Source organism: Rhodococcus jostii RHA1 (assembly GCF_000014565.1).
Taxonomy (GTDB): domain Bacteria; phylum Actinomycetota; class Actinomycetes; order Mycobacteriales; family Mycobacteriaceae; genus Rhodococcus_F; species Rhodococcus_F jostii_A.
Map to the genome: position 1 here is coordinate 402,121 of NC_008268.1, position 115,343 is coordinate 517,463.

Annotated in this window: 93 protein-coding genes and 5 pseudogenes (1 of these 98 running past the window's edge); 31 read left to right on the forward strand and 67 right to left on the reverse strand. The window is 65.6% G+C overall.

The genetic code is table 11. The features are described from left to right. From uvrA to hglS, 6 genes and pseudogenes are all read right to left on the reverse strand, one after another. Positions 1–2,250, reverse strand: the 5' portion of a protein-coding gene (gene uvrA / locus RHA1_RS01670) for an excinuclease ABC subunit UvrA (protein ID WP_041810933.1). It extends 288 nt beyond the left edge of the window; the window shows 2,250 of its 2,538 coding nt (coding positions 1–2,250); it begins with the start codon at positions 2,248–2,250; the stop codon falls past the left edge of the window. 128 nt (positions 2,251–2,378) lie between these two features. Continuing rightward, positions 2,379–3,404: pseudogene (locus tag RHA1_RS45530) on the reverse strand (transketolase C-terminal domain-containing protein). A 56-nt stretch (positions 3,405–3,460) separates the two neighbouring features. Continuing rightward, a complete protein-coding gene (locus tag RHA1_RS01685; protein WP_011593613.1) occupies positions 3,461–4,627 on the reverse strand; it encodes an NAD(P)/FAD-dependent oxidoreductase in 1,167 nt (388 codons plus the stop codon). Positions 4,628–4,784: 157 nt separating this feature from the next. Then, complete coding sequence (locus RHA1_RS01690) at positions 4,785–5,933, reverse strand: Glu/Leu/Phe/Val family dehydrogenase (RefSeq protein WP_011593614.1); 1,149 nt, start codon at positions 5,931–5,933, stop codon at positions 4,785–4,787. Positions 5,934–5,968: 35 nt separating this feature from the next. Then, positions 5,969–7,525 (reverse strand): L-piperidine-6-carboxylate dehydrogenase, encoded by a 1,557-nt coding sequence (gene amaB, locus RHA1_RS01695; protein WP_011593615.1) that lies wholly within the window; start codon positions 7,523–7,525, stop codon positions 5,969–5,971. After that, the gene (hglS, locus tag RHA1_RS01700) at positions 7,526–8,974 is read right to left on the reverse strand and encodes a 2-oxoadipate dioxygenase/decarboxylase (RefSeq protein ID WP_011593616.1); all 1,449 of its coding nucleotides are present in this window, start codon (positions 8,972–8,974) and stop codon (positions 7,526–7,528) included. A 170-nt stretch (positions 8,975–9,144) separates the two neighbouring features. Here hglS and RHA1_RS01705 point away from each other — a divergent pair, with 170 nt between their 5' ends. Continuing rightward, complete coding sequence (locus RHA1_RS01705) at positions 9,145–10,074, forward strand: LysR family transcriptional regulator (RefSeq protein ID WP_011593617.1); 930 nt, start codon at positions 9,145–9,147, stop codon at positions 10,072–10,074. A gap of 21 nt (positions 10,075–10,095) precedes the next feature. Here the strand turns inward: RHA1_RS01705 and RHA1_RS01710 are convergent, their stop codons facing one another. After that, positions 10,096–11,226, reverse strand: a complete 1,131-nt coding sequence (locus RHA1_RS01710; RefSeq protein ID WP_011593618.1) for a PucR family transcriptional regulator — start codon at positions 11,224–11,226, stop codon at positions 10,096–10,098. A 296-nt stretch (positions 11,227–11,522) separates the two neighbouring features. Between RHA1_RS01710 and RHA1_RS01715 the strand changes: the two genes are divergently transcribed. Beyond that, on the forward strand, positions 11,523–12,947 hold the full coding sequence (locus RHA1_RS01715; protein ID WP_041810937.1) for an amino acid permease: 1,425 nt from the start codon (positions 11,523–11,525) through the stop codon (positions 12,945–12,947). Positions 12,948–13,021: 74 nt separating this feature from the next. On the opposite strand, the gene RHA1_RS01720 is transcribed toward RHA1_RS01715, so the two are convergent. Then, positions 13,022–15,871 carry an FAD-binding and (Fe-S)-binding domain-containing protein gene (locus tag RHA1_RS01720; RefSeq protein WP_011593620.1) on the reverse strand — a complete coding sequence of 950 codons (2,850 nt, stop codon included), beginning with the start codon at positions 15,869–15,871 and terminating at the stop codon, positions 13,022–13,024. A 52-nt stretch (positions 15,872–15,923) separates the two neighbouring features. On the opposite strand from RHA1_RS01720, the gene RHA1_RS01725 reads away from it, so the two are divergent. After that, positions 15,924–16,652, forward strand: coding sequence for a GntR family transcriptional regulator (locus RHA1_RS01725; RefSeq protein ID WP_009472903.1), 729 nt, complete (start codon positions 15,924–15,926; stop codon positions 16,650–16,652). Between the two features lie 8 nt (positions 16,653–16,660). On the opposite strand, the gene RHA1_RS01730 is transcribed toward RHA1_RS01725, so the two are convergent. After that, positions 16,661–18,379 (reverse strand): PucR family transcriptional regulator, encoded by a 1,719-nt coding sequence (locus RHA1_RS01730; RefSeq protein WP_011593622.1) that lies wholly within the window; start codon positions 18,377–18,379, stop codon positions 16,661–16,663. 162 nt (positions 18,380–18,541) lie between these two features. On the opposite strand from RHA1_RS01730, the gene pruA reads away from it, so the two are divergent. After that, positions 18,542–20,197: an L-glutamate gamma-semialdehyde dehydrogenase gene (pruA, locus tag RHA1_RS01735; protein WP_011593623.1), complete on the forward strand. Its 1,656-nt coding sequence runs from the start codon at positions 18,542–18,544 to the stop codon at positions 20,195–20,197. Beyond that, positions 20,197–21,162 carry a proline dehydrogenase family protein gene (locus tag RHA1_RS01740; protein ID WP_011593624.1) on the forward strand — a complete coding sequence of 322 codons (966 nt, stop codon included), beginning with the start codon at positions 20,197–20,199 and terminating at the stop codon, positions 21,160–21,162. Before pruA ends, RHA1_RS01740 begins: the two co-directional genes overlap by 1 nt. A 52-nt stretch (positions 21,163–21,214) precedes the next feature. Here the strand turns inward: RHA1_RS01740 and RHA1_RS01745 are convergent. Then, a pseudogene (locus tag RHA1_RS01745) lies at positions 21,215–21,586 on the reverse strand (DUF421 domain-containing protein); the annotation flags it as partial. Between the two features lie 28 nt (positions 21,587–21,614). Then, complete coding sequence (locus tag RHA1_RS50265; protein ID WP_167540917.1) at positions 21,615–21,770, reverse strand: hypothetical protein; 156 nt, start codon at positions 21,768–21,770, stop codon at positions 21,615–21,617. 178 nt (positions 21,771–21,948) lie between these two features. Between RHA1_RS50265 and RHA1_RS01750 the strand changes: the two genes are divergently transcribed. From RHA1_RS01750 to RHA1_RS01760, 3 genes are all read left to right on the forward strand, one after another. Continuing rightward, positions 21,949–22,218: a DUF7218 family protein gene (locus RHA1_RS01750; RefSeq protein ID WP_009472909.1), complete on the forward strand. Its 270-nt coding sequence runs from the start codon at positions 21,949–21,951 to the stop codon at positions 22,216–22,218. Positions 22,219–22,301: 83 nt separating this feature from the next. Then, the gene (locus tag RHA1_RS01755; RefSeq protein ID WP_041812286.1) at positions 22,302–22,712 is read left to right on the forward strand and encodes a VOC family protein; all 411 of its coding nucleotides are present in this window, start codon (positions 22,302–22,304) and stop codon (positions 22,710–22,712) included. Positions 22,713–22,848: 136 nt separating this feature from the next. Next, a complete protein-coding gene (locus RHA1_RS01760) occupies positions 22,849–23,436 on the forward strand; it encodes a TIGR03086 family metal-binding protein (RefSeq protein WP_011593629.1) in 588 nt (195 codons plus the stop codon). Between the two features lie 139 nt (positions 23,437–23,575). Here RHA1_RS01760 and RHA1_RS48890 read toward each other — a convergent pair. After that, positions 23,576–23,885 (reverse strand): annotated as a pseudogene (locus RHA1_RS48890) (AMP-dependent synthetase); the annotation flags it as partial. Positions 23,886–23,898: 13 nt separating this feature from the next. Between RHA1_RS48890 and RHA1_RS01765 the strand changes: the two are divergent. Beyond that, a pseudogene (locus RHA1_RS01765) lies at positions 23,899–24,375 on the forward strand (citrate/2-methylcitrate synthase); the annotation flags it as partial. Positions 24,376–24,469: 94 nt separating this feature from the next. On the opposite strand, the gene RHA1_RS01770 reads toward RHA1_RS01765, so the two are convergent. Further along, positions 24,470–25,516 (reverse strand): helix-turn-helix domain-containing protein, encoded by a 1,047-nt coding sequence (locus tag RHA1_RS01770; RefSeq protein ID WP_011593631.1) that lies wholly within the window; start codon positions 25,514–25,516, stop codon positions 24,470–24,472. 786 nt (positions 25,517–26,302) lie between these two features. On the opposite strand from RHA1_RS01770, the gene oxdA reads away from it, so the two are divergent. The 5 genes from oxdA (at position 26,303) to zigA (ending at position 31,634) form a co-directional block, all read left to right on the forward strand. Then, complete coding sequence (gene oxdA, locus RHA1_RS01775; RefSeq protein ID WP_011593633.1) at positions 26,303–27,376, forward strand: aliphatic aldoxime dehydratase; 1,074 nt, start codon at positions 26,303–26,305, stop codon at positions 27,374–27,376. Then, positions 27,376–28,935 carry an amidase gene (locus RHA1_RS01780; RefSeq protein WP_011593634.1) on the forward strand — a complete coding sequence of 520 codons (1,560 nt, stop codon included), beginning with the start codon at positions 27,376–27,378 and terminating at the stop codon, positions 28,933–28,935. The genes oxdA and RHA1_RS01780 overlap by 1 nt, the downstream gene beginning before the upstream one ends. Before the next feature lie 72 nt (positions 28,936–29,007). Then, complete coding sequence (nthA, locus tag RHA1_RS01785) at positions 29,008–29,631, forward strand: nitrile hydratase subunit alpha (protein ID WP_009472916.1); 624 nt, start codon at positions 29,008–29,010, stop codon at positions 29,629–29,631. A 25-nt stretch (positions 29,632–29,656) separates the two neighbouring features. Next, positions 29,657–30,295, forward strand: coding sequence for a nitrile hydratase subunit beta (gene nthB, locus RHA1_RS01790; RefSeq protein WP_009472917.1), 639 nt, complete (start codon positions 29,657–29,659; stop codon positions 30,293–30,295). Between the two features lie 112 nt (positions 30,296–30,407). After that, the gene (zigA, locus tag RHA1_RS01795; protein ID WP_011593635.1) at positions 30,408–31,634 is read left to right on the forward strand and encodes a zinc metallochaperone GTPase ZigA; all 1,227 of its coding nucleotides are present in this window, start codon (positions 30,408–30,410) and stop codon (positions 31,632–31,634) included. Between the two features lie 105 nt (positions 31,635–31,739). On the opposite strand, the gene RHA1_RS51470 is transcribed toward zigA, so the two are convergent. Continuing rightward, positions 31,740–31,910 carry a hypothetical protein gene (locus RHA1_RS51470; RefSeq protein ID WP_016881035.1) on the reverse strand — a complete coding sequence of 57 codons (171 nt, stop codon included), beginning with the start codon at positions 31,908–31,910 and terminating at the stop codon, positions 31,740–31,742. Between the two features lie 914 nt (positions 31,911–32,824). Between RHA1_RS51470 and RHA1_RS01805 the strand changes: the two genes are divergently transcribed. Beyond that, on the forward strand, positions 32,825–32,980 hold the full coding sequence (locus RHA1_RS01805; RefSeq protein ID WP_237726828.1) for a hypothetical protein: 156 nt from the start codon (positions 32,825–32,827) through the stop codon (positions 32,978–32,980). Positions 32,981–33,218: 238 nt separating this feature from the next. On the opposite strand, the gene RHA1_RS01810 is transcribed toward RHA1_RS01805, so the two are convergent. The 5 genes from RHA1_RS01810 to RHA1_RS01830 form a co-directional block, all read right to left on the reverse strand. Continuing rightward, complete coding sequence (locus RHA1_RS01810) at positions 33,219–34,118, reverse strand: alpha/beta fold hydrolase (RefSeq protein WP_011593638.1); 900 nt, start codon at positions 34,116–34,118, stop codon at positions 33,219–33,221. Positions 34,119–34,602: 484 nt separating this feature from the next. Continuing rightward, positions 34,603–35,445 (reverse strand): enoyl-CoA hydratase-related protein, encoded by an 843-nt coding sequence (locus tag RHA1_RS01815; RefSeq protein WP_011593639.1) that lies wholly within the window; start codon positions 35,443–35,445, stop codon positions 34,603–34,605. A 34-nt stretch (positions 35,446–35,479) separates the two neighbouring features. Beyond that, positions 35,480–36,997, reverse strand: a complete 1,518-nt coding sequence (locus tag RHA1_RS01820) for a class I adenylate-forming enzyme family protein (protein WP_011593640.1) — start codon at positions 36,995–36,997, stop codon at positions 35,480–35,482. A gap of 192 nt (positions 36,998–37,189) precedes the next feature. Further along, positions 37,190–38,623 (reverse strand): MFS transporter, encoded by a 1,434-nt coding sequence (locus RHA1_RS01825; protein ID WP_011593641.1) that lies wholly within the window; start codon positions 38,621–38,623, stop codon positions 37,190–37,192. Positions 38,624–38,647: 24 nt separating this feature from the next. Further along, positions 38,648–39,610 carry a PDR/VanB family oxidoreductase gene (locus RHA1_RS01830; RefSeq protein ID WP_011593642.1) on the reverse strand — a complete coding sequence of 321 codons (963 nt, stop codon included), beginning with the start codon at positions 39,608–39,610 and terminating at the stop codon, positions 38,648–38,650. A gap of 107 nt (positions 39,611–39,717) precedes the next feature. Between RHA1_RS01830 and RHA1_RS01835 the strand changes: the two genes are divergently transcribed. The 3 genes from RHA1_RS01835 (at position 39,718) to RHA1_RS01845 (ending at position 42,157) form a co-directional block, all read left to right on the forward strand. After that, positions 39,718–40,509 carry an SDR family NAD(P)-dependent oxidoreductase gene (locus RHA1_RS01835; RefSeq protein ID WP_011593643.1) on the forward strand — a complete coding sequence of 264 codons (792 nt, stop codon included), beginning with the start codon at positions 39,718–39,720 and terminating at the stop codon, positions 40,507–40,509. 27 nt (positions 40,510–40,536) lie between these two features. Further along, positions 40,537–41,400, forward strand: coding sequence for an alpha/beta fold hydrolase (locus RHA1_RS01840; RefSeq protein ID WP_011593644.1), 864 nt, complete (start codon positions 40,537–40,539; stop codon positions 41,398–41,400). An 85-nt stretch (positions 41,401–41,485) separates the two neighbouring features. Further along, complete coding sequence (locus tag RHA1_RS01845) at positions 41,486–42,157, forward strand: TetR family transcriptional regulator (RefSeq protein WP_011593645.1); 672 nt, start codon at positions 41,486–41,488, stop codon at positions 42,155–42,157. A gap of 102 nt (positions 42,158–42,259) precedes the next feature. On the opposite strand, the gene RHA1_RS01850 is transcribed toward RHA1_RS01845, so the two are convergent. The 3 genes from RHA1_RS01850 to RHA1_RS01860 form a co-directional block, all read right to left on the reverse strand. After that, positions 42,260–43,759, reverse strand: a complete 1,500-nt coding sequence (locus RHA1_RS01850; protein ID WP_011593646.1) for an aldehyde dehydrogenase — start codon at positions 43,757–43,759, stop codon at positions 42,260–42,262. Positions 43,760–43,778: 19 nt separating this feature from the next. Then, the gene (locus RHA1_RS01855; protein WP_011593647.1) at positions 43,779–44,603 is read right to left on the reverse strand and encodes a mycofactocin-coupled SDR family oxidoreductase; all 825 of its coding nucleotides are present in this window, start codon (positions 44,601–44,603) and stop codon (positions 43,779–43,781) included. 179 nt (positions 44,604–44,782) lie between these two features. Then, positions 44,783–45,769: a GNAT family N-acetyltransferase gene (locus RHA1_RS01860; protein WP_011593648.1), complete on the reverse strand. Its 987-nt coding sequence runs from the start codon at positions 45,767–45,769 to the stop codon at positions 44,783–44,785. A gap of 168 nt (positions 45,770–45,937) precedes the next feature. Here RHA1_RS01860 and RHA1_RS01865 point away from each other — a divergent pair, with 168 nt between their 5' ends. Beyond that, positions 45,938–47,107: an aromatic ring-hydroxylating oxygenase subunit alpha gene (locus RHA1_RS01865; RefSeq protein WP_011593649.1), complete on the forward strand. Its 1,170-nt coding sequence runs from the start codon at positions 45,938–45,940 to the stop codon at positions 47,105–47,107. A 96-nt stretch (positions 47,108–47,203) separates the two neighbouring features. On the opposite strand, the gene RHA1_RS01870 is transcribed toward RHA1_RS01865, so the two are convergent. From RHA1_RS01870 to RHA1_RS01940, 16 genes are all read right to left on the reverse strand, one after another. Then, the gene (locus RHA1_RS01870) at positions 47,204–48,403 is read right to left on the reverse strand and encodes a cytochrome P450 (protein WP_050787230.1); all 1,200 of its coding nucleotides are present in this window, start codon (positions 48,401–48,403) and stop codon (positions 47,204–47,206) included. Positions 48,404–48,577: 174 nt separating this feature from the next. Then, positions 48,578–48,805: a ferredoxin gene (locus tag RHA1_RS01875; protein WP_011593651.1), complete on the reverse strand. Its 228-nt coding sequence runs from the start codon at positions 48,803–48,805 to the stop codon at positions 48,578–48,580. A gap of 5 nt (positions 48,806–48,810) precedes the next feature. After that, a complete protein-coding gene (locus tag RHA1_RS01880) occupies positions 48,811–49,692 on the reverse strand; it encodes an SDR family NAD(P)-dependent oxidoreductase (RefSeq protein ID WP_011593652.1) in 882 nt (293 codons plus the stop codon). A gap of 106 nt (positions 49,693–49,798) precedes the next feature. Further along, a complete protein-coding gene (locus RHA1_RS45330) occupies positions 49,799–49,945 on the reverse strand; it encodes a DUF1059 domain-containing protein (RefSeq protein ID WP_016881025.1) in 147 nt (48 codons plus the stop codon). Between the two features lie 175 nt (positions 49,946–50,120). Beyond that, the gene (locus RHA1_RS01885) at positions 50,121–51,470 is read right to left on the reverse strand and encodes an MFS transporter (RefSeq protein ID WP_011593654.1); all 1,350 of its coding nucleotides are present in this window, start codon (positions 51,468–51,470) and stop codon (positions 50,121–50,123) included. 86 nt (positions 51,471–51,556) lie between these two features. Then, positions 51,557–52,747: an aromatic ring-hydroxylating oxygenase subunit alpha gene (locus RHA1_RS01890; RefSeq protein ID WP_011593655.1), complete on the reverse strand. Its 1,191-nt coding sequence runs from the start codon at positions 52,745–52,747 to the stop codon at positions 51,557–51,559. Positions 52,748–52,792: 45 nt separating this feature from the next. Then, a complete protein-coding gene (locus tag RHA1_RS01895) occupies positions 52,793–54,208 on the reverse strand; it encodes an aldehyde dehydrogenase family protein (RefSeq protein WP_050787231.1) in 1,416 nt (471 codons plus the stop codon). 96 nt (positions 54,209–54,304) lie between these two features. After that, positions 54,305–54,964, reverse strand: a complete 660-nt coding sequence (locus tag RHA1_RS01900) for a TetR/AcrR family transcriptional regulator (protein WP_011593657.1) — start codon at positions 54,962–54,964, stop codon at positions 54,305–54,307. After that, complete coding sequence (locus RHA1_RS01905; protein WP_011593658.1) at positions 54,964–55,500, reverse strand: flavin reductase family protein; 537 nt, start codon at positions 55,498–55,500, stop codon at positions 54,964–54,966. The genes RHA1_RS01900 and RHA1_RS01905 overlap by 1 nt, the downstream gene beginning before the upstream one ends. Positions 55,501–55,511: 11 nt before the next feature. Continuing rightward, positions 55,512–55,826 (reverse strand): hypothetical protein, encoded by a 315-nt coding sequence (locus RHA1_RS01910; protein WP_011593659.1) that lies wholly within the window; start codon positions 55,824–55,826, stop codon positions 55,512–55,514. Further along, on the reverse strand, positions 55,810–56,349 hold the full coding sequence (locus RHA1_RS01915; RefSeq protein ID WP_237726829.1) for a hypothetical protein: 540 nt from the start codon (positions 56,347–56,349) through the stop codon (positions 55,810–55,812). Before RHA1_RS01915 ends, RHA1_RS01910 begins: the two co-directional genes overlap by 17 nt. Positions 56,350–56,366: 17 nt before the next feature. Then, complete coding sequence (locus tag RHA1_RS01920; RefSeq protein WP_011593661.1) at positions 56,367–56,849, reverse strand: lipocalin-like domain-containing protein; 483 nt, start codon at positions 56,847–56,849, stop codon at positions 56,367–56,369. A gap of 19 nt (positions 56,850–56,868) precedes the next feature. After that, positions 56,869–58,044: a thiolase C-terminal domain-containing protein gene (locus RHA1_RS01925; RefSeq protein ID WP_011593662.1), complete on the reverse strand. Its 1,176-nt coding sequence runs from the start codon at positions 58,042–58,044 to the stop codon at positions 56,869–56,871. Next, complete coding sequence (locus RHA1_RS01930; protein ID WP_011593663.1) at positions 58,041–58,523, reverse strand: Zn-ribbon domain-containing OB-fold protein; 483 nt, start codon at positions 58,521–58,523, stop codon at positions 58,041–58,043. The genes RHA1_RS01925 and RHA1_RS01930 overlap by 4 nt, the downstream gene beginning before the upstream one ends. A gap of 74 nt (positions 58,524–58,597) precedes the next feature. After that, positions 58,598–59,419 (reverse strand): mycofactocin-coupled SDR family oxidoreductase, encoded by an 822-nt coding sequence (locus RHA1_RS01935; RefSeq protein ID WP_011593664.1) that lies wholly within the window; start codon positions 59,417–59,419, stop codon positions 58,598–58,600. A 49-nt stretch (positions 59,420–59,468) separates the two neighbouring features. After that, positions 59,469–60,692: an LLM class flavin-dependent oxidoreductase gene (locus RHA1_RS01940; RefSeq protein WP_011593665.1), complete on the reverse strand. Its 1,224-nt coding sequence runs from the start codon at positions 60,690–60,692 to the stop codon at positions 59,469–59,471. 461 nt (positions 60,693–61,153) lie between these two features. Between RHA1_RS01940 and RHA1_RS01945 the strand changes: the two genes are divergently transcribed. Beyond that, positions 61,154–62,392: a cytochrome P450 gene (locus RHA1_RS01945; protein WP_011593666.1), complete on the forward strand. Its 1,239-nt coding sequence runs from the start codon at positions 61,154–61,156 to the stop codon at positions 62,390–62,392. A gap of 79 nt (positions 62,393–62,471) precedes the next feature. Here RHA1_RS01945 and RHA1_RS01950 read toward each other — a convergent pair whose 3' ends face one another. The 8 genes from RHA1_RS01950 to RHA1_RS01985 all read right to left on the reverse strand — a co-directional run bounded on the left by RHA1_RS01950 (position 62,472) and on the right by RHA1_RS01985 (position 71,878). Continuing rightward, positions 62,472–64,901: a CaiB/BaiF CoA transferase family protein gene (locus tag RHA1_RS01950; RefSeq protein ID WP_050787233.1), complete on the reverse strand. Its 2,430-nt coding sequence runs from the start codon at positions 64,899–64,901 to the stop codon at positions 62,472–62,474. Between the two features lie 39 nt (positions 64,902–64,940). Then, positions 64,941–66,413, reverse strand: coding sequence for an aldehyde dehydrogenase (locus RHA1_RS01955; protein ID WP_011593668.1), 1,473 nt, complete (start codon positions 66,411–66,413; stop codon positions 64,941–64,943). Positions 66,414–66,438: 25 nt separating this feature from the next. Beyond that, a complete protein-coding gene (locus tag RHA1_RS01960) occupies positions 66,439–67,632 on the reverse strand; it encodes a thiolase C-terminal domain-containing protein (protein WP_011593669.1) in 1,194 nt (397 codons plus the stop codon). After that, positions 67,629–68,081, reverse strand: coding sequence for a Zn-ribbon domain-containing OB-fold protein (locus RHA1_RS01965; protein ID WP_011593670.1), 453 nt, complete (start codon positions 68,079–68,081; stop codon positions 67,629–67,631). The genes RHA1_RS01960 and RHA1_RS01965 overlap by 4 nt, the downstream gene beginning before the upstream one ends. Then, positions 68,078–68,395: a hypothetical protein gene (locus RHA1_RS01970; RefSeq protein WP_011593671.1), complete on the reverse strand. Its 318-nt coding sequence runs from the start codon at positions 68,393–68,395 to the stop codon at positions 68,078–68,080. The genes RHA1_RS01965 and RHA1_RS01970 overlap by 4 nt, the downstream gene beginning before the upstream one ends. 85 nt (positions 68,396–68,480) lie before the next feature. After that, positions 68,481–69,980 carry an acetyl-CoA acetyltransferase gene (locus RHA1_RS01975; protein WP_011593672.1) on the reverse strand — a complete coding sequence of 500 codons (1,500 nt, stop codon included), beginning with the start codon at positions 69,978–69,980 and terminating at the stop codon, positions 68,481–68,483. Continuing rightward, positions 69,977–71,014: an LLM class F420-dependent oxidoreductase gene (locus RHA1_RS01980; protein ID WP_011593673.1), complete on the reverse strand. Its 1,038-nt coding sequence runs from the start codon at positions 71,012–71,014 to the stop codon at positions 69,977–69,979. The genes RHA1_RS01975 and RHA1_RS01980 overlap by 4 nt, the downstream gene beginning before the upstream one ends. 48 nt (positions 71,015–71,062) lie before the next feature. Then, positions 71,063–71,878, reverse strand: a complete 816-nt coding sequence (locus RHA1_RS01985) for an enoyl-CoA hydratase/isomerase family protein (RefSeq protein ID WP_011593674.1) — start codon at positions 71,876–71,878, stop codon at positions 71,063–71,065. A 101-nt stretch (positions 71,879–71,979) separates the two neighbouring features. Between RHA1_RS01985 and RHA1_RS01990 the strand changes: the two genes are divergently transcribed. Then, positions 71,980–72,807, forward strand: a complete 828-nt coding sequence (locus tag RHA1_RS01990) for an SDR family oxidoreductase (RefSeq protein WP_011593675.1) — start codon at positions 71,980–71,982, stop codon at positions 72,805–72,807. A gap of 87 nt (positions 72,808–72,894) precedes the next feature. After that, entirely contained in the window at positions 72,895–74,256 is a 1,362-nt protein-coding gene (locus RHA1_RS01995; RefSeq protein WP_011593676.1) for an MFS transporter, read from the forward strand. 138 nt (positions 74,257–74,394) lie between these two features. On the opposite strand, the gene RHA1_RS02000 is transcribed toward RHA1_RS01995, so the two are convergent. From RHA1_RS02000 to RHA1_RS02015, 4 genes are all read right to left on the reverse strand, one after another. After that, entirely contained in the window at positions 74,395–75,135 is a 741-nt protein-coding gene (locus tag RHA1_RS02000) for an SDR family oxidoreductase (protein WP_011593677.1), read from the reverse strand. A 7-nt stretch (positions 75,136–75,142) separates the two neighbouring features. After that, positions 75,143–76,666, reverse strand: a complete 1,524-nt coding sequence (locus RHA1_RS02005) for a class I adenylate-forming enzyme family protein (RefSeq protein ID WP_011593678.1) — start codon at positions 76,664–76,666, stop codon at positions 75,143–75,145. A gap of 126 nt (positions 76,667–76,792) precedes the next feature. Continuing rightward, the gene (locus tag RHA1_RS02010) at positions 76,793–78,427 is read right to left on the reverse strand and encodes an FAD-dependent oxidoreductase (protein WP_041810943.1); all 1,635 of its coding nucleotides are present in this window, start codon (positions 78,425–78,427) and stop codon (positions 76,793–76,795) included. Then, entirely contained in the window at positions 78,424–79,659 is a 1,236-nt protein-coding gene (locus tag RHA1_RS02015; RefSeq protein ID WP_237726831.1) for a 3-hydroxyacyl-CoA dehydrogenase family protein, read from the reverse strand. Before RHA1_RS02015 ends, RHA1_RS02010 begins: the two co-directional genes overlap by 4 nt. A gap of 323 nt (positions 79,660–79,982) precedes the next feature. Here RHA1_RS02015 and RHA1_RS02020 point away from each other — a divergent pair, with 323 nt between their 5' ends. From RHA1_RS02020 to RHA1_RS02030, 3 genes are all read left to right on the forward strand, one after another. Continuing rightward, positions 79,983–81,152, forward strand: a complete 1,170-nt coding sequence (locus RHA1_RS02020; RefSeq protein WP_011593681.1) for an aromatic ring-hydroxylating oxygenase subunit alpha — start codon at positions 79,983–79,985, stop codon at positions 81,150–81,152. 50 nt (positions 81,153–81,202) lie between these two features. Next, positions 81,203–82,354 (forward strand): acyl-CoA dehydrogenase family protein, encoded by a 1,152-nt coding sequence (locus RHA1_RS02025; RefSeq protein WP_011593682.1) that lies wholly within the window; start codon positions 81,203–81,205, stop codon positions 82,352–82,354. A 366-nt stretch (positions 82,355–82,720) separates the two neighbouring features. Further along, entirely contained in the window at positions 82,721–83,182 is a 462-nt protein-coding gene (locus RHA1_RS02030) for a hypothetical protein (protein WP_011593683.1), read from the forward strand. Here the strand turns inward: RHA1_RS02030 and RHA1_RS02035 are convergent. From RHA1_RS02035 to RHA1_RS02080, 10 genes are all read right to left on the reverse strand, one after another. After that, entirely contained in the window at positions 83,158–85,341 is a 2,184-nt protein-coding gene (locus tag RHA1_RS02035) for a molybdopterin-containing oxidoreductase family protein (protein WP_011593684.1), read from the reverse strand. The genes RHA1_RS02030 and RHA1_RS02035 overlap by 25 nt on opposite strands. Next, the gene (locus RHA1_RS02040; protein ID WP_011593685.1) at positions 85,338–86,966 is read right to left on the reverse strand and encodes an FAD-dependent oxidoreductase; all 1,629 of its coding nucleotides are present in this window, start codon (positions 86,964–86,966) and stop codon (positions 85,338–85,340) included. The genes RHA1_RS02035 and RHA1_RS02040 overlap by 4 nt, the downstream gene beginning before the upstream one ends. After that, positions 86,966–89,203: a molybdopterin-dependent oxidoreductase gene (locus RHA1_RS02045; RefSeq protein WP_011593686.1), complete on the reverse strand. Its 2,238-nt coding sequence runs from the start codon at positions 89,201–89,203 to the stop codon at positions 86,966–86,968. Before RHA1_RS02045 ends, RHA1_RS02040 begins: the two co-directional genes overlap by 1 nt. Continuing rightward, the gene (locus RHA1_RS02050) at positions 89,200–91,332 is read right to left on the reverse strand and encodes a molybdopterin-containing oxidoreductase family protein (RefSeq protein ID WP_011593687.1); all 2,133 of its coding nucleotides are present in this window, start codon (positions 91,330–91,332) and stop codon (positions 89,200–89,202) included. Before RHA1_RS02050 ends, RHA1_RS02045 begins: the two co-directional genes overlap by 4 nt. A gap of 4 nt (positions 91,333–91,336) precedes the next feature. Continuing rightward, positions 91,337–92,743 carry an MFS transporter gene (locus RHA1_RS02055; RefSeq protein ID WP_011593688.1) on the reverse strand — a complete coding sequence of 469 codons (1,407 nt, stop codon included), beginning with the start codon at positions 92,741–92,743 and terminating at the stop codon, positions 91,337–91,339. Positions 92,744–92,831: 88 nt separating this feature from the next. Next, positions 92,832–94,373, reverse strand: coding sequence for a class I adenylate-forming enzyme family protein (locus tag RHA1_RS02060; protein ID WP_011593689.1), 1,542 nt, complete (start codon positions 94,371–94,373; stop codon positions 92,832–92,834). A 193-nt stretch (positions 94,374–94,566) separates the two neighbouring features. Then, positions 94,567–95,817 (reverse strand): CaiB/BaiF CoA transferase family protein, encoded by a 1,251-nt coding sequence (locus RHA1_RS02065; protein ID WP_011593690.1) that lies wholly within the window; start codon positions 95,815–95,817, stop codon positions 94,567–94,569. Continuing rightward, positions 95,814–96,491 (reverse strand): PaaI family thioesterase, encoded by a 678-nt coding sequence (locus RHA1_RS02070; RefSeq protein WP_020476752.1) that lies wholly within the window; start codon positions 96,489–96,491, stop codon positions 95,814–95,816. The genes RHA1_RS02065 and RHA1_RS02070 overlap by 4 nt, the downstream gene beginning before the upstream one ends. A 41-nt stretch (positions 96,492–96,532) precedes the next feature. Next, positions 96,533–97,294 carry an enoyl-CoA hydratase/isomerase family protein gene (locus RHA1_RS02075; RefSeq protein ID WP_011593692.1) on the reverse strand — a complete coding sequence of 254 codons (762 nt, stop codon included), beginning with the start codon at positions 97,292–97,294 and terminating at the stop codon, positions 96,533–96,535. Then, positions 97,291–98,472 carry an aromatic ring-hydroxylating oxygenase subunit alpha gene (locus tag RHA1_RS02080; RefSeq protein ID WP_041810945.1) on the reverse strand — a complete coding sequence of 394 codons (1,182 nt, stop codon included), beginning with the start codon at positions 98,470–98,472 and terminating at the stop codon, positions 97,291–97,293. Before RHA1_RS02080 ends, RHA1_RS02075 begins: the two co-directional genes overlap by 4 nt. A 71-nt stretch (positions 98,473–98,543) precedes the next feature. Here RHA1_RS02080 and RHA1_RS02085 point away from each other — a divergent pair, with 71 nt between their 5' ends. Next, on the forward strand, positions 98,544–99,146 hold the full coding sequence (locus tag RHA1_RS02085) for a TetR/AcrR family transcriptional regulator (RefSeq protein WP_011593694.1): 603 nt from the start codon (positions 98,544–98,546) through the stop codon (positions 99,144–99,146). A 33-nt stretch (positions 99,147–99,179) separates the two neighbouring features. On the opposite strand, the gene RHA1_RS02090 is transcribed toward RHA1_RS02085, so the two are convergent. The 5 genes and pseudogenes from RHA1_RS02090 to RHA1_RS02105 all read right to left on the reverse strand — a co-directional run bounded on the left by RHA1_RS02090 (position 99,180) and on the right by RHA1_RS02105 (position 104,604). Next, positions 99,180–99,782, reverse strand: a complete 603-nt coding sequence (locus RHA1_RS02090; protein WP_011593695.1) for a TetR/AcrR family transcriptional regulator — start codon at positions 99,780–99,782, stop codon at positions 99,180–99,182. Positions 99,783–99,971: 189 nt separating this feature from the next. Then, the gene (locus RHA1_RS02095) at positions 99,972–101,201 is read right to left on the reverse strand and encodes a cytochrome P450 (RefSeq protein ID WP_011593696.1); all 1,230 of its coding nucleotides are present in this window, start codon (positions 101,199–101,201) and stop codon (positions 99,972–99,974) included. A gap of 6 nt (positions 101,202–101,207) precedes the next feature. After that, complete coding sequence (locus RHA1_RS45540; RefSeq protein WP_011593697.1) at positions 101,208–101,441, reverse strand: ferredoxin; 234 nt, start codon at positions 101,439–101,441, stop codon at positions 101,208–101,210. 15 nt (positions 101,442–101,456) lie between these two features. Then, positions 101,457–102,325: pseudogene (locus RHA1_RS44400) on the reverse strand (SDR family NAD(P)-dependent oxidoreductase). A gap of 1,265 nt (positions 102,326–103,590) precedes the next feature. Further along, positions 103,591–104,604 carry an Lrp/AsnC family transcriptional regulator gene (locus tag RHA1_RS02105; protein WP_011593702.1) on the reverse strand — a complete coding sequence of 338 codons (1,014 nt, stop codon included), beginning with the start codon at positions 104,602–104,604 and terminating at the stop codon, positions 103,591–103,593. Between the two features lie 102 nt (positions 104,605–104,706). Here RHA1_RS02105 and RHA1_RS02110 point away from each other — a divergent pair, with 102 nt between their 5' ends. The 3 genes from RHA1_RS02110 to RHA1_RS02120 are packed head-to-tail and all read left to right on the forward strand — an operon-like array spanning position 104,707 to position 108,916. Then, positions 104,707–106,173, forward strand: a complete 1,467-nt coding sequence (locus RHA1_RS02110) for an MFS transporter (RefSeq protein WP_011593703.1) — start codon at positions 104,707–104,709, stop codon at positions 106,171–106,173. Between the two features lie 35 nt (positions 106,174–106,208). Continuing rightward, the gene (locus tag RHA1_RS02115) at positions 106,209–107,642 is read left to right on the forward strand and encodes an amidohydrolase (protein ID WP_011593704.1); all 1,434 of its coding nucleotides are present in this window, start codon (positions 106,209–106,211) and stop codon (positions 107,640–107,642) included. A 32-nt stretch (positions 107,643–107,674) separates the two neighbouring features. Further along, the gene (locus tag RHA1_RS02120) at positions 107,675–108,916 is read left to right on the forward strand and encodes an amidohydrolase (protein WP_011593705.1); all 1,242 of its coding nucleotides are present in this window, start codon (positions 107,675–107,677) and stop codon (positions 108,914–108,916) included. A gap of 4 nt (positions 108,917–108,920) precedes the next feature. Here RHA1_RS02120 and RHA1_RS52845 read toward each other — a convergent pair whose 3' ends face one another. Then, positions 108,921–112,862 (reverse strand): non-ribosomal peptide synthetase, encoded by a 3,942-nt coding sequence (locus RHA1_RS52845; protein WP_041810947.1) that lies wholly within the window; start codon positions 112,860–112,862, stop codon positions 108,921–108,923. 252 nt (positions 112,863–113,114) lie between these two features. Here RHA1_RS52845 and RHA1_RS02130 point away from each other — a divergent pair, with 252 nt between their 5' ends. Both RHA1_RS02130 and RHA1_RS02135 read left to right on the forward strand, forming a co-directional pair. Then, positions 113,115–114,077 (forward strand): NAD(P)-dependent alcohol dehydrogenase, encoded by a 963-nt coding sequence (locus RHA1_RS02130; protein ID WP_011593707.1) that lies wholly within the window; start codon positions 113,115–113,117, stop codon positions 114,075–114,077. Between the two features lie 75 nt (positions 114,078–114,152). After that, positions 114,153–114,527 carry an ANTAR domain-containing protein gene (locus tag RHA1_RS02135; protein WP_011593708.1) on the forward strand — a complete coding sequence of 125 codons (375 nt, stop codon included), beginning with the start codon at positions 114,153–114,155 and terminating at the stop codon, positions 114,525–114,527. Positions 114,528–114,614: 87 nt separating this feature from the next. On the opposite strand, the gene RHA1_RS02140 is transcribed toward RHA1_RS02135, so the two are convergent. Next, a complete protein-coding gene (locus RHA1_RS02140) occupies positions 114,615–115,220 on the reverse strand; it encodes a TetR/AcrR family transcriptional regulator (RefSeq protein WP_011593709.1) in 606 nt (201 codons plus the stop codon). Between the last annotated feature and the right edge of the window lie 123 nt (positions 115,221–115,343).

The following is a 115,343-nucleotide window of genomic DNA, read 5'->3' on the forward strand; positions in this document are numbered from 1 at the left end:
GATGCGTTGCAGTTCGCTGGCGAGCTTGACGCGTTGCGCCTCCCCACCGGACAGGGTGGTGGCCGATTGGCCGAGTCGCAGATATCCGAGGCCGACTTCGACCAGCATGTCAAGGCTTTTCGCTGCTGCCGGAACGTGACTCAGGAACGCGCGGGCGTCGTCGACCGTCATCGCGAGAACGTCGGCGATCGTTCGGCCGTCGACGAGGACCTCGAGGGTCTCTGCGTTGTATCGGGCGCCCGCGCACGCCGGGCACGGTGCGGAGGCCTCGGGTAGAAACAGCATGCCGATGGTGATCGAACCGGCGCCCTCGCATTCCTCGCAACGGCCGCCGCTGACATTGAATGAGAATCGGCCCGGGCTGTATCCGCGTTCACGGGCAACGGGGTGTGCGGCGAAGAGTTTCCGAATTACATCGAAGAGACCGGTGTAGGTGGCAAGATTCGAGCGTGGAGTCCGCCCGATGGGGGTCTGGTCCACGCGCACCAGCCGATTGATCTGTCCGAGCCCGTGGGCGGCCACGACCGTCGGCTCGGTGTCGTTCTCGCGCTCCTCGGCCAGTACGACTGTGGAGCCGTCGGCCTCGTCTCCCCCGGTGTCGGTGCCGAGTTCGCTGTCGAGGCCGAGGTGTTGGGCGACGACGTCGGTGAGCACACGGCTCACGAGTGTGGACTTGCCTGATCCGGACACGCCTGTGACCGCGGTGAGCACCCCGAGCGGGATTCGCACGGTCAGATCCCGCAGGTTGTGCATCGTGATGCCGGCGAGCTCGATCCACCTGCTCGGCGGCCCGGGCTCGGGGCAACTCTCGGGTGTCCCGAAAAGGTATCGGCGAGTGACGGATTCGGGGATGTGAGCGAGACCGTCCACCTTACCGCTGTACAGCACCCGCCCGCCGTGCTCCCCGGCTCCGGGACCGACGTCGACGATCCAATCAGCCGCGCGGACGACGTCGAGGTTGTGTTCGATGACGAAGACGGAGTTGCCTGCCGCACGTAGCCGGCGCACGGCGGTGACCAGCGCCTCGGTGTCGGCGGGATGCAGGCCGGCGGACGGTTCGTCGAGGACGTACAGCACTCCGAACAGGCCCGATTGCAGCTGGGTGGCCAGCCGCAGGCGCTGAAGTTCTCCCGGCGAGAGGGTGGTGGTCGAACGGGCAAGGCTCAGGTAGCCCAGCCCGAGTTCGGTCAGACCCGCGAGGCGTCCGCGAAGGTTGTCTACCAGCGCCACGGATGCGCGTTCGGTTGCGTCGCTTGCGTCGGAACCGCGGGATGCGACGACGGCGTCGAGGACCGAGGCCAGATCGGCCAGTGACAGTTCCGTGGCGTCGGCGATGTCGAGCCCGGCGAACCGTACGGCCAGCGCCTCGGGGCGCAGCCGTTTGCCGTTGCACGCACTGCAGGGCCGGGACACCAGATATCGGGCGACCTTCGCCCGCTGGGTTGCGCTCTTCGTCGTCGCGAATGTGTGCAGGACGTAGGTGCGGGCGCTCGAGAACGTCCCCTGGTAGTCGCGCACCATCTTGCCCGGGTCACGCACCGGTGACACCGTGACCGTGGGTTGTTCCTCGGTGGTGAGGATCCACTCGCGCTCGTCTTCCGGAAGCTCGGACCAGGGGCGGTCCACGTCGATACCGAGTGTGTCGAGGATGTCGCGGTAGTTCTTGCCCAGCCAGGCGCCGGGCCAGGCGGCGACGGCACCGCCGCGGATACTTCGGCTCGGGTCCGGCACCAGGGCATCGATGTCGACGTCGTGGGTGCGTCCGAGTCCGTGGCAGGCTGGGCATCCGCCTTCGGGTGTGTTGGGCGAGAACGCGTTCGAGTCCAGGACGGGGGCACCCGGCGGGTAGGTACCGACTCGGGAGAACAGCATCCGCAGCACGTTCGAGATATGAGTGAGGGTGCCGACCGACGATCGGGCGGAGGTATGACCGCGGGCCTGCTGCAAGGCAACCGCCGGTGGAAGCCCGGTGATGTCCCCCACCCTGGGCGCTCCGATCTGATCCATCAGCCGGCGTGCGTACGGGGTGACGGACTCGAGGAACCGCCGTTGCGCTTCGGCGTAGATGGTGCCGAAGGCCAACGAAGACTTCCCCGATCCCGAGACCCCGGTGAACGCGACGATGCAGTCCCGGGGAATGAACACATCGACGTGGGCGAGGTTGTGTTCTCTGGCGTCGAACACTGCGATTCCGTTGAATTCCTGGGCATGTAACGGTTCAGCGTGCGGTCCGGGATCGAAGGTGGGCACAACTGCTCCAGGTGTCGGTTCGTGCTCGGACAGGTTACGTCCCAGTCTTACTCGAGACGGGGAATCATGTGTACTGGCGACGCTCTCTCGGGGAGAGTCCGCCCCAGATTCCGGCCCGACCGATGCCATCAGCCCACCTGCGCCAACTTGATCGCCGCGGCCTCGATGGTCTCCTCGGAGAGCAGGACCTCGAGGGCGGCGTCACCGAGAGGGATGAAGCTGTCGTCGCTCGTGACGCGTGCCAGCGGCCCGGTGAAGCCGTCGTCGATCAACGCCGTCACCACACCTTCGGACACCCCCCCCGACTTGCGGGTCTCGTCGACGACGAGCACCCGACCGGTGGCGTTCGCCTCCCGGAGAATGTCGTGCACCGGCAGCGGTGCGAGCCACCGCATGTCCACCACGCGCGCGGCGATGTTCGCCCGTTCGAGACGGCGCGCGACCCGCAGACTCATCCGCACCCCGTTGCCGAACGTGACGATAGTCAGGTCGGCGCCGTCACCGTACGTGCGGGCGGAGCCGATCGGCACGTGATTCCCGGCCCGCTTCGCCGGATCCGGATACGGTGCCAGCCACTGCTCGTCACCGTCCTCGTACAGATCGCGGGTGTGGTACAGGGCAATCGGTTCCAGACACACACCGCCTTCCGGTTCCTCCGGACCCACTCGGCGGCCGACACTGCCGTGGCGTACGCCGCCGGCAGGTCGGATCCGTCCGCCTCGAAGTACTCGAGACCTTCACGGTTGCCGAAGTTCGCGGCGATCCACCCCTTCGGCGTCTTGGTGCTGATCCCGATGCCGTTGTCTTCGCAGACGAACAACACCGGAAGCGAAAGGCCCTGGAAAGCCGAAGGCTCCGGAACGGTAGTGCAGCAGAGCAGGATCCGTCGGCCGGAGGGCTCCCGCGACGACGGCGTTCCCTTCGTGCCCGGACGATCCGATCGTGTAGAAGCCCTCGCCCTTCGCGCGAAGCCGTCGGGCAACCAGATCCAGGTGCCGACTGCCCAGTTGAGAATCGAACAGGTCCAGGGTTTGCTGCACGGACAGGCTCGACCCTGCCTCGACGGGCCGGTCGTGATCGATCAACCCTGGACGCGTCGTAGTGGCCATAGCGGCGACGGTGGTGGTGAAGTAATCATCGATCTGTTCGGCCATGAATCCGGCTCCTGAGAGGCAGGTGATCGTCTGCTGGGCGGTGTACTGTACGGAGGTCAGACGATGTTCGTTTCACCTGCGCCGATACCGAACTGCGCGAAGCGGTCCAGAGCGAAGGAGCTGATGTCGTATCCGGGCTCCTTGCCGTGGTAGAGGTCGCGCACGATCTCGCCGGTCGCCGGTCCCATCAGGAAGCCGTGGCCGGAGTAGCCGGTGGCGATGAGCAGGCCCTCGACCTCGGTGGAGCGATCGATGATCTGGTTGCGGTCGGGGGTGACCTCGTAGAGACCGGCCCACCCGGTGCTGATGCCGTAGTCCAGTACAGCCGGCACCCGGGTCTCGGCGATGGCGCCCAGTCCCATCAGCCAGTCCTCGAGTTCGAACCTGAGGTTGAATCCCTCGCGCTCGTTCGGGTCGGACCAGCCGAGAAGCAGGCCTTTGCCTTCCGGGTGGAAGTAGAAATTCGACGGGAAGTCGATGGTCAGCGACGGCGAGGATTCGGGCAACTCGGAGAGCGGCTCAGTGAAGGCGATCTGTCGGCGGACGGGAACGACGGGAATGTTCACCCCGAGCATGGTGCCGATGCCGGCCGACCAGGCTCCGGCAGCGCACACCACGGTGTCGGTCTTGATGCGTCCGTGTTCGGTCACGACCGCGGTGATCGTGCCGCCTGTGCTCTCGATGTCGGTGACCGCGCAGTGACGGACGATGCGAGCACCGTGTCGACGGGCAGCGGCGGCGTATCCCATCACGACCGATTCGGGGGTGGCCTTACCGTCCTGGGGCGACCAGGACGCGGCGAGGAGCCCGTCTGTACTGATGAGCGGCGAAATCTTCTGTGCTGCTTCGGGGGTGACCATGCGGCTCGGAACGCCGTGGCGGTTCTGCAGCGCGACGCTCTCGGTGAAGATGTCGACGTTCGCCTGGTCCGAGAGGAGATAGAGGTAGCCGTCCCGGCTGAAGTCGATCTCCTGGTGGTACTCCTGCGCGAACCGCGAATACACGTCGAGGCCGCGCAAACCGATCGCAATGTTGGCCTCGTTGCTGAAGGAGGCGCGAACACCGCCGGCGGCCTTGCAGGTCGAGCCGCAAGCCAACTCGTCCTTTTCCAGGAGGACGACATCGGAGACCCCGGATTCGGCGAGGTGGAACGCAATGCTGGCGCCGATGACGCCGCCGCCGATCACGACGACGGACGCCTGTTCGGGAAGTTCCTTGCTCATGTCGTCCTCTTCTTTCCTTCGACAGTAGTGATGTGATGCCCGACCGGTTTCCGGGACACCTGACGAACGACCGGGTCGATGGCTTGCCTGGAATTATGGCGCGCGCCCGCTGACCGGAGTGGGGTCACACAGTTGCGCGTGGGGGGTTCCGAACCCTTTAGAACGCGGCGTTCTGCGGGGAACGCCCGCGGAGCACCATGGCTTCGCGCACGCGCTCCTGAGCGGTGGCGCGGGCCACCTCGTGAGTGGTCCGCCCCTGAGCCTTCGACGCATCGAGGGTGTCGATGGTGCTGGCGCGCAGCTTGTTCGAGATGTTGTCGAACACGGCTGCCGGTTCGGGGCGGATTCCGGAGTAGCGGGCATCCATCGCCACGGCTGCGGCGACCACACCGCCGGCGTTGGCGATGAAATCCGGAACCACGGTCACGCCGCGGTCGAACAGCACCGACTGTGCTTCGGGGCTGCTCGGCAGGTTTGCGCCTTCGACGACGATCTTGGCCGGCAACGTGCGGGCGAGATCGGCGTCGATGACGTCCTGCAACGCCGCCGGGATCAGGATGTCCGCGGTCACCGAGAGTTCTTCCCCGGCAGCGAGAGGCTTGGCGTCGGAGTACTGGTCGACGAGTCCGTCACCGTACTGATCGCGCAGATCGAGCAAGGTGGCGACGTCGAGCCCGTCCGGGTTGTGGATGCCGCCCTGCGAGGTGGACACAGCGACGATGGTGGCCCCGAGTTCCGCGAGGCGCTTCGCGCTCGCAGCTCCGACCGCTCCGAAGCCCTGGATGGACACGCTCAGCGAACCGGTGGACAGGCCGAGGGCCTGCGCGGCGGCGTCGGCCGACTCCGCGACACCGTGGCCGGTGACCCCGAGCTGGTCGTACGGGAGCCCACCGAGCGCGTGGGGGGTGCCCACCGCGCCGCCGCGTCCGCCGACCTCGTCGAGCATGATCGCGGCGTCCTTCTCGGTCAATCCCACGTCGAGCCCGAAGACGTACTCCTCGGGGACCTCGTTGCGGAGTGCCCGGACGAAGGCACGCAGGACCGCCTCCTTGGAGGAGGCAGTCGGGTCGGCCCAGATGCCGGCCTTGGCCCCGCCGTAGAACAGGTCGACCCCCGCCCACTTCCAGGTCATGTTGCGGGCCAGCCTGGCGACCTCGCCGACACTCACCGTGGTGGACATGCGGGTGCCGCCCTTGCCCATTCCGCGGGCGGTGTTGTCGATGACGAGAACGCCGCGCATGCCGGTGCGTGCATCGGAGACACACACGACCTTCTCCGGACCCCATTCGTCGATCAATTCGAACATCGTCGTTGCTCCTCGTGCGATTCGATAGGGGGATGTCAGCCGAAGTTGACGCCCTGAGCCAGGGGCAGCTCGCGGGAGTAGTTGATGGTGTTGGTCGCGCGGCGCATGTAGGCGCGCCAGGCGTCCGAGCCGGATTCGCGGCCGCCGCCGGTGGTCTTCTCGCCGCCGAACGCGCCGCCGATCTCGGCGCCGGACGTGCCGATGTTGACGTTGACGATGCCGCAGTCCGAACCGTCGGCGGCGATGAACCGCTCCGCCTCACGCTGGTCGGTGGTGAAGATCGACGACGACAGACCCTGCGGGACGTCGTTGTGCAGGGCGATCGCTTCCTCGAACGTGTCGTACGTCAGAACGTAGAGGATCGGGGCGAAGGTTTCGTCCTTGACGATCTCGCTCTGGGCTGGCATCCGCACGATCGCCGGCTCGACGTAGTACGAGCTTTCGCTGCTCGGGCGGCGCTTGCCGCCGACGAGGATCTCGCCGCCCTGCGCGACAGCCTTGTCGAGGGCTGCGGTCATGTTGGCGTGGGACTTGCCGTCGATCAGCGGGCCCACGAGGGTGCCGTCGGCGAACGGGTCGCCGATCGGGAGGCGGCCGTAGACCTGGGAGATCCGGTCGATCAGCTCGTCGGCGATGTCCTGGTGGACGATGATGCGGCGCATCGAGGTGCAGCGCTGGCCGGCGGTGCCGGCGGCGGCGAAGACGATTCCGCGGGTGGCGATGTCGAGGTCCGCCGACGGGGTGACGATTGCAGCATTGTTTCCGCCGAGCTCGAGGATGGCGCGGCCGAACCGGGCGGCGACGCGGGGAGCGATCTGCTCGCCCATCCGCTCGGAACCGGTCGCGCTGATCAACGGCACCTTCGGGCTGTCGATCAGGGCCTGGGTGTCGGCGGCACTCGCCGAGACGAGGACATTCAGGTTGGCCGGGGCGCCGGATTCTTTTGCGGCACGGTCGAACAGCGCCGAGCAGGCGGCGGCGGTGAGGGTGGTCAGCTGCGCGGGCTTCCAGATCACCGAGTCACCGCAGACGATGGCAAGAGCCAGGTTCCAGGACCACACCGCGGCCGGGAAGTTGAACGCCGAGACGACACCGACGACACCGAGCGGGTGCCAGGTCTCCATCAGTCGGTGTCCGGGACGCTCCGAGGGCATGGTGCGGCCGTCGAGCTGCCGGGACAGACCGACCGCGAAGTCGCAGATGTCGATCATTTCCTGGACCTCGCCGAGGGCCTCCGAGCGGATCTTGCCGACCTCGATGCTGATCAGGTTGGCGACGTCTTCCTTGTGCTCGGTGAGCAGTTCGCCGAGGCGTTTGATCAGGAATCCGCGGACCGGGCCGGGAACGGTGCGCCACTGCAGGAAGGCCTCGTGGGCGGCATCGATCGCGGCCTCGACGTCGGTGGCGTCGGCGGCGGGATAGTCGAAGAGGCTCTCCCCCGTGACGGGGGAGCGGGTGGTGATGGTGTTCTCGACCCCTGCGGTATCGAGTACGGCCGGGTCGACCCCACACCGCTGCAGGCTGGTGCGTGCGAGAGTGCGCAGTTCGTCGGTGGTGGGAAGGGCGATGGTCTCGGCGACAGCGGTGCTCATTTACTTGACTCCTTGGGTAGCGATGGGTGCCGGTTCTTCGATGGGTCCGCGGATTCCCAATTGGTTGGCAACGTGATCGAGGGAAGCGCGGCGGATCCCGTCGTAGAGCGTGTACGGGTTGTGCAGTGTGCGGCCCAGAACTCCTTCCATCCAGGCGGCGTCGATATCGGTCGTCGACTGTGTGGTGTCCTTGTGTCCGTCCGAGGTCAGATTGGACTGGAAGATCCCGGCCGCGGATTTCGGAAGGAAGTCCTCGTAGACGATCGGCTCCGGGCGGACCCAGCCCTGATCGATCAGATCCTGTAGCGATCGTTCGGGCATCGTGCCGTTGCGTTGCTTGTCGTTGTCGACCCGGTAGGTGAAGTACGCCAGATCGTGGAGCGCGAGCCCCTGTTCGGTGGCGGGCACCTGCTGGTTCCACAGCTCCGCAGCGATCTCGTTGCGTGCCTCGGCCGGCACCGGCGCGGTCGCGGCCGCCTCCCTGACCGCCTGCTCGATCTCGACGGTCAACCGGTCGTAGACCTCGCGGCCGCGGACGGTGGCGGCGATGCCGCGGGCTTCGACCTCACCGAAACGCACTCGCAGTGAACCCTTCTCGACGGTGCCGTCGGCCTCGCGGAACACCCGCGGTTCGGCGAGAGCCCGGAACGAGGTCTGCCGCAGCAGCAGATCCGGACCGGCCCATCGCGGCGGACCCTGGATCGTGTCGATCATGTCGATCCGGCGACGCTCCATGCGGGCGTAGAGACCGTCGATGTCGAGCACGCGGGGGGTCAGGTGGTTGATGTGTGTGCTGGCGACGCCACCGATATCGGCGGCCACCGAGGAAACCTGCTCGAGTTCGCGGTACCAGGCGCGGTCGACGGCCTCGGTGGATAGCTTGAATGCCGCAGTGGCCAACGTCAGGAACATCTCGGCGTCACCGGAATTCAGTCCCCGGTACTCGGTGGCCCGGTCGGCGAGTACCAGCAGTTCGGCGGTGAACAGCCGGCGCTTGGCGAGGAAGCTCTCGAGGCGTTGCTGCAGATCGGCGCTGAAGAAGCGGCGATCCGAGGGCACCAGCATGGAGGTGAACACCCGGAAGGGGTTGCGCGCCAGTTCGTCCGGGTCCGTCGGACGGAATGCCGTGGAGACGACCGGCACCGAACTGGCAGCGGCCTCGCGCAGGTCGTAGAACCCGACCGGGTACATGCCCATGGCCGCGAACACGCGGGCGACCTGGGCCATCTCCTGGGGGGTGCCCACTCGGATGGCACCGTGACGTTCGGCGGTGACCCGGGCGATGGAACCCAGACGTTCTGCGCCCGCACCGAGATTCGACAACACGGTGTCGTTGACGGCCTGCGATACCTCGAGCAACGTGGTGTATGCGGGAACTTCCTTCCCGTACATGTGCGAGAGACGGCGAGCGAACTCGGCGCGCAGTTCCCACTGCTGGGTGATCGGCATGGCGTGCAACTCCAGGGTCGATGAGGATCGGGTGAGATCGAGATCGTGGTCGCCGGCCGGCTCCGAAGAGCCCCGACGTGTCCGACGTTTCGTTCCGCACGTTCATCGTGGTCCGCGGAAATCAATAGCACCAGCGAAGAAAGTTAGCCACAACCGTTTAGAATCTCTATATGAATATGAGCTTGGCGCACCTCGTCGCACTTCGAGAGCTGGCCCGGCGCGGAACGATGGTCGCGGTCGCCGAGGAACTCGGGTACACCGCGGGGGCCGTATCGCAGCAGATCGCAGCCTTGGAGAAAGCCGTCGGCTCCCGGCTCGTCACCAGGGTGGGGCGCAATGTCGTGCTCACCGATTCCGGCACCGTCCTCGCCGAGCATGCGGTGAAGATCTTGAGCGCGGAACAGACTGCCCTCGACGCGCTGCGTGCGGTGCACGACGATGTCGCTGCGCCTCTTCTTCTCGGCACCTTCGGCAGTACCGCCGCGGCCTTGTTGCCACCGGTGGTGGCCGCAGCGCAGCGCAAGTACCCGCATCTCGCCCTGAGCAGCCGTGAACTCGACGTCGACGAGGCCGCCACCGCGGTCCAACGCGGCCAGGTCGACGTCGCCTTCGGGTTGGACTACCCCAATTCACCGATGCCCCGCACACCGGATATCGAGATGATCACCCTGCGCAGCGAGCGATTCGGGCTCGCCGTCTCCTCCGGCGCCTACGGCATCCGCACCGAGGGGACCATCGATCTGCGCGAGGCCGCGGAGTGGAACTGGATTCTGCCTCCCGCGGAGACCCAGTTCGGTCGCGCTGTCCGCATCGCCTGCCGTCAGGAGGGTTTCGAGCCGATTGTGCGGCACGAAATCGTCGATACCGCGGTGTCTCTGGCGCTGGCCGGAAAGGGACTGGGGGCCGCTCCGGTCACCGACATGATGATCAGGCTCAACAGTTCGGTGCCGATCATCCGCGTCGACCTCGAGCAGGAGATCGGTCGGCGAATCGTCCTCATCCGTCTCGCCGGCTCGGAGACCAGGCCTACGGTGCGGGCCATCACCGACATCGTTCGCGCCGCGGTCGACCCGGCGTCGACGGCGGGCGAGAAGATCTGATCGCCCGATCGGACACAGCGGTCAGGTCTGCTCGCCGTTGCCGCCCTCTTCGGTTCCGAGGTGCTCGAAGATGAAGCGCCCGAGCGTGAGGCCGACATGCAACTCGAGGCGCTGCGCACCCACCGAGAGATCGAGGCCGGTGATTTCCTCGATCTTCGCGAGGCGGTAGTACAGCGTCTGACGGTGAATGCCGAGGACACCGGCCGTTGCGCCGGTGTCACCGGCCTGGTCCAGGTAAGTCTGTGCGGTGACGAGCAGGTCGACGTTGCGGTGGTCGAGCAGGGCCCGCACGGACGGGGTGAGGACTGCATCGGCGACGACGCTGGTGGGCCCGCACGAGGACAGCCGGTAGATGCCGAGTTCTTCCCAGTACGCGATCGGTCCCATCGATTCGTCGTGCCGGGCGACCCGGACGCCGAGTTTGGCTTGCTGCCAGCTTCGGCGGGCAGACCGCAACCCCTGGTGCGAACCCCCCACCCCGACCAGAGCTCCGGCACCCGCACCGCTTTCGGCAACGGACCGAACGGGGTCGACGGCGCCGCCGCCGGCGGGGAGCATCACCGCGGTCAACGATCCGATCGGTGCCAGCAGAGCGCGTGCGCCGGGGGCGGGCAGGAAACCGTCGACGGCCAGCACGGTCAACGCGCCGCCATCTGGCAAGAGCCCGGACTCTTCGATGCGAGTAATCGCACGGGCAAAAGCCTTTCGGTCGCCTTCGAGGAGGTCTACGACGGCGACCGCCATATCGTCACGACCCCGGGCCGTGTGTGCGAGTTGCGCGCCGGCCTGGCCGGCCAGGGACATTGCGGCGGCGAGATCGCCGTCGGACACGGCGCTGTTCTCATCCGGCAGGACGAACAGATATCCGTACGCCGCGCCTGCGTAGCGAGCCGGAAGACAGATCCGCGACGACGCTTCGATATCCGGATTCTCTGGCGTGATCACCGGGCGCGTGGTATCGGCAATCCCGAAGCTTTCGTACCACGCGCGCGCCTCCGGCGGGCAACTGCGGGTAAGGATCGACTGCACCCGATCTTTGTCGACGTCAGGCGACTGGGTGCTGTAGGCGATCAGCGAAAAGGCCCGGTCGACCAGGACGACCGATGCCGACAGGCGTTCGGCCACCTCGGTGACCACTTCATCGAGATTCACTTCACCATCTCCGTGAACAGCGTATTTCGTGAGCGATAACTATGGCGATCATTCGGAATCGGCCATACATGTGTCTGACTGACGGGGCGGAAAGTTCTGGCACATGTCCCTAGCATGCTACGTGGTGGGCCGTTACGTTGATCACACACGAACGGAAGTTCGCCATCTCGCCGGGACCAGGACCGCATTTCCGTCCCCGGCCCGTCACGGTATCGCGGCGTCCGATCACGCCTGCGACCACCGGGGCACAGCTCGCGCTTTCGATCTCGTGTCCGACTCGACCTTTGGAGCGTTTGATGTCCACTCTCGAACAACCGCCCGAGACGTTGCAGAAGTCTCTGAAACAACGACACCTCACCATGATCGCGATCGGGGGTGTCATCGGTGCCGGCCTCTTCGTGGGCTCGAGCGCCCTGCTGCACACCTCCGGCCCCGCCGCATTCGTGTCCTACGCCATCACCGGTGTCGTCATCGTCCTCGTGATGCGCATGCTCGGCGAAATGGCCACCACCAACCCGTCGACCGGATCGTTCGCCGGCTATGCCCGCAAGGCCTTCGGGGGGTGGGCCGGCTTCACCACCGGCTGGCTGTACTGGTTCTTCTGGGTCGTCGCGGTCGGCGCCGAAGCCGTCATCGGCGGCAAACTGCTGCAGCGCTGGATCGACCTGCCCTCCTGGGTGATGGCGGTCGTCCTGCTGTTGGCCATGGTCGCCACGAACCTCCGCTCGGTCCGCAACTTCGGCGAGTTCGAGTACTGGTTCGCAGGCATCAAGGTCGCCGCGATCCTGCTGTTCCTCGGCCTCGGTGCCGCCTACGTCTTCGGCCTGTGGCCCAGCCATTCCGCCGACTTCTCCAACCTCACCGATCACGGCGGCTTCACCCCCAACGGCTGGACCGTCATCCTTTCCGGCGTCGTCGTCGCCGTCTTCTCCATGGTCGGCCCCGAAATCGCCACCATCGCCGCCGCCGAATCCGCCGAGCCGGAGAAGGCCGTCGCCAAGGCCACCAACTCCGTGATCGCCCGCATCGGGTTCTTCTACATCGGCTCCGTGCTGCTGCTCGCCATCATCGTCCCCTGGACCGACGTCAAGGTCGGCCAGTCGCCGTTCGTCGACGCCCTCACCCACATGGGCATCCCTGGCGGACCCGACATCATGAACGCTGTGGTGCTCGTCGCCGTACTCTCCTGCCTGAACTCCGGCCTCTACACCTCCTCGCGGATGCTCTTCACCCTCGCGCACAAAGGTGATGCGCCACAGAGCATCGCAAGGCTGGACAAGCACGGCGTCCCCCGCAACTCGCTGCTTCTTGCAACCCTCGTCGGCTTCGCCTGCATCGGCCTCGACTACCTCTCCCCCGACACCGTCTTCGCCTTCCTGCTCAACGCCTCCGGCGCCACCATCCTGATGGTCTACCTCATGATCGCGATGTCGCAGATCAAACTGCGCGGCCTGATGACCCGTGAAGAAGTCGCGCAACTCCGCCTGAAGATGTGGCTGTTCCCCTACCTGTCGATCCTCGCCGCCGGCGGCATCCTCGCCGTGCTGGTGTCGATGTTCTACGTCGAATCGTCCCGCTCGCAGCTCTCCCTGAGCGTCGGAGCACTCATCGCGACGTTGATCGCCTACCGGCTTCGCCGGCGCATCAACCCGCAGAACCCGCTCGCGAACAACATCTCCGCTCCCGCTCCCGGGCCGATCACCAAGCCCGCCTCGAAGTAACACCCCGGGTGGCGGCGGGTGAGACCAGACACGGTCTCACCCGCCGCCACCCTTGTGTCTGCACACCCGGGGGGTCAGTCCCGTCGGCGCGCAGCGTCGGCGTCGAGCTGCGCGGCGAGCAATTGCGCCAAGTGGTCACCGCGACGATCGGTCAGATCCGACAACTGGGTCCGGCAGGAGTAGCCGTCGGCCAGGATCGTGGTGTCCGCGTCCGCCCCGGCCACGGCGGGCAGGAGGTGCTGCTCGGCGACCGCCACCGACACCTCGTAATGCCCCTTCTCCACCCCGAAGTTGCCGGCCAATCCGCAGCATCCGCCCAGCCGCTGAACCTGCGCGCCTGCCCTCTCGAGAAGCTGAGCGTCCGGACTCCATCCCATCACCGAATGATGGTGGCAGTGCGGCTGCGCGACAACGGACTTGCCTTCGAGAGACGGCGGTTCCCACCCTCGGTCCGTCAACAGTTCCGCGAAGGTGCGGGTTGCGTCGGCGACCGGTTCGGCCGCCGACCTACCGAGCAGTTCCGCGGCGTCCGAGCGCAACACACCCGTGCAGGACGGCTCCATTCCGACGATCGGAATTCCGGCCGCGGCACTACCGGACAGTGCATCCACGGTGCGGCCGAGGATCTTCTTCGCCGCGGTGAGCTGCCCGGTGGAGATCCAGGTGAGCCCGCAACACTGCTGCTTGTCGGTCAGTTGCGGCCGGTAGCCGGCGGCCTCGAGCACCTGCACCGTGGCGTGCCCGACCTCGGGGGTGAAGTAGTTGGTGAACGAGTCCACGAACAGCAGCACCGGGTCACCGGTCGTGACGCGGTCGTTCTCCGTGGCCTTGAACCAGGACCGGAACGTCTGCTTCGCGAACGGTGGGATGGTGCGGCGCTCGTCCACTCCGGCCGACGACAACGCCAGCGGTCCGATGCCGGGAACGCGCATCGCGGCGTTGACCAGACCGGGCGCGTGGCTGGCGATCTTCGCCCAGCGCGGAAGCCATCCCAGCGAGTAGTGCGAGGCGGGGCGGATGCGGCCCTTGTAGCTCTGGTGCAGCACTTCGGATTTGAACGCGGCCATGTCGACACCGGTCGGGCAGTCCGAGGAGCACCCCTTACAGGACAGACACAGGTCGAGGGCGTCGTGAACCTCGGGCGATCGCCAGCCACCGTCGATGTCGGTGCCGTTGATCATCTCCTGCAGCACGCGCGCCCGGCCGCGGGTAGAGTCCTTCTCCTCCCGGGTCGCATGATACGACGGACACATCACTGCCCCGGTGGCGGTGTTGTCGGCCCGGCATTTTCCGACGCCGGTGCAGCGGTGCACCGCCTGGGTGAAATCTCCGTCGTCGTGGTGGTAGGCCAGGGCCAGGTTGCGGCGCAGGAGTGGGGCTGCGGGAATGCGCAGGTCCGCGTCGACCGGGTGGGGGTCGACCACCACTCCGGGGTTGAGGATGTTGTCCGGGTCGAAGACGTGCTTGACGGCAGCAAAGAGTTTCATCGCGTCCGGTGAGTACATCAGTGGCAATAGTTCGCTGCGGGCGCGGCCGTCCCCGTGCTCACCGGACAGGGATCCGCCGTAGCCGGCGACGAGTGTGCTCGCCGCGACCAAGAAGTCCCGGAAGATGCCGTCGCCGCCGGGCTTGTCGAGCGGCCAATCGATGCGCACGTGCATGCATCCGTCACCGAAGTGCCCGTACGGCAAGCCGGTGACGTCGAATTCGTCCATCAGGGCGTCGAAGTCGCGTAGGTAGTTGCCCAGCATGGCCGGTGGCACGGCCGCATCCTCCCATCCCGCGTGTGCGGGAAGGCCGGCAGGACTGCGGCCGGCGAGTCCGGCACCATCGGCGCGAATCCGCCACAGCTGGGCGGTGCGCCCCTCGTCGGTGACCACGAGGCTGTCCACGGCTCCGCAGTCCCGTCCGACCTGCTGGGCCCTGGCGATCGTCTCGTCGAGGTCGTCGCCGACGACCTCGACGAACAACCAGGCCGCCCCCGCAGGCAACGGCGGAACCGCATCCGGGCCGCGGCGCTCGCGCACCACCTCGACGATCCGGGAATCGATACCCTCGCAGGCGGTCGGATCGAACTTCAGCACCAGCGGGGTCGCGTCACCCGCCGACGCGATGTCGGCGTACCCCAGCACGACCAGGACGCGGTGGGCGGGCTCGGACACCAAGCGGACCGTCGCGCGGGTTGCCACCGCGAGGGTGCCCTCCGTGCCGACCAGCATGCGGGTCACGTCGAACCGATTTTCCGGCAGCAGGTGTTCCAGGGCGTATCCGGACACCTGACGGCCGAATTGCCCGAGCTCGGTGCGAATGGTCGCCAAACCGGCGCGGGTGACCTGCTGTAGTGCACTCAGCGCCGGGGAGGCCGTCACCTCGCCGGCCGAACCCAGTTGCAACGACTCCCCGGTCCCGGTCAGAACGTGCAGGCCCTTCACGTTGTCCGAGGTCCGGCCGTATCCGAGCGTGCGCGAACCGCAGGCATTGTTTCCGATCATGCCGCCGATGGTGCAGCGCGTAAACGTCGATGGGTCGGGCCCGAATCGTAGGCCGTGCGGTGCAACGGCCTGCTGCAGCACCGTCTGAATCGTGCCCGGCTCGACGGTGGCGGTCTGTGCGTCCCTGTCGATCGACAGCACCCGGTTCATGTGCCGGCTGAAGTCGAGAATCAGTCCCGTCCCGACGGCGTTACCTGCAACGGAGGTGCCACCACCGCGAGAGGTCAGCGGCACGCCCTCTCGGCGGCACACCGCGAGGGCGGCAGCGACCTCGTCGGCGTGGCGCGGCCGCGCGACGACCAGCGGTCGCACCCGGTACAGGGACGCATCGGACGAATAGGCAGCGCGGGTGGTGCCGTCGGAGAGAACATCGCTCACTCCCGAACTGCGCAGCTCAGCGGCCAGTGATTCAGCGGAGATCATTCGTAGCATGCTACATGCACCTAGCATGCTACGAACAGCCCCGTGTTGTTACAGTGATCGGGTGGCAGACGAAGCGCTCGAACTCGAACCGCTCACCCCGTTCGCGGGACGACGGATGGAGCAGGCGATCGCGGCGGTGCGGGCGGCCATCGACGACGGCCGCATGAAACCGGGAGTGAAGTACTCGGTCTACCAACTCGCCGAGGGTCTGGGCATCTCCCGAACCCCGGTGCGGGACGCTTTGCTGCGCCTGGAAGAAGTGGGAGTCATCAAGTTCGAAGCACGCCAGGGCTTCCGCATTCTTCTCCCCCAGCCGAAGGAGATCGCGGAGATCTTCGCAGTCCGGTTGGCCCTGGAACTACCCGCGGTCCGCAAGGCCGCAGCCGTGGCCGACCCCACGCTCTCGGATGCACTGCAGCGGCAACGACGCCTGATGCAGGACGCCGCCGCCGGCGGCGACGAACACGAGTTCGCCCATCATGATCTCGGGCTTCACGACCTGATTCTCGACGCCGCCGACAACGCCCGAGCCCGCGCGATCGTCAAGACCCTTCGCGAGACCACCCGGCTACTCGGGGCCAACACCGCCGACAAGACCAGAACACTCACCGACATCGACGACGAGCATGCGCCCATCATCGATGCCATCATCGCCGGGGACCCCGACGGAGCCGAAGCCGCCATGCGCGTTCATCTGGTCAACACCGGGAAACTCCTTGTCGCCCAAGCTGTTCTCAGCGAAAACTCCGGCCTCTCCGTCGACGAGATCTGGTCTGCCGTCATCTCCTGACCAACGCGTCACCCCTGCCGCGGCTTCTCCGGGGTCGCGCGCCGGTGCACGGCAAGTTGCAGTGCGAACAGGAGCCGGTCGGCGGCGTCCTGCAGACCGATCCCGATGATCTCTTCCACTCGGCGGATCCGGTACCGCAGCGTGTTGGGATGCACGCTCAGTGCGGCAGCGGCATTACGAACGTCCCCGTGCTCGGCGAGGTAGGTCTCGGCGCTCTCGCACAGGTTGGAACCATGCTTGCGGTCGTACTCGTACAGCGCATCGACGCGCGGATCGTGCAGTTCCGGGTGTTCGCCGACGAGGTCGAGGATCTCCCCGAGCAGCACCGCGGTGCGGGATTCGGCGAGCGTGGTCACCCGCCCCTCCGGGAACGTGGCGGCAGTGCCGTCGAGAACCCGGTCGACCTCGACCCGTGCCGCGGCCACCTGCGCGAGGTCGGGAACCGGAACTGCGATCGCGGCCCGCAGCACGATCGACCGCTTGGCCTCGAACTGGTCGACGAGCTGCCGCGTCCAGGCGGTGACGCCCGCAGCGGACTTGTAGCGAGGAAGGAGCACATAGGCGCGATCACCGATCACAGTGGCGACCGAATGGCGGCTGAACGAGCTCGCGTGCAGGCGGAGCATGCTGCCCATACCGGCGAACTCGCCGGTGGCCGTCGAGCTCTCCGAGCCGGTCGGCGCGAAACCGACGACAGCGGCCGCGCCGCTCATCGGCAAGTTCAGGGCGCTGGCCACAGAGGGAACATCGACGCCCCCACCACGCGCACCGAACAACCGTTGGACCAGCAGCCCCTCGGTGGAGGGGGCGTTGAGACTTCGGGTGATGATCCGGGCTGCGATCGCCGAAGCGCCGCGCAACACGTCCACCGCATCCGGATTGAACGATGCGTCGCCCTGTTGCACCCAGATCGAACCGAGAAGCCGCGGTGCAGTCGAGGTGTCCTCGGTGGACTGGCGGATGCTGACCACCAGGCGCCGCTTGGTGGCGAGTTCCTCGTGCGCGGGCACGTCGATGACCTCGTCGCCTTCACGGAGCCGGTCGAACACTCCCCACTTCTGCAGTGTCCGCAGGTAATCGCGTGGGCCCTCACGGCCGAGGATCGACAAGGCGCGCAGTTCGTCCGCCGCTTCGTCGGAGGCAGAGTATGCGAGCACCTTCGACTGGGCGTCCTCGATCGAGACCATCCCCCCGGCGTTCTGGGCGACGATCTGCGCGAGGCCGAACAGGTCGGTGTCCGTGGCAAGCAGATCCGGGTCCGCAGGTGCGCCACGCCCGCGGCGAGAGCGGTCGAGCATGCGCTGGACCAGCGGGAACACGTGATCCCACCGGGCCTTCGGGTGCACCGCCACGAGGGCGACGCCGGCACGGTGCGCCGCCGCCTGCACTGCGCTCGACTCGTGCGCCGTCTTCGACATCACCGCATGCGGCCGGTGCCGGCGCGCCCGCCCGGAGACGTCGTCGAACCAGCGCACGGCGTCGGCGTCGGCAACCCCTACATGGAGATACAAGTCCTGCATCGGAGATTGCGATTCGGTTTCGACCGTCAGGTCGGAGCTGTCGACGAGTGCCACCGATGCAACGGCGACGTCGTCACCCGCGGGAGCGTCGATCAGCTCGACGACCGCGGTGTCGAGAGCACGGAGAAGCTCACGCAGCGTGATGGTTTCGGCAGAAGTTACGGGCGCCGCGGCTGCTGTGGCAGGACTTCGATTTCCGGAAGGCACCGGCCTCGCTCCGTTCGGAAGGTGAGAACAGGTTTAGCCAACAGTACAACCTTCATCAGCATTTATTGTCCGGTTGGCTCAATAACTCGGCTCTGTTCTGGTGTTGACTACGTCTAGTTCGAGCGGCGGTTCCTTCGCCGCCACACCCCCGTAGGAGGTTCCATGGACGCCGTCACCACCACGCCCCAGCCGATCAACGAGCCGGTGGGCTCCTTCGCACCGGGGAGCGCCGAGCGCGCCCGACTGCAGGCGAAGTTGGCCGAGCTGGATTCGAATCCCACCGAGATCCACCACGTCATCGGCGGTGCGCACCGGCGCGGCAACGGCCCCGCGATCGACGTCGTGCAGCCGCACCGGCACGCCGCGGTCCTGGGCACCTTCACCAATGCCGGCGCCCAGGACATCCAGGATGCCGTTGCAGCCGCCACCGCCGCCGCCCCGGCCTGGCGGGCACTGTCCTTCGAGGACCGCGCCGCAGTGTTCCTGCGCGCGGCCGACCTGCTGTCCGGACCGTGGCGTGAAACCCTCGCCGCCGCAACCATGCTCGGCCAGTCCAAGACCGCGTACCAGGCCGAGATCGACACCCCGTGCGAACTGATCGACTTCTGGCGCTTCAACGTCCAGTTCGCCCGGCAGATCCTCGCCGACCAGCCGATCTCCTCTCCCGGCGTGTGGAACAAGCTCGAATACCGCTCCCTCGAGGGCTTCGTCTACGCCATCACCCCGTTCAACTTCACCGCCATCGCCGGGAACCTGCCCACCGCACCCGCCCTGATGGGCAACACCGTGGTGTGGAAGCCGTCGCAGACCCAGGCCGTCGCCGCGTACTGGACGATGAAACTGCTCGAGGCCGCAGGCCTGCCACCCGGCGTGATCAACCTCGTCAACGGCCCCGGCGCCGAGGTCTCCGACATCGTTCTCGCCGACCCCCGCCTGGCCGGGATCCACTTCACCGGGTCCACCGCCACCTTCCAGCACCTGTGGCGACAGGTCGGCGACAACATCTCGAACTACAACAGCTACCCACGCCTGGTCGGCGAAACCGGCGGCAAGGACTTCGTCCTCGCCCACAGCTCCGCCAACCCCGACACCCTCACCACCGCCCTGCTGCGCGGCGCGTTCGACTACCAGGGACAGAAATGCTCCGCGGCCTCCCGCGCGTTCGTCCCGAAGTCGGTGTGGGCGAAGATGGGCAACGACTTCATCGAGAAGGCCTCGACGCTGAAATACGGGGATGTCACCGACTTCTCGAACTTCGGTGGCGCCGTCATCGACCAGCGGGCCTTCGACCGCAACGCCGACGCCATCGCCCGCGCCAAGGCCACCCCCAGCCTGACCATCGCCGCCGGCGGCCACGTCGACGACAGCGTCGGCTACTTCGTCGACCCCACCGTCCTGCTCGGTGACGACCCCACCGACGAGGCCTTCCGCACCGAATACTTCGGACCGATCCTGTCCGTCCACGTCTACGACGACTCCGCCGCCGGATCGTTCGACAAGGTCCTCGACCTGGTCGACAAGGGGTCCGCCTACGCGCTGACCGGCTCGATCATCGCCGACGACCGCACCGCGATCGCCCAGGCCACCGACGACCTGCGATTCGCGGCCGGCAACTTCTACATCAACGACAAGCCCACCGGCGCCGTCGTCGGACAGCAACCCTTCGGAGGAGCCCGCGCGTCGGGCACCAACGACAAGGCCGGCTCCCCGCAGAACCTCCTGCGCTGGGCCTCCGCCCGCACCATCAAGGAAACGTTCGTCCCGGCCACCGACCACCACTACCCCCACCAGGCCGCCGACTCCTCCGAGGACATCTGATGGCGGCCGCGGATCTGTTGCGGCCCGCCCTGCTCGCCGCAGCCCGCTCGCCGCGGATGGAACGCACGGTCAGTCGCATTCCGGTGACCAAGAGCCTCGTCGACCGGTTCGTCGCCGGCGAGACCGAGGATCAGGCGGTGGCCGCGACCACCGGTATCCTCGACTCCGGCCGCTACATCAGCATCGACTACCTCGGCGAAGACACCACCGATCTCGGGCGGGCCTCCGGCACCGTGTCGCATTACCTGACGCTGTTGTCGTCGCTGGCGCAGCGTGCCCCGGCCACTGACTCCGGCGGTCGGCCGCGCAGCATCGAGGTCTCACTGAAGCTGTCCGCGCTCGGACAGTTCCTTCCCCGGGACGGTCACAACGTGGCACTCGAGAATGCCCACAAGATCTGTACCGCGGCCGAGGAAGCCGGCGTCTGGGTCACGGTCGACGCCGAGGACCACACCACCACCGACTCGACCCTGTCGATCGTGGGAGAGCTCCGCGAGGACTTTCCCACTCTCGGCACCGTGCTGCAGGCCTACCTGAAGCGCACCGAAGCGGATTGCCGGGACCTTTCCGGGCCCGGATCGCGGATCCGGTTGTGCAAGGGCGCGTACAAGGAACCCGCATCTGTTGCCTACCAAGGTAAGCCCGCGGTCGACGAGGCTTACCTGCGGTGTCTGCGGATCCTGATGAACGGCGAGGGCTACCCGATGGTCGCCTCCCACGACCCGGCCATGGTCGACGCCGCGCTGACGCAGGCGAAGGCCACGGGTCGCACCACCGACGAGTTCGAGATCCAGATGCTCCACGGCATCCGGGACACCGAGCAGTTGCGTCTGGTCGAGCAGCAGCAACACGTGCGGGTCTATCTGCCCTACGGCGAGCAGTGGTACGGCTACTTCATGCGCCGTCTCGCCGAACGCCCCGCCAACCTGGCCTTCTTTCTCAGGTCACTGACCTCGACGAAGTAACGGCTCGGGACGCCGTCGCGGTACGCCAGGCAGGAGCGACTCCCACCGCATCTCACGCGATGCCCGGTTGCTCCGGCGCGCCTTCGCCCGCGCCGCCCGCCCGGGTGAAGAACGAGACGCGGCCGTTGGTCTCGAGCACAGCAAGCTCGATTTCGTCGAACCGGCGGATGCCCTTCTGCCGGGCATCCGCCATCAGGTCGTCCAGCGATATTCGCTCGGTGCGTAGACGCTGCAGGTCGGGTATCCCGCCACGAACGATGATGACGGGAACACCGTGCGTGACCCCACGCACGCGGGGGAATCGCGCATTCGCCCATGCCAGGGCCAGTGTGAGCAGGGCGAACACTCCGACCGCGAGGACTGCGGACGTCACGGAGTAGTCCTGTTGCGTCACACCCTGCTGAAAGAGGTCGCCCATGACGACAGGACCGCCGCACGGATCACGATCTCCATCAGGGCACCAGCCAGGTTGTGAACTCCAGGGTGACCACGTCGACTCCCTTCTCGGACACCGACACCGATCCCGAGTGGCCGAGCTGACTCGAAGGCTGAATGTAGGCGTCGAAGCCCAGGGTGAGTGTGTCTCCGGGCGGTGGATCGATCGTCATGTAGGTCCGCGAAGCGTCGCTGGTTTCTGCGGACGGCTCCGGTGTATCCCTGGGTCTCGAACACGTCGAAATTAACTGCGCGCGACTGCACTGCACACGAGGCGTTGTTTGATTCGCTTGTGGCACGGGTAGGCGGAAGATGCAGCAGCGTCGATGTTTCGGATGGGAGGAACACGAGATGGCACGCAAGGATTCGCAACCCCAACTCAAAGACCAGGAAATGTACGAGGAACTCCGCGAGAAGGGCGATTCCAAGGAGAAGGCCGCACGAATCTCCAATGCCGCGGCCAGTCGTGGGCGCGAGAACGTCGGAAAGTCGGGCGGGAAGTCGCAGTCATACGAGGATTGGACGGTCGACGAGCTCCAGAAACGTGCCAAAGAGCTGGGTTTGCAGGGTTATTCGAAACTGAACAAGAAGGAGCTCATCGACGAGCTTCGCAATCACTAGCCGGGCGGCCGCGCATGTGGCCGTTCGATCCTGCGCGATCGAGGCCTCACCAGCCGTTGCAACCCGAAGGTCAGGAGAACAACGTGCTGCTCGACGGTATCAACCACATCGCCTGGATCTCCAAGGATTCCGGCCGCTTGGGCCGGTTCTACGCCGACGTGTTCGACGCCGACGTCGGGCCCACGCGCTCCCACGGCGACGACGGCAAGGAAACGATGACCGTCATCCGCATCGGCCCGCACACCGAACTGAACATCTTCGTGATCGAAGGCAACACCGAACCTGAGCGCCAAACACCCATGTGGGGACGGGGACGCATCGATCATTTCGGCCTGCAGGCCGCCTCACACGAAGCATTCGCCACGATTCGGCAACGTCTGATCGACGAGTCGGCCAGCGACGGAGCCGTCAACGACTTCGGCGCCGTCCAGAGCATCTTCTTCCGCGACCCCGACGGACTCGAGGGGGAAGTGCTTATCGCCAAACCCCGGTAGTACGCCCTGGCGACAGACACCGGGAACTCGATCCCGTCATGGCCGATGACCTGGATTTCGACCTCCATCGATGCAGCAGGTCGTACCGTGGAACCGCCACCGATCCGCACAGTGACCGACGCGAGGAGTGCCGAAGATGTTCGATCTCGAACCCGCCACCGACGTGATGACCGCTCTCGTCGAGTCCGTGCGCGACGATCAACTCACAGCACCGACACCGTGCCCGGAGCTCACCGTCGGTGATCTCCTCGACCACATCGACGGGCTGTCGCTTGCGTTCACCGCCGCCGCGACGAAGACCCCGCCGGCCGGGGGCAGCCAACCACCCTCCGCCGATGCCGCTCGTCTCGGCGCTGACTGGCGCACCCGGATCCCCCAGCGTCTGGCCGCTCTCGCCGGCGCCTGGCGCGAAGAAGCGGCGTGGCACGGGATGACCCAGGCAGGTGGGCTCGACCTACCGGCCGACGTCGCAGGAGCGGTCGCGGTGGACGAGATCGTCGTGCACGGCTGGGACCTCGCCGTCGCCACCGGTCAGAACTTCGACAGCACACCGGAACTACTCGGCGCCGCATACGAGTTCGCGAAGTCATCGGCCGACCAGAACCCGCACGGCACGCCCGGACTGTTCGGGCCACCGGTGACCGTTCCTGACTCCGCGCCACTGCTCGAGCAACTGCTCGGCCTGACCGGCCGCGACCCACGGTGGGTTCCCGCCGCCACGTAGCAGTCCGCACTGTCCGCCGCGGACAAAGCTCGAGGCGAACTCGAGCCCGGCAGAATATTTCGGACCACCCCCTGAGCATAGTGTCATGGATCACACGGCAAATCGAAGGGAACGAAACAGTGTCCGACATCGGCTATTCAACCTCGTGGGGCGCTCCGACGACGGCCGCATCGAGGACTCCGTCGTGGGTGGTGAGTGCGTTCTCGATCTACTTGGGGTAGCTGTTCTCGCCGCCGCGGATGATCATGTCCTTGATGCGGTCGACGAGGGTGAGGTACCCGTCCTCGTCGAGTCGGCCGACGTCGCCCGTGTGGAGCCAGCCGTCGACGATGGTCCGGTCTGTCTCCTCCGGACGCCACAGAGCCGTGCATCACGTTGGCGCCGCGAACGACGACCTCGCCAACCTGTCCCGGGGGAAGCACGGCGCCGGACTCGTCCATTATCGCGAGGGTCTACCCCGGCCCCGCCCGCGTCCTGCCGATGATCGAGGACACCGAGAAGTCCGGCGACGCCCGCGCCCTGGTCAAGGGCATCCTCGACCGCAAGGAAAAGCTGATGGGCTTCGGGCACCGCGTCTACCGCGCCGAAGACCCCCGCGCCCGGGTGCTGCGCGCCACCGCCAAACGCCTGAACGCCCCCCGCTACGAGGCCGCCGCCGCCCTCGAACAGGCCGCCCTCGCCGAACTGCGCGAGCGCCGCCCCGAGCGGGCCATCGAAACCAACGTCGAATTCTGGGCCGCGGTCATCCTCGACTTCGCCGAGGTCCCCGCGCACATGATGCCCGCGATGTTCACCTGCGGCCGCACCGCCGGCTGGTGCGCCCACATCCTCGAACAGAAACGTCTCGGCAAGCTCGTCCGCCCCGCCGCCATCTACACCGGACCCGCGCCCCGCACCCCCGAATCCGTCGACGGCTGGGACCAGATCGCCTCGACGTAGAGGTCGACACCGTTGAGAAACGCGACGCCGAGCCGCGCAAGACGCCGTCCGCGGGCGGGCGCCTACTGGCGGCGGATGGGCCTACGGGCCTCGATCATCGGTGCTGTTCGCGGTAGCGGCTCGGACTGATGCCGTAGGTCGCTGTGAATGCTCTGCTGAAGACGGACAGATCGATGAACCCGAACTGGGCTGCGATGTCGGTCAGGGATCGGGGGATGTTGCGTGGGGACACCATCGCTTGGCGGCAGGCCTCGAGGCGGTGTTCGCGAATCGTGGCAGCAGCGGTTGCGTCGAAGCGCGCGAACACTCTGTGGACGGTTCTGGTGGAGACGAAGAAAGCCTTCGCGATCCCGGACGGGGACAGGTCCGGGTCGTCGAGGTGCTGTCCGATGTACTGCACCATGTTCGCGTACAACTCCCGCATGGCGGCATCTGGATCGTCGGGCTGACATTCCTCCTGCGCCGCGGTGATGGCCAGGTCGGCCAAACCGCCGGCGAGCCCGATCGCGCCTCCGGAGGAGACCTCCCCGTCGGCGACGAGGAGCCTGGACAACATTGGTGACAGTAACTGTCCCACAGGGGAAGTGGAGCTGACGGTTCGCGCTGTCAACTGCTGTGACTGGCTCTCGGTGAGCGACACCGAGGCGCGCGGCCAGGTGAACACGCGCAGGTGCCAGTCCGGATGCAGGTTCCAGGTAAAGGGTCGTGAGGTCTCGTAGAGGGCGAAATCACCCGGGCCGAGAATGCAGGTACGTCCGTCCTGGATGAGCTGACCCTCACCCGCGACCACCATGCCGATCTGCATCAAATCGAGTGGGTGGCGGTCGGCAAGCCTCGCCGTTCGGCGGAAGGATTGCGATGTCGCGGTGACGTCGGCAGCCATCAGGTGCGCGAAATGCCGGGTGTGGACCGCGCCGGTGAAGTGCGTGGGCTCGGCGGGATCGATATCCAGCGCGACGAAGGTGTCGCGGATCGTGTCGATCCAGGTGCCGAGCGTGGTGGTCCGAACCACCTCGCGGCGCTGCTGAGGTGTCGACCCGGCGCGCGACAGTGACGGTTGCAGCACCGGCGTGTTCGCGGGCCGGCAATCCGAGCCGTCCCCATGCACGAGGTCGCCATCAGGCGGTGGCAACGACGTCATGAACAGCTCCCTCTCCTCGCGTGAACCCAACGCTATGAGCGGGGAAACCGCATGTCAACGCGCGCTCGCCTATTTACGCGGAAGAAACACGATTTCCCACCCGTGACAAAGCCGCATACGTGTCGGGGCGTGATTCGCGAACCCTGCGAATTCCGGCGCCAGTGGTTCCGCCCCCCGCGGTGACGATGTCGCGGAGTGCAAAGGGGGTAGTCGCTGAGCGTCAAACATCACGCCTCGGAAGCTCCTACGGTTCGAGTACGCCGGAAAGACCCGGATGGCTCACGGGACCTCCTGGTCCGATTGACGATTCCTCGTCCCGGCCGCTAGCGGATCGTCGATGTACACAGAAGGACAAACTATGGAAGTCGCCGCCGTTCGCCGCTCTGTGGACCCCCACCGAGTAATCGCTCTTCGCGGAGCGACGTAGCATGCCTGTCCTGCTGCTCGACGCTGTCATTGCACTTCTCCGAATGCTGATTCGCCCCCACCGTTGGCCGGCCGACCTGAGGGGCGGTGTCAACAGAATCGCGGCGGCACGAGCCTACCGACGGTCGATGGCACTCCACGCGCATATGGCGGGTACACACGACGAGCGCGTGTACGCCGAGGATTTCGGCGCCACAGCTCTCCCGGCAGTGACCACAAGTTCTTGCGCCGAGCGTCGCTGATCGTCGAACTACCTGTCGCTCGCAGTCAAATCCACACCGGGACAACACGGTAGCTTCGACTACCAACCGAGTTGCCGAACGTTCTCGGCAAGCCCCAACTCATGAATGAGGAGTCTTCATGGAATCTGCAATCGGCGACCATCTCACTTGCCCGCGGAGCCTGACTCGGCGTGTGCCCGACGACTACCAACCCCCTTTCCCCATGTGGGTGGGACGTGCTGACGAACGCCTACAGCAGGTGGTCATGGCGTATCTCGGCGTGCAGTTCCGCGGCGACGAGCAACGCCCGGCCGCGCTTGCGGCCATGCGCGACATCGTTGCCGGCTTCGATCTCGACGACGGCCCGTTGCACCACGACCTGACCCATCATGCGGACAATCAGGGCTACGAGAATCTGATTGTCGTAGGATACTGGAAAGACCTTGCTGCCCACACTCGTTGGATTCAAGGCTCTGCCGTCGCCGACTGGTGGGCATCAGATGAACGACTGTCCGAGGGACTTGGCTACTTCCGCGAGATCGTTGCCCCACGTGCCGAGCAATTCGAAACGCTCTACGCCTTTCAGGACCACCTCCCCGGTGTCGGCGCTGTCATGGACGGGATCAGCGGCGAGATCAACGAACACGGGTACTGGGGTTCGATGCGCGAACGTTTCCCGATCTCCCAGAATGACTGGATGCAGCCCTCGGGCGACCTGCGGGTGATCAGCGGCAATCCCGCTGCCGGTGGCCGTGTCGTGGTACAAGGCCACGACAATATCGCGCTGATTCGGTCCGGCCAGGATTGGAAGGATGCCGAATCCGAAGAACGCGCCCTGTATCTCGAGGAAATCCTCCCGACCTTGCAGCAGGGCATGGATTTTCTTCGCGACAACGGCGAGTCGGTGGGCTGCTACAGCAACAGGTTCGTGCGCAACATCGATCTGGAAGGGAACTATCTCGATCTGAGCTACAACATCGGCCATTGGGGTTCGCTCGACAAACTCGAGCGCTGGGCAGAATCCCATCCGACCCACCTACGAATCTTCACCACCTTCTTCCGCGTCGCCGCCGGCCTGTCAAAACTTCGGCTCTATCACGAGGTCTCGGTGTTCGACGCCTGCGACCAGCTGTACGAGTACATCAACTGCCACCCCCAGACCGGCATGATGCGCGACGCCCAACCGGTCAAGCACGCGAGGAGCACCACCTGATGACAGTCATCCGACCGAACGACGATGCAATCGGTTCTGCCGCAAATCGTTACGGCCTACATCTCGACGCTGCCACTCGGCAGGAGTTCGCAGGCCTGGTCGACGGCGCGCTCGGTTCGTACGATGTGGTCGACGACCTGTATGCGGACGAGAGTTTCTCGGCACCCTCCCGCGATCATGCGACACCCGATGCGAGCGACAATCCCTTGGGCGCATGGTATGTAACCACAAGTATCTCGACCGCGACGGGTGGGCCTCTGACCGGCCGGCGGGTGGCGATCAAAGACAACGTGACCGTCGCCGGCGTGCCCATGATGAACGGATCGCGATCGCTGGAGGGTTTCGTTCCCACCCGTGATGCAACCGTGGTCACCCGACTGCTCGATGCCGGCGCCACGGTGGCGGGCAAGGCGGTGTGTGAGGATCTGTGCTTTTCCGGTTCGAGCTTCACCCCGGCCACCGGTCCGGTGCGCAACCCGTGGGACCCTGACCGCGAGGCCGGTGGATCCTCCGGAGGCAGCGCAGCCCTCGTCGCGGCCGGCGATGTCGATTTCGCGATCGGCGGCGACCAGGGTGGGTCGATCCGCATTCCGGCCGCATTCTGCGGCGTAGTCGGCCACAAGCCCACGTTCGGGCTGGTCCCCTACACCGGCGCCTTCCCCATCGAGCGCACGATCGATCATCTCGGGCCCATTACCCGCACGGTCGAAGACGCCGCCCTGCTTCTGTCGGTGATCGCCGGCCGTGACGGCCACGATCCCCGCCAACCGGACAACCTCGTGGTGGATGACTATGTCTCGACCCTCGACACCGGGACCGACGGCCTGCGGGTCGGCGTCGTGAGTCAGGGATTCGGGCACGCGAACTCACAGCCGGAGGTCGATGATGCGGTCCGCGCGGCCGCACACCGCTTCACCGAGGCTGGCGGCGTGGTCGACGAGGTGAGCATTCCGTGGCATCTGCACGCGTTCCACGTGTGGAACGTGATCGCCACCGACGGCGGCGCCTATCAGATGCTCGACGGCAACGGCTACGGCCTCAACGCAGACGGCCTCTACGACCCCGAACTGATGGCGTACTTTGCGCAGCACCGCATCCAGCACGCTGATGCCCTGTCCGAAACCGTCAAACTCGTCGCCTTGTGCGGCCATCACGGTGTCACCGCGTTGGGCGGATCGAGCTACGGCAAGGCCCGCAACCTGGTACCGCGCGCTCGCGCCGCCTACGATGCGGCGCTGGAGAACTACGACGTCCTGGTCATGCCGACTCTGCCCTACGTTGCCTCCGAACTTCCGGCGCAGGATGTGGACCGAGTCACCTACGTCACCAAAGCCCTCGGAATGATCGCGAACACCGCCCCATTCGATGTCACCGGCCATCCGGCCCTGTCAGTGCCGGCAGGTCTGGTGAACGGTCTTCCCGTCGGAATGATGGTCATCGGGAAGCGATTCGACGACGCCACGGTCTTACGCGCCGGCCACGCATTCGAACAGATCCGCGGCGCCTTCCCCACGGCATCCGGCCAACCGGCTACCAGTGCACGTCTGAGTCTCGCCTGAGACAAGGCGCGTCCCGCCCGGCCACTCACACCACCACTTCACAAGTATCAGCCCCTACAGAAAGTGGAAACAATGTCGGCAACGATCGAACACACACCAGACAACGCGGCACCAGCTCAAGCGCCGGCGTCGGATCGCGCGTGGGCCCTGTTCCGTGCGCTCGACGGAAAGGGCCTGGTCCCAGAGGGTTACACCGAAGGGTGGAAGAAGACCTTCGAGGAGGATTTCAGCCCGAAACGCGGCGCCGAACTCGTCGCGCGAGCCTGGACCGACCCGGAATTCCGCGACCTGCTCCTCACCGACGGCACCGCGGCCGTGGACCAGTACGGATATCTGGGACCGCAGGGCGAATACATCGTGGCGCTCGAAGACACCCCCACCCTCAAGAACGTCATCGTATGCTCCCTGTGCTCGTGCACCGCGTGGCCCATCCTCGGGTTGCCGCCGACCTGGTACAAGAGCTTCGAGTACCGTGCCCGCGTCGTCCGTGAACCTCGAAAAGTGCTGTCGGAGATGGGAACCGACATCCCGGAGAATGTCGAGATCCGTGTGTACGACACCACCGCCGAGACCCGCTACATCGTGCTCCCCCAACGGCCGGCCGGCACCGAAGGCTGGAGCCGAGAACAACTGCAGCAGATCGTGACCAAGGACTGCCTGATCGGGGTCGCAGTCCCGCAGGTCTCGGCCAACTGAACCACCAACCAAAGGAGATAGCCCCATGGATGGAGTACACGATCTCGCCGGTGTTCAAGGATTCGGCAAGGTGCCCCACACCGTCGACGCCGACATCGGCCCCACCTTCCACGCCGAGTGGGAACACCTCCCCTACAGCCTGCTCTTCCTCGGAGCGGCGGACCTGGGTGCATTCAGTGTCGACGAGGTCCGCCACGTCGTCGAACGGATGGAACCGCGCCACTACATGATGACGCCCTATTACGAGAGGTACGTCATCGGCGTTGCCACCCTCATGGTCGAGAAGGGAATCCTCACCCACGACGAGCTCGAAGTCCTCGCCGGGGGCCCGTTCCCCCTGTCCCGGCCGGCCGAGTCGGAGGGACGTCCTGCCCGCACCGACACGATCACTTTCGAGGTCGGGCAGCGTGTCCGGGTCCGCGACGAATACGTTGCCGGTCATATCCGGATGCCCGCCTACTGCCGCGGCAGGGTCGGTACCGTCACCCACCGCACCGGCGAGACATGGCCGTTCCCCGACGCCATCGGCCACGGCCGCGCTGACGCCGGGGAGGAACCGACCTACCACGTCGAGTTCGCGGCCGAGGACCTGTTCGGAGACGACACCGACGCCGGCAGCGTCGTAGTCGACCTGTTCGAGGGGTACCTCGAACCGGCAGCCTGACCCGCTGCCCGCACTGTCACCAACGGCGTGGGCGGGTACGCAACCCGAGTGCGCGTTACCCGCCCACGCCCCATAGCCGGGATCTCCCCGACCCCTCGGAAGGACTCCAAACATGGCCGACACACGACTTCCCGTGACCGTGCTGTCAGGATTTCTGGGTGCAGGAAAAACCACCCTCCTCAACCAGGTCCTGCGCAACCGGGAGGGACGGCGGGTGGCCGTCATCGTCAACGACATGAGCGAGATCAACATCGACAGCGCCGAAGTCGAACGGGAGATCTCACTGAGCCGCTCACAAGAGAAACTCGTCGAGATGACCAACGGCTGTATCTGCTGCACCCTGCGCGAGGACCTACTCGCGGAAATCAGTGCATTGGCCGCCGATGGACGATTCGACTACCTCCTGATCGAATCGTCCGGCATCTCCGAGCCGCTACCGGTCGCTGAAACGTTCACCTTCATCGACACCGACGGACACGCTCTGGCAGATATCGCCCGCCTGGACACCATGGTGACCGTCGTCGACGCCCACAGCTTCCTCCACGACTACCAGACGGGCGGTCGCATCGAGGCCGACGCACCCGACGACGAACGCGACATCTCCGACCTGCTGGTCGATCAGATCGAATTCGCCGATGTCATCTTGGTCAGCAAAGCCGACCTCGTCACGTCGGATCACCTGACCGAACTGACCGCAGTCCTGCGCTCACTCAACCCCACTGCCCGCATACAGTCGACGTCCCACGGCCAGATCCCCCTCGACACCATCTTGGACACCGGCCTGTTCTCGTTGGAGAAGGCCGCCCAGGCACCCGGATGGCTCCAAGAACTCCAGGGGGAACACACCCCCGAGACCGAGGAATACGGAATCAGTTCCGTCGTCTACCGTGAACGTGCCCCCTTCCACCCCGGGCGGCTGCACCAGTTCCTCACCAGCGAATGGGCCAACGGGCGTCTCCTGCGCGCCAAAGGCTATTACTGGAATGCAAGCCGATTCACCGAGATCGGCAGCATTTCCCAGGCCGGCCACCTGATCCGACACGGCTACGTCGGACGTTGGTGGAAGTTCCTGCCCGAAACCTACTGGCCTGAGGACGACTACCGCCGTGCGGGAATTCTCGACAAATGGGAAGAACCAGTTGGTGACTGCCGTCAGGAACTGGTCTTCATCGGCCAAGGAATCGACCCCGACACACTGCGCCACCGACTCGACGCTTGTCTGCTGACCACCGCCGAGATCGAACTCGGCCCCGACACCTGGACAGCATGGCCCGACCCACTCGGCGACGGCCAGACCGACCAGGTCATCAGCACCGTTGCCCGAACAAACCCCGTCTGACCCCGACGCCACCTCGGGTTACTACGCAACCACCTCGCGAATCTTCATAGCCCCCACGTGCTGCTGCCGGTGATCGGGCCAGATCAACCTCGCATCGCTGCGCGATCAGCGAAGGGGTGAGGACGCGGTGGTTTCGAGGAGCGCCGCGTCCCGGCTGGCGGTGTTGCGGCTGGTGGCCGCCTTCCCCAGGACACGGCTGACGGCGGTGGAGTCGAGCATCTCGTGCTGCTCGACGATCGAGTTCAGCACGGACGCGACGACCCGCGTGCAGGACACCGCCGCGGCGGCCGGGTTGGCGACCGCACGCTCCTCTGACGTGCCAGCGCGGGGCTCATCGACAGCAGCGCCGTCACATCGTCCCGGACCGGACGCAGGGCCGGGCGGCGAGAGAACTCCTCGACCAGCAGCTCGACGAGATCGGATCCGACAAGGCATGGATCGAGTCGCGGGGCCGATCACGGTCGACGAGCATGTCCACCGCCTCCCCTTTGTGCCACATGTGTACCGCGTACCGCCCGTGGCACGGTAGACGGGCCGGACGGACTCGACACGGATGCCCTCTCGCCGATACTGCACCCCCTCAGCCGGTCCGCAACATGCGCCCCACCATGCCGTGCCGACATGGATCAGCATTCGCGCTCACCGACATCGCGGGAACCACCTCGGCCCCCAGGCAACAACGAGCCTTCGCTCGACAAGCGGGCCAGCAACGTCCGCCCTTCGGACCTCGGCGAATGTCCACGGCCATGGAGTCCGGCGGTCGATGCACTTCAGCGGCCGGCATAGGGACATGAAATTACTTAGCAAAAAGAGTTAGCACTCCCACGATACGAGTGCTAAATTTCTTTTGGGGTCTTCGCCACAAGCGGAAACCCTCGACCGAGTCGCAACCCTCGACCACCGAAATGGCTTCGACAACACCGTTCCCGTTGTGCCCGAACAGTCTTGAAGACGCTTCCGGTCTCGTCAATCCTATGTGCCCCGTCGACCCGACTCGTCAAGCGTGAGAAGGAGGATCATGACCGCCGCCGTCCCCGACAGCTCCGGTGCCGACGACCACATGTGTTCCGCCCTCGACGACACCGGGATACGGAAACAGCGCGGGTCGCGGTTGCCCGCCGTGTCGATCGCCCTCGGGGCGCTGTCCGTGGCGTCGTTCTGGGTGGTCGGACTCGGCTTCCTCTTTGGGGGTGGCCGCGGTGATCTGCGGCGCCGTCGCCACCTCGCGGTCCGCGGTAGCAGACGACGAGGCGGCATCGTTGCGGGCCCTGCTGGGCGTCGTTGCCGGCGCCGCGGGGATCACCGTCTCCGCGATCGCCCTGTTCCCCATGCTTGCACACCTGTGAGCCGCGAACATGGCGGCTTCATTTTTTGGTCGCCATCCGAGGGTCTGCTGCGGTTCGGCCGCCCACGCCCCATCCTGCCCTGAGCGGCGATCGCGACGCTCGTCGGATTCGAGAAATGTTTCGACAGTGCAGCATTGACGATCATGACCCACTCTGATCGCCTACGGACGGGCTCGGTCGGACGGCGACCGGTTTCGGAGCCGAATCCGGTCGCCGCTGCAACCGAGCCTCAACCGCGTCAGTAACGCGCTGCGATAATGTCTTCGTCGAGAAATCCCGTCAATCCGCCACTGAAGACATCGTTGTCGTCGCCGGCGACCATATGCCCGGCCCCGGTCACGTCGATCAGCTTCGCGGACGGAATCAGCTCGAGCAGCTCCTTGGCGCCTTCCTCGCTGACCACTTTCGACTCCTTGCCACGCACCAGCATCGTGGGAACCGCGACCGCAGCCGCGGCCTTCCGTGCGCGTTCGTACCGCACGATCGAATCCGCCTGACGAGTCGGTTCGTCGCCCTGGCGCAGGAACGCCGGATCCCAATGCCAGAACCAGCGGCCATCACGCAGACGCAGGTTCTTACGCAACCCGTCCGGGTTGGGCTTACGCACCCGGTTCGGGGTATACGCCGCGATCGCCGCCGCAGCCTCGTCGAGGCTCGCGAAACCCTCGAGGCCACTGCGCATGAACGCCATGATCTCCGCGGTGCCGCTGGTTTCGACCTTCGGTGCGATATCAACCAAGACCAGACCGCGAGCGAGCTCCGGGTTCTCCCCCTGCCCGATCAACGACGTCATCCCGCCCATCGAGGCACCGACGAGCACCGGCTTCTCCCCCAACTCCGCGACGACCGACGTGAGGTCGGCAACCAGTGCATCGATGCCGTAGTCCCCGTCCGGCGCCCACTGACTGTCCCCATGCCCGCGTGCGTCCACCGCGATGGCGGACCACCCGTCCGCCGCGAGGCTGCGCCCGGTGTTTCGCCAGGAATGCCGGGTCTGCCCGCCGCCGTGCAGCAACAGCACCACGCCTTTCCTGTCGACACCCGATCCGCCGGTCTCCTGGGACGGCGGATCCCACCGGTCGGCAGCGAGCGTGACACCGGCACCGCGGAGTTCGGACTGTGTGACTACGGGATCCATGGGTTCCTCACCAACATTGTCGAGCTGAGCATTCTTTATCATGTTGCACTACGGGGTGAACAATGATTCACCGGGCACTCGTTGCATGTCGTATCAAGACAGGTTGAACCTGGTTCAGCCGACTGCGTCGGTGTCGCTGAGTTTGGCCGACCCCGGTCGATGGGTCGACTCGCCAGATCAATCTCGCGCTCCCCGATGCGGTGCTCACCGCGAATTCACCCTCCTGCCGTGATGCCCCGAAGAGGCAGAGGGGACGACCCCACTTTTCGATTCTGTAGACAGACGATCGTGTGGAGGTGACCATGCGTCAGGAGGAAGTGGCACCGGTGCCGCCACCCATCCGGTGGCGGCGGCTGCGCCCGTGGAGCCGCCACCACACGGCGGCATGGTCTTCGCCGGCAGCCCCGACGAGATCACTGAACGGATCGTGCGATTACGCCGAGGGACAGTGTCGAAGTCCGGAGGGCTGATGATTACCGATGCACTACTCGAACAGGTTCGGCAATCCATCCGTAACCCGGTTCGGGAACTTCGGCTCGCGCTTCTCGAGAAATGCGTCGACACCTTCACGCACGTCGTCCGCGGTGCCGCGGACGTAGATGCCGATCGACTCGGCCCGATGTGCTACCTCAGGGTCGGACGCACCAAGCATCCGCCACATCAGCTGTCGGGTCAGAGCTGCCGACACCGGTGAGGTACCGGAGACGAGTTCCCGCGCGATGTCGAGTGCCCGCTCGAGCACTTGATCGGCGGGTACGAGTTCACGGACGAGTCCTCGTTCGAGCGCTTCGACTGCCGAGACCATCTTGCCACCCACTGTCCACTCGACGGCCGTCGAGATACCGACGGCCCGCGGAAGGAACCAGGTCGAGCAGGCCTCGGGGACCAGTCCGCGACGCGTGAACACGAACCCGAACTTCGCGGTTTCCGACGCGATGCGAATATCGGCCGGCAGGGTCATGGTGACGCCGACACCCGCGGCCGGTCCGTTGATCGCGGCGATTACCGGCTTGAGGGAACGGTAGATTCTCAGCGAGACCTGACCGCCCGTGTCGGCCGGTGCGCCTCCGGTCTCCGGGTCGTCATCCAGCACGAAGGTGTCGCCGCCGGCTGCGAGATCGGCTCCCGCACAGAAGGCCCGTCCCGTTCCGGTGATGACTACCGCACGGACCTCGTCGTCTGCGTCGGTCTCGTCGAAGATTTCGATGAGCCGATAGCACATTGCGTTGGTGAACGCATTGAGCTGGTGGGGACGGTTCAATCGCACAACCGCGATCTCCCCGTGCCGCTCGAGTATTATTGCATCGTGGGTACCGGTTTCCGGCACGATGACTCCTTCCTGAGTTCCCCGCCGGTTCGGTTCAGCGGACCTTGTCGAATCGTTCAGCCACGTCCCGGTATTCGGATCGGATCGCCGTCTTCGAGAGCTTGCCACTGGGGAGCCGCGGCAGCGGCTCGTCCCGGATCACCACGTAGCGCGGAACCTTGTAGTCGGCCACGAGCCGGTCGCAGTGTTCGATGATTGCCGCTGCATCGACGCCATCCTTCACCGTGACGATCGCCGCCGGGGTTTCGCCGAAGCGCTCGTCAGCGGCTGCGATGACAGCGACTTCCTCGACACCGGGAATCTCCGAGATGACCCGCTCGATCTCGACCGGCGAGATATTGATGCCGCCGGTGATGATGAGGTCTTTGAGCCGGTCGACGAACTTGACGCGTCCTTCGTCGTCGAGGGTGCCGAGGTCGCCGCTGTGCAGCCAGTTGTTCTGCAAGGCTGCCGTCGTCGACTCGGCGTCGTTCCAGTAGCCGGGGGTGACGCCCGGACCGCGCAGGAGGATTTCGCCCTCTTCACCGGGAGCGGCATCGGTGCCGTCCGGACGGACCACCTTCACTTCGGTGAAGATCGAGCCGTATCCACACGTGTCGGGGTGGTCGAAGGCTTCGGCGACGAGGGTGGCGGTGGCGACACCGCCGGCCTCGGTCATGCCGTAGATCTGTCGCAGTGCGACGCCCTTGTCCGCCCAGCGCTGCAACAGTGCCGGAGCGACCGCGGCGCCGCCGACGATCGCGGTGCGCAAGGAGGACAGGTCGGCGTCCGCGAACTCGGGTGAACGCGAGATCGCCTCGAAGATCAACGGCACACCGAAGATGGCCTGGACATGGTGTTCGCCGAGAAGCTGAGCCGCGCGGCCCGGATCGAACTCCTTCTCGATGATCAGCTTTCCGCCGAGCACCGTTGTCATGACCAGCCCCCATACCAGGCCGGGGGTGAAAACCAATGGCAACACCAGCAGTGATGTGGACCCGGGCCGGAAGCCTTCCTCGGTGAGTGACGCCTCGAAGACGATATTGAGCAACGTCCGGTTCGTGCAGATCACACCCTTGGACATTCCGGTGGAGCCACTCGTGAAGAGGAGGGCGGTCGGTTCGTCGGGTTCGAGATCGATGCGGAAGTCGTCCTGTTCTCCCGCGCGTAGGGGCGCGAGCTCGTCGAATGAGAGCGTGTCGAAGGTGCGACCCAGTTCGCGCGCCGCGTCGACCGTCTGCGCGAACTCGTTTGGCATGACGACCAGGACGGCGCCGGCGTCGTCGACAACCTTGCGGAGCTCCGCCGGCTTGAACCGTGGGTTGAGCGGGATCAGTACGCCGCCGGCCTTGAGGACGCCCAGTGCGATCACCGGCCACGTCAGCGAATTCGGGCCTAGCACGCCGACTCGTTGACCCGGTTGGATTTCGAGGTCCACGATCTTCCGGGCGATACGACTGGACCAGTCCTGGAGTTCGCGGTATGTGAGGGTTTCACCCGCCACGGTGAGCGCGTCCTGCTCTCCCTTGGTCTTCGCCCACCAATGCAATGCCGAGCCGACGGTGGCAGCCATTCGTCCTTACCTTTCGTGAGTCGCGCATGTGCGATGTCGTTCTACCGGGTCCTACCGGGCATGTGGGGTGCATGACACAGGGCGCGGGCCGAATCGCATTTGACGACAGATGTTTTCAGCGCGGATCGGACCAGGGAAGCCTGGCTCGTACGCCGTGCGATCCACGCTATATGGTCCAATTTGAGACGTCAATCAAGTCTTGTATTTTGCAACACGGCGCGCTGTGACAGCAACGAGCCCCGCCGCGCATGCGGCCGCTCCCCCGACTGTGAACACCACGATGTACGCCTGTTCTGTGGGCGTCGAGGTGCCCGGGATCGTGATGGTCGCGAGCAACACCGCAACCAAGGCACTGGCCAGTGAACTTCCGAATGTCCGGGCGATCGCGTTGATGCCGTTCACCGCCCCTGTGCTCCCCGGAGGACTGCTGCCGATGAGCATCGACGGCAACGCACCGTAGGCGACTATGACGAAGACATTGATCACCGCAACCGCCGTAATCACCTGCCACGTGTAGTCATGCGCAAATATCAGCATCACGAATCCGCACACACCGACGGCGCATGCTGCGGTCAGCACCGTGTGGGCGGGGAACCGTCGGACTACGAGTCCACTGACGGCCGCCGCAGCCGTACCGGCAAGCTGTCCGGGCAGCAGGTACACCAGACTGGTCTCGAGTACCGACGCATCGAAGCCGTATCCCGCTTCCCCTCGGGAGATCTGCACGAACGTTGCGATGGCCAGGAACTGCACGAACATCGCGACTCCCACCAGGAAGGCTGCGACATGCGCCGGAGCCACCAACCGCGCCGTCAGAAGTGCCGGAGCCACCAGCGGTGCAGTGGCCCTCCGTTCGTGCCGGTACCAGCCGGCAAGCACGAGCGCGCCGGTGACGGTGCAACCGATGGTCCGCACCGACAGCCATCCCCACGTTCCACCTTGCGTCAATGCCAACAGCAGTCCGGGCAGGCCGATCGCGAGCCCGATCGCACCCCAGAAGTCGAAGCCGCCGCGCGGTCCCGACCCCGGGGTACGCGGAATAACGCGCCACCCGACGACCATTGCTGTCGTCGTGAGTATCAACAGCATCCAGAAGACACGTCGATAGTCGGACCCCTCGGTGTACATCAGTCCGGCCGCGATCATTCCCACACCACCGCCGACACTCAACGCCCCGGACATGACGCCGAGCGCCATCGGGACACGGTGCGGCCCCAGTGCGCCCCGCACTACCGCGACCCCGACGGGGAACAACGCGTACGACATACCCTGCAGAACTCGACCGGCGATGAGTGCCGGCAACCCATTCCACGCGACACACAGCACCGAGCCGATCAGTACCGCGCCCAGCACGGCGAGCATCACCCTCCGCGGACCATGCCGATCGGCGAGGTGACCCAGCAGCGGTGTACACACTGCGGCTGCAAGGAGATTCGCTGTCACTGTCCAACCGACAGCGTCCGTGCCCACGTCGAGCTGCACCGCAATTACCGGCAGGAGCGGTACCACGGCGGTCTGCATCATCGACGTGATCATCACGACGAAGCAGAGCGCCGGGACCAGCAGCGCCGATCTACATGCCGACTCGGGGGCGGCGAGGTGGGCCCTATCAGGTGCCTGGGTCACGGCATCTCCTCGTTGCGATGCCGGTCAGAGATCGAGCACGAGTTTCGCTGTGCAGCTTCGCGATACACAGATCATCATGCAGTCGTTCTCGGCCTGTTCGTCTTCGGTGAGGATCGAGTCCCGATGCTCGGGAACGCCCTCCAGGACTCGGGTTTCGCACGTCCCGCACGTACCCTCACGGCACGAGAAGGGGGCGTCGACATCGGACCGGAGTACGGCGTCCAGCAGGCTTTCGTTCGCGTCGACGGTGATGGTCCTGCCCGCACGCCGGAGTTCGACCGCGAACGATCTGTCGACTGCGTTGGCCGGCCGCTCCTTGGCAGCGAACCGCTCGACGTACAGACTCAGGTTCGGATGCGCGAGGCATTCGTTTTCGATCGCCTGCAGGAGCGGCTCCGGTCCGCAGCAGTACACCGCGGTGCCGTCGGGGACGGCGTCGAGGGCAGCGGAAAGGTCGAGGATCCCGTATTCGTCCTGGGGTCGCAGCTCGATTCGGCCGGGGTACCGAGCGACCAGCTCTTCGGCAAAAGCCATGCTGGTGCGTATTCGGCCGCCGTACAGCAGGCGCCAGTCGGCGCTGGCAGCCTCGGCCGAACGGAGCATCGGCAACAGGGGCGTAATTCCGATACCGCCGGCGACGAAGAGGTAGGACTGCGCGGGTTCGAGGGTGAAATTGTTGCGCGGGCCTGCGATCGCGATCAGGTCTCCGACTTGCAGCGAGTCGTGCACCCAGCGCGATCCACCGCGTCCGTCCTCTTCGCGGAGCACCGCGATCGCCAAGGAGGTGGTGTCGGATGCGTCGCCACACAGCGAGTACTGCCGCACCGTCGACCTGTCGATGATGACGTCGATATGCGCTCCGGGCTCCCACGCCGGGACGGCGCCGCCATCGGGATCCGCGAGTCGAACTGCCATGACACCGTGAGCAAGCACGTCTTTGCCGATCACTCGCATTTTGCGTTGGTCGGTGTTGGTGCTTCCGTTCATCGGCGCTCTCGTTCCCATAGACTTCACGTGCCCTATAATCTTAAGCAGTTAGGTTTACGAGGCGCAAGCCCGGCCACCGGCACCCACGACGCGCACAGGAGATCGCCATGACCCAAACCTCATCGCCGGACCAGAGCGAATCGGTCCTCGACCTGTTCAGACTCGACGGATCCGTCGCTGTCGTGACCGGCGCCGGCAGCGGCCTGGGCGCCGGATTCGCCCGCGCGCTCGCCGAGGCAGGTGCCGACGTGGTGATCGCCGCGCGCCGGCGCGAGAACCTCGAAGCCGTCGCGGTGACAGTAGAGGCCACCGGTCGCCGCTGCCTGGTCGTACCTACCGACGTCACTGTGCCCGAGCAGTGTGACGCGCTCGCCCAGGCCGCTGTCGCCGAGTTCGGCCGCCTCGACATCCTGATCAACAACGCCGGAGTCACCAGCTCCGCGCCTGCGACGCGCGAGCGTCCCGAAGACTTCCGCGCAGTCCTCGACGTGAACCTCATGGGCAGCTATTGGGCAGCGCAAGCGTGTGGACGCGTGATGGGCCCGGGCTCGACCATCGTCAATGTCGCGAGCATGCTCGGCCTCATCAAATCGGCACTTCCCCAAGCTGCATACGCTGCCAGTAAAGCGGGCATGATCGGCCTGACCCGCGACCTGTCGAATCAGTGGTCGAAGCGAAAGGGCATCCGCGTCAATGCGATCGCGCCAGGATTTGTGGAGACCGACCTGATCTCCGAGATGTCGTCGGATACGCTCGACGAGTTCCTGCGCGGCAGTTCTCTCGGCCGCACCGCGACACAGCGCGAGATCGACGGAGCTGTGGTGTTCCTCGCCAGTCGCGCCTCCGGCTACATCACCGGCTCGACGCTCGCCGTCGACGGCGGCACTTCCGGACACTGATTCCCGACGACGAAAGACCATGCAACCATGACGTACTCCACCAAGGTGACCACCCTCCGCGGCGACGGCGTTTCACTGGTCGCCGACCTGTGGGAACCCCGGCGGGAACCGAAAGGCACGGTCCTGCTGCTCCACGGCGGCGGGCAAACCAGGCACTCGTGGCAGCGCACCGGAATACGGCTGGCCCAGCAGAGTTGGCGCGCGTATTGCATCGACGCACGCGGCCACGGCGACAGCCAGTGGTCGACCGACGGCGACTACAGCCCCGACGCGCACGCTCGCGACATTCGCGCAGTCGTCGCCGACCTCGGTGAACCCCCGGTGCTCGTCGGAGCGTCCATGGGCGGCATGGCCTCACTTGTCGCATCAGGCGACGAACCAGGCATTGCCCGGGCGCTGGTCCTGGTGGACATCACCCCGAAGGCCGAACCGGAGGGTCTCGCCAAGATCACCGAATTCATGCACGCCGGTTTGTCCGGCTTCGACAGCCTCGAGGACGCGCTCGGAGCAGTGATCGACTACAACCCGCACCGGAGTCGCGCGCCGCGGGTGGAGGGTTTGCGCAAGAACCTGCGTGAGCACGACGGTCGTTGGTACTGGCATTGGGATCCGCGAATGCTGACGGATAAGACGAATTCGGCGGACGCGGCGGCCGCGCGCGAAATTCGTGCCCGCGCCGCGGCGCGGGCGATCAGAGTCCCGACGTTACTCATCCGTGGCGCCCAGTCCGATGTGGTCAGTCCGGAAGGAGCGCGCGAACTCCTGGAGCTGATTCCGGGGTCGCGCTATATCGATGTGGGCGGCGCGGGGCACATGGTGGGCGGCGACGACAACGACGTCTTGAGTCGAGGCTTGGTGGAGTTCCTCGACGAGGCGGTTCTCACCGTATGACCACCTGACCGACGGGAACATATACCATTCTGACCATCTGCCGTTCCGACCAGGCCCGGCGTACTGCTCGAACCGAAAGCGAGATATGGCCCGACCGTCGAAACCTCTGATCAGTCGCGCAGCCGCCGTGGCAGCGTCCATCGAGATCATCGACTCCGAGGGACTCGATGCGTTCAGCCTGCCACGCCTGGCTAAACACATCGGAGTGCGTGCACCCTCGCTCTACCATCATTTCTCCGACAAATCGGAGATTCTCGAAGCGGTCGCTCGACAGATCGCCGGCGCCGGAAACCTACCGCGACGCAAGCCCGGCCCGGACTGGCCCGAATTCTTCGTGACGCTGAGCATGAATCTTCGCCGGTCGATCCTCAAACACCGCAACGCCGCGCCGATCCTGCTGCAATATCTGCCCCGTGACCTGCTGATCGGCACCTACGAGGACACCGCCCGGTTTCTCGAGAAGTCCGGAGTGCCCGCGCACCTGCACGTCCAGATTCTCGACGGTATGGAGCGCCTGACGCTCGGCGCGGTGCTCACCGAGGCGATGCGCAAGCCGAGCACCAAGTCCACGATCTTCCCGAACGTCGACCCGGAGTCGCAGCCCCTGCTGTCCAAGGCTCTCGCCGCAAACGAGATGACCTCCCGGCAGTTGTTCGAGGAAATGATTCGCAGTTTCCTTCACGGCGTGGTGCGCAACGAAAGTACCGCGATCACGGATGCCGCGCCCTCCGACAACGTGAGGGTTTCGGCCAACTGAGCGAGTCCGCCGTTCCTCGCGCGAACCTCCCTCGACGCACCGGTGCCCCACGGATCGAATCCGTGGGGCACCAAGCTCTGCAGACCTACCGTGTCTGCAGACCTACTGGGCAGGAGCAGGCAGGTGGACGGTCTTGGTCTCGAAGAACTCTTCGAGACCTTCGATGCCACCCTCCCGTCCGACGCCCGACTGCTTGTAACCACCGAATGGCAGGGTGAAGTCCATCGTCGCGGTGTTGACGCTGATGGTCCCGGTACGGATGCGCCGCGCGACCTCGAAACCGTGGTCGAGATCCTCGGTATAGACGGCGCCCGACAGTCCGTACACCGAGTTGTTGGCGATCGCGATTGCGTCTTCCTCGTCTTCGTAGGTGATCACCGAGATGACCGGACCGAAGACCTCTTCCTGCGCGATCCGTGAATCCGGCTGCACGTCGTCGATCAGGGTGGCTGCGACGAAGAAGCCCGTATCGAGGCCTTCGGGGCGGCCACCACCGAGCACAACCTTCGCGCCGTCTTCCTTCGCGATGTCGATGTAGCCGAGCACGCGGTCCTGCTGACGCTTGGAGGCGAGCGGGCCGAGGAAGTTGGTCGGCTCCCACGGGTTGCCCATCGGTAGAGATCCGTACGCGGCCTTCAGTGCCTCGACCACCTCGTCGTGACGTTTGCGCGAGACGAGCACGCGGGTCAGCGCGATGCAGGCTTGACCGGACTGCATGCAGCCACCCATGGGCAGGGTCTGCAGCACGTGATTGATGTCTGCGTCGTCGAGGATGATCGCCGCGGACTTGCCACCGAGTTCGAGCGACACGCGTGCGATGCGCTCGCCTGCCAGGGACATGATGCGCCGGCCCGCGGCGGTACTGCCGGTGAACGTGACGTGGTCAACGTCCGGGTTGGTCACGAGGGACTCCGACACCTCGCGGTCGGCACACAGCACGCTCACTACACCCTCGGGAATGCGACCTTCCGCGACCAGCTCGGCAATGATATCCGCGAAAACCGACGGCGAGATCGGCGCCTCGGGTGCGGTCTTGAGAACGACCGAGCAACCCGCGGCGAGCGCGGGCGCGAGCTTGAACGCGATCGTGCCGATCGGCCCGTTCCAGGGGATGATCGCGGCGACCACGCCCGTCGGTTCCTTGACGATGCGTGAGATGCCACCGTCGGCACGGGATCGCTCTTCGCTGACCTCGAACTCGCGGGCTACCGCGGCAACGGCCCGGAACAGGCCGCCGGTCATCTGCTGGGTCGGGCGGCTGACGCTGACCGGCACACCGACCTCGATCACGCCGATCGGCGTCAGTTCGTCCACGCGCTGCTCGAGACGGTCCGCGATGGCATCGAGAACGTCCGCTCGATCGGCCATGGTGCGTGACGCCCATTCACCCCTGTCGAACGACTCACGCGCAGCGGCAACCGCCTTCGTGACGTCTTCGACGGTCGCGGTGCGGACACGTGCGACCTTCTCTTCGGTGAACGAGTCGACGACATCGACCCATTCGTCACCGGTCGAATCGACCCAACGGCCGCCGAGGAAGATCTGGTCGCGATCGGCGATCGACGGGGTCGTCGTACCGGTTGCGGTTTCGGTCGTGGTCATCAGTGAAGCTCCTTCGCTCTCAACGGATGTTGTAGCCGGCATCGACGGGGAATGTGACACCGGTGACGTAGCGGGCCTCGTCGGAAGCGAGGTACACGATCGCGTTGCTGATGTCGACGGCCTCGATCAGCTCGACGGGCATCGGGTTCTTGTACGACTCGTCGGCGGCGACCTCTGGGTGGGCGTTGACGAACTCGCCGTACTCGGCGTTCGCGACCATCGGAGTGTTCACACCTGTCGGATGCACGGTGTTGACCCGGATGCTGTGGGGCGCGAGTTGTTTCGCATACAGCCGCATGAGGCCGACGACACCGTGCTTGGCCGCGCTGTACCCGGCTTGGCCAGGCAAGGTGTTGAGACCGATGCTCGTCAGGCCGGCGGCCGAGCTGGTGATGATGATCGAGCCACCCTCACCCCGTTCGACGAGATTCGGCACGGTCACGTCGAGCACGTGCCACACACCGGTGAGCATGGTGTCGATCGCGTCGTGCCAGGCCTGCCGCTGCTCGCCCGGTCCGATGACGGGCATGATGCCGGCGTTCGGCAGTACGATGTCCACCTTGCCGAACTGTGCGATACCCGCGTCGTACGCAGCTTGGACGTCTTCGAGCTTGCGGACGTCGCCAACCAACGCAACGATGGCGCCTCCGGCCTCCTTCACGAGGCGTTCGGTTTCTGCGAGATCGTCGGAGGTCGCCATCGGGTAGAACACGGTCGGAATCTGGTCGCAAATGTCCACCGCGATGATGGACGCACCTTCCTCCGCGAGCCGGACGGCATGCGACCTGCCCTGACCACGCGCCGCGCCGGTGATGAATGCGACCTTGCCATCGAGTCGTCCCATGGATAGTCCTCTCCGAGTACAGGTTCCGCCTAGGGTGCGCAGAGGCAACGTGCGGGGTGATCGAATGATCGAAATGAAATCGGCACACGATCTGTGAGCCACAACACAGACCGTAGTTGCCTACAACCATTAGGTCAACACCGAACAAGAATCGTTTTTCGTATCACCCGGCACACCATTCAGAAGCTGGGTACTTCGGCCCACTCCCCGACCTGGTAGCACGAGTGCTCTTCTTCCTGCTCGAACGACAACAGACGGCACATACGCACCGCGCCTGCATCGTCCGGGTCGATACGAATCAGGGCGATCTGCGCTCCCGCGTCGCGCAGCGCCCCGAGCGCCACCACGAGCAGCGTGGTGCCCAAGCCTTCCCGCCTCGCGGCCTCGGTGAGCACCAGCGCCCGGACCGACGCCGCGTCGAGTTCGAGGTGCGTGGACAGCGCCGAGTCGAACCAGACGAATCCGAGAGATGCTCCCGAAGAATCTGTTGCGACGACCACGGTGCCGGCCCCGAGACGAATCTCGTCGGCTAGGCGTTCCCGCTGCGCCGGCACCAGCGCGGCCGCATCCAGCACTTCCTCGATCGACTTCGACGCCATCGAATCTTCGAGTGGGCGCGCTTCGGCGAGCGTGATGCCTCCGGGGACCGAGACGTCGTCGAGCGGGCTCGCGAACGGCCCAGACAGGTGACGGAACAGCGTCCACAACCTGCTCACCGGCGCGACGCCGAACCGGCGCGTGAGGCGCTCGGACGCGGGGTGAGTGCCGTACGCCCAGCAGCGCAGGGCCACAGCGCCAGTGCCTTCCCACCCACCGTTCACCGTCGTGTCCAGACCGACCTCCTCGACGAGCATCGTCGCGATCCCTCGCGACCGATAGTCGGGGTGAACCACGAACTGCGCGGTACCCAGCCCCCCGTCGTCGACCTGCAGATGCAGATACGCCACAACCACCAGCGGAGCATCGTCGCGAGCACTCAGATCTCTGCGCGCCGTGATCGGCAGGTGGTAGACCCGCACACCGTTACGGCTCGTCGAGGTCACATCGCCGGGATTGATCGAGGAGAAGCCCGCCTCGTCGTCGTAGTCGGCGGCCGCCGCGACAAGCGCCAGCACCTCGTCCCGATCGCCGGAATCCAGTTCCGAACACCACTGATACGAGATCATTCGTTCGCTCCTCATCTGCCGTTTCGTACTCATAAATCTAATGCCAATCGGTATAGAACCGCAATGGTCGACACCTGCCCGAGGACGCAACCCGGGGTTTACAGCTAAATCTATATAAGTTAGGTTTAATTCATCGATTCGCACCGCATCACAGCCTGGAGGGCAGCCATGACAGAGGTCGGAATCCCCCGCGAGGAACGCATCCGTCGCGCGCTCGACCATCTGCGCAACGACACCACCGACGAGTTCGAGCACGTCACGTGGTTCGAACCCGTCGAGTTCACCGATCCGGACATCGCCAAGATCGAACGTGAGCGTGTATTCGGCCGGGTTCCGTCGATCATCATCCACGGCTCCGAGATCCCCCGCGCAGGAGATTTCGTCACCCTGCAGTTACCGCGAAACAACGTCATCATCGTCCGCCAGCGCGATGGCAGCGTCAAAACCCTCGTGAACCAGTGCCGTCATCGCGGGGCCATGGTCGAGAAGGAGGAGAAGGGTCGCTGCCGCCTGTTCTCCTGCCCGTACCACCGCTGGTCGTACGATACCGACGGCAGCCTGCGCACCATCACCCGCGACAACACGTTCGGTGATGCCGACCGCTCCGAACGCAACCTCGTCCAACTACCCACCGAAGAGCGGCACGGGTTCGTCTGGGTGGTCGACGACGCCGACGCAACCATCGATGTCGCCGACTGGCTCGGCCCCGACATGGACTCGATCATGGGGTCCTACGGCCTGGACAAGATGGTGACTACTCGGGTTCAACGCTTCGACGAGCCCATCAACTGGAAGTTGATGCAGGACGCGTTCCTCGACGGTTACCACATCCAGTACGCGCACCCCAACACCGCCGCGAAGCACATCCACACCAACGTCATGGCCTTCGAGGACTTCGGAAACCACTGCCGGTTCCTCAATCTCCGCAAGACCATCGACCGATGGATCGAAGAGGACCCCGGCGATCGCAGTCTCGCCGAGCACATCACGGAGAGCCACCTGGTGGGACCCAACAGTACGTTGCTCAAACAACCCGACCATTTCCAGCTGCTCACCTTCCGCCCTCACCGCAGTGATCCGCAGCGCTGCCACATGGAGATTCGTCTGGTCGCGCCTACGCTCGAAGAGAGCGGCTTGACGGAGGAACGCTGGAACCGAATCTGGGACAAGAACGTCGAGATTCTGGTAGCAGTGCTCCACAACGAGGACTTCCCGATCTTGCGAGGCTCACAGGTTGCCATGGACAGCGCAAGCGCCGGCAACATGCTCCTCGGCCGCAACGAAGTCGCCAACCAGGTCTTCCGCCGCGCAATTCAGAAACTCGTCAACGAGAGCTGATATCTGGGCTCAACACTCGCGGAACTGCGGACACAGGTTTCCCACACTTTCACGAAGGGGACCCGATCACGATCGGGTCCCCTTCCTCACCTCAACTCACAGTTCCGGAGTGAACGTGAGCGGTAGACGTACACAGCCACGCACAGACGTGCCATGCATCAGCGGTGGATCACTCTCGACCAACGCATAATCCGGAATCCGGCGGTGAATCTCCTCCATTGCCAGTGTCAGTTCGAGTCGCGCCAAGTGCGACCCCAGGCACCGATGCGGGCCCGCTCCGAACGACAGGTGCCTGTTCGAACCTCGGTCGATCACGAAAGCATCCGGATCGTCGAACTCGGTATCGTCGCGGTTCGCCGAACAGAGCAGTAACAGCAGCTGGTCACCGGCCTCGACCTTCACACCGGCGATCTCGACATCGCGCGTAGCTCGACGACCCATGCTGACCGCGGCCTCGATACGAAGGATCTCTTCCACTGCATCCGGCACCAGACTGGTGTCCTCGATCAGGGCGTTGCGTTGCGCCGGATTGTTCGCCAGATGGACCATGGCCCAGCCGAGTGAACCCTGCACGGTGTGCAGTCCCGCGATGAGCAGCAGGAAGAACATGCGACGCAGTTCCTCGTCCGTCAGGTACCGCTCGACGCCATCCATCAGGATCGGTGTGTTGATGATCTGCGCGGTGACGCTTTCGCCATCTTCCTGACCCGAACGCACCCTATCCACGAACGCACCGAAGTACTCGAACACGTTCGTTGCCGCCTCCGCCCGAGCGCGAGCGGACTCCTCCTCGCCGGCGCCCGGAATTCCCTGCAGCGCAATGTCCGTCCATTCAGTGAAGCGTTCGGCGTCGTCGAGTGGCCAGCCCATCAAGGTGAGGAAGACACGGGTTGGCAGCGCGTGCGCAAACTCGGCGACGAATTCACATCGGCCGGAGGACGCGAAGCCGTCGATCAGTTCGTTGATGATCTCGCGGATCTTCGGCTCGAGCTCCTTCATCCGCGCCGGACCGAACAAGGGCTGGAGTGCCTGCCGGTACTGCGTGTGCTCAGGCGGATCGATCTCGACGGGAATGAACTTGCCCTGCCCGGCGTCGACAAGATTGTTCGGATAGCTGGAGAAAGTCTCGGCATCACGCAGAATGCGAAAGATGTCGTCGTAACGCGTGACAATCCAGTGCCCACCGTAGTGCGGCGAATAGAGGATCGGACCGCGGGCGCGGAGTCCGGCGGCCTTCGCCTGGAAGACGTCGACCGGCGCGGCAAGAGCCGGGTCGTAGACGTCGAAATCAACCATCAAATCCGTTGCGATGTCATGAGTTGTTAAGGCAGAACACCCTTCGAAAGCCACTCGGCGCGTCGAGCGTCCACGTAGTTCGTGAGCGATCGACGCGCCGTTCGGATGGCACGGAAATATCGAGGATCTGTCGGTCATGCCGTCCGCCTTCGTAGCAGATGCGTTCCCACAGTATTATTCGAGAGTCAACGCTCGTTCGGGGCACACCGAGACGGCCTCCTCGGCCGCGGCGATGTGCTCGTCGAGCGCGAGTGCGTCCTGAAGGATCACCGGGTACCCGGAATCGTCACAGTCGACGACCTCGGGGGAACGGCTGTAACACAAACCGTGTCCCGCGCACACCGACCGATCCACGACGAGGCGGCGCGTACCGTATTCCGTTTTCGAGTCGTGGTCAGTCATGATCGTTACTCTTCGCCGGTGACCATCGGCGGAGGGTTGTTCCCGTCTTCGGGGAACATCATGGCCACACGCGACAACGTGCCGCCATCGGTCGTCGGCAGCGTGACACCCGAGATGTACGCGGACTCATCCGAGACCAGGAAGAGCGCTGCTCGAGCATTGTCCTTCAGCGACGGCGGACGATTGACCTTGAGCGGAATCGGCGACACGCTCGGCTCCCACGGACCCGCCGCTTCCTCATAGGACTGGCCGACGACCGGCGTACCGGCGGGGGCGAGGAAGTTCGGCGACATTCCGTGTGTCGGCGCGATCGCATTGACGCGGATCCCATACTTGCCGAGATCCAGGCTCAGGGCCCGAACCATACCGTTCACACCGGCTTTCGTCGCAGAATACGCCGCGATGCTGTGATACGCCACGAACGACGCCGCCGACGACGTCGCCAGAATGACACCACCACCGTTGGCCCGCAGCGCCGGCACCGCAGCCTTCGCCGTGTAGAACACGCCAGACAGGTTGACGCCGATGACGTCCTGCCAATCAGCGTCCGTCAGGTCCTGGAACTCGACCTGCTCGCCACCGGCGACGGACGGCACGCCACCACGCGAAATGATGCCTGCATTAGCCCACGCGATGTCGAGCTTGCCGAACGCGGCCACGGTGGCTGCCACCGCCTCGACCACCTGCTGCTCGACTCGCACATCGGCGGTGACCGCGATCGCCGAACCGCCTTGCTTTTCGACCAGCTCGACCGTGCCCTTGGCGCGCTCCGGATCGATATCGACCACGGCGACCTTCGCGCCCTCCGCGGCGAACAGCTGCGACGCCTCGCGTCCCAGGCCGGAACCGGCACCGGTGATCAGCGCAACCTTACCTTCGAGTTTCATGAAGTCTCCTGTATTCGGGAATGTGTTCGGACGAATGGAAGCTGTCGTCGGACAGCGGGATAACAGGGATGGCACCGAGCAGATCTGTATCGCACATACAGCGGTGTCAGTACGCGATGAATAGAATTTCTTCGCGTGAGTACTCCATGCCCGGATGTGACTCGCTCAAATGCTCCTGGGTTTTCACCACCAGGTCGTCTTCGTCGCTGCCGGTGATCGCGGCGCCACACGGACAGCTCAGTCTTGTCTTCATTCTCACCTCGGTCAGCCTTTCTGCGCCTCTCGTGCGGTCGGACGCTCACAGCACGTCGGCGACCGAGAAGTTCGGTAGCGCGTCGAGGAACGTGGTCGACGTCACATCACATTAACTAATGCACATAGGTTTCACAACCCCCGCGTCGACTCGATCGCATCGGGAACAATCGTGATCAGGCGGGCTCCGTGGCCTTCTCTACAGACACGTCCGTCTCGGACGCGGCCTTGTTCTTCCGCGGAACCAACGACACCAGCACTGCGGCAGCCACTCCGGCGAACGCAAAGGCGTAGAAGGCCCAGTCGGCTCCGAGTGCAGAGCTCATGATCATTCCGGTGAGTATGGGACCGCAGACACCGCCGAGCCGGCCGAGACCCACTGCCAGCCCGAGCGCCGTGCCACGCGCGGCCGCCGGGTAGAAGACTCCGACGAATCCGTAGACGCCCGTCGTCGACGAGGCACAGAAGCCGATCAGGAGAACCAGTCCGAACACGAGTGCCTGCGCCGGCTGCAGAGTCAGGGCGGACACTGCGAGCGCCCCGAAGACGAAGCTCACGGAAATGACGGGACGCGATCCCAGCCGATCCGCAAGACCGGTGATAACCACCATGCCGAACCCGCTGCCGATGTTGAAGGCGAGCAGGAAAGTCAACGCAGACCCGAGGTCATAGCCGGACGACCTCAGCATCTGAGGAATCCAGGTGTTCATGCCGTACGAGACGAGAAGACCGAAGAAGGTGATGAGCGGGAACATGATCGTCGCGATCCTGTAGCCGGGGGCGAACAAGAGCCGCAGTCCCGATGGGGAGCCGGTACTCCCACTTTTCGACTTCTCGAGTGCCATGCCGGATTCGGCGCCGGCATCGATGGAATAGCGCTGTGCCAGTTCGCGGGCCTCGTTGTGCCGACCCTTGCTTGCGAGGAAGGCAATCGATTCGGGCAGCTTTCGGTACGCGATGACGAACAACACGACACCCAGAAGGCCGCCCACTGCGAACATCGATTTCCAGCCGAAGGCAGGGATTATGAAAATGGCGGCAATCGCGACGACGCACCCTCCGATAGGAAAACCGGTTTGAATCACACCGTTGTAGAACTGCCGCCGGTCGACCTTGACGTATTCCTGGGTGAGCGCGATCAAGGTGGGGAGTGCTCCGCCGAAGCCGATGCCGGCCAGCAGTCTGAACAGGCCGAACGATTCCAGGTTCGGCGCAATGGCGCACAGCCCGGTGAACAGGCTGAAGCTCACGATGCATGCAAGTACCACGGGTCGTCGCCCGATGCGATCTGTGATGTAGCCGGCCAGCATCGCTCCGGCCATCATTCCGAACAGGGACAGGCTGCCGATCAACCCCGCCGATCCAGTGGTGATCCCCCACTGTTCCAGTTCGAGCAACGTCGGCAGGACCGCGCCGAACATGATGAGGTCGACACCATCGAGGATGGTGATGGCCAAGCAGGTCAGGACCACGGATCGAGCACCCGAGACGGCCCTTTCCTTCCCCGGGACAGAAATCTGCGACATGTTGGGGTTCCTTCGGTCTTAGTATCGGGGTTCGGTATTTGTGACTGCACGGATGGCGCGTGTTCACACCATGGGTGCAATGGAGCTCAGCCCCACTTGCGCGGATCTGCGAACGCGCGCCCCATCCATTGGTGGAAGTGCTGATTGGCAATCTCGTTGCGTCCGAAATAGAGGGGTCCGACATCTGTATTCGCGACGGACTTCTGTACGCCCTCGTTGACCACGAGGTCCTCGTCACGTAGCACGGCCATGAGAATTTTCCAGTTCTTGTCCCACCGCGCCTTCTGCTCGTCCGTTACCACCGGCTCCCGAGTGAGCAAACGCATCTGCATCCGAGTCCCGACGGCTGTGCCCGGGGTGGGGACGAAGTTGAGCACCTCCAGATGATCCGGTTGACGGAGCACCGACATATTGGGCATCAGAAAGTGCGCCACGGTGATATGCCGATCGATGGGGGCATCGTCGGGTGCCACATCTCGCACCGAGTCGATGCTCTTGCGAGCGGTGACCATTCGTCCGTGCCTGCCCATCGGTTCCCACGCCTGCGCGTTGTTGTAGAAGTACGGGGCAACGGTTCCGGCGTGGGTCGAGGTGATGTGGTAGCCGTCGAGGAAGGCGTCCATCAACACCTTCCAGTTGATGTCCACATCGAAGTTCTGGGCGATATGGCAGTGGTACTTGTCCATATCCATGGCGGCGAGAGACTCGTCGAACTCTCGGCCGAGCCACTCCGCGATGTCGATCTCGCGATCACCCGCGGCGGAGTCGATGACCCAGACGAAACCGTGCCGTTCCTCGACCGGAACCTCCAGCAGGCTCATGCAACTACGATCGACCGTCCCGAACGTGTGCTCGTCCGCAATCGACCGCAGCCTGCCATCGCTGCCATACGCCCACCCGTGGTAGCGGCACGAAAAGATTCGCTTCGAACCCTTCTCCTCGGGAACGAGCTGCGCTCCTCGATGCCGGCAGGTGTTCACGAAGCCGCGCACTCTCCCGTCCGCCTGCCGAACGAGAACAACTTCGTTGTTCGGCAGCTGGACGGTCGCAAAGTCGTTGTTTCCGGACAGTTCGGTGCTGTGTACCGCGATGATCGGCACGTACCCGAACAGTTCTCTGCGCTCCCGCGCCGCCAGCTCCGGATCGGTGTAGACGCGCGGATCGACCTCGAGAATTTCCGGTGCCATATCGGTGGTGCCGTTGTCGAGGTGATCGAACATCGCCCGGGCAAAACCCGCTTTCGTCGCCTCGTCGTACGGCAGGTCGGTGTAGACCATCGTACTCACTCCTTCGGGGACCGCTGCGGGCCCACAAGAACGTCGCTAAAGCTGCAGACTCTTGATTTCGACAAACTCTTCGAGGCCGAATGCCCCGCCCTCACGCCCGTGGCCGGATTGATTGAATCCGCCGAACGGTGCGGCGCCATTGAACTTTCCACCGTTGACCTCGATCTGCGTTGCACGCAGTCTGCGCGCCACCGACTTCGCGCGCTCGGCGTCGGCGGACCACACGGCGCCGGCAATACCGAAAATCGTGCCGTTCGCGATTTCGATCGCGTGCTCGGTCGTGTCGTACGCGATGATCGACAGCACCGGACCGAAGATTTCCTCCTGGGCGATCGTGCTGTCCGGGTCCACCTCGGAAAACACTGTGGGTTCGACGAAGAATCCGGTACGGGCCGGTGCGTCGACCGAGCCGGCGACAAGCTTCGCGCCCTCCTTGACGCCCGCACGAATGTAGCCGAGCACCCGCTCGCGCTGAGCTGCGGTCACCATGGGTCCAAGCTTCGTGTTGCCCCCGGTGGGATCGCCCGGGGCATACGCCGCCACCGCCTGTGCGGCGAGCGTCTCCGCCTCGGACAGGCGCGAGCGCGGTACGAGCAGGCGAGTCTGCGCGTTGCAGGACTGCCCGCCGTTCATGTAGCAGGCGCGCACGGTGTGCGGCACGGCCTTCGCGAACTCCTCGACATCGAGATCGTCGAGTAGCACCGCGGCGCTTTTGCCGCCCAGCTCGACCGACACTCGCTTGACGGTCCCGGCGGCCAATTCCAGCACTCGCTTACCGACCGAGTTCGATCCGGTGAAGCTGACCATGTCGATGTCCGGGTGAACGGCGATGGCCTCACCCACAATCGGACCGGTACCGTGCACCATATTGAAAACTCCGGCCGGGATCCCGACCGCTTCGACCGCCTCTGCCAGAGCGTGGGCAGTGAACGGAGCAACCTCGCTGGCCTTGACGACCACCGTGCACCCGGCCACGAGCGCAGCGCCGATCTTGGCGGTGATCTGGTGCAGCGGGTAGTTCCAGGGCGTGATACACCCGATCACGCCGACCGGCTCACGCACGATAAGGGAGTTGCGGAGCGGTTCTTCCCACGGGAAGTCCTTCGCCGCGGTCACTGCCTCCCGCAGATCGACGATGCCCAGTCCGACCTGGGCCCACCGAGCGACCCTGCGTGGGGTGCCGACCTCGGCGACGACGATGTCAGTGATGTCGTCCTGTCGCCGCTCGAGTTCGTCGGCCAGATGCGACACGAACTCGGCCCGCGTGTGCGGGGCGGTCTGCGACCACTGGCCCAAGGCCCGCCGTGCGGCAGCGACCGCCATGTCGACATCCTCGGCAGCTCCGGCGGGGACGCTTCCGATGCGCTCTTCGGTGGTCGGGTTGACGACGTCGATTCTCTCCGTGCTCGTGGAGGCAATCCACTTGCCGTCCACATACAGTTCCAAACTCACGATGATTCTCTCCGTAGAATTGAATTGATGCAATTTGCCGGTGCCTCGAGTCGCTCGAACACCGAAAAGCACTACAGTGCAGCGACTCCAGACTCATTATCCGAGAAGTTCTCGCAGGCTTTCGACACTTACCTGCGTCGCGGCTAGACCCATCACCCCGGCAAGGAATCCGCGGATGGTGACTACGAAAAGCTCACGCGACGACCACTGGTTGGCCTCGAGCGCGCGGGCGAGGGTCGGGTGTCTACGCTCATCGACCTTCGGGAAGACCTCTGTGCTACCGACCGGATCGCGCATGAGATCGCTCAGAGTGGTTGCAAGAGCGAGCTTCTCCAACCCGTCCAGTATCACCACATGGAGTTGCGCCGGAACGCCCCCGTCCTCGAGGATTCGCGCACACCGTTCATACGTTCGGGTCAGGACATCACGAGGAAGGAACTGCACCAACACGAGAGCGGCATTGGGATGACGAAGGATGGCGTCGCGATAATTGAGGCTGAGTTCGACGAACCACTCCACCCAGTCCGTACCCGACGAAGACTCGGGCACCGTCGCCCCGGTCATCAGCTCCTTCGCCACCTCTGTCATGAGCTCACGACGATCAGCGAAGTGGTGGTACAGCGAGGAGGTACTTACGTTCAGCTGTTTGGCCACGCGCGGCAGACTGAACGCATCTATGCCTTCGGTGTCGATGATCTCGATGCTTGCCGCGATGGTCGCACTCCGGCTGATCAAAGGCTTTGCCGGTCTCCCCATCATGTCCCACTTTCGATCGACCCGAGACTCAGCTCCACGACCCCGCCGTATCGGCTCCGATGGAAAACCAATGGCTCCGTCACCGGATCGGACCCGAAATCGAGCATGTCGGCAACGGCGATGAGGTGATCTCCACCGTCGTGCTCCGCAGTGAGCGCCACCTCGAACCACGCAGCCACCCCCTCGAGAATCGGCGCGCCGCGCTCGGCCGGTCGCCACTGCACTCCAGTGAATTTGGGTCCGCCCGATTTCGCGAAGCTGTCGCTGAGATCGCGTTGACCCGAGGAAAGAACGTTGATACAGAATGTCTCGGCGGTACGGATCGTCGGCCAGCTCGTCGAACGCCGACTCGGGCACAGCAAGACCTGGGGCGGATCCAGCGACAATGCCGAAAACGACTGGCAGGTGAACCCGGCCGGTTCGTCGCCCACCATCGCCGTCACCACCGTCACGCCGGAACAGAAGTGTCCCAGAACGTCGCGAAGCGCCCGCATGTTCACAGCCGATTGTGTGCTGCTGTCCGATCGTGTCGACACGTATGGTCCTCTCATACTCTCAATGCGATGTGTACCCTGATTTCACCTGCGGGACTGATCCATCCGCGGCAATCAGCGAACTCGATCATTGCTTCGAATCGTGTGGACCACGACGGGTCCAATGCCTTCTCGCCCGCAAGGCCGCGGATCGTATCTGGATCGACGAAGACCTGCTGTGCGCCGGATGGTCGACCGAGGGCCGAGAGTCGGTCTGCCCAGATCCTGTACTTCGGGTCGGCCGGCTCGATATGGAGGGAGCCGAACTCGTCGGCGTCTTCGAGCCGGAACTGTGGCTTACCGGAAATCTCGTCAACCACGATTCGCATGGGCTTCTCCCCCGTTCATGGTGGTGTGGGGGAAATAGTGGACATCTTGTCGCACCGCCGATTCCTGGACCGGTCCGCGGGCTTCGAGGATGGGCAGCACTTCATCCAGCAGTAATTGCACACATGCATCTCGAGCGTTCCTCTCCGTGACAGCAGGAACGACAGTGACGCCGTCGGCAATGTCGGCCGCACGGATGTCGAGGATCAGACTTGCCAGGCCGCTCGGCGTTCCGACGTAGACGACGGTGTCGCCGTCCGTCATGCCAGTTTCCGACGGGCGCCTCTGTCCTGTGCCGGCTTCGGAGCGCGCGGTGCGAGCGTCCGGCGCGATATGGACGACGACGTCGAGCAGTACGTCGACCCGGCCACTGGATGTGTCGCCCGCGGCCCGAATGTATGCGCGCTTCTTTTGCGCCTCTCGAAGGTTCGGGGCTGTAATTCGCACTGTGTGGGGGTCGTCCAGGCTCCGCACCACGATGGTGCTGTCGACCGGCGCGTCCGGCGTCGACAGGTCCACGGCCACGGTGAGCTGTACCCCGTTCACGACGTGGTCCGTCCCGTACGGGGTGCGGTTCGTCGCCACACCAGCGCCGGTGACAGGGTGGTGGTGCGGAACATCAGTGGATCCGAGGACAGGGTCATCCGGTCGCCGTCGAAGCGCACATGCCGCTTCTGGTTCTCACCGAGCCAGTTCGGGTACAGCGATACCGCCACCTCGTGCCATACGGCGGAGCGGTCTTCGTCAACGTGGTAGGGGCCCGAATACGCAAGGTATCCCCCGGCAGCCTCGCTTCGTTCGCTCACCTCGCCACTGTGGACGTTTCGCGAGCGGTACGGGGTTCGGCCAGGGCGCATGATTTGTGCCGACATGAACCCGTCCGACGAGTAGATGATCAATCCGCGGGCCTCGGGACCAAGGGGGTAGTCGACTTTGCCGCTGTCCGAGGTCGTCGAGTACTCGACCAATTCCCAGGCCCCGACGATTCGTTCGGCGATCGAGATGCCCTCGGTGTCGGTGATCATGTCGTGTCTTCCTTTCAGCTCAGAGCACGTCGCGCGTGCAGAGAAGGACCGAGCTCGACAATGCGGCCATGGGTCCGCCGATGAAGAGCGAGACCTGTGCATCGGGAACCTGGTTGGTGGAGGATCCACGCACCTGGCGCACGGCCTCGACTGCCAGACCCATTCCGTTGACGAATGAATCCGCGAGGTTTCCACCACTGGTATTCACCGGGAGCAGCCCGTGCGGGGCGGTCAGATTCTCGAGGGTCATGACCTTGCCGGCCTCGGCACCTCGTGGGCACAGACCGTGATCGATCAGTGCAGCCACACCCGAGCCGCTGAAGTTTTCGTATACCTGGACGACGTCGACCTGGTCGGGACCGAGGTCGGCGTCTGCCCAGAGGGTTTCGGCAACTCCGGCGGCTCCGGAGAATCCGGCCGAGGTGTAGTCGAGATCGTTCTCGCTGTCGACAGCGTATCCGCCGACCGCACCCTGACTGCCGGCCAGCACGTAGGCCGGACTGGGTGAAAGTTCTTCGGCGCGGTCGGCGGCGACCAGGATGAGCGCCACAGCTCCGTCGTTCTCCCGTGAGCAGTCGTACAGCCGGTAGGGCTCGACGATCATCCGCGATGCTTCGTATTCGGCTTCGTCGAGCGGACGGCCGTAGGCCGCGGCGTGCGGATTGTGCTGCGCGTGGAAGTAGTCGGCGAGAACCAGGGATCTCATCGCGGATTCCGGAACACCGTCGTGTTCGAGCATTCGTCGGGTGCGCAGCGCGCAGGCTTGCGCCGGCGATCCGACCCCGTGCGGGAGCATATGGCCGTCGAAGTGATGCTTGGCGTATCCGAGGCGGCCGGAATCCTGCTGTGCCATGGCGCGATACACGACGACGCATCGCGCTTGCCCTGCAGCGATGGCGACTGCCGCGTTGGTGATCGCCGCTGCAGCACCACCTCCGCCACCACCCCAGATCATGGTGGACCATCGGATCCGGGGCGACATGAGCGACGCACCCACGACCGTCCCGTCGTTGTCGCCGCCCCCGTACGAGACGAAACCGTCGATCTCGCGTGGTGACACACCGGCGTCAGCCGCAGCCTCGACGATGGCTCGCAATGTCATCCGGAGTTCGCTGTCGGGCGATTCTCCTCGTTTGTAATGGAACTCACTGGCACCCACGACGGCTGCGGCACCACGGAGGAAGGTATCGGTCATCGCCGGGTTTCCCGTTCGGTCTGGTTGAAAGTGCTCGTCAAGCGCCACCGAAGCACCGGCCAGGGTGCATCGGCAGGCTGCTGAATGATTCCCGCAACCGCATCACCGATGGCAATGTCACCCTCACCATTCTCGGCGAGTAGACCAAGCACTCGTCGTCCCCCGGCATCCGGGAGTTCGACGAGAACCGTGACGAACGGCAATTCACCGGCTAGCTCTGCGATGAAGGGATGCCAGGTCCGCGACCACGAGAAGATTCGTCCGACCGGTTCCACCGCAGTCCATTTCGGGTCGAACGTCTGGCACCGGCCGCACATCCACCGCGGTCCCCAGATCCACAGGTCACACTCTCCGCACCTTTGCAGCCTCAGCTCACCCGCCCGCAGACCCTCCCAGAACGGCACGTCGAGGCCGTCTGCGTACGGACCGGCCAAAGCCGTGGCCGGAAACTCGCGGGCTGTACCGGCACCCGGCGTCATCGGATCGCTCCACTCTCGTGAACTGGCATATCGCTTCCTTCTGCTGCAGGCGGGCGTCGTGGGGAACCCGACGATCAGTGCTTGGTCAGGTAACCCGCATCGATCGGCAGGTCGATTCCGGTCACGTACTTCGCGGCGTCGGAAACGAGCCACAACACGGCGTCTGAGATGTCCTGCGGTTCGAGCATCATCACGTCCAGCAGATTCGTGCGGTCGTTATGCTTCCACTTCCGCACCACGTGCGGCAGCACCTTCGACAGGCCGGCCGCCATAGGCGAATTGACCCCCGTCGGGTTCACCGTGTTGACACGAATGTTGTGGTCGGCGAGCTCGAATGCGAGGGTGTCCTTCAGCCCCTGCAGGCCATGCTTCGCGGCGCCGTAGTGCCCCCACGACGGGGAAGCACCCAGCCCGTCGACCGACGAGGTGATCACGATCGATCCGCCGCGGCCACCCTCGATCATCACGGGGACGACAGCCTTGCAGGCCTTCCACGCGCCGGTGACTTTGACGTCGAGCATCGTCTGCCACGCGTCGTCTTCGATCTCGATCGTCGACTCGGCGTGATCGTGGATGCCGGCGTTCGCCAGCAGGATGTCGATACGTCCGAACTGAGAGACGGCCAGATCCGCAACAGCCCTCATGTCTGCACTGCTCCGGACATCCGCCTGAATGCCGGCAATCTCGCCACCGGCTTCCTTGACCAGTTGGATCGTCTCCTCGATATCATCCGATGTCGCGAGTGCATACTGCACCTCGCCGATCGGCGCCGCGATGTCGCAGACCACGATCTTTGCCCCCGCAGCGGCAAGAGTGAGCGCATGCGAGCGGCCCTGCCCTCGTGCGCCGCCGGTGATGACTGCAACTTTTCCGTCGAGTCCGTCGAGAGTGGCCATCGATTCTCCTGATTCGAAGTGGGTAGTGAAATAGGAATTGCCGGACGTACTACCCTGCGCTCTTCGCGCGTTCGTAGTCTTGCGTCGCCTGGCTGATACCGGTCGCGAAGCGCTCGCTGAATCCTTCCTTGCGTGCCTGTGTCCAGTGGTAGGAGTTCAGCAGCGGTTCGCAGGTGCCTGTGAATCGGTGCATGACGTCGCGCATGAGGATGCGGTACATGCGCGAGGTTGCCTCGATGTCGGCCCAGTCGTGTGCTGTCGCGAGGAAGGTGCCGAATCCACCAGTGCGGTCGATGATCTTCTGGATGTAGTCGATGGCATCGTTCGCATCGCCGATGCAGCCGTATCCGGACTCGTTGACACGCCTGACCAGTTCCTCGTGCGCGACTTCTTCACCCGGTTCGATCATTTTCATCGGGGTGACGACGTGGCGGTAGTCCATGAAGTCGCGCAGCCCGAACCGGGTGTCTTCCACGGCTTGCTCAAAAGTGTCGGCGATATGGATGTTGCCGACGATCGCCCAATCGTTTCTATCGACGCTCTGCCCGTACACATTCGCCTCATGGGTGGTGATGTCCCAGGTCTGGGCGAGCAACTCGACCGACTTGGCGCTCGTTCCGCCGATAGACAGCAGGCCGAGCCCGTACTTGCCGGCCAGCTTCGGGCCCGACGGCGACATCGCGGCCGCCACAGTAATCGGTACCCCCGGGTACGAGTAGGGGCCGAGTTGGACTCGCGCATCCTCGAGAGAGAACCATTCCGTCTTCCGGTCGACGGGTCCCGGCGTGTTGAGCAATTCCAGGATGGCGTCGAGGGATTCTTCCATCCGCGGCCGCAACAGGTTGTAGTCCATGCCCATCATCTGCGAATCGGCCACGAGCGCACCCGGCCCGACTCCGATGCGTATGCGGCCACGGGTCATGTGGTCCAGGAAGGTGATGCGATCGGCCACCATCAAGGGATGGTGGTAGGGAAGGGATATGACGCCACTACACAGCTCGATACGCGACGTGCGCTGCGCGGCTGCGGCAATCATCAACTCGGGCGAGGGCCCGACCTCGTACCCACCACTGTGATGCTCCCCGAACCACACCTGATGGAATCCGAGCCGATCGAGGTCCTCGACATGGCGGAGGTCCTGTTCGATCGCCATCGTGGGGTTACGCCGAGGGTTGTGGTACGGCGGAAGGAACACTCCACACCGCAGTGGTGCCTTCCTCGAGGTCGGTGCATTGTTCACGGACGACCCGTTATTCCCAGCTTCCGGTTCCATTTCAGATCTCCTGTCGGTCGTTGCGTGCGGCCCCGCAGATGGTGACGATGTCCCGAGCCGTCCGGTCTCCGCAGTACGATTGCGATCGGCGCTCGGAAATGCGGAACCTGTTGCTAGACAAGCAATAAACTCGCGATTTGAAGCACAAAAGGTGCACGGAATGCTGCGGTGGTACGCGACTCGCCAGCAGCACTACAGTGCTGCGCGTCACATCGCTCAATCTAAACCCTATCGGTTAAGCGGTCAAGCGGAACCTGCTACGCGGCAGCGATTCCCTGCCCAATTCGGATTGACGCGCCTTCACTCTTGACCAGTGGGAAAGCGCTGATCTACCTTCAACTCAGGGCAATCGCCCTCTCACGTCGGCCCTCGCGCTCGCCACGGCGCGAACTCGCCTGACGCCCGGAAGATCACCTCCCCGCGAGGTGATCCCGGGACCACTCCCTCGCGAAGGATCGCCAATGACCTCGACACAGCTCGATCTTCCCGAACATCTGATCACCGATTTCGATGTGTACGACCCGTCCCTGGCCGTGCCCGCAGACGTGTTCCAGGAGCGCGTGGCCGCGCTGCGCAAGCAAGGGCCGGTCCTCTACTCCCCGCATCACGGGGGCCATTGGGTGGTCACGCGGTACAAAGAAGCGCTTCAGGTACTCCAGGATCCGGAGACGTTCTCGAGCTTTCCGAACAATCTGCTCAATGCCGCGCAGGGCAAGTTCCTCCCGCTCGAGCTCGATCCGCCCGAACACAGCTACTACCGGCAGGCATTGCAGCCGCTGTTCAGTCCCAAGCAGATGAAGGCGCTCGAGCCCGAGATCCGGAAAATCATCACCGAGTTGATCGACCAATTCGCCGACAGAGGCGAATGCGAGTTCATCTCGGAGTTCGCACACGAGCTGCCGACTCGGATCTTCCTTGCGCTCATGGGATGGCCACTGAGCGACGCACCACAGTTCACGGAGTGGACCGACATCACGCTTCAAGGCATCCCCGGGGCGAGCGAGGCGGAATCGGCCGAGGCGCGCGCGAAGGCGGCCGGAGAGATTTACGAGTACTTCGGAAAGGTCGTCGCACGAGTTCGATCCGGTGAAGACAGTTCCGAGAGCCTTACCGCGCAGATCATCAACACCCCGCTCGACATCGACGGAACGCCTCGGTCACTCACCGACGAGGAACTGAGCCGGATGTTCTTCCTGCTGCTCGTCGCGGGACTGCACACCGTCCAGGGTGCTCTCGCCTGGGGGCTGATCCACCTGTCGCACAATCTCGAGCAGCGCGAGGCGATCATCGACGACCCGACGCTGATTCCATCGGCAGTGGAGGAGATTCTGCGGATCGAGACCGCCACGAGCAGCGGTCGTCGCGCGACCCGGGATGCCGAGATCGGTGGTGTCTCCATCAAGGCCGGCGATCAACTGTTGGTCGTCATGACGTCCGCCAACCGCGACAACGACGAGTTCGACAGCCCTGAAGAGCTACAGATCGAGCGGCACCCCAACCGACACATCGGCTTCGGCGCCGGCCCACATCGCTGCCTCGGCTCCCATCTCGCGCGGCTCGAGCTGCGACTCGCGATGGAGGAGATCCACAGGAGGATTCCCGACTACGCGCTGGTTCCGGACAACCCCGCGGTGTTCCATTCGTCCCAGGTCCGCGGATGCGAGAAGCTGCCGATCACGTTCACGCCGCCGACGCACTGATTTCCCGCGACCCGGAAGTGGGAACGCCGTCCGAACAGTAGAAGGTCCCCGGAGAAATCCGGGGACCTTCTCTGCTGTGTCACACCGTGGAGGAGACCGGTGACAGCGCTGGATCGTCCGCAGGCGGTTGCAGCACACCGTCGTGCACGAGCGTGTCGATCTCGACTGTGCTCAGACCGAGCACTACCTCGCAGATCTCCCGGGTCTGCGCACCTGCCAGCGGTGCCTGTTGCAGCGGCCAGTCCGGCAACGCCGCGAAGTGCGCCACCTGCTTCGCCGTCGGAAGCGGCGCCGGAAGCAGCTCGTGTTCGAGCTCGGTGTAGGCACCCCGCGCGGTGAGGTGCGAATTGGTCAACAGGTCCGGCAGCCGGATCATCGCGCCGGTCGGTATCCCGGCGGCCTGCAACGTGTCCATCGCCTCGGTCGGCGTGTGCAGCAGCAGCCACTGTGCCAGCACCTCGTCGGCCTCGGCCCGGTGCGCAATTCTGAGTTCGTCGGTGGCGAAACGCGGGTCGTCGACGAGGTCGGGGCGTCGGAGGACCCCGCACAGCGCGACCCAGTCGGCGTCGTCGCGGACGGTGACGACACACCACTCGTCGTCACCCGCACACGGGTACACCCCGGAGGGCGCCGAGTACGGATCGGAATTGCCCGGTGCGCTGATCGAGCCCGGCGCGAGGTGTTCGGCGACGAGCTGGTTGCGGAGTTGGACGATCGCGGTGTCGGCTTGAGCGACTTCGATGGCGGCACCGCGTCCAGTCTGCAGCCGGTGGATCAACGTGGCGAGAATGGTGGTGGCAGTGACCTGTCCGGCGATGTGGTCGGGGTAGACGGTCGAGCCGTCACACAGGCCGTCGGAAGCATCGGAGTATCGCCAGAGCGCCGAGACGCCGCAGGCTGCCCGAACCAACGGCCCGTAACCCAGTCGCTTGTTCCACGGGCCGACACTGCCGAAGGCGCTGCTCTCCGACACGATGATGCGCGGATTGATCGCGGCAAGCTCGTCATACGACAGTCCCATCGACGCAAGGGTGCCGGGCTTGAAATTGGCGAGCACGATGTCCGCTTCCTCAGCGAGGCGCTTGAAGATGCGGATACCCTCGGGGCTGCGCAAGTTGAGACCGAGGCTGCGACGATTGCGATGGCCCCAGGCGACGGATGCCGCGAGAGCAGCGCCGCGCTTGGATTGGCGCAGCCCGTCGGGGAACTGAGAGTTCTCGATCTTGATGACATCGGCACCGTTGTCCGCGAACTGGCGCCCGAGCTCGGCGCCGAACACCACGACACCCATGTCGAGGACCCGAAGTCCCTCGAACGGTCGTGTACCCGGCTCGCGCTGCGGTGCGGGAATAGGAACCCGGGTGTCTGCGGAGGCCGAGCGGAGAACCAGGTCGTTGTGCTCCCCGAGCTCCGGTGCACGGGAGCGGAATCCGGCCCGTTCGCCGTTGATCTTCGCGTAGCCGGATGGAACCCGAGCGTTGACACCGGGAGCGATTTCGGCGTCGACGAACGTGCCGGACGCAGCGAAGTGCTCGGTGGTCAATACCTCGGTCACGGTGTTGAGGCCGCCGATCGGAATTCCGCGGGCAGCACCTTCCGCGACGAGGTCGTCGCGGGTGTACGTGCTGAACAGCTGCTCGATGAGCGGATTGAGCCGCTCGGACGCGGCGAACCTGGCGGGAATGGTGTCGTACTTCGGATCCGCGAATTCTTCCGGCCGACCCAACCATTCGTACATCGCTTGCCACTGACGCTTCGCGAGCAGGCAGATTCGCACCTGCCCGTCGCCGCACCGATACACCGGGTAGAAGTTAGCCGCGTCAGGCCGACCCCGGGGGAAGTCCTCGGATCGACCCGCGGCAGCGGAGCCCTGCACACCGAATCCGGGGTCGAAACCGTGCACGATGACCTCGAACGCGGAGATGTCGACGAGCTGCCCGTGGCCGGTATGCAACCGGTCGTAATAGGCGAGCAGTGCGGACCACGCCGAATGCACACCCACCGATTCGTCGATCAGCCCGTTCGGCGGCAGCAGCGGAGCCTCTCCCGGCTCGCCGGAGCGCGAGAGCACACCACTCAATGCATAGAGAATCTGCTCGGTCGCCGCCCAGTCGCGATACGGACCGTTCTGACCGAAGCCGGTGATCGAGACGGCCACGAGCGCGGGATTGACGCGGCACAGGTCTGCGGCGCCCACCCCACGCGTGGCAAGAAAGCCCGGCGGGAACGACTCCAGAAGAATGTCCGAGCGCTGCGCCAGCAGGCGCAACCGATCCCGGTCGTCGTCCGCGTCCAGGTCGAGCACGATGCCGCGCTTGTTGGCGTTGCGCAACGCGAACGGGACGCTCACACCGTCCAGTATCGGCTGCGCGGTGCGCGAGGCCGATCCTCCCGGAAGTTCGACGCGGACGACCTCGGCCCCGAGGTCGGCGAGAAACCGCCCCGCCGTGTCCCCGAATCCGTCCGTCAGCTCCAAAACCCGGACACCCTGCAGAGGTAGTGCCATCATGTGCTCCAAAGTGGTTGCTCATCGCAGAAACCGCTGTCGTCAGCGAGTTCCGAAGTACACCGACTTCGAGGTGAAGTACGGTGCCAGTCCCTCCGGGCCGAGCTCGCGGCCCAGCCCCGACGACTTGACGCCACCGAACGGCGCGTCGAGGTCGAGGGCGTAGTAGTTCACTCCCACCGTGCCGCTGTGGATTCGAGCCGCCAGATCGAGACCGTGCTGCTCGTCGGTGGTCCAGACCGTGCCACCGAGGCCGTATTCGGAGTCGTTGGCGATCGCGACGGCCTCGTCTTCACCGTCGTACGCGGTGATGGTCAGCACCGGGCCGAAGATCTCTTCCTGCGCGATGCGCGCGGAATTGTCGACTCCGGCAAACACGGTCGGCTCGACGAACCACCCCTGCGGCTGCGCGGCGGGCGTGCCGCCGCCGGTGGTGATGCGATAGCCGGCGGCTCGGCCGGCCTCGATGTAGCCGAGGACGCGGTCGCGCTGCGCGGCCGAGACGAGCGGACCGATCTCGGTGGCCTTGTCGAGCGGATCGCCGACGGTGAGTGCCCGCACGGTCTCGGTGACGGCCTCGACGACCTCGTCATATCGTGAGCGGGGGGCGAGGATCCGGGTGCTGGCGTGGCAGGTCTGACCGTTGTTCACCAGCGACACTTCGAGCAGATTCTTACCGAACAGGTCGAGGTCTACGCGCTCGGTAACGATCGCCGCAGACTTGCCGCCGAGCTCGAGAGTGACCGGACGCAGCAATCGGCCACACACTTCACCGATGGCGCGACCGGCCGCCGTGGATCCGGTGAACGCCACCTTGTCGACTCCCGGATGGGAAACCAGATAGGCGCCGGCGTCCCGGCCGGCCGGCACAACGTTGACCACGCCGTCGGGTAGACCGGCCTCGACGGCAGCCTCAGCAAACGCGAACGCGTCGAGCGCCGTCTCGGGGGCGGGCTTGAGCACCACTGTGCACCCCGCCGCCAGGGCGGGAGCCAGCTTCATCGCCGCAAGCGGCTGCGGGTAGTTCCACGGCGTGATGGCCGCGACCACACCCACCGGCTCGCGGCGCACGACGGTGCGGCCACCGAAGGCGCTCGGCCGCACATCCTCGTTGACCGCGTCACGAATCAGAGCTGCGTAGTACGAAATCATGGCTGCGGGGCCGAAACCGTTGACTCCGCCCGAAAGAGCGATCGGCATACCGTTCTCCCGGCTCACCAGCCGGGACGTGTCCCGACCACGTGACTTGAGGGCCGCAGCGAACTTGTCCAGCAGATCGGCCCGCTCGACGTTGGTCAGCGCACTCCACCGACCACTCAGTGCGGTGCGCGCAGCCGCGACGGCGGCGTCGATGTCGGCTTCGGACGCCATCGCGGAGGTGCCCAGTACCTTCTCGGTGGCTGCTTCGATGACATCGACGGTGTCTCCGGACTTCGGTGTCACCCATCGGCCGCCGATGAACAGCTCGTTCCTGTCCGTGGCGTTGTCACCGCGTGTCGTGTCACGGTCGTTCATGTAGTGCCTTTCGGGAAGGAGGCGGTCACAGGGTCTCTTCGTGGCCGAACAGCACCGAACTCACCAGCGGTGCCATCGGGCCGCCGATGAACAGCGACGTCTTCGCGCCGTCCACCGGGTTGGTCGAGGTGCCGCGGATCTGTCTGACCGCCTCGACCGCCAGGTTCAGGCCGTTGATGAACGAATCGGCGAGGTTGCCACCGCTGGTGTTGACGGGTAGTTTGCCGTTCGGCGCGGTGAGGTTCTCGACGGTCATGAATGTGCCGGCAGCCTCGCCCGGCGGGCACAGACCGTGATCGATCAGCGCCGCCACGGCAGGGCCGCTGAAGTTCTCGTACACCTGAACCACGTCCACGTCGTCCGGCCCGAGACCGGCTGCCGACCACAGTCTCTCGGCGACACCGGGTTTGCCGTTGTTTGCCGGGCCGAATCCGGCGCTCATGTACTGCTCGCCGAGATCGTTGTCGATCAGTTCCGAGTATCCGCCCGGTGCACCTTGCGCGCCCGCGAGGAGATACGCCGGGTCGGGTCGCAGGGTCTTGGCTCTCTCGGCCGAGACGAGCACCAGCGCGACCGCGCCATCGCTTTCCCGGGAGCAGTCGAACAGGTGGAACGGCTCGGCGATCAACCGTGAGTTCTGGTAGGCCTCCTCGTCGAGGGGCCGCCCGTAGCCCTGCGCGGTGGGGTTGTTCTGCGCGTGCTGATACGACGCGAGGACGAGAGAACGCATGGCCGTGCGCGGCACTCCGCCGTGCTCGAGCATCCGTTGGGTGCGCATCGCGCAAATCTGTGCGGGCGAGCCGATACCGTGAGCGAGGAAGTGACTGCCGTAGTGGTACTTCGCGTATCCGAGCCGGCCCGTATCCGCCTGCGACATTGCGCGATACACCACCACACAGTCTGCCTGGCCGGTGGCGATCGCAGTGGCCGCATTCGTGATGGCGGCTGCGACGCTGCCGCCGCCACCGCCCCACATCATGTTCGACCAACGCAGTTCGTCGATCAGCAATGCGCCGCCGATGATGGCACCGTCGTTGGCGCCACCCGCGTAGGAGACGAAACCGTCGATCTCGCGGGGGCTGATACCCGCATCGGCACACGCTTGGAGGATGACTTCGAGGGTCATGCGCTTCTCGCTGTGCGGGGCTTCGCCGCGCTTGTAGTGCTGTTCGGCGACGCCGACGACTGCCGCCGCGCCGCGCATGATGTTGGCGCTCATCCTTTTTCTCCTTCTGCGGTCGCGGCGCGACGCCAGCGCAGCAACGGCCAGGGGGCGCCCTCGGAGTGTTCGAAGACTCCGACGACCCGGTCGCCGATTTCGGGGTTCGTTTCGACGTCGTCGGCGAGTATGCCCAGCACCCGCCGGCCGTCGGCGTGTGGCAGTTCCACCAGCACCGTCACGTACGGCAGCCGGTCGGCGTATTCGTCCATGTAGGGGTACCAGCTGCGGTTCCAGCTGTAGACGGTGCCGAACGGTTCGACCGTTTCCCATCCGAGGTCGAAGCTGTGGCAGTGACCGCAGATGGCCTGCGGACCCCAGATCCAGGTGCGGCACCCGTTGCAGCGCTGAAGGCGCAGCTCATCGATGCGCAGGCCGTCCCAGTAGGGTCGATCGAGTCCGTCGGGTGTGGGGCCCCACGGTTCGGCGGCGGGCTCTGTCGCGGTCATGCGTGCGCCTCCGTTCCGGTGGGGAAGTTCTCGAGCGACGCGGCGAGCCAGCGTCCGTCGTGGCGTTCCCAGATCGAGCGCAGTCCGATCGACCGGTCACCCATGTCATAGACGGTTTCGCCGATCATTTGGTCGCCCTCGGCACGCACATCCTTGATCTCGAAGCCTTGCGCGGCCTCGCGGGGGGTGTCGACTCCGTCGAAGACCTGCGGAATGTTCTCCTGCACCATGTCGGCGAGAGCGGCCTTCATGTTTCCGGCGACAACGTGGCCGACATGCTGCTCATACAGTGCGCGAAAGTCTTCGACAGACATCTGGAAACTCCTCGATTTCGTGACACGCGCATGCCGTGTCCTTCAGTCCATTAACCTTATGACATTAGATAAAAGGGCGTCAAGGTCACGCGAAGCGGAAGTGCCCCTCTTCCGAGACCGAAACCTGCTGACCGGCAATATCGAGCTCGGTGAGGGTGACGAGATCCTCGGCGTCCGTGGTGACCGCGAGGGTCCGCTCCCCCGTCGCGGTGCGGGCAGCGAGGAAACCACGCTCCGGGGAGCCGTCGCGGCTGTACACCACAGTCCACGATTCCGCCGACGCCGTGCCCGCGTAGGACACCAGCGCTCTCGTCGTGGACTGCGCATCGACCTCGGCCTGCACGTCCAGACGCTTGAACCCACTGACGGGAGGTTCCGTCCGGTACACCCCCATGGCGTGCTTGGTGAGGTAACCACTGTTGGCGGTCACCAAACCGTACGATCCCGGAGATTCGCGCAGCCGCGTCGCCATCGTCGCAATCGAGTGGCTGACATAGTTGTTCCACGGCCCACCGCCGAACGTCAGGCCACCGGTCACCGTCAGCGGCCGGCCGGGATCATCGAGCGCGAGCCCCAACTCGTTCGCGGCGACCTGCACCGCCGACGGGAAGCACGAGTACACATCGACGTAGGCAATCTCGTCCAGTCCGATGCCGGCGAGGTCGAGGGCCCGCGCCCCGGCGATGCGTATTGCCGGGGAGCCGTCGAGCGCCTCTCGTTCGGCGATCGCGTACGTATCGTGCGATTCGGTGCCGGACTGTGGAAACACCCAATTCTCCTGCGGGATGCCGAGCCGGGTCGCGGTCTCGACCGAGCACATCAGCAGAACCGCACTCTGATCGACCATGTTGTTCGAATTGAGCAACTTGGTATACGGCGTGGAGATCATCCGGTTGTCGGGCGAGGGCGTCGCTATCTCCGCAGCGGTGTATTCGCGCTGCACCCACGCGTTCGGATTCGTCGCCGCGATTTTGCTGAACCGCGACCACAGACCGCCGACGACCTCCCGATGCTCCTCGAGTGAGCGTCCCGCCGATACCCGCAGCGCCTGCTCGAACAGCGGATAGACATACGAGGGCCGGTCCAGACCGATGCGGCGTTCACTCTCTGCCGCCATCGGCACGTCCGCGACCAGGATGTCAGCGGCGGGCACCGACTCGCCCTGCACCGTCCAGTCGGGGCGCAGCTTCTGTGCCCGCAACTTGGTGCGGGTCCGCCACGATTCGGCGCCGCCGATGAGCACGACATCGGAACGCCCGGCAGCGATGTCCTCGGCAGCCCCGTTGACGAGCACCTGCGGCGTGCTTCCACCGTTCCCGGAGTAACCGGTGTGTCGCACGGTCGCGCCGATCCGCGCGCCGAGGAGAGCGCCCGGATCCCGGTAGCGCCACGACAGCAGCCCGACCACCCGGACCGAATCGACAAGTTCGAGCAGACGCGTCGACCCCGCATCGGCAGCCGCTGCCCGCGCCGCGCGCACCATCAGATCGACGGGCTCCACGCCCCCCTCGCGTTCGCTGGTCTGGCCGGTACCGACCAGGACCGGGGTTCTCGGGTCCAGGGTCGTTCCCGACTGCAGGGTCACGACTGCACCGCCCCGAGGATGCGCTCACGGTTCCCCGGCTTGGGCCACCCGCCGAGAATGAGAGTGGTCAGACACGTGTTCTTCCACTTGGTTTCGATCTCTTCGATGATCTTGTCCGCGGGACCGATCAGCGCGACGTCCTCGACCATCTCGGTGGGTACGGCCTGGGCCGCTAGGTCGGGCCGCCCGCTCAGGTACAGCTCCTGGATTTCGGCGCAGACCTCGCCCCAACCCATGCGTGCGAACACGTCGTTGTGGAAATTGGCGCCCTTGGCGCCCATGCCACCGGCATACAACGCGACCGTCGGCTTGAGCCGGGAGGCGGCCTTTTCCACGTCGTCGTTCTCGACGAGCCAGCACACGTTCGCGATCTCGAAGTCCTCGGCGGTGCGGCGTGCTCCGTCCCGTGCGAAGCCTTCGGCCAGTGCCTTGCGGTAGAACTCGTCGCTCTTGGGCGAGAACCACAGCGGCGTCCAGCCATCAGCGATTTCGGCGGCCAACGCCACGTTCTTCGGGCCTTCGGCGCCCATATAGACAGGGATATCGCCCCGCAGCGGATGGACGATCGACTTCAGTGGCTTGCCCAAGCCGGAACCGCCCTGGACGGGAAGCTGGTAATGCCGCCCAGAGTAGGTGACCGGCTTCTCGCGCGCCCACACCTGCCGCATGATCTCGATGTACTCGCGGGTGCGTTCGAGGGGCCGCGGGTAGGGCTGCCCGTACCAGCCCTCGACGACCTGCGGTCCGGACGCACCGATGCCGATGATCACGCGACCACCGCTGAGATGATCGAGCGTCAGCGCGGCCATCGCCAGCGCCGTCGGGGTGCGTGCCGACATCTGGCACACCGAAGTACCGAGCTTGATCGTCGAGGTCTGCGCTCCCCACCACGCGAGCGGTGTCAGTGCGTCGGAGCCGTACGTCTCGGCGGTCCAGAAGCTGTCGACGCCGAGGGCCTCGGCCTCGGCGAGCATTCGCCCGACATTGCGGGGCGGGCCCGATCCCCAATACCCTGCGGCGATTCCCACTCTCATACTTTTCTCACTGCTTCTCTGTGTGCCGTCGAATCGGTCGGAATGTGGTCAGTGGTTCTCGAACTCGGGCGGGCGCTTTTCGAGGAACGAGACAACGGCCTCCCTGTGATCGCGCGTCAGCGAGCTGAGGATCTGGGTGCGGTTTTCGAGGTCGATGGCGGCGCGCATGCTGGGAACCTCCAGGTTCGACCACATGACTTCCTTGGTCATCCAGACTCCGAACGGACTGTTCTGCGCGATGGCCTCGGCGGTGTCCAGTGCCACCTCGAGCACCTTGTCGGCGGGTTCGACGGACGACGCGAGACCGATGTGTTCGGCTTCGGCGGCGTCGATGGACCAGCCGGTGAGCATGATCTGCGCCGCTCGGGAGAAACCGATCATCCGGGGCAGGAGCCAGCTCATTCCGATATCGCAGTTCGACAGGCCGCGGCGGATGAACGCGGCGTGCAGTACCGCCGTCTCGGACATGATGCGAATGTCCGCCATGAGGGCCAGCGACATGCCGCCGCCGGCTGCCGCGCCGTTGACGGCCGCGATGATCGGTGCGCGGGTGCTGCGAAATGCATCGACGAGACCGGCGATGTGCTTCTGCACCCGCAGTCCGAGTTGGGCCCGGCCCTCACCCTCGATTGCGCCCTGCGGTGTGCCGTATCCGCGAAGATCGAGACCTGCACAGAAGGCACGACCTTCACCGGTGAGCACGATCGCGCGGGTGAGCGAATCATCGCGCACCTCGGCGAGCACCTCGTGCAACTCCTCGATGAGGTCGACGTTCATGGCATTGAGTTCGTCCGGGCGATTGAGCCGGATCAGCAGAATGCCCGGCCGCGGCCGCTCGGTCAGAATCAGTTTCGCGTCGGACATAGCGCTCTCCCAGGGACGAGGTACTCGACAGACGTAGACTAATGGTTTTAGATTAAAAGCTCAAGGAACCGAGCCCGGAAACACAACCGAAGGAGTCCACGATGACGAACCTCGACGGCAAGGTCGCCGTGGTGACAGGAGCCGCGAGCGGAATCGGCGCAGCCACAGCCCGCGCGTTCGCCGAACGCGGAGCCCGCGTCGTCGTGGCCGACATCGACGACCCGCGGGGCCAGGCCGTCGCCGCCGGCCTCGGCGACCGAGGCGCCTACCTGCACACCGATGTACGCAACGAGGCCGACGTCGAGGCCGCCGTCGCAGTGGCAGTCGATCGGTTCGGTCGGCTCGACTGCATGGTCAACAACGCCGGCCGGGTGGGCGCATGGACCTTCCTCGAGGACACGTCGCTCGACGAGTGGGAGAACGGGTTCGCAATGCTTGCTCGCAGCGCGTTTCTCGGGACCAAGCATGCCGCGCGCGTGATGCGCGGTCAGGGGTCGGGCAGCATCGTCAATGTGTCGAGCGTGGCAGGCATACGCACCGGATTCGGACCACACCCGTACAGCGCCGCGAAAGCTGCAGTGCTGCAACTGACCCGGACCGCAGCCGTGGAACTGGCCGAATACCGGATCCGAGTCAACGCACTGATCCCCGGAGGTGTCGCCACCCGCATCGTCGGCCACGGTGCCGGCCTCGAGGACGACGCGCTCGACCGCAGCGTCGATGCCGTGCGGCGCAGCCTGACGAACTTCCAGCCCATTCCCCGCGCCGGTGAGCCGGAAGACCTCGCGCACGCCGCCGCCTACCTCGCCTCCGACGACTCCACGTTCGTCACCGGACAATCCCTCGGAGTCGACGGTGGGTTGACACTGGGCAAGAAGTGGCCGTCCAACTACCGGGACGAGGCGCAGGCTGCGTCGACTTTGCGATAGACAATTCTAAAGTCAATAGTTTAATGTGGTCTGCGTCACTACATGATTCGGGCTCTTCGCCCAGCACTCACAAACGCGAGGTTTCGCATGACCGAACGTACGACCATAGCTGCGGAAATCTCCGTGGATGCAGACTCCGGACCCTCCCGCGCGGACTCGCGACGCGCAAGCCGCGCCGCCTTCGTCGGCACGCTGCTCGAGTACTACGACTTCAGCCTCTACGCCTCGGCCGCGTCGGTGGTCTTCGCCTCCGTGTTCTTCACCGGCTCGAGTCCCCTATTGGGAACGCTGCAGGCGGTCGGCACTTTCGCGGTCGGATTCCTGGTCCGCCCGGTGGGCGGGGTGATCCTCGGCAGCCTCGGCGACCGCATCGGCCGAAAACGAATCCTCGTCTTCACCCTCGTCCTGATGGGTATCGCTACGCTGTTCGTCGGTCTGCTGCCGAGTTACGCCCAGATCGGCTGGCTCGCACCGGCTCTGCTGGTGTTCCTCAGAATCCTGCAGGGCATCGGCGCCAGCGGTGAGTACGGAGGCGCAGCTCTGGTCGCCGTGGAGTTCTCGCCCGCGAAGAGGAAGGGATTGATGGGCTCCTTGCCCGGCATGGGTGCGGCGCTCGGCGGCGTGCTCGGCACGCTGTCTCTGCTGACGGTGTCATCCATGATGTCCCAGGAAAGTTTCCTCGCCTGGGGCTGGCGTATCCCGTTCCTGTGCAGCGCCGTCATCCTCGCCTACGGCCTGTGGTTACGCCGTAGCCTTCCCGAAACCCCCGCATTCCGTGCGATCGAGGAAAGCAACACCGTCTCGAAGAGTCCGCTCTTCGATGTGATCCGCCAGCAGCCGCGCGCACTTTTGACGGTGCTCGTGATGACCATCGGTCAGACCGGCATCGGCTATTTCTACATCGTGTTCATGGGCACCTTCGGCAAGAATCAGCTGGGCTTCGGCGGCACCGAAGTCCTGATCGGACTGATCGCCGCGCAGCTCGCGAATGCCATTCTGATCCCGCTGTTCGGTTCCCTGTCGGACCGGGTCGGCCGAGCACCGGTGATCATGTTCGGATTCCTGTACAGCGCCGTGTTCGCTTGGGTCGGCATCTCGTTGTTGGCGGGCGTCGGAACACCCCCGCTGCTGTACTGGGTGGTCATGGCGGCAGGCAACGGCATCGGGGTCGCCGCCATCTTCGGTCCGATGGGCGCCTACGTCATCGAGCTGTTCGACACGCAGCACGCCTACAGCGGCCTCGGTCTCGGCCGTGAGGCCGGCAACGCTCTCGGCGCGGCGTTCGTTCCGGTCATCGCGGTCGCCTTGGCATTCGACGACACCACGGTGTGGCTCAGCCTCCTGATCTGTGTGGTCTCGCTGCTCGGATTCGGGGCAACCGTCCTGTCCCGGTCCCGCTCGTCGTCCGGGATGAAGCGGGACGACGACAGAACGCCGGTCACTGCTTAGCGACAGCACCACTCGAGGTACGGGCTCCGATCCACCGGATCGGAGCCCGTTTCGCATTCCGGGAGGGAATGGGCGGACAGCAAGAAACCGCCCACCGGACTGGCTCAGCCGGTGGGCGGTCTCAGCTGTATTCGACGGTCACACCCCGACGGGGCCACCTCGCCACACACCGATCTCCTCGCCGGAGATGTCGGCGGCGTTGTCGCTCACCAGAAACGAGATGGTGGAGGCGATCGATTCGGGTGGAATGGAGGGCCAGTGCTTGGTCAGGGCTTCGACCCCCGCCTCGCCCCCCGACGCCACGATGTCGGTAGCGACGAAGCCCGGCATCACACAGTTGACCGTGATCCCCCGACGGGCAACCTCGAGTGCCATCGACTTGGCCATTCCCACCAGCCCGGCCTTGGCCGCGGAGTAGGCGCTCATCCCAGGGGACGGGCGCCGTCCGCCTGACGGGCTGTTGACGAAGATGACTCGGCCCCAACCGGCTTCGTACATCGCGGGTAGCGCGAAGTGGGTGCAGTAGAACGCACCATTGAGGTTGACCGCGATCACTTCGTCGAAATCTTCCGGGCTCTGCTTCCGGGCCGCACCTGCCTTGTTCATGCCCGCGTTGTTGACCACCACGGTGGGGGCGCCCAATTGAACGGTGGTGTCGGCGATGAGCCGCTCGGCCTCGGCGGCCCGTGAAATGTCGGCTCGGATTGCCACGGCACGTCCACCGTCCGCGACAATCTTTGCGGCCACTTCCTCGGCATCGCGCGCACTGCGCGAATAGTTCACCGCGACAGCGAATCCGTCGGCGGCAAGTCGGCGCGAGATGGCCGCACCGATTCCGCGGCCACCACCGGTGACCAGAGCGACCTTGGGTGAGTCCACGGCTCGATCACCGAACCTTGTCGTAGTTGTCGGGCACATCCGCGAAGGCGTCGCGCAGCTGGCGCTTGGCGATCTTCCCGCTGGGCATCCGGGGCAGGGGTTCGTCCATGAAAACGATGTACCGCGGCACCTTGTAGTCGGCGAGACGCTCGTTGCAGAAACCGACCACTTCGGATTCCTTCATCTCGGTGGTGGTCCGGACCAGCGCGGCCGGGGTCTCCCCGAACTTGGCGTCGGGAACGCTGATCACCGCGACCTCCTCGACCCCGGGGATTTGATTGATGACGGCTTCGATCTCGGCGGGTGAGATGTTCAGACCACCGGAGATGATCATGTCCTTGAGGCGATCGACGAACGTGAGGTAACCGTTCTCGTCGAGCTTGCCGAGGTCACCGGTTTGGAGCCAGCCATCGATCAGAGCCGACCGGGTCGCATCCTCGTTGCGCCAGTATCCCGGCATCATGCCCGGGCCGCGCAACAGAATCTGCCCGGTTTCGTTGGCGGGAAGATCATTACCCTCGGCATCGACAACGCGAATCTTGGTGAAGATGCCACCCCAGCCGCACTTGTCGGGATGCTGGGCTGCCTCCTCGCGCGGCATCGCGGTCGCGGATCCGCCGATCTCGGTCTGACCGTAGATCTGTCGCAGCGACACTCCCTGGGCTTGCCATTTGTGCAGCAGGTCGACGGGTACGCGTGCGCCACCGACGTGTGCGGTGACCATGTGGCTCAGATCCGCGTCGGCGAACCCGGGCGCTTTCGCGATTTGCTCGAAAAGGATCGGCGGCCCGGTCAGGGTGTTGGCCTTGTCCTCGGCCAATACGCGCAGCGCTTTCGCCGGATCGAATCCCGGTTGCAGGAACAGGGTTCCGCCGTGAAGGACGACGCGCGAGATACCCCAGATGATGCCGGCAGCGGTGAACAGGGGCAGCACCAGCACCGGGCGCAGGTTGTTCGGCTGAATCGGTTCCATCAAGTGCCACTCGTGCATTTCGCCGGCGACGGTGGCGTGGGTGAAAATGACGCCTTTCGGCTTGCCGGTGGTGCCGCTCGTGAACACGATGGCGGTGGGAGTGTCGAGGTCGACCACCGGAGTGCGGTATTTCGCATGATCGCTGCCCCGCAGCGGACGCACATCCTTCTCGAACACTGCGATCGAAAAGGTGTTGCGTGTCTGCTGGACTTCTTCGAGGCGCGGCAGCAGCGCCTCCTCGCAGTAGACGACGGTGGGTTCACAGTCCTCGACGAGGGTGATGAGCTCGCCGGCGAGCATGCGCTGGTTGAAACCGACCGCGATGGCACCGACCTTCATGGCAGCGAGCGAGGCCACCGCCCACTCGAGGCTGTTGGCACCGAGGAAGCTCACCCGATCACCGGGCACGACACCGCGCGAGGCGAGGTCGTGGGCGACGCCGTCGGCCCATGCGGCCAGCTCTGCGTAGGTGACGGCGTCGCCGTCGAAGTCGATCGCGGTCAGATCCGGCTTCGACCTGGACCAGTAGGTCAAAGCGTCTACAACAGTGCCGCTCATGTAAGCCTCCAAGAGTTGTCGTCGATCGCGGGGGTTCTCGGCGGCGAGCACGGCGCACCGTGCTGTGTCTCCGGCCTCCCGGAGAGCCGTACGTCACATCCGCGTGTTAAATCTAAAGGTCGTTGTTTATTGTGGCAAGTACTGGTCGTTCTCTGTCCCACGGGCGACCGCGAGCATGGCACCGACCTCCACCAGCTTCTGCCGCGCTCGGCCCCTGCGTCGCCCTTCGACACGTTCGTACCGGTCGATCCGCTTCCAGCCGTCGAAACCGAACGAGTCCGGACACCGCGAGTGCACGACCTCCGCCAACTCGTCACCTGGTCGGCTCGGTTGCGGAAGAAGCGCATGTTGATGGTCGGCTACGAGCGCGTCGACGGTCTCGGCGGCGCAGTATCGATTGGTGCCGATCACCCCCGTCGGACCCCGCTTGATCCACCCGGCGACATACACCCCCGGCACCGGGCGCTCGTCCACCGGATCGACGACGCGCCCTGCAACGTTGGGGACCGTGCCGCGTTGGGAGTCGAACGGCAATCCCGGCACGGGAGCACCGCGGTAGCCGACCGAACGCAGTACCATCGAGGCCTCGAGATCCTGTTCGCTTCCGTCCATCCGGGTGGACGCGATCCGTATACCTTGGACGTGACTGTCACCGAGGATCTCGACGGGCGCCTCGTGGAACCTCAGGGTGATCTTCCGCCGACCCGGTCGAGGAGAGCGGCGTGCGTAGTCGGCCAGCGTCCGCAACTTGATCGGGGCATCGTCGGAAGCGTCGTATCCGCCGTGAACGCTCACCTCGACCTCCTGCAACGCTCCCAACGCGATGAGCTCGGGCGTCGTGAACGCTGCATGCTCCGGCCCTCGTCGTCCGAGGACCACGACTTCTTCGATAGTGCTGCGCCGAAGTGCGTCCAGGGCATGTTCGGCGATATCACCCGGCACGAGCCGGTCGGGATCGCACGCCAGGATCCGTGCCACGTCCAACGCCACATTGCCGTTGCCGATCACCACGGCACGACGCCCCGACAGATCGAACGTGCGACCCGCGGAGTCCGGATGTCCGTTGTACCAGGCGACGAATTCGCGTGCAGCGAAACTTCCCGGCAGATCTTCGCCCGGGATGCCGAGCTTGCGGTCGTCGGACGCACCGCTCGCGTAGATCACCGCGTGGTGATGATCGAGCAGCTCGTCGACACTGATATCCCGGCCGATCTCCACACCGAGGAAGGCACGAAAACCGTTGCGGCGGGCAGTACGGGAGAAGACCCGCTCGACGGCCTTCGTGGTCTGGTGATCCGGAGCCACCCCGAACCGGACGAGCCCACCGGCCACCGGGAGCCGCTCGAACATGGAGACGTCGACATCGACGTCGCGCCGAGTCAGCAACTCCTCGGCTGCATAGAAGGCGGAGGGACCCGAACCGACAATCGCCACCTTCAGCGGACCGGGCCGGGGCGCCGCGACGACAGGTTCGGTCGGCACCTCGCTCGGGCCGGACACGGTCGGGTTGCCCAGGAAGTACGCGGCATTGAGGTCCTTGTAGATCTCGGCATCCGGGGTGAGGTCGCTGTCGGGAACGATCGCGTCGACCGGACACACGTCGGCGCAGGCCCCGCAGTCGATGCAGGCGGCCGGATCGATGTAGAGCATCTCGGTGCGCTGGTACTGCGCTTCGTCGGGAGTCGGGTGAATGCAGTTCACCGGACACACCGCGACACACGTCGCGTCGTTGCAGCAGGCTTGGGTAACTACGTAGGTCATGGGCACTCCGGTTGATCGTATGGTTCCGAACTCTGCTCCGGCGGGAGGAAGCGGTCGCCGTAACGGCCTGCCAGCTCGCGGGCACGAGCGGTGAACCCGTTCTCGCCACCCGGATAGGAATGCCTGAACGCCAGAACCCCACCCGTGTGCGCGGGGAACCCGATGCCGAGAACAGATCCTGTGTCGGCGTCGGTCTCGGATCCGACGACACCTTCGCCGAGACAACGCAGCGCTTCGAGGACCTCGACGAACAACAACCGGTCGCGCATATCGCTGCACGGAATATGCCGTGCGGGACCGAACACCTCACGAAGGACCCGCCACAATCCCAAGCGCTTACCATCGGAGTCGTACTCGTAGAAACCCTGACCGTCCGACCTGCCCCCGCGACCGCATTCGTCGATCATCCGGTCGCGGACGCTGTCTGCTTCGCTCCCCCGCCACGTCCCGCCGGCCGCCTCGACAGCGAGACGGTTCTCGTGCTGCACCGCGCGGTTGAGCGTCAACGTGATCTCGTCGAGCAAGTGGAGGGGCGGCACCGGATATCCGGCGGCGGTCGCTGCGCGCTCGACAAGGCCCGGATCGATTCCCTCTCCGACCGCGACCAATGCCTCGTCGAGATAGCGCTCCATCAAACGGCTGGTGAAGAATCCCCGACTGTCCCCCACCACGATCGGTACCTTCCCGAGCCTCCTCGCGTACGTCAGTGATGCCGCGACGGTGGCCTGCGAGGTACGCGATCCGACAACCGTCTCCACCAATGACATCCGGTCGACAGGCGAGAAGAAGTGCATCCCGATGAAGTACTGCGGGCGTTGCAGCTTCGAGGAGAGCGTGGCGATCGGCAGGGTCGACGTCGTCGACGCAAGCACCGTGGGGGCGTCGGTGACTGCCTCGACCATCTGCAGCACCTGTTGTTTGACGGCGACGTTCTCTGCGACCGCCTCGATGATCAGCGCGGACGTCGACAGATCTCTGACGCACTCGGTGGGCGTGATGCGCCCGAGCAAGGCCTGCGACATCGGTCTGTTCGAGGTCCCCGCTTTTCGCGCATGCGCTTCCCGCCGGTCGGAGTACGACTTGCCTCGGCGTGCATTCTCCAGAGTTCGCGCCCACAGCACGACGTCGGCTCCGGCCCGCGCGCAGGTGTAGGCGATGGCCGCACCCATCATCCCGGCGCCGACGACGCCGATCGTGGTGCCCGCCAGGTTCTCGGACCTCTCACTCGACACCGCAGACCCGATCCGTGCTCGTACGGTCCTGACCGACGTGTCAGTGTGCATCGGCAGGTACCTCCCGTTCGATAGCAACCGGCAGCCCGGTCGTCGCCGGCATCACGTCGCCGAGTGACTCCGATCACATCGACCGCAGTGAGCAATAATCTAATCTCAGTAGATTCTTGGCGCAAGACCCGATTCCTGCCGCAACCTCGGCGCCGGGGTTTACAGGTAAAACTACGTCAGTTAGATTTAGAGGCGTTGATCCGAAGCACAGAAGTTCGAAAGTCGGTGCCCACACGGTAGCCGGGAGCGCCCACGAGACTGGAGGAGATGCAATGACCGAGGTCGGAGCACCCCGCGAGCAACGTATTCGCCGAGCCCTGGATCACCTGCGCAACGACACGACGGACGAGTTCGACCACATCACCTGGTTTCAGCCGGAGGAATTCACCGATCCGGCCATAGCCAAGCGAGAGCGTGACCTCATCTTCGGACGAGTTCCCTCGATCGTCGCGCACGGCTCCGAGATTCCTCGCTCCGGCGACTTCTTCACCCTGCAGATGCCGCGGAACAACATCATTGTCGTCCGCCAGCGCGACGGTGGCGTCAAGACGTTCGTCAACCTGTGCCGGCATCGGGGCGCCCTCCTCGAGAAGGAGGAGAAGGGTCGCTGCCGCCTGTTCTCCTGTCCGTACCACCGGTGGTCGTACGACACGGACGGCACCCTGCGGACAATCACCCGTGACAACACTTTCGGGGATCCCGACACCACGAGCATGGGACTCGTCGAATTGCCGACCGAGGAGCGCCACGGTTTCATCTGGGTCGTCGACGAGGCGAACGCCGAGATCGACGTGGCCGGCTGGCTCGGGAACGAAATGGATGCAATTCTGTCCGGGTACGACCTCGATTCCAAGATCGCCGTCCAGTCCGAGGGATTCGACGAGCCGGTCAACTGGAAGATCATGCAGGACGCCTTCCTCGACGGGTACCACATCCAGTACGCCCACCCCAACACTGCCGCCAAGCACATCCACACCAACGTGATGGCGTTCGAGGACTTCGGCAGGCACTGCCGCTTCATCGCCCCGCGTAAGTCGATCGATCGGTGGATCGAGGAAGACCCCGGCGACCGAAGCCTGGCCAAGGACATCACGGAAACCCATTTCCTGCTTCCCAACAGCACACTGCTGCGGCAGCCGGATCACTTCCAGCTCCTCACGTTCCGGCCCCACCCCACCGATCCGCAGCGCTGCCGCATGGAGATGCGCCTGATCGTGCCACCAGTGGCGGACACCGAGATGACCGAGGAGAAGTGGACTCGCCTGTGGAACAAGAACTGGGAGATTCTGCTCGCAGTTCTTCATGCCGAGGATTTCCCGCTCCTGCGGGACTCCCAGCACGGTATGACGAGCGCAAACGCCGGACGGATGGTGCTGGGCCAGAACGAGGTTGCCAACCAGGTGTTCCGGCGTGAGACCCAGAAACTGCTGGCAACGAACTGACAAGCACGAGGTGCGGGTCGCCCGACGGGCGTCCTGAATCAGGAGGAAACATGCAGAGCGATCTCTTCGACCGGGACCACGAGTTGTTCCGCGAATCCGTCCGTGGATTCGTCGACAAGCACGTGGTCCCCCAACTCGAGAAATGGGACGCGGATCGCTTGATCGATCGTGAGACCTGGCTGGCAGCGGGCCGTCAGGGCCTGCTCGGACTACCCGTCCCCGAGGCGTACGGCGGGCCCGGTGAACTCGACTACCGCTTCCGGTTCGTGATCCAGCAGGAGATCGCCCGAGTCGGCGCATCGGCCCTGCAGTCCGGGTTCTCCACGAACGACGATATCGTCCTGAACTACCTTCTCCGTCACGCCGACGAAGAACAGCGCCGACGGTGGTTGCCGGGATTCGTCACCGGTGAGACCATCGGTGCGATCGCCATGAGTGAGCCTGCCGCCGGCAGCGACCTGCGCGCCATCCAGACCACCGCCGTCGCCGACGGCGACACCTGGGTGATCAACGGGTCCAAGACATTCATCACCAGCGGCATCCTCGCCGACATCGTGATCGTCTTCGCGAAGACAGATGTCTCTGCCGGCTCCCGCGGCTTCAGCCTCTTCGTCGTCGAGGACGGAACGCCGGGATTCAGCCGAGGCCGCAAACTGGACAAGCTGGGCCTGCACGCACAGGACACGGCCGAGTTGTTCTTCGAGGACGTACGTATCCCGAAGGAGAATCTGCTCGGTGAGGTGGGCTCCGGCTTCGCGTATCTGATGCAGAGCCTTCCCCTCGAACGACTCGGCATCGGCATCGCCGCGCAGGTCTCAGCCGAGGCAGTTCTCGGCTGGACGCTCGACTACGTCAAGGAACGCACCGCCTTTGGCAAGCGTATCGGCGATTTCCAGGGCATGGGCTTCACGCTCGCCGAACTTCAGACGGCCGTCGAGGTGTCGCGTGCGTACATCGACCGGTGCGTGCGTGAACACAACGCCGGCACCCTCACCGCCGTCGACGCCGCGAAGGCCAAACTCTGGGCAACCGAACTGCAAGGCCGGGTGATCGATGCCGGCGTCCAATTCCACGGCGGCTACGGCTACATGATGGAGTACCCCGTCGCGAAGGCGTACATCGACGCCCGGATCCAACGGATCTACGGCGGTACCAACGAGATCATGAAGGAAATCATCCATCGCGATCTGATGAAGGCCTGATCGAATCCGGGCAGACGAAACGGGTGCGGCTGACGATTCTCGGCCGCACTCGTCTCGTCGTTCTCACCCCTGTCGCCCGTCAAGAACCTAGACTTCATAGGTAAATAGCCGATTGCCCGCAGTCGCCGAAGAGGAGTGGGACGAGATGGGTGCATGTACGCCAACTGGGCGATGTACTCACCACAGCTGAAGGCGGACGGCCACTGCGTCTTCGGCCTGAACTACGGTGGCCCAAACACCGGACGGTTCCATCAGACCGGGGATATGCGCGTGTCCGCGCAACAGGTCGGTGACTAAGTCGAGGAAGTTCTCACCGCCACTGGCGCAGACAGGGTCGACATCGTCGGGCACTCCCAGGGCGGGCTCGTGCCGTTGTATTACATCAGCCGGTGGGGTGGAGAGTCGAAGGTCGGCACGATGGTCGGTGTCGCCGCCGCAACCAACGGCATCAGTGCGTACGGGATGCTCAATCTCCTCGCCGGACACCCTCAGGCCAAAGATCTCGTCGGACGCGCAATTCCCGTGGTCGACGACGGCACCGCAGGTTCGGCGTTCGTCGCAGAAACCGGCGTCGACGGAATGACCCGGCCGGAAGTCGAATACGCCACTGTCAGTTCCCGGTCCGATCCTGTCGTGCAACTGAGCGAGTCTCAGCCACCACCCGGACCGAACGTCTCCAACGTCGTGGTCCAAGATTTCTGCGCCGAAAATCTGACCAATCACGGGACCATGGTCAATGACGACATCACTCTCCGTATCATCCGGAACCTCCTGGATCCGGCGACGGCCGTCGCGCCCAGCTGTCATGCCGTTGCGCCACTGCCCTGAACGTCGCTTCTTCCCTGAGGGGATCCCATGGTTCGGATCACCTCGACGTTGATGCCGGTGAGCTGCGACTGGTTGCTGAGGGGGTCGTAGCCGTCCGTGCCGGTGGGCGCGAGCCGGTTGACGTTCACACCGGGGTTGCGCCTCGCCACGTCCAGCCCTCGCGCCGTGCTCTGCCCCCAGCCGTGCGTCATCGCCACCACGCCCGGTCGGAGGGTGTCGTCGCAGACCAGAACCGCCCCGATTTCGCCGTGGCGGTTGCGCACAGTGACGTCGTCGCCCTCTACGAGGCCGCGGCGCCGCGCGTCGTCCGGGCTCATCCACAACGGATTGCTCTGATGGACACCCTGTTTGAACACCGGAAGGTTGTGCAGCCAGCTGTTGACCATGTAGTGGGTGCGCCGGGTGATCAGCTTGAGTTGATCGGCGGGTTCCGCGGCCAGCTCCTCGAGAATGCGTTCGGCGGTGTCGTACGAGCGCTGAAACAGTGCGGGGCAGCAGTCGATCAGTCCGTCGTCGTGCTGGACCGCGATGCTGAACACGTGCGCGGGATCGGCCTCCGGCAGCACCGCGGTCTGGCAGGGCATCGTCGCGAGAAGGTCGATACTCAGACCCGAGTCCCGCATCATCGCGTCGACCGCGGCGAACGGATTCGGGTCCGGGTCGTCCAGCAGGGTCGGGACGCCCATCTCCTGCTGGATGCGGGACAGAATCCACCAGTCGTCGCGGCGCTCCCCCTTCGCCGGCACGACCGCGGGCGTGTACTGCACATAGGGCTCCATCGCGACGCCCATCGTGTTGAGGAAGTTGACGTCCTCCCGTTCCAGCCAATCCGTCGCGGGCAGAACATAGTCCGCCATCTCGCCGGTGACCGTGCGATACAGATCGACGGTCACGATCAGATCCAACTGCTCGAACGCCCGGCGCAGGCGGCCGTCCCCGCCGACCGACAGCAGCGGGTTGCCCGACACCACGATCAGTGCGCGGATCGGGTCGTCGGGGTTCCCGATGAACTCCGGGAGGAGCGCGGCCGGCAGGTCGCCGCTGACGGTGCGCATCTCACCGAAGGGACCGTCGTAAAAGGGGTCCTCCCGCTTGCGCTTCGAGCCCTGTACGACATCGGCGACACCGCGGGAGTAGATGTTGCCGCCGCGTCTGCCGAGGTTGCCGGAAAACAGGCTCACCATGGTGAGCATCCAATAGGCCAGGGTGCCCTGCCGGCCCTGGTTCACGCCGGTCGCCATGTAGATGCTCGCGCTCGGCGCCGCGCAGAAGTCGGCGGCGACCTGCCGGACCGTGTCGGCGTCGATACCGGTGACCGCGGCGATCCGGTCGACGGGATACTGCCGGACGAAGTCGAGCAGTTCGTCGACGCGTCGCGCGTGACGTTCCACGACGTCCCGGTCGTACCCGATCCGGAACACGATCTCGTGCAGAACTCCGGCGAGGAAGTAGAAGTCCGTGTCCGGCTTGATCAGCAGCACCTCACCGGTCTCCGGCGACGACGACTCGATGCGGCGCGGATTGACGAACAGCACGGTTCCACCGCGCTTCTTCACGGCGCGGATCTTGGTCATCGGATCCGAAATGTGGATCAGCGTCATGTGCGAGACCTGTGGGTTGCTGCCGAGACACAGGAAGTAGTCCGTGTGCAGCAGGTCGGGAATCGGATGCGCCATCGACGCGCCGTAGATCGCCTCACTCGCCGCATATTTGGCCGACGTGTCCTGCGTTCCCGCACTGAAGCGCATCCGGGTGTCGAAGCCGCGGGCGAGCGTGGCGGCGTTCGCGTAATAGGCGCCGTTGAACGCCGACGGGTTGCCCTGATAGACGGCGAGGGCGTTGCGGCCGTACTTCTGCCGTATTTCCCGGAGCCTGTCGGCGATCTCGCGCGCCGCGACATCCCAGTCGACGGGTTCGAAGTCGCCGCGTTCTTCGCTCCGCGGATTGGTCCTCTTCAGCGGCCGGTCGAGCCGGTCCGGATCGGAGTGGACTTGCAGGTAGTGCACGCCCTTGTGGCAGGAGAACCCTTGGTGTACAGGATGATCCCGGTCCGGCTGCAACCGGACCACCTCGCCGTCCCGGACGTCGGCGAGCAGGCCGCATCCCGGCTCGCAGATGCGGCAGAACGTGTGCACCTGGGTCGTGTCCTTCGGGGTCATCGGACGGCCGCGCCCGCGACGACAGCCGCCTCCCCGGCGTCGACGATCTTGATGCGGGGCCTGCCCGCCTCCCGCCCTCGCTCGCGCTCGAAGCGGTCGATCGCGCGCCAGTCAGCACCGCCGAGCGCGTCGGGTCGGCGTTCGCGCACCAGCGCCGCCAGGTCCGCGGAACCCGCAGTCGGTGCGGCGAGCAGACCCGCACGGTGATCGTCGAGCAGGGCCTCGACGGTCTCCGCCGCGCAGTAGCGATTGGTGCCGATCACCCCGGTCGCGCCGCGCTTGATCCAGCCCGCCACGTAATGGCCGGCCACGGCCTGCCCCGTGTCCGGCAGGGTGACCCGGCCCGACACGTTGGCGACGGTTCCGGCGGCCTCGTCGAACGGGAGGCCAGCGATGGGCAGCCCGCGGTAGCCGACCGCCCGGAGGACCAGCCCGCACTCGATCCGGTCCGCGGTGCCTGTGTCGGTGCCGGTCACGATCAGTCCGGCGGTACGCTCGTCACCCGTCACCTCCTGCGGGGTGGTGCCGAAGCGAAGCACGATGCGCTTGTTCCCCGGCGTCGGCTCCCGCCGGGAGTAGTCGGCCAGGATCCGCAGCTTGGTCGGCGCGTCCGGACCTGTCGGAACCGGGCCGTCGACGAGGACGTCGATCCCGGGCAGCGAGCCGAGCGCGAGCAGTTCCGGGGTGGTGCAGGCCGCGTGCTCGGGTCCCCGTCGGCCGAGCACCACCACCTCCTCGATCCGGCTGTCGGACAGTGCGGTCAGGGCGTGATCGGCGATATCGGTGCGGCGCAGGGTCTCCACGTCGGAGACGAGGATACGGGCGACGTCGAGCGCGACGTTCCCGTTGCCGACCACGACGGCGCGGGACGCGGTGAGGTCGAAGACGCGATCGGCGTGATCGGGGTGACCGTTATACCAGGCGACGAACTCCCTGGCGGCGTGGCTGCCCGGTAGGTCCTCGCCGGGAATGCCGAGGCGCCGGTCACCCGCTGCGCCGGACGCGTGGATCACCGCGTGGTGGTGGGCCAGCACCTCGTCGATCGTCACATCCTTCCCGACCTCGACGCCGAGATGGAACGTGAAGCCGTCACGACGCGCGGTGCGGTCGAAGACCCGGTCCACCGTCTTCGTGTGCCAGTGGTCGGGCGCGACGCCGAACCGCACGAGTCCGCCGGCCACGGGCAGTCGTTCGAACATGGTGACCTCGGCGGCGATGTCGCGCCGGGCCAGCAGCTCCTCGGCGGCGTAGAACGCGGACGGTCCGGATCCGACGATCGCCACTCGCATCACCGGGGGGTCGGCGACGTCGGCGGTCGCGAGGGCGAGCGGAAGCGGCTGCACATGCGCGCCTGGCGCAATGCTGCGTGGATTGCGCTGGAAGTACTCGGCATTGATTTCCCGGTACCGGTCGATGTCGGGGGCGGGTGCGTCGCCGGGGACGATCGCGTCCACGGGGCACACGTCGGCGCAGGCGCCGCAGTCGATGCAGGCGCCCGGGTCGATGTACAGCATCTCGGTGCGCTGGTACTCCCGCTCCGCGGGGGTCGGGTGGATGCAGTCGACCGGGCAGACCGCAACACAGGTCGCGTCGTTACAGCAGTTCTGGGTGACCACGTACGCCATCAGGGATGCTCCTCGCTCGTGCGCGTCACCGTGACCGGGACGCCGTTGAAGATCGGGGACGCCGTCAGCGCCTCGAGGTCAGTGGTGTCGTCCACCAGGGCGTTGTAGTTGCTCCCCGGGACCGAGGCCGACCGGGACGTCCGCAGGCCCGGCCCGTCGTGGCCCCACCCGTGAGGCATGCTCACCACACCGGGGCGCAGCGTGTCGTCGATCCGCAGTTCGGCCGTCACGGTGGTGACCTTGGACGTGACCGCGACCCGGTCGCCGTTCACCAGACCCTGCTCGGCCGCGTCGGGTGGGCTGATCAACAGCGCGCACTGGCCGCCGTCCGTCTGCGGCAGCGCGTTGTGCAGCCAAGAGTTCATGCCGCGACGCTGACGCCGGTTGATCAGCAGCAGATCCGGTGCTGCCCTCGTGACGCTCGCTCGCAGCCGCGGCAGATCGGAGACGATCATGTCCGGCATCAGGTCGATCCGCCCATCCGGTGTGCGCAGCACCTCCGGGACACGCGGCGCCAGCGGCCCGTAGTCGATGCCGTCCGGGTTGTCCTCCAGCAGTGCGAGAGTCAGCCCGTCCGGGTCGAGCCCGAACCGGTCGCCGTAGGGTCCGCTGCGCAAACGCAGGTCCAGCAAGCGCTGCGGGCCTCGACGGCCGGCCACGGCGTCCATAGCCCGTCCCGATTCGCAGCCGACGAGTTTCGCGGCGCGGCGGGCCGCGACGGCGGCCACCTCGTCGTCCATCTCGCCGACCGGACGGTCCGGCGTTCCCTTCGCGATCGCGGCCAGCCGCAGCAGGATCTGCCACTCCGCCATCTCGCCGTCGGCGAGGTCCAGCAGGGGTGGGGTGTAGCGGGCGACGTTCCGAATCTGGAAGTGCGCGAGCGTGACGTCGTGGTGGCCTCGGGTCGTCACCGGTGGTGGGGGCAGAATCACGTCGGCGTGGCGGGTGGTCTCGTTGAGATAGCAGTCCACCGACACCATGAACTCGAGCGCACCGAGCGCGTCCTCGATCGCGCCGCTGTTGGGCAGGGACCGGGCCGGGTTCCCGGCGAGGGTGATCAGCGCCCGAGTGCGGCCCGGCCCGGGCGTGAGGATCTCCTCGGCGAAACATACCGCGGGCAGCTCCCCCATCGCCTCCGGCAGGCCGCGTACCCGGGACCGCCACCGGTCGAACATCAACTTCGGCGTCCTGGTCACCGGCCAGGTGTTCTGGCCGCCCGCGGGCGGCAATGCGAACATCGCCCCTCCGGGCCGGTCCAGGTTGCCGGTGACGATCGTGAGCACCTCGACGAGCCAGTTCGCGAGAGTGCCGAACTCCTGCATGCAGGTACCGATCCGCGAATGCGCCACCGCCGCAGCTGCTCCCGCGAACCCACGAGCCACTGAGCGGATCACGTCGGCGTCGATCCCGCACGCCGCGGCGACTGCATCGGGCTCGAATTCCGCCACCATCGCGAGGGCGGCGCCGAGGCCATCCACCACGTCCGGCACCCGGTCGGGTCTGGACAGTCCCTCGGACGCGATCACGGACAGCACGCCGAGCAGGAACAAGGCGTCGGTGCCGGGGCGGATCGGCACGTGGAGGTCCGCGACCTCGGCGGTGCGGGTGCGCACCGGGTCCACCACGACGAGGGTGCCGCCCCGCTCGCGCAGCGCCTGCAGCCGGTGGTGCATACCGGGTGCGGTCACGGTACTGCCGTTGGACACCATCGGATTCGAGCCGAGGATCAGCAGGTAGTCGGTGCGGTCGAGGTCGGGCAGACTCATCCCCAGCCCGGTGCCGTACAGCAGCATGTGCGCCAGGTTCTTCGGCCACGTGTCAACGCTGGCCGGCGAATAAACGTTGCTGGTGCCGACGGCGCCGATCAGCTCGCCGAGGTAGAACGTGGCGTCGAGGTGGTGGGCGGCCGGGTTGCCGTGGTAGATCGCGCAGCTGCCCGGATCGCCGGTGACGAATTCCGGTAGCCTGCGCCCGATCTCGTCGAACGCCTCGTCCCACGTGGCCTCGCGGAATCCACCGCCCGCGGTGCGCAGGAGCGGTATCCGGATCCGGTCCGGGTCGCCCTCGATGCGCCCGAGGCCGAGGCCCTTCGCGCAGCTGTGCCCGGCGCTCATCACGTCATCGGGATTCGGCGCGACCCGCACGATGTCGCGGCCTTCGAGTTCGACGAGAAGACCGCAGGTCGATTCGCACAGCGGGCAGATGCGATGTCCGGTTTTCGGTTCGGCGATGGTCATGAGACTTCCTCCTCGGGTGCGACCGGCCCGACCGCGACGGGCACGGCGGTCATGATCGGCATCGCGTTGATCGCCTGCACTCCGGCACCGGTTCCGGTCAGCGCGTTCACGTTCACCCCGGCGTCGTCCCGCGGGTCGACGCTGCCGAAGCAGTGCGTCATCGACACGGTGCCGCGGGCGAGGGTGCGGTCCGCCCGCGCGGTCGCGCGCAGGCGTCCGGCCGCCGAGCGCACGGTCACTACCTGTCCGTCTGTGATCCCGAGTGCGGTCAGGTCGTCCGGGTGCAGACTTGCCGGGTTGGTGCCGCCCGGAACGAGCCCCGGAACGCGGGTGCCGGTGGAGTTCACGGCCTCGCGTATCCGGCGGACCGTGAGGAGTAGCGGAAACTGTTCTGTGACAACTCGGTCGGTCAGCGCCGCGACAAGTTCTGCGCGCACGTCGGCGGGCAACAACCTCAGGCGGTGCCCGGCACCGTCCTCCGTCGCCGGTCCCACCACTGCGCCACTTGCCCCGGCGAGGTGTCCGTGCGGGGCGGTGACCACGTCGGCGAACGGGACGCGTCCCCGTTCGGCCATCATCGCCAGCATCTGCCCGGAGGTCGGCGGCGCGTCGGGATCGAGTATGCGGCCGGCGAACTTCACCGGCTGCCCCGAGGCGGCGGCGAGGTCGAGGAAGAACCGCCAGTCGTCGACGACACCGGGCGGCGCCGGCAGCACAGCGGGGGTGAACTGCGCGAAGGGGCGGGGGAAGAACGGTTCCATTATCGCGGTGTGGTCGGCGCGTTCGTACATCGTGGTCGGCGCGATCACGTAGTGCGCGAGCCGTGCGGTGTCCGACATGCGCGGGTCTATGCACACGAGCAGGTCCAGTGATCGCAATGCGCGCAACGCTTTCGCTCGGTCGGGGAGAGCCGCGGCCGGGTTGCCGCCGGACACGATCAGCGCCCGCACCCGGTCGGGGCCGGGTTCGAGGATTTCGTCGGCGAGGATGCCGGACGGCAGCTCACCGCGCATCGCCCGCACTCCACCGATGCGGCTGCGGAAACCGTGCTCGTAGGCCCGGGCGGGCGGGGCGACCTCCGCGCGGGCGGGCGCGTGCCGGGTCAGGACGGCGCGGTCGTCGGCCCGCTCCCCCTCGCGCAGGTACCGGCCGCACACCACGTTAAGGGCGGCGAGGAGGTGTTCCGCGAGGTTCGAGTGCGGGCCCATGCACAGCCCCGTCCCGCTCGTTGCCATCCCCCGGCTCCCGCCCGCGAATACCTGGGCCGCGGCACGGACCCGGTCGGCGGGGACGCCGCAGATCCGGTGTACGACCGTGGGAGTCACGTCGGCTACGGCGTCGGCGAGTCCCGGGAGGTCGGCGGTGTACCGGCGACAGAAGTCGGTGTCGTGGAGCTGTTCGGTGAGGACGACGTGGAGGAGGCCGGCGAACAGGACGGCGTCCGTTCCCGGCCGGGGCGCCAGGTGCACGTCCGCCAGGGCCGCGGTTTCGGTGTGTCGTGGGTCGACGACGATCAGCCGCAGTCCCCGTTCCCGGGCGGCCCGCAGGGTGACGGACGGGTTCTGCACCACCGCGCCGTCCCCGTCGCCGCCGTTGGCGGACACGACCGGGTTGGTACCGGCCAGCAACCACACGTCGGCGTCCTCGAAGCGTTGCCGGCCGCCGAGGTAGGTTCCCATCCGTTCGGCGACCACCCACTTCGCGGACTGGTCGATGGTCATCGTGGAGAACAGCTTGTGTGAGCCGGTACCCCGGAACCAGGCCCGGGCCATCGGCGGGGTGAGGGCGGCGAAGTTCTGCTGCGTTCCCATGAACAGTGCGACCGCATCCGGTCCGTGGCGGTCCACAATGGTGCGCAGCCGGTCTGCGATGTCGGCGGTCGCCCGCGCCACCGGCACCGGCTCGTGCGTGCCGGCGCCGGTGCGGCGCATCGAGGTGGTCAGCCGGTCCGGGCCGTGGACCAGATCGCCGCCGCGGCGTCCCTTGGGGCAGGTGTACCCACCGGAGATCGGGTGCTGCGCGTCTCCGAGGACCCGTGTGATCCGCCCGTCCTCGACGTCGAGCAGGACTCCGCACGAGGAGGCACACAGCCTGCAGAACGAGGTACGCCGGGACGTGACGGGTGGCATCGGTTCAGTGCGCCTCGGCCGGTGCGGCCGCCGGTTCCGCGACCCCCGCCCCGGTGCGTCCGCGCACACGTTCTCGGACGAACAACCCGCCGAGGGTGAGGACGGCGATGGCGGTGGGCACGATCATGAGCAGGAAGATGGTGCGGGCGTCCATTCCGGCCGCAATCAGGGCGGCGCCGAGAGTAGGCCCGGCAATCGATCCGATGCGCCCGACCCCCATGGCCCAGCCGATCCCGGTCGAGCGTGCCGCCACCGGATAGATCGACGCGGCGATCGCGATGATGCCTGCCGAACTTCCCGACATTCCGAATCCGACGATGCAGATCGTGATGAGCAGCAGGGTGGAGTTCGCCAGGAACATCGCGACGGCGCCGATGAACAGTGCCCCGAGCGTGTATCCGGCCATCACCACCGCGTAGGCGGCGTCCGAGCCCCGGGACCGCGCCCATGCGGTGCCGACCCGGTCGGTGATCCACCCGATGGACAGCGCGCCCGCCATACCGCCGAGGTTGAACAGCGCCGCGGCGAGGATCGCATTGGACGCGCTCTGCCCGGCCTGGCTGAACAGCGACGGCATCCACCCGAACAGGAAGTAGATCACGAGGAAGTTGATGACGAACACCACCCACAGCAGGATCGTGTCCAGTGCCCGGCCACCGGCGAAGAGTTCCCGAATCGGCGACCGGGTGGCCACCACGGCGTCCACGGTGAACGTCACCGAACCGTTGATGCCGGCCTGCGGGGCGATCGCCGAGAGGATCTTCGCGGCGCCGGCGTGATCACCGCGGGCCGCGAGGAACTTGCCCGACTCCGGCAGCCCGGCCCACGCCAGCGCCGCCACGATCAGTGGGAGAACGCCGCCGGCCACGAAGATCGACTGCCACCCGTACGCCGGAATCAGTTGAGCGGCAGCGAGTCCGCCGAGGAATCCCCCGAGGGACATGCCGGCAACGACGATGGTGACCATGGTGGAGCGGCTGCGTGCGGGACTGTACTCGCTGGTCAGTGCGATCAGGTTCGGGGTGACGCCACCGAGCCCGATGCCGGCGAGGATGCGCAGCACGATCAGCACACCCATCGACGGCGCGAAGGCAGACGCGAGCGTGAATGCCGAGAACAACACGGTGCACAGCAGGATCACCCGGCGCCGGCCCCACCGGTCGGCGATCGGACCGAACAGCAGGCTGCCCACGACCATCGCGCCGCTGCTGAGCGCCAGCAGCAGTCCGAACGAGGCCTTGGACAGGCCCCAGTCCTCGGACAGTGCGGGAATCGCGAATCCGATCAGCTGGGCGTCCATGCCGTCGAGGATCGCGAGCGCCAGGCACAGTGCGATGGCACGCTTCTGGAGGGCCGACACCGGTGCGGTGTCGATGAGTTGGGAGATGTCGACTTCACGAATGGGGGCCACGACGTGTATTCCTCTCGGATGGGGGAACCGCGGGGGATGAAGCCTCGAGCTGGATGGGCAAGCCGACGGCGTGCCTCGGAGACATGCTTCAGACCGGTGTGACGGTGCCGTCGACCGCGAGTGCGTCGGCGGGAACCTCGGGGAAACGTTGACGCAGCGACGGTTTGGCGAGCTTGCCGGAGAACGTGCGCGGCAGCGGCTCGCCGAGGGCGACGGCGTGCTTGGGACGCTTGAACTTCGCCAGGTTCTCGCCGGCGACCTCGGCGATGTCGGCGACGATGTCGGCGGCGGGACGCTCGCTGTGGAACACCACCATCGGCACCTCGCCCCACCGGTCGTCCTTGACGCCGATGACGGCGAGATCGACCAGCCCGTCGATGCCGTGCAGCGCCTTCTCGATCTCGGCGGGGTAGACGTTGAGGCCGCCGGAGATCAGCATGTCCTTGCTGCGATCGACGATCTTGAGGAATCCGCCGTCGTCCTGCATGCCGAGGTCGCCGGTGCGCAGCCACCCGTCGCCGACGGTCGCCGCGGTGGCCTCGGGCTTGTTCCAGTACTCCCGCAGCACGTGCTCGCCCCGGACCAGGATCTCGCCGACCTCTCCGGCCGGGGTGTCGACTCCCGGTTCACCGATCCGGATGTGGGTGCCGACCAGCGGTAGCCCGGCGAAGCCGGGCCGCGACACGGCGTCCTCGTAGGCGAGGGTCGAGACCATGCCCGACGCCTCGGTCAGGCCGTAGCACTGGGTGAGCGGGATGCCGTGTGAACGGTAGAAGTCGAGCAGGTCCAGGCTGACCGGCGCGCCACCCGTGCCGGCGAAGGTGAACTTCGCGAGCTTGCGGGTGCCGAAGTCGGGCAGCATCGTCATCCGTTCCCAGATCACCGGGACGGTCGTGGTTGCCGTGATCTGCTCGCGCTCGAACGTGTCGAGGGCGATCTCCGGGTCGTACTCGCGCAACAGCACCATCGTCGCGCCGGGCACGACGACGAGCTGCATGAAGATCGACAGGACCGAGCCGGTGTACACCAGCGGAGCTGAGCACAGTACCCGGTCCCCCTGCGAGAAGCCGAAGGTGATCGACTGCGAGATGCCGGGAGTCATCGCGTTGCGGTGGGTGATCAGCGCGCCCTTCTGCACGCCGGTGGTACCCGAGGTGTAGCAGATGAAGCCGGGGTCGTCGGCGGCTATGGCGACGACGGGCGCGGTTCCGGGGTCGATCAACCGCTCGTACGGCGGGTGGGCACTGCCCCCGATCGCGTAGGTCTCGAACTCCGCCTGTTCGGTGGCGACCTCGAGCAGCGACGCGAAGCCGTCTTCGACGATCACCACGCGCGGCGCGGAGTCGACCACCATCGGTGCCAGCTCCTTGGCGGTGAGCCGGAAGTTGAGCGGGACGCTGATCGCGCCGAGCTTGAGGGTCGCCAGGATGACGTGCGCGAGTTCGGGGCGATTGAGCATCATCACGGCAACCCGGTCGCCCTTGCGGACGCCGCGGGCAGCGAGCCCGCGGGCGAGTGCGTCGGTGATCGCGTCGACCTCGGCCCAGGTCTGCGATGTGTCCCCGAACACGATCGCCTGCTGCTGCGAACGCGTCTTACCCCAGAACCGGGTCAGGTCCGCGAGATTCATCTGTGCTCCTCGTGCTCGTCAGCCGGGTGTGACCACCCTCACTTCATGTGCGGTAAACCTAACAGTTATAGGCGAATGGCGCAATGCTCGATCCGGAAATTTCGGGCACCCCCCAGAACCGGACTGTCGCACGAAAACGACACCCACACAATATATTTCGTGTGGGTGTCGTTCTCCTGTGGGATGCGCCCGGTCAGCCGGCGGGCGGCGCCTCGTGTCGGGGCGTTCTCGGGTCGATCGCCGCGGTGATCCGCGCATCCTCGTACCCGGCCACCGACCGCAGCACCTCCGCGGTGTCGGCACCGACAACCGGTGGCAGGGCGGGTGCGAACTTCTCCCCGGCGACCCGCACCGGGCTGACCACGAATTCGAGTTCACCGACCCCCGGGTAGTCGACCCGGTAGGTGTTCTCCCGCGCCTGGAAATGCGGGTCCGCGAGCATGTCGGCCACGCTGTTGACCGGACCTCCGGCGATGCCGTGGTCGAGGAACAGCTGCACCCACTCGGCGCGGGTGCGCTGCGCGAAGATCTCCGTCAGCGCACGCCACACGAGGTCCGCGCGGGCGGCGGCGCCTGCGTCGGTGCTGGTGAGGTCGACGCCGATCAGGTCCTGACGCCCAACTGCGACCAGGAAGTTGTGCCAGAACTTCTCCACGTGCGACCCGAACAGGATCGCCTCACCGTCGCTGGTGCGGTAGGCCTCGAGTCGCGGCCAGTCGGGCAGCCGGCCGTCCGGCAGCCAGGACGGACGCGGCACCGAGCGGTCCCTGTTCAGCTCCGCATCCACCAGGTCGGGCATCCACGCGGCGGCGACGTCGATGCCCGACACCTCGACGTGGCAGCCGACACCGGTGGCTCCGGCCTTGTGCAGTGCGGCGAGCAACCCCATCGCCCCGTACGCGCCGAGGGCGTACATCGCGATCGGTGGCGTGGTGGAGCCGGCCATGCCCTCGGCCGGCGGCTCTGCGGGAGTGTTCACCTCGCGCAGCCCGGCGTAGGCATCGAACACCGGACCGCCGGTACCCAGAGCCCGGTACGGGCCGTCGGTGCCCATACCCGACACGGTGCACAGCACGATTTTCGGATTCACCTGGCGCAGTTGCTCGTAGCCGACTCCGAGCCAGTCCAGGTAGCCGCCGCGCATACCTTCGACGACGGCGTCACACGAGCGGGCGAGGTCGAGGAAGGCGTGCTTGCCCTCGGGACTGCGCAGGTCGAGCGCGACGGACTTCTTGCCGCGATTCCATCGCAGGTGCATGAACGCCGGTCCGTCAGGATCGCCGATCGCCCGGTTGCCACCGACGCGGACCGGGTCGCCGAGCGGCCCCGACTCCACCTTGATCACCTCGGCACCGAGGTCCGCGAGGTGCCCACCCAGCGACGCCGGGGCGAGCTGGGCGACCTCGAGGACCCGCAAACCATCCAACAGCGAGTACCCACTCATGAATTCTCCTCCGCTCCCCAACCCACGGCCAGCGAGACATTCTGTGTTTGTTCGGGTTTCAGTTCGATCCAGAGTCCCTCGACATCGGCCACGAGGACGTCTCCGTGATACATGGCACCGCGCATGAACCGCTTGCGACCGTCCTGGCCGGCGAACTCTGCCTCCACACGCAATTCGACGTCGAGTGGCGCGGGCGCCCGATAGTTGACGTGCAGGTACGCCGTGCGTGCCCACGGTCTGCCGCAGCTGTTGGCGAGGCGCGCGAGGATCTCGTCGAAGATCAACGGTGTCACGCCACCGTTCATCGCGTATCGGCCGGAATGAAATCTGCCGACGACGACGTGCCCGCGCGCCCGGTTTTCGGTCACCTCGTCGAGATGGAGGGCCGGTGTGAGGGTCTGCCCGCGCCCCGCAAGGTCCCAGCGGCGCCCGGAGATCTGCTCGTCCTCGCCGACCTCGAACGCTGCCAGTCGGGCCGCGAGGTCACGGAGCGTTCGCGCTGCCCGGCCCGCCGCCTCCGGGGTGGGCCGGCTGCGGGTGACGGCCTCCTGCACCGCGCGCAGGGCGTCGGTCAGTTCCGCGAACTCGTCGTCATGGTCGGTAGTCGGTTCGAACGGGTCGTCCCAGCTGGGACTCCAGATATCGTCGGTGGTCGAGACAGTGGTGGCGTCCATCCGGATCTCACTTTCTGTGGAGGAGAGTGACGAACGGCGAATCACTGTGCGCGACTTCCGAAGTATGAGCGAAATATCTCCTCGACCGGGCGGGGTCGAAGGGTCGTGCGCGACACGACGTTTTCCCGGTCGTATCGGCTCCGCAGGCCCTGCCCCGGTCCGTCGAGCAGCAGCGCCTTGATCTCGCGCATCGATTCGGGAGGCTGAGCGGCGATCTGTTCGGCCGCCTCGAGCGCGGCGCCGAGAACGTCGCCGTCGGCCGCGTACCGGGAGACGAGCCCCATCCGGAAGGCCTCCTCGCCGGACACTGCTCGTGAGGTCAGCAGTAGATCGCGGGTCGGCCCGGCGCCGATCAGCTGGTCGAGGACCCATGTCAGGTTGGCTCCGCCGTACTTCGCCGCGGTGACGGTGATGCGGGTGCCGGGGCCGCCCACCCGCAGGTCCGAACACACCGCGAGCAGGGTTCCCGCGCCGTGGGCGATCCCGTGGACTGCGGCAACCGTCGGTTTGGGGAACGTGAAGTACCGCCACAGCAGCTCTTCTCGTTCGAGCATGCTCAGGACTCCGGCATCCGGGGTCATCGCGCGAAGTTCCTTCAGGTCGTATCCGGCGGAGAACGCCGCTGCGCCCTCTCCCGCCAGTACCACCACCCGAACGTCCGGGTCGTGTGCCGCCTCTGCGAGCGCGGCGTCGAGTTCACGTTGCAGACCGAGCGAGATCGCGTTGTGCACGTCCGGGCGAGCTAGGTCGAGTTGCAACACCCCGGGAGCCGGGGACGATCGATGCAGGTCGTCCGACGTCACTTCGCACCGCCGACCGCGGCCTCCTCACGCGCGACCTCCTCGGCATCCCGGGTGATCATCTTGTGGAAGACCTGACCGGGGAGTTCGTTCCGTCCGTAGATCAGCTCGTCGACCTGCCCGTGCGCCGCGTTGGCGGTGATCGTCTTCGTGACGAACCAGTCCTCGGCGTGCAGGGTCTCCATGAGGAGTTCCCAGTTCTTGTCGAGAATCCGCTTCTCGCGCGGGGTCTCCGGCTCCTTTGGGGAGAGCAGACGGATGGTGCAGTACGAGACGTTGGGATCTTCGGTGTCGGGAACGATCGTCCAGATCTCGAAGTGATTGGGCTCCGTAACGAGCATGGTGCCCGGATAGATCGTGTAGTTCGCGAGGGAGTAGTCGCGGACGTCGAACGAGTCGGGATCGGCGCCGCGAACCTCGGTGATCGACTTGCGCGCGACGACGATTCGCCATGAGCGGTCCACCAGGTCGTATGCCGTGATGTTCCCCTCCAGGTAGTTGCACACTGTCTTGGTGTGCAACTGGCACAGGTGGTACGAGTCCTGCACGCCGTCGACGGCGATCTTCCAGTTCATGTCGAGTCTCCAGGTCTCCTTGCGCACCTGGAACGACTCCGCCATTCCGGTCGCCGTCACCTCCGCGTCGTGCTTGGCGCCGAGGATCGCGGCGATGTCGAGATCAGCCCCGACCGTCGGAACCACCCAGACCAGGCCGTGCCGTACCTCGCAGGGAAATTCCACGAGCCCGTACTGTGCGCGGTCCATGCCGTCGAAGCCTTCCGAGTGCGGCATCCCCCGCAGATCGCCGCCGCGGCCGTACGCCCAGTTGTGATACGGGCAGCTGAAGATGCGCTTGCAACCCGATTCCTCGAACTCCACCTTTGCACCCCGGTGCCTGCAGACGTTGGAGAAGGCCTTGACGCTGCCGTCCGTCTGCCGCACCACCAGCAGCGGTGTGCCGATCAGCTCGGTCGTGACGAAGTCGCCGGCCTTCTTCAGCTCGTCGACGTGCGCGACGATGTGCGGCAGTCGCCGGACCACCTTGCGTTCGCGTTCGGCGAGTTCGGGGTCGTTGAACGCCGAGAACGGCACTCGAAGCAGGTCATCCGCGTAGTCGGTGCTGTTGTTGTCGACATGTGCGATCAGTCGCTCGGTGAGGGTGATCTTGTCTTCGCGCTCCATACACCGAGAGTGGCACATGAGACATTGCTTGTCTAGCGTCTCACTCAAATTGATGACGGTACTGTCTACTGGTGGCTGCAAGGACTGGAAACGACCCCGCGACCGACGTCCGCTCGACGATCCTCACCGCAGCGGAGACGTGTTTCGAACGCTTCGGAATCACGAAGACGACCATGGAAGACGTCGCTCGCGCGGCGGATATGTCCCGCGCGACCGTCTACAGATACTTCTCGGACCGCGAGAGTCTGATCATCGAGTCGGTCGCGCGGCGCGCGCGCAAGAACATGAAGCCGGCCCGGGCCTTCATCGCGAAGTGGCCCACCATCGAGGAGCGCCTCGTCGAGGGCATCTGCAACAACGTCGAGAGCGGTCTCCGGGACCCTATGGTTCACCTGCTCGTTTCGCCGTCGGAGATGACACTGGCGAACTCGCTGCTGACCACGTCGGGCAAGGCCGTCGAACTCACGAGCGAACTCTGGGAGCCGATTCTGCGCGACGCCCAGGAGGCCGGCGACATCCGCGCCGACGTCGATCTGGCACTGCTCTGCGAGTGGATCTCCGAACTCGAGATCATGTGCATCAGCCAACTCAACGGCGGCACCGGCTCATTGGAACGGTTCCGCGAGAAGCTACGCGCCTTCCTCGTCCCTTCCCTGCTGCCCGCCGGCAACTGAGACCGCGAGGGACGCCGCGAACGGCGGTCGGAACTACGGCAGGAAGGCAGGCAGGACGAACTGCCTCATCATCTGGCGGTGCGAGGGATCGCTCGGATCCGAATTGTCCAGCCGCGGTGCAAGCATCAGCTGTACAAGGGTGATCCAGGAGCACGCCTCGCCCGTGTCGATATCTGCGCGCATCTCGCCATTGGACTTAGCCTCGTCGAAGATCGGGCCCCACAGTTCGGTGGTCAGACTCGTTGCGAGTGGGATGGTCTCGAGCCACGAATCTCCGCCGACGTGTTCAGGACTGACAAGTATGCGCACGATCGGGTCGTTGATTCCGTCGTAGACCAGGTAGATGAGACCTTCGATCAGCTTGTCCTCGAACGTTGCACACTCCATCAGGAACTTCCGGCCGCGATCGAGGGTCTGGCGCGATCGCCACCTGATCAGCTCGGTGGTGAGCGTTTCACGGTCCTGAAAATAGCGGTAGACGGTCGGGCGTGAAACCCCGGCCTCCTTGGCAATGTCCTCCATCGTGGTCTTCGAGATTCCGAAGCGAAGAATCATAGCCTGAGCAGCCACAAGTATCTGGGACCGTGCGACGTCGGCGTCCTGACTCAGCACCCCGGCAGTTCTTCTTCTTGCCATCCTCGCGCTCCAGACACGATCATTCCGACCAGCCACCCCGACCAGACACGATACAAATGACAATACACGTAAGATGTTGTATTCCGCACCCGCTGACCAGCACCCCTACACCAATGAACGAGGCAGGTGTCCGAGGTCCCACATTCCCACGGGACCATCGGACATCTGCCTCGAATCTCCGCCCCGGACTCAGGACGCGGGTGTAAAGGTGATCGGAAGTCGGATGCATCCGCGCACCTGGGTCGCGTGCAGGATCGGCGGGTCCTCCGGAACGAGACGGTAATCGGGCAGTCGCTTGTGAATCTCCTCCATGGCCAGCTTGAGCTCGATTCGTGCCAGATGCGACCCGATGCAACGGTGGGGCCCGGCGCCGAAGGACAGATGACGATTGGGCGAGCGGTCGACCCTCAGCTCGTCCGGATCTTCGAACTCGGCGCCGTCACGGTTCGCCGAGCAGAGCAGCACGATGAGCTGGTCCCCTTCCCTGATCGTGACTCCGCCGATCTCGACGTCGCGGGTCGCTCGCCGGCCCGCGATCACGGCGGCCTCGATCCTCAGGATCTCCTCGACCGCCGCCGAAACGGTGTCGGGATCGTCCACGATCTCCTGCCTCTGACCCGGATTGTTCGCCAGATGGATGATCGCCCAGGCAAGTGAACCCTGCACAGTATGCAAACCCGCGATGAGCAGAAGGAAGAACATGCGGTACAGCTCCTCGTCGGTGAGGAGCCGTACCCCGTCCCCCATCTCGATCGGGGCGTTGATGATCTGTGCGGTCAGAGTGTCCGAGGTGATCTCACCTGACCGCACTCCGGCCACGATGGCACCGAAGTAGCCGAAGATCTGGTTGGCTGCAGCCTCGCGCGCCGTGGCCGATTCTTCCTCGGTTCCGCCGGGAACACCCTGTAGTGCGACGTCTGTCGTCGTGGTGAACATCTCGGCGTCTTCGAGCGGCCAACCCATCAGTGCCAGGAACACCCGTGTCGGCAACTCGTGCGCGAACTCCGAGATGAACTCGGCTTCGCCGCGTGCCGCGAAATCGTCTATGAGCTCGTTGATGACGTCACGGATCCGGGGCTCGAGTTCCTTCATCCGCTTGGGACTGAACAGCGGTTGCAGCGCCTGCCGGTAGTACGTGTGCTCCGGCGGGTCGAGCTCGATCGGGATGAACTTCCCCTGACCGGCGTTCACGAGGTTGTTGGGGTAGCTGGAGAAGGTCTCCGGGTCACGCAAGACCTGGTGGATTTCCTCGTAGCGCGTCACGATCCAGTGTCCGCCATGCGCCTTCGAGTACACGACGGGGCCGATGGCCCTCAGCGCCGCAGCACGTTCCTGAAACACGTCCTCAGGCATCGCCAGGGTCTGGTCGTAGACGTCGAAGTCCACGATGAGCCTGTCGGGTAGTTGGGTTGTCGTCACTGCTTCTCAACCTTTCCGCGTTGGGGGTTCGACGCTCAGCGCGCGTTCGGGGCACATTTCGACGAGGGCATCCAGTTGGTCTCGTCGTTCCTGCGGAACCGATTCGGCAACGACTACCGGGTAGCCCTGGTCGTCGCTGTCGACAATGTCGGGCGCCGCCCCGTAGCAGAGGCCGTGGCCAGCACACGCGGACCGGTCGACCCTCAATGACGGCGCACGGTTCTGCGCATGAGTTCTCATGGACGGTCGCTCCGCTCAGTCGACAGGAAGCGTCGGATTCGGTGCGTCCTCTTCGAACATCATCGCCACACGTGACAGGGTGCCGCCGTCCGTCGCGGGCAGCGTCAGACCCGAAATGTATGCGGAGTCGTCCGACACGAGGAAGAGTGCAACCTTCGCGTTGTCCACGAGCGACGGTGGACGCTGGAGCTTGAGCGGAATCGGCGAGACACCCGGGTCCCACGGCCCCGCGGTCTCTTCGTAGGACTGACCGATGACCGGGGTGCCGGGACCCATCAGGAAGTTCGGCGACATCCCGTGGGTGGGAGCGAGGGCGTTGACGCGAATCCCGTACCGTCCGAGATCCAGGCTGAGGCCGCGAACCAGGCCGTTGACGCCGGCTTTCGTCGCCGAGTACATCGCGATGCTGTGATGGCGAAGGAAGCCGCAGAGGACGTTGCCAGGATGGTGCCGCCACCATTCGCCCGCATCGCCGGCACCGCCGCCTTACAGGAGTACACGACGCCGCTGAGGTTGACCCCGAGAACGTGCTGCCAATCGGCATCAGTGAGGTCCTGAAACTCCACGTGCTCGCCTCCTGCCACCGACGGCACACCCCCACGGGACACGACGCCGGCGTTGGCCCACATGATGTCGAGCTTGCCGAACTGATCGACGGTCGCCTCGACGCTGCGATACACCGCGGCCTCGTCGCTCACATCGGCGGTAATGGCGATCGCAGTTCCACCCTGTTGCTCAACCAGTTTCGCCGTCTGCTCGGCTCGATCGCCGTCGATGTCGACTACCGCAACCTTCGCACCTTCCGACGCGAACAACTGCGCGCCCTGGCGCCCGAGCCCGGATCCGCCGCCGGTGATGACGGCAACTTTGTCCTGAAGCTTCACTGCACACTCCTCTGTGATGGTTCATCGGATGCCGAAGATTTTGCGGAGCGGGACAGCATCCACATTGTTGGTTTACATGACTTTCCGATCCCCGATGGGGCGCTTTCGCCGGTCGAGACGATCGAGTGCGGGTCGCAATTCCGATACAAATAAACCTTATACCGTTAGCCTATGAGACGTCAATCACTTTCTGAGCCGGTCCGAGCAGCGACGTATCGAGGTCATCGCAGCCAGAACTAGCTGCACGCGAGACGATTTGAATCATCAGGTTGTATCTACCAGCTTCACACGCGCCAGCCCCATTCCCTGTCGAGCCGCCGCTCGTACGCGTCGAGCGCTTGCCATCCGTAAGTAGTCGACGCCGTTGTGGACCGCGCGAACCCGTCCACTCGGTCGGATCCCAGCACCTCCAACGGAGAAAGAAGCTAGCGCAAAGCATTACGCCTTTCTCCCGGTGGAGCTGAGGTAGTCGAGAACTCCTCGACGATCGTAGCTGTCATCGCCTCAATCGATCCGGCGTGTCGGCCGCGCGGCGGCGACGACGCCGACGCCTCCCGTGCCACGTAGCCGGGTGGAACTCTTGATCTTGCTCTCCAACAACGCTTCCAACGCATGAAGGGCGATATCGGTGTTCCGTCTTGGTCCCCTGATGAATCGGGTGCGACACCGAATCGGATGAGCCCTACGGAGTATCGAGCGTCTCGACGAGGGAGACCTCCACGGCGGGAGCTTTCCGCCGCGTAGCAGCCGGATGGGCCGGACCCCACAATCGCCACCTCAGCAGTGCGCGTTGCGACACCGGGCCGTCTCGGCGACACGAGGTTCGGCACCAGGGATGGGCGGATCCCGGCTGGCGTGATACGCCGCGTCGATCTCCTCGTAGCGCAACGTTTCCGAAGTCAGGTCGCAGTCGGAAGCTATCGCGACGACCGGACATGCATCGGTACTTGCGCCTTCGAAATATCCGATCGGATCGGATATCGAGCATCTCCGCGTGACCGTAGCCGTGCTCATTCGGAGCCGGATGATGCAATCGACGGGCACACCAAGACGCACCTTGCGTCATTGCAGCAGGATTGCGCGACTACATGAGCCAACGTGAGCTCCTATCGCCTCATGACCGGATCGCCAGCACCCTGCCACACTTAACAGTGATACAAATTACGTTAGATGTCAGGCTTTGCATGTGTCAAGCCTCACACTGAGGCAACGAGGTCTGGTGCCGGCCCGGCCCGTGGGTCGGGGGCGCGGAGAGTGGGTGGTGGTCAAGCCCTGCCCGGTGGCGTCATGGGAACTACCGGCCCCGTGGCCCGTCCCTGTTCGTCCAGGATGTGGCCCAGGTGTTTCCCGATCTGCATGACCACCGACCGGTCGGCCACCCGCGATCCGGGCAGGAGCTTCTCGAGGAGCAGTTCGAACCGGTGGACGTCATTGAGGGTGCGCAACCAGACGGCCATGATCAGGTTGTATTCGCTGGCCACGAGTACCGCCAACCGCACTTCCTCGATTCGGCCCAGCGACGTCCGCAGCCGTTCGATCAGGGGCGCGGGAACCTGCATGAAGTACCAGGCGTAGACCGGCCACTCGGAGTAGGTGCGGGCGATGTCGGTGCGCAGCAGGAGCGATCCGTCTCGCCGCATCGTCGCGATGGCGTCGGTGATGCGCTGATTGCTGACGCCGGCGCGTTCGGCGATCGCCGTGGTGGCCGCGCGGCCGTCGATGCCGAGTTCGTGGTGGATCACGCGTTTCAGGTCGGGTGAGACGGTCCGCGAAGCGCGCGGGCGGGGCGGCCGGGGGCCGGGAACACGGGCGGCCTGCGCCGCGGACAGCGTGCGCAGCCGCCAGTTCCCCGCCTCGAACAGCACCTCGGTGATGAGGTGGGTGCGGGCGCGCCGGATCGCCGGGTACTCGCCGAGTCGATGAAGCAGGAACCGAGACGTGTCCGCCGAATCCTGCGCCATCAGCGTGAGCAGGAGGTCGCGACCGCCCGCCGTGAAGTCGATACCGGCGACCATCGGGTCCTCCGCCATCGCCTGCGCGGTTGCGACGGATTTCCCTGGTGCGCATTCGATTTCGACCAGCACGCCACGTCCCGGAGTCCCGGCGTCGTAACCGGTGATCCAGATCAGACCGGTGTCGCGCAGCCGCTGGTACCGCCGCGACAACGTCACCGGGTCGACGTCCAGGATCGGCGCGAGCGCCTTCCAGGAGGCTCGCGGCTCGATCTGCAATGCATGCATGAGTCCGAAGTCGACGTCATCTGGCTCGTAATCCTGCATGGATGGTCCTTTAGTGCCGAGAAAGCTGCAAATTTACACGATGGAATTCACACCGGGTCAGTCTTCCACCAGTCACCTTCCGCTGATCCTCTTGGAGTCCACATGAGTTCTTCGCGCCACCTCCAGGGAAGCGACGCTGCCACGGCAGCGGTCGGATTCCTCGTGGTCATGGAGTTCGCCAGCGGCCTGCTGCAGGGGTGGTTCTCCCCGCTGCTGCCCGCCATCGGCGAACGTTTCGACGCGTCGTCCGCCGCCTTGAACTGGGTGAGCGCCATGTATCTGCTGGGAACGGCGGCCTGCGTCCCGTTGATCGCCAAACTCGGTGACCTCTTCGGCCACAAGCGGCTTCTCGTCGTCGCAACCGCGTCCGTCGCGCTCGGTTCGTTCCTCGTCGCGTTCGCGCCGTCGTTCGAACTGCTGCTCGTCGGCCGGGCGTTGCAGGCACCGCTCGGGGCGTTCCTTCCGCTCGAGTTCGCGATCGTGCGGGACCGTGATCCGGCCACGGCCGGCCGGAGCATCGGCAGGCTTGTCGGGTCGCTCACGCTGGGCGCCGCTGTCGGCGGCCTACTCTCGGGTTTCCTCCTCGACTCGGTGATCGGCGACGTGAGCGTCGTGCTGCTCGTTCCCGCCGTCCTCATGACGATCTGCCTCGCGGTGGTCTACTTCCTCGTCCCGGAGACGACGGTGCGCAAGACGGGCACCGTCGACTGGACCGGCGCCGTCCTGCTGACGGTCGGTCTGCTCGGGGTGCTCGGCGGTGTCTCCAACGCCAATACCTGGGGCTGGACAAATGCCCTGACGTGGGCGGCCATCGGGGTCGGGTCGGTGGTTCTCGTCGTCTGGGTGTTCGTGGAACGACGCGTCCGGCACCCGCTCGTGGACCTCGACGTCGTCGGGCGAGGAATGCGCGTTCCCATGTTGATGGCCATGCTGTTCGGCGCCCAACTGTTCGGTGTCCAGACCCCCAGCGCCCTCTTCCTCCGTGCCTCACCGGAGACCAACGGCTACGGGCTCGGCGTCACCGCCTCGATGACCGGTCTGATCCTGGCACTGTTCGCGCTCGCGATGTTCGTCGGCGCCTCGGTGAGCGACCGGCTCGCCCATTCCGCCCTCACCGTGCCCGGATCGCTCGCACTGGGTGCGGTCCTCGCGGCGGCCTCCTACATCCTGATGATCGTCGTCCCGGGGAACGTCGCCCTGTTCACGCTGTGGCTCGTCGTCGCGGGACTGGGTGGTGGCGTGGTGGTCGGGGTCCTGCCCACCGTCATCGTGCAGCAGGCCCCACCGGATTCGGTCGGCATCGCATCCGGCCTCTACAACACATCCCGCACCGCGTCGGGAGCCGTCGCCGGGGCAGTGTTCGCCCTCGTGATGTCGTCGATGATCACTCCCGCGCTCACCGCCGGCGGCAAGCAGATCCCCTCTGTGGGCGCTTATCACGTGGTGTGGGCAGTCTGTGCGGCACTGTGCGTCCTCACCGCTGTCCTGGCACTGAAACTTCGGTCGCAGCCGGCCAACACCGAGAACGACACGACCCCACTCGCCGACGACGAACAAGTGCCCGCCTGACATCTCTCCTGAACACCGAACGAAAGGACATCGAAGTGTCTATCGATCCATACCTCCTCGGCACCATCGACGAACTCGGCTCGCAGTACACCGCATTGAGCGATGCAATCTGGAACAAGCCCGAACTGCGATGGGAAGAACATACTTCCGTCGATGCGCAGATCGCCGTCGCGGAGGCCGAGGGCTTCACCGTCACCCGGGCGGTGGCCGGTATCCCGACCGCGTTCAGCGCCGAAGCCGGAAGTGGCACGCCCGTGATCGCGATCGTCGGCGAGTACGACGCCCTCGCCGGGCTGAGCCAGAAGTCGGGAAGTGCTGTGCCGGAGCCGGAACCCGGCAACGAGTCCGGCAACGGACAAGGCTGCGGCCACCACCTGCTCGGCGGCGGCTCCCTCCTCGCCGCGACCGCGGTCAAACGCTACCTCGACGCGAACGGCCTGCCCGGAACCGTCCGCTACTACGGCTGTCCCGCGGAGGAAGCAGCCGCCGGAAAGACGTTCATGGTCAAGGAAGGTGCCTTCGACGACGTCGATGCCGCCGTGTCCTGGCATCCCGGCGACACCACCACCGTGCAACGGATCCGGACGCTCGCGTATGTCCAGGCGTACGTCCGGTTCACCGGCATCGCCGCGCACGCCGGAGTGTCTCCTGAACGTGGCCGCAGCGCACTCGACGCACTCGAACTGATGAACGTGGGCACGAACTTCCTCCGTGAGCACATGCCCTCGGACTGCCGGATCCACTACGCGATCCTCGACACCGGAGGCCGCTCGCCGAATGTCGTGCAGGCGTCCGCCGAGGCCTACTACCTGGTGCGCTCGCCCGACGTGGCCGGCATGCGCGAGCTGTTCGCCCGCGTGACGAAGATCGCCGAAGGCGCCGCCCTGATGACGGAGACGACGGTCGAGATCGAGGTCGACGGCGGCTGCTCGGACATCCTGCCCAACGTCGTCCTCGAGGATTCGATGCAGGAGCGGCTCCGCGAGCTCGGGCCGGTGCCCTTCGACGTCACCGATCTCGCGACCGCGGAGGCGTTCATTACCAAGACGGCGTCGGGACGCACGGCGAGCACGCTCGGCGGTGAATTCGATGGCGACGGAGGCGCTCTGCACACCGGGATCGTCACGTTCGACGCGCGCTCGCTGCGCCCGACGATGACCGGATCCAGCGACCTCGGCGACGTCAGCTGGGTGACGCCGCTCGTGCAGTGCGCCACCGCGTGCGTCGCCGTCGGCACTGCCGCCCACTCGTGGCAGATGGTCGCGCAGGGCAAGCTGCCCGCCGCGCACAAGGGGATGATCCACGCCGCGAAGATCATGGCCTCGACCGCGGCGGACCTGCTGACGGATGCCGAACTGCTGGCCTCCGCGCGCAAGGAATTCAGCACCCGCACCTCCGAGACCCCGTACGACTCCCCGCTTCCCGACGGGGTCATCGCCCCGCCCCTGCGCGACACAGTCGCCGTCTGACCGTCCGGTCGCAACCACCAGGAAGGACCCACATGACTCTCGTCACCCCAGTCGGAGACACCACCGAGACTCGCGCGGCAGCATTGAAGGACACTGCGGCGCAGGTAGTCCGGAATCGCGAGAAGGAACTGCTCGAACTCAGCCATCGCATTCACGACACCCCCGAGATCGCGTTCGAGGAGCACCGCGCCGCCGGCCTCGTCGGGGACACGCTCCGGAACGCCGGCTTCGATACCACCGTGGGCGTCTACGGGCTCGACACGGCCGTCGAGGCGGTCTACGGCGACGGTGATCTCACCGTCGCGATCTGCGCCGAGTACGACGCGCTGCCCGAGGTCGGGCATGCGTGCGGGCACAACATGATCGCGGCCGCCGGGGTGGGTGCGGCGCTCGCGCTCGCGGCGGTGGCCGACGAGGCCGGTCTCCGGATCAAACTGCTCGGCACACCCGCCGAGGAGCACGGCGGCGGCAAGATCCCGATGCTCGAAGCCGGTGCGTGGGAGGACGCGGCGTTGTCGCTGATGGTCCATGGTGCGTCGGGGACGGACATGCCCTGTGCCTCGCTGTGGATGCAGGCGGTCGACCGATTCGAGGTCACATTCACCGGCCGCGCCGCACACGCCGCCGGCGCACCCGAGCACGGGATCAACGCCGGTGCCGCGGCGACGATCGCGCTGGGTGCCCTCGGTTTGGTCCGGCAGCAGTTCCGGGCGAAGACACGGGTCAACGCGTTCGTTTCGCACGGCGGAGACGTCACCAACATCATTCCGGCCCGGACCGTGGTGCAGGTCGAGGTGCGGGCGCCGGAGATCGGTGAGTGGCGCGAGGTGAAGGAGCGGGTGCTCGCCTGCTTCGAAGCGGGCGCGATCGCCACCGGATGCGAGTGGACATACGAGGCCACGGAACCGCCGTACGCGCCGATGGTCCAGAGCGCGGTGCTCGCGGCGATCTGGGACGAAAACCTGCAGGCCACCGGCCGCGAACTCACGTCCGCCTCACTCGGCGGAGGCTCCAGCGACATGGGCAACGTGTCCCAGGTCGTGCCGTCGATCCATCCCGCGATCGCGGTGCTCGGTAGCACCGCGATCCCGCACAACGCCGACTTCGCCGACGCCGCAGCCAGTCCCGCGGCCGATGCCGCGATCCTCGACGGTGCGACAGCGCTGGCGTGGACGGTCCTCGACGCCGCGCTGGACGCCGAGGTCCGCGGGGAGTTGCTGCGTCTGCAGGCGGAACGGCCGGAGGGGTTCACCCGGCGCGCCAGCTGGGCGTGATCGCCTAGGACAGGGCGAGCCGGCGCTCGGCGATCGTCACGTGCTGCGCGAGGACGGGGCCGATGCCGGCGAGCGCTTCCGGACTCGTCATCTGCTGGTGCGATACGGGAACGGCGTGTTCGATGATCTCGCCACTGATGTGGGGCCTCCACGCGCAGACGCCGGTGGGGGCATCCACAGAGTCCGCCGCACCGAAGAACAGCAGATCGGCACGGATCGGTGTCGACGGGCGGTGCGCGAGGGCGAGGTCGACGGTCTGCGTGAACACCCGGTGGACGGCGTCGAGGTCGTCCGCGGTCACGGCTGCGAACAGTCCGCCGGTGCGGCGCAGCACTTCCACGGCGCGATCCGTGGTCGCCGCCGCATCCCCGTCGCCCGGGACCACCGCGCCGAGCTCCGCCAGAAGTGCTGCCACGGTCGGCTTTTCCGTCGTGGGACCGTATCCTCCGGTCAGGTGTGTGTCGAGCATCGCGAGGGTGGCCACCTCGTCGCCGCCCTCCGTGAGCTGCACCGCCATCTCATGGGCGATCTGACCGCCGACCGAGTAGCCGACCAGGTGATACGGGCCGTGCGGCTGCACCGCGCGGATCCGCTGGACGTACCGGGCGGCGAGATCCTCCAAGGAGTCGACGCGCAGGTCGGGGTCGGTCAGCGCCGGGGATTGCAGCCCGTACACCGGACGGTCACCGAGGTACTGCACCAGCCCGGTGAAGCACCAGGCCAATCCGATCGCGGGGTGGATGCAGAACACCGGGTTGCCGGTTCCGGTGGTTCGCAGCGGCAGCAGCACGTCGAGCGACCGGTCGGCGGCGCCGTCCGCGCGGGAGTCCTCCGGCGCCGTGGCGATCATGTGTGCCAGGGCTTCCGGCGTCGGATGGGTGAAGATCCACTGCACCGGCACGGCGCGCGCAAACGATTCGGCAATCCGGGCGATCACGCTCGTCGCGGTGAGCGACGTGCCACCGAGCGTGAAGTAGTTGTCGTCGAGGCCGACCCGGTCCAGGCCGAGCCCCTCGGCGAACGCGGTGGCCACCACCTCCTCGGTCGCGTTGCGCGGCGCCCGGTACGCGGCGCGCGCCGCGGTGAAGTCCGGTTCCGGCAGGGCGGCGCGGTCGAGTTTCCCGTTCGCGGTCACCGGCACGGCGTCGAGCACCGTCACGGTCGCGGGGACCATGTGCGGGGCCAACCGCGCACGGGCGTGCGCCAGGACCGCGGATGTGTCCAGTAGCGAGCCCGCAGCGGGGACGACGTAGCCGGCCAACCGGTCGCCGCTGGTGTTCACGACGGCACGATCGATACCGGGGTATCCGAGGAGAGCCGATTCGATTTCGCCGAGTTCGACGCGGAAACCACGAATCTTCACCTGAAAATCCGAGCGACCCACATACTCGAGCACCGGACCACCCACCGAACGCCGCCACCGCACCACATCCCCCGTCCGATACATCCGATCCCCCGGCCCACCGAACGGATCCGCAACAAACCGCCCCGCCGTCAACGCCATCCGATTCCGATACCCCCGCGCCAGCGCCGGACCCGACAAATACAACTCCCCCGCCGCCCCGAACGGCACCGGCCGCAACCGCCCATCCAACACCAGCTCACCGAACCCACGAACCGGACCACCAACCGTCACCGACTCCCCCACCACCAACCCACCACTGGCATTCGACATAATCGTCGCCTCCGTCGGCCCGTACGCATTGAACATCCGCCGACCCGGAGCCCACCGAGCAACCAACTCCGGCGGGCACGCCTCACCCGCCACCACCAACGCACCCAACGCCCCCAACCCCACCGGATCAACCGACGACAACGCCGTCGGCGTCAACACCGCATGCGTCACCGACTCCCCCACCAGAATCCGCGCCAACTCCTCCCCACCGTAAACCGTCGGCGGAACCACCACCAACCGCGCACCCAACCCCAACGCCCACACCAACTCGAACACCGACGCATCGAAACTCGGTGACGCACAATGCAACACCCGAGCACCCGCACACACCCCGAAACCCGAACGCTGCGCAGCCACCACATTCGCCAACCCCCGATGCGTCACCACCACACCCTTCGGCACACCCGTCGACCCCGACGTATAAATCACATACGCCGCCTGACCCACCCGCACCGGCGCACCCCGATCCACATCCGTCACCACCCCCGCCGACACCGACGACAACCGCGACACGACCACCGCATCATCGAGCACCACCCACCGCACCGAACCCGGCAACCGATCCCGCACCTCCGAGACCGTCACCCCCACCACCACACCCGAATCCACCAGCATGTGCTCCACACGCCCCACCGGATACTGCGGATCCACCGGCAAAAACGCCGCCCCCGTCTTCGCCACCGCCCACACCGACAACACCGACTCGACCGACCGCGCCACCGCCACAGCCACCACCGACTCGGCACCCACCCCCGCCTCCAACAACACCCGCGCCAACCGATTCGACGCCTCATCCAACTCCCGATACGTCAACCGACGATCCCCATACACCACCGCCACCGCACCCGGATCCACCACCACCGACGCCGCCAACAACTCCGGCAACGACACCTCCGACACCGACACCCCACCCACCACCGGAGTCAAGCACTCCAACTCCGCAGCGCCGATCACGGCGAGCGGAGTACCGGGGTCGGCGGCGAGCAGTTCGTCGATCAATCCGACGACACCGGCGTGATGCGACCGCAGGTCGTCGTCGCGGTAGCGGTACGGGTTGGCCTCGAACTCCACGATCGTCGACGCCGGAGTGCCGCTCCGGTACACGTTCACGGACAGGTCCGGGACAGGACCGGTGGTGAGGATCCGGAAGTCACCGGTCAGCGAGCCGAAGGTGAGATCCTGGTCGAAGAGCATCACGTTGATCATCGGTCCCGAGATCCTGCGGGCCTCGGCGGACACACCCAGCTCACGCAGAATGTCCTCGACGTTGCCGCGTTGGTGCCGCATTGCACCCATCAGTTCGTGCTGGACCCGGGTCACGAGGTCGCCGACGGTGTCGTCGGATCGGACCTGCACACGCAATGGCGCAACGTTGGCGAGCATGCCGCCGGAACGGCGCAGTACAGCGGTGGTGCGCGCGGACAGCGGAATGTCCACGAGCATGTCCTGCCGTCCCGTCCGCCGCGAGAGGTAGCAGGCGAAGGCGGCGATCAACGCGGCTGCTGCCGTTGCGCCCGGCCGGCCGTCGGTGTCCTCGAGCCGTGCGACGGTATCGGCGGACAGCGCCGCGCGCACGGTCAGGCTGTGGGCGGCGGGTGGAGCGTCGATGTCGGTCAGGGAGGCGCCGTTCGTGCGTGTGTGGAGACGTTCGGCCCAGTAATCACGGTCGGACGAGAACCGGTGGGACGCCCGGTAGTCGCCTTCGAGGCGGTGCAGGGTGTGCAGGTCGGCTGCACGGTTCGGTTCGAGCTCGAGACCGTGGACCGCCGCGGTGTACAGGGCGGCGACACGGTTGACCATCGTCATCGCCCCGTATCCGTCGAGGGCGACGTGGTGGATCCTGCTGTACCACAGGTGCCGCTCGTCACCGACCCGCAGCAGCGACGATTCGCACAGATAGTCGTGCTCGAAATCGACTCGTGCCGTGTAGTTCTCCTGCATCCACGCCTCCGCGGCGGCCATCGGGTCGGATGCACTGCGGAAGTCGACGATTCCCATGGCCGCATCGGCAGGCGGATCGACCACCTGGTACGGCTCACCGTCGACATCGACCAGGCGCAGGAACACCGACTCGTATTCGTGGCCGGCAACGAGCGCTACCTCACGGAACAAATCGACGTCCAGCTGCCCGCGGATGTCGACGTACTGCGCGATGCAGATCGGGACGTCCGGGGCTAGTTGCTGCGCAAACCACAGCCCGTGCTGCGCCGCGGACAGCGGGAACGGATCGGATCGATGCTCTCGGTAGTTCGCTCGCGCAGCGTGTTCCATCAAATCACCAACCAGGGTGCTTGCGCCGCTGGATCGACGGCGGGACGCTCGGTCCTTGTGGGCAGGGGCAGCCGGATATACCGACGCCACTACAGTCCCGCGGATCGCCATGCGCGAAAACACACCCTAGGTGTGTGGTGTGGACACCCTGCACCGCCCGCGCGACCCCACGACGAAGATGCCGGAGAACTATGCTTGGCCGTGAGCTTGTTCGAGGCGCGACGACCTGGAACGCCCCCGAGGAGGTCCGCGATGAAGGCGATCATCCACACTCGGTTCGGCGGTCCCGAAGTACTCGAACTCGCGCAAGTCCCGAAGCCGACACCCAAGGACGGCGAAGTCCTGGTGAAAGTCCACGCGACAACGGTGACAACAGCCGAATGCAAGATGCGCCGCGGCGAGCCTTTGTGGGGCCGGTTGATCCTCGGCCTGCGAAGGCCACGGAGGAAACTGCGGACCCTGGGCCTGGAACTTGCCGGAGAGATCGAGGCCGTCGGCAAGGACGTCCGCCGGTTCCGGCCGGGCGATCAGGTATTCGGGTTCACCGGTTTCGACATCGGCGCCTACGCCGAGTACAAGTGCCTACCGGAAACCGCCTCGCTCGCACTCAAGCCGGTCAACAAGACCTACGAGGAGGCCGTCGCCGCCGTCGACGGTGCCACAACCGCACTGTTCTTCCTTCGGGACAAGGCGAAGGTGCGAACCGGACAGAAGGTCCTCGTCAACGGCGCCTCCGGCAGCGTCGGCACCTACGCGGTGCAACTCGCCAAGTCGTTCGGCGCGGAGGTCACCGGAGTGTGCGGTCCGCACAACACGGAGTTGGTGAAATCCCTGGGCGCCGACAACGTCATCGACTACACCACCGAGGATTTCGCCGACGACACCGAGGCATACGACGTCGTCTTCGACGCCGTCGGCAGGAACTCGTTCGCTCGGTGCAAGGGCTCGCTCACCGAGCACGGGTGCTACGTTCCCACATCCGGGCTGAACAACAACCTGCTGCAACTCTGGACGTCGATCCGAGGCGGAAGGAAAGTCGTCACCGGTATGTCCGTCCGCAAGAACGACGCATTGGCGTACATCAAGCAGCTCCTCGAAGCGGACACGTTGCGGATCGTCATCGACCGCAGCTATCCCCTGGAACGCATCGTCGAGGCGCATCGGTATGTCGACACCGGACACAAGAGTGGCAACGTCGTCATAACCGTGGCCTAGACGGGCCGGCACTCGGGTACGCACGTTTACGAGATCGCGACCTGGGGGAATCTCGTAGACAAAGGACGGTGCCAGATGTTGAAATCCGAGAACCCCAACCCCGCGCGGCCCACCCGAAGCTTCCTCGACCGGCGCCGCGGGCCCTCCGACCGTGAACTCTTGACCACCGCCAAGTCGGTGCTGATCACCAGCCGCGGCTACAGCGATGCGCAGGCGTTCGACGAACTGCTCGACGTGGCACGACGGCACCATCTCTCCGTGCAGGGCGCCGCTCGGTGCCTGATCGATCTCACCAGCAACACCCGGCACCTCACCAGTCGCCGTCCGGGCACGTTCCCCGAGTGGGAAGGACTCCGCGGACAACCTTCGCGGCACCACCGTCCTTCGCAACGCATGTCCAGCCTCCACGGGCGACACCATCCCCACCTTGCGACACAGATTCACCCGTGACCAGCGCGGCCCGTCGACTGTCGGCACGCCGGAGTCGCCGGCGGCGGCAGCGCACCCGTATTCCTGCGGCAGATCGCCGCCTGGCCTCTAGGCCGGCCTGTGTGGGACGGCGACCGTTGATCCCACCCACCGTCGGAGATACGCACGCAGTTCGTCCTGGCTCCGCGGCGGGTTTCCGGGCGAGATGAAGAACGACTGCATCGTCCGCAGCTGATATTCGACGAGCTCACGCAGGGCGGCCTCGTCGTAGCCGTGCCGCTCCCAGTCGACGTCGAAGCGTCTGATCATCGTCATTCCGAAGGAGAGGGCTTCGTCGGACGTGATCCCCTCGGTGTGGGAATGAGAACCGGACAGCATGATGCCGAGCTGCGGAATACGGGGCGCTTCGTTGAGCGTGTAGATCACGGCTTCGACCACAGCGTCAGCGGGGTCGTCGATACCCACCAGGTGTTCTGTGAGGCGGTCGAGGAATCCGGCGACGGCGGCGATGGCCGCGGCTCGCAGGAGGGCGTCGGTGCTGGGAAAGTATCGGTACACCGTCTGACGGATGACGCCGAGGGATTCCGCAACGTCGGCGATGCTGATCGCCGTATCTTTCCGGCTGATGAGCTCGACTGCGGCGGTGACGATTCGCCGGGACGCTTCCTCGTCACTTCCAGGTGGACTGCCACCCCACCCACGCCTGCCAGCCACTTCTTTCCCTACCTCTCACAACGCGCCGTTGGGCCCGAACGTCGTGCAAGGGCTGTCGGCGCACCGCCCGACCCGGACTCAGAGGTTACCGCGAACGCCTACTCTCCGCCCCGAAGCCCTGCT

Excerpts from the sequence above, each read along its gene's own strand:
- RHA1_RS01830 (WP_011593642.1), bottom strand. The coding sequence starts at position 39,610 with ATGAACGGAAGCACCAACACCGACCAACGCAAAATGCGAGTGATCGGC.
- amaB (WP_011593615.1), bottom strand. The coding sequence starts at position 7,525 with ATGAGCACCGCTGTCGCCGAGACCATCGCCCTTCCCACCACCGACGAA.
- RHA1_RS01880 (WP_011593652.1), bottom strand. The coding sequence starts at position 49,692 with ATGAAACTCGAAGGTAAGGTTGCGCTGATCACCGGTGCCGGTTCCGGC.
- RHA1_RS01750 (WP_009472909.1), top strand. The coding sequence starts at position 21,949 with ATGGCACGCAAGGATTCGCAACCCCAACTCAAAGACCAGGAAATGTAC.
- RHA1_RS02135 (WP_011593708.1), top strand. The coding sequence starts at position 114,153 with ATGTTGAAATCCGAGAACCCCAACCCCGCGCGGCCCACCCGAAGCTTC.
- RHA1_RS01940 (WP_011593665.1), bottom strand. The coding sequence starts at position 60,692 with ATGGAACCGGAAGCTGGGAATAACGGGTCGTCCGTGAACAATGCACCG.
- oxdA (WP_011593633.1), top strand. The coding sequence starts at position 26,303 with ATGGAATCTGCAATCGGCGACCATCTCACTTGCCCGCGGAGCCTGACT.
- RHA1_RS01840 (WP_011593644.1), top strand. The coding sequence starts at position 40,537 with ATGACGTACTCCACCAAGGTGACCACCCTCCGCGGCGACGGCGTTTCA.
- RHA1_RS01920 (WP_011593661.1), bottom strand. The coding sequence starts at position 56,849 with ATGATCACCGACACCGAGGGCATCTCGATCGCCGAACGAATCGTCGGG.
- RHA1_RS45540 (WP_011593697.1), bottom strand. The coding sequence starts at position 101,441 with ATGAGAACTCATGCGCAGAACCGTGCGCCGTCATTGAGGGTCGACCGG.
- RHA1_RS01845 (WP_011593645.1), top strand. The coding sequence starts at position 41,486 with ATGGCCCGACCGTCGAAACCTCTGATCAGTCGCGCAGCCGCCGTGGCA.
- RHA1_RS02110 (WP_011593703.1), top strand. The coding sequence starts at position 104,707 with ATGAGTTCTTCGCGCCACCTCCAGGGAAGCGACGCTGCCACGGCAGCG.
- RHA1_RS50265 (WP_167540917.1), bottom strand. The coding sequence starts at position 21,770 with ATGACGATCGATCCACCGCCCGGAGACACACTCACCCTGGGCTTCGAC.
- RHA1_RS01770 (WP_011593631.1), bottom strand. The coding sequence starts at position 25,516 with ATGACGTCGTTGCCACCGCCTGATGGCGACCTCGTGCATGGGGACGGC.
- RHA1_RS01890 (WP_011593655.1), bottom strand. The coding sequence starts at position 52,747 with ATGGTCTACACCGACCTGCCGTACGACGAGGCGACGAAAGCGGGTTTT.
- RHA1_RS01860 (WP_011593648.1), bottom strand. The coding sequence starts at position 45,769 with ATGATCTCGTATCAGTGGTGTTCGGAACTGGATTCCGGCGATCGGGAC.
- RHA1_RS02025 (WP_011593682.1), top strand. The coding sequence starts at position 81,203 with ATGCAGAGCGATCTCTTCGACCGGGACCACGAGTTGTTCCGCGAATCC.
- RHA1_RS01780 (WP_011593634.1), top strand. The coding sequence starts at position 27,376 with ATGACAGTCATCCGACCGAACGACGATGCAATCGGTTCTGCCGCAAAT.
- RHA1_RS01715 (WP_041810937.1), top strand. The coding sequence starts at position 11,523 with ATGTCCACTCTCGAACAACCGCCCGAGACGTTGCAGAAGTCTCTGAAA.
- hglS (WP_011593616.1), bottom strand. The coding sequence starts at position 8,974 with ATGCCGATCACCCAGCAGTGGGAACTGCGCGCCGAGTTCGCTCGCCGT.
- RHA1_RS01970 (WP_011593671.1), bottom strand. The coding sequence starts at position 68,395 with ATGTCTGTCGAAGACTTTCGCGCACTGTATGAGCAGCATGTCGGCCAC.
- RHA1_RS02010 (WP_041810943.1), bottom strand. The coding sequence starts at position 78,427 with ATGACCTACGTAGTTACCCAAGCCTGCTGCAACGACGCGACGTGTGTC.
- RHA1_RS01990 (WP_011593675.1), top strand. The coding sequence starts at position 71,980 with ATGACGAACCTCGACGGCAAGGTCGCCGTGGTGACAGGAGCCGCGAGC.
- RHA1_RS01875 (WP_011593651.1), bottom strand. The coding sequence starts at position 48,805 with ATGACTGACCACGACTCGAAAACGGAATACGGTACGCGCCGCCTCGTC.
- RHA1_RS01865 (WP_011593649.1), top strand. The coding sequence starts at position 45,938 with ATGACAGAGGTCGGAATCCCCCGCGAGGAACGCATCCGTCGCGCGCTC.
- RHA1_RS02130 (WP_011593707.1), top strand. The coding sequence starts at position 113,115 with ATGAAGGCGATCATCCACACTCGGTTCGGCGGTCCCGAAGTACTCGAA.
- RHA1_RS02090 (WP_011593695.1), bottom strand. The coding sequence starts at position 99,782 with ATGGCAAGAAGAAGAACTGCCGGGGTGCTGAGTCAGGACGCCGACGTC.
- RHA1_RS52845 (WP_041810947.1), bottom strand. The coding sequence starts at position 112,862 with ATGGAACACGCTGCGCGAGCGAACTACCGAGAGCATCGATCCGATCCG.
- RHA1_RS01950 (WP_050787233.1), bottom strand. The coding sequence starts at position 64,901 with ATGATGGCACTACCTCTGCAGGGTGTCCGGGTTTTGGAGCTGACGGAC.
- RHA1_RS01930 (WP_011593663.1), bottom strand. The coding sequence starts at position 58,523 with ATGACGCCGGGTGCCGGTACAGCCCGCGAGTTTCCGGCCACGGCTTTG.
- nthB (WP_009472917.1), top strand. The coding sequence starts at position 29,657 with ATGGATGGAGTACACGATCTCGCCGGTGTTCAAGGATTCGGCAAGGTG.
- RHA1_RS01685 (WP_011593613.1), bottom strand. The coding sequence starts at position 4,627 with ATGAGCAAGGAACTTCCCGAACAGGCGTCCGTCGTCGTGATCGGCGGC.
- RHA1_RS02105 (WP_011593702.1), bottom strand. The coding sequence starts at position 104,604 with ATGCAGGATTACGAGCCAGATGACGTCGACTTCGGACTCATGCATGCA.
- nthA (WP_009472916.1), top strand. The coding sequence starts at position 29,008 with ATGTCGGCAACGATCGAACACACACCAGACAACGCGGCACCAGCTCAA.
- RHA1_RS01925 (WP_011593662.1), bottom strand. The coding sequence starts at position 58,044 with ATGACCGATACCTTCCTCCGTGGTGCCGCAGCCGTCGTGGGTGCCAGT.
- RHA1_RS01900 (WP_011593657.1), bottom strand. The coding sequence starts at position 54,964 with ATGGGGAGACCGGCAAAGCCTTTGATCAGCCGGAGTGCGACCATCGCG.
- RHA1_RS01760 (WP_011593629.1), top strand. The coding sequence starts at position 22,849 with ATGTTCGATCTCGAACCCGCCACCGACGTGATGACCGCTCTCGTCGAG.
- RHA1_RS02020 (WP_011593681.1), top strand. The coding sequence starts at position 79,983 with ATGACCGAGGTCGGAGCACCCCGCGAGCAACGTATTCGCCGAGCCCTG.
- RHA1_RS01965 (WP_011593670.1), bottom strand. The coding sequence starts at position 68,081 with ATGACCGCGACAGAGCCCGCCGCCGAACCGTGGGGCCCCACACCCGAC.
- RHA1_RS02035 (WP_011593684.1), bottom strand. The coding sequence starts at position 85,341 with ATGACCCCGAAGGACACGACCCAGGTGCACACGTTCTGCCGCATCTGC.
- RHA1_RS02045 (WP_011593686.1), bottom strand. The coding sequence starts at position 89,203 with ATGACCATCGCCGAACCGAAAACCGGACATCGCATCTGCCCGCTGTGC.
- RHA1_RS02050 (WP_011593687.1), bottom strand. The coding sequence starts at position 91,332 with ATGCCACCCGTCACGTCCCGGCGTACCTCGTTCTGCAGGCTGTGTGCC.
- pruA (WP_011593623.1), top strand. The coding sequence starts at position 18,542 with ATGGACGCCGTCACCACCACGCCCCAGCCGATCAACGAGCCGGTGGGC.
- RHA1_RS01690 (WP_011593614.1), bottom strand. The coding sequence starts at position 5,933 with ATGTTCGAATTGATCGACGAATGGGGTCCGGAGAAGGTCGTGTGTGTC.
- RHA1_RS01810 (WP_011593638.1), bottom strand. The coding sequence starts at position 34,118 with ATGGATCCCGTAGTCACACAGTCCGAACTCCGCGGTGCCGGTGTCACG.
- RHA1_RS45330 (WP_016881025.1), bottom strand. The coding sequence starts at position 49,945 with ATGAAGACAAGACTGAGCTGTCCGTGTGGCGCCGCGATCACCGGCAGC.
- RHA1_RS01870 (WP_050787230.1), bottom strand. The coding sequence starts at position 48,403 with ATGGTTGATTTCGACGTCTACGACCCGGCTCTTGCCGCGCCGGTCGAC.
- RHA1_RS01945 (WP_011593666.1), top strand. The coding sequence starts at position 61,154 with ATGACCTCGACACAGCTCGATCTTCCCGAACATCTGATCACCGATTTC.
- RHA1_RS01910 (WP_011593659.1), bottom strand. The coding sequence starts at position 55,826 with ATGCGAATCGTGGTTGACGAGATTTCCGGTAAGCCACAGTTCCGGCTC.
- RHA1_RS01885 (WP_011593654.1), bottom strand. The coding sequence starts at position 51,470 with ATGTCGCAGATTTCTGTCCCGGGGAAGGAAAGGGCCGTCTCGGGTGCT.
- RHA1_RS02080 (WP_041810945.1), bottom strand. The coding sequence starts at position 98,472 with ATGGAGCGCGAAGACAAGATCACCCTCACCGAGCGACTGATCGCACAT.
- RHA1_RS02120 (WP_011593705.1), top strand. The coding sequence starts at position 107,675 with ATGACTCTCGTCACCCCAGTCGGAGACACCACCGAGACTCGCGCGGCA.
- RHA1_RS02070 (WP_020476752.1), bottom strand. The coding sequence starts at position 96,491 with ATGGACGCCACCACTGTCTCGACCACCGACGATATCTGGAGTCCCAGC.
- RHA1_RS01820 (WP_011593640.1), bottom strand. The coding sequence starts at position 36,997 with ATGGCTGCCACCGTCGGCTCGGCATTGCATTGGTGGGCGAAGACCAAG.
- RHA1_RS01955 (WP_011593668.1), bottom strand. The coding sequence starts at position 66,413 with ATGAACGACCGTGACACGACACGCGGTGACAACGCCACGGACAGGAAC.
- RHA1_RS01980 (WP_011593673.1), bottom strand. The coding sequence starts at position 71,014 with ATGAGAGTGGGAATCGCCGCAGGGTATTGGGGATCGGGCCCGCCCCGC.
- zigA (WP_011593635.1), top strand. The coding sequence starts at position 30,408 with ATGGCCGACACACGACTTCCCGTGACCGTGCTGTCAGGATTTCTGGGT.
- RHA1_RS01705 (WP_011593617.1), top strand. The coding sequence starts at position 9,145 with ATGAATATGAGCTTGGCGCACCTCGTCGCACTTCGAGAGCTGGCCCGG.
- RHA1_RS02065 (WP_011593690.1), bottom strand. The coding sequence starts at position 95,817 with ATGAGTGGGTACTCGCTGTTGGATGGTTTGCGGGTCCTCGAGGTCGCC.
- RHA1_RS01740 (WP_011593624.1), top strand. The coding sequence starts at position 20,197 with ATGGCGGCCGCGGATCTGTTGCGGCCCGCCCTGCTCGCCGCAGCCCGC.
- RHA1_RS01720 (WP_011593620.1), bottom strand. The coding sequence starts at position 15,871 with ATGCTACGAATGATCTCCGCTGAATCACTGGCCGCTGAGCTGCGCAGT.
- RHA1_RS01850 (WP_011593646.1), bottom strand. The coding sequence starts at position 43,759 with ATGACCACGACCGAAACCGCAACCGGTACGACGACCCCGTCGATCGCC.
- RHA1_RS01995 (WP_011593676.1), top strand. The coding sequence starts at position 72,895 with ATGACCGAACGTACGACCATAGCTGCGGAAATCTCCGTGGATGCAGAC.
- RHA1_RS02060 (WP_011593689.1), bottom strand. The coding sequence starts at position 94,373 with ATGAATCTCGCGGACCTGACCCGGTTCTGGGGTAAGACGCGTTCGCAG.
- RHA1_RS02040 (WP_011593685.1), bottom strand. The coding sequence starts at position 86,966 with ATGGCGTACGTGGTCACCCAGAACTGCTGTAACGACGCGACCTGTGTT.
- RHA1_RS01935 (WP_011593664.1), bottom strand. The coding sequence starts at position 59,419 with ATGGCCACTCTCGACGGACTCGACGGAAAAGTTGCAGTCATCACCGGC.
- RHA1_RS01835 (WP_011593643.1), top strand. The coding sequence starts at position 39,718 with ATGACCCAAACCTCATCGCCGGACCAGAGCGAATCGGTCCTCGACCTG.
- RHA1_RS01985 (WP_011593674.1), bottom strand. The coding sequence starts at position 71,878 with ATGTCCGACGCGAAACTGATTCTGACCGAGCGGCCGCGGCCGGGCATT.
- RHA1_RS01855 (WP_011593647.1), bottom strand. The coding sequence starts at position 44,603 with ATGGGACGACTCGATGGCAAGGTCGCATTCATCACCGGCGCGGCGCGT.
- RHA1_RS01960 (WP_011593669.1), bottom strand. The coding sequence starts at position 67,632 with ATGAGCGCCAACATCATGCGCGGCGCGGCGGCAGTCGTCGGCGTCGCC.
- RHA1_RS02005 (WP_011593678.1), bottom strand. The coding sequence starts at position 76,666 with ATGAGCGGCACTGTTGTAGACGCTTTGACCTACTGGTCCAGGTCGAAG.